The organism is Rhodococcus sp. DMF-1, assembly GCF_021441945.1.
Taxonomy (GTDB): domain Bacteria; phylum Actinomycetota; class Actinomycetes; order Mycobacteriales; family Mycobacteriaceae; genus Rhodococcus; species Rhodococcus ruber.
Genome location: NZ_CP090442.1, coordinates 4,339,864 through 4,455,206, shown reverse-complemented (window position 1 = coordinate 4,455,206; position 115,343 = coordinate 4,339,864). Strand labels below are relative to the sequence as shown.

At 70.4% G+C, this 115,343-nt stretch carries 100 protein-coding genes (2 of these 100 only partly in view); 52 read left to right on the top strand and 48 right to left on the bottom strand.

Annotated elements, in window-relative coordinates; translation table 11 throughout:
* The 3 genes in view from murJ to LZP97_RS20380 are tightly spaced (each overlapping or abutting the next) and all read right to left on the bottom strand, a layout consistent with a single transcriptional unit that may run on beyond the window.
* On the bottom strand, nt 1–653 hold the 5' portion of the coding sequence (gene murJ, locus LZP97_RS20390; RefSeq protein WP_010595425.1) for a murein biosynthesis integral membrane protein MurJ. 3,172 nt of this gene lie to the left of the window's left edge; 653 of the gene's 3,825 nt are visible here — the first part of the coding sequence; it begins with the start codon at nt 651–653; the stop codon falls past the left edge of the window.
* Nucleotides 650–2,983: a DUF6049 family protein gene (locus LZP97_RS20385; RefSeq protein ID WP_017681026.1), complete on the bottom strand. Its 2,334-nt coding sequence runs from the start codon at nt 2,981–2,983 to the stop codon at nt 650–652. The genes murJ and LZP97_RS20385 overlap by 4 nt, the downstream gene beginning before the upstream one ends.
* Complete coding sequence (locus LZP97_RS20380; RefSeq protein ID WP_010595422.1) at nt 2,980–3,573, bottom strand: NUDIX hydrolase; 594 nt, start codon at nt 3,571–3,573, stop codon at nt 2,980–2,982. Before LZP97_RS20380 ends, LZP97_RS20385 begins: the two co-directional genes overlap by 4 nt.
* Nucleotides 3,574–3,671: 98 nt before the next feature.
* On the opposite strand from LZP97_RS20380, the gene LZP97_RS20375 reads away from it, so the two are divergent.
* From LZP97_RS20375 to LZP97_RS20340, 8 genes are all read left to right on the top strand, one after another.
* Nucleotides 3,672–5,126 carry a CCA tRNA nucleotidyltransferase gene (locus tag LZP97_RS20375; protein WP_010595421.1) on the top strand — a complete coding sequence of 485 codons (1,455 nt, stop codon included), beginning with the start codon at nt 3,672–3,674 and terminating at the stop codon, nt 5,124–5,126.
* 105 nt (nt 5,127–5,231) lie between these two features.
* Nucleotides 5,232–5,675, top strand: coding sequence for a Fur family transcriptional regulator (locus tag LZP97_RS20370; protein WP_010595420.1), 444 nt, complete (start codon nt 5,232–5,234; stop codon nt 5,673–5,675).
* A 39-nt stretch (nt 5,676–5,714) separates the two neighbouring features.
* Nucleotides 5,715–7,901, top strand: coding sequence for a catalase/peroxidase HPI (gene katG, locus LZP97_RS20365; protein WP_010595419.1), 2,187 nt, complete (start codon nt 5,715–5,717; stop codon nt 7,899–7,901).
* A 240-nt stretch (nt 7,902–8,141) separates the two neighbouring features.
* Nucleotides 8,142–12,188: a bifunctional nitrate reductase/sulfite reductase flavoprotein subunit alpha gene (locus LZP97_RS20360; RefSeq protein ID WP_040273093.1), complete on the top strand. Its 4,047-nt coding sequence runs from the start codon at nt 8,142–8,144 to the stop codon at nt 12,186–12,188.
* Nucleotides 12,189–12,248: 60 nt separating this feature from the next.
* Complete coding sequence (locus LZP97_RS20355) at nt 12,249–12,653, top strand: TOBE domain-containing protein (RefSeq protein ID WP_017681031.1); 405 nt, start codon at nt 12,249–12,251, stop codon at nt 12,651–12,653.
* Nucleotides 12,650–13,411, top strand: coding sequence for a molybdate ABC transporter substrate-binding protein (gene modA / locus LZP97_RS20350; protein WP_040273090.1), 762 nt, complete (start codon nt 12,650–12,652; stop codon nt 13,409–13,411). The genes LZP97_RS20355 and modA overlap by 4 nt, the downstream gene beginning before the upstream one ends.
* Nucleotides 13,408–14,202, top strand: coding sequence for an ABC transporter permease (locus tag LZP97_RS20345; protein ID WP_017681033.1), 795 nt, complete (start codon nt 13,408–13,410; stop codon nt 14,200–14,202). Before modA ends, LZP97_RS20345 begins: the two co-directional genes overlap by 4 nt.
* Nucleotides 14,199–15,257 carry a sulfate/molybdate ABC transporter ATP-binding protein gene (locus tag LZP97_RS20340; protein ID WP_017681034.1) on the top strand — a complete coding sequence of 353 codons (1,059 nt, stop codon included), beginning with the start codon at nt 14,199–14,201 and terminating at the stop codon, nt 15,255–15,257. Before LZP97_RS20345 ends, LZP97_RS20340 begins: the two co-directional genes overlap by 4 nt.
* 77 nt (nt 15,258–15,334) lie before the next feature.
* On the opposite strand, the gene LZP97_RS20335 is transcribed toward LZP97_RS20340, so the two are convergent.
* Both LZP97_RS20335 and LZP97_RS20330 read right to left on the bottom strand, forming a co-directional pair.
* Entirely contained in the window at nt 15,335–16,879 is a 1,545-nt protein-coding gene (locus tag LZP97_RS20335) for a DUF4185 domain-containing protein (protein WP_040273088.1), read from the bottom strand.
* A 73-nt stretch (nt 16,880–16,952) separates the two neighbouring features.
* Nucleotides 16,953–18,230 carry an MFS transporter gene (locus LZP97_RS20330; RefSeq protein WP_064066700.1) on the bottom strand — a complete coding sequence of 426 codons (1,278 nt, stop codon included), beginning with the start codon at nt 18,228–18,230 and terminating at the stop codon, nt 16,953–16,955.
* A 135-nt stretch (nt 18,231–18,365) separates the two neighbouring features.
* Between LZP97_RS20330 and LZP97_RS20325 the strand changes: the two genes are divergently transcribed.
* On the top strand, nt 18,366–19,235 hold the full coding sequence (locus tag LZP97_RS20325; RefSeq protein WP_040273069.1) for a class II glutamine amidotransferase: 870 nt from the start codon (nt 18,366–18,368) through the stop codon (nt 19,233–19,235).
* A 3-nt stretch (nt 19,236–19,238) separates the two neighbouring features.
* On the opposite strand, the gene LZP97_RS20320 is transcribed toward LZP97_RS20325, so the two are convergent.
* Nucleotides 19,239–20,165 carry an NAD-dependent epimerase/dehydratase family protein gene (locus LZP97_RS20320; protein WP_040273067.1) on the bottom strand — a complete coding sequence of 309 codons (927 nt, stop codon included), beginning with the start codon at nt 20,163–20,165 and terminating at the stop codon, nt 19,239–19,241.
* Between the two features lie 129 nt (nt 20,166–20,294).
* On the opposite strand from LZP97_RS20320, the gene LZP97_RS20315 reads away from it, so the two are divergent.
* Nucleotides 20,295–20,990 carry a TetR/AcrR family transcriptional regulator gene (locus LZP97_RS20315; RefSeq protein ID WP_040273064.1) on the top strand — a complete coding sequence of 232 codons (696 nt, stop codon included), beginning with the start codon at nt 20,295–20,297 and terminating at the stop codon, nt 20,988–20,990.
* Between the two features lie 54 nt (nt 20,991–21,044).
* Nucleotides 21,045–21,653 (top strand): YqgE/AlgH family protein, encoded by a 609-nt coding sequence (locus LZP97_RS20310; RefSeq protein WP_017681040.1) that lies wholly within the window; start codon nt 21,045–21,047, stop codon nt 21,651–21,653.
* A 72-nt stretch (nt 21,654–21,725) separates the two neighbouring features.
* On the opposite strand, the gene LZP97_RS20305 is transcribed toward LZP97_RS20310, so the two are convergent.
* Nucleotides 21,726–23,114, bottom strand: coding sequence for a glutamate decarboxylase (locus LZP97_RS20305; protein ID WP_017681041.1), 1,389 nt, complete (start codon nt 23,112–23,114; stop codon nt 21,726–21,728).
* Between the two features lie 113 nt (nt 23,115–23,227).
* On the bottom strand, nt 23,228–24,181 hold the full coding sequence (locus LZP97_RS20300) for a hypothetical protein (RefSeq protein ID WP_026137837.1): 954 nt from the start codon (nt 24,179–24,181) through the stop codon (nt 23,228–23,230).
* Nucleotides 24,182–24,298: 117 nt separating this feature from the next.
* Between LZP97_RS20300 and LZP97_RS20295 the strand changes: the two genes are divergently transcribed.
* Nucleotides 24,299–24,952 (top strand): hemerythrin domain-containing protein, encoded by a 654-nt coding sequence (locus LZP97_RS20295; protein ID WP_010595404.1) that lies wholly within the window; start codon nt 24,299–24,301, stop codon nt 24,950–24,952.
* A 21-nt stretch (nt 24,953–24,973) separates the two neighbouring features.
* On the opposite strand, the gene LZP97_RS20290 is transcribed toward LZP97_RS20295, so the two are convergent.
* Both LZP97_RS20290 and LZP97_RS20285 read right to left on the bottom strand, forming a co-directional pair.
* The gene (locus LZP97_RS20290; protein ID WP_010595403.1) at nt 24,974–26,107 is read right to left on the bottom strand and encodes a response regulator transcription factor; all 1,134 of its coding nucleotides are present in this window, start codon (nt 26,105–26,107) and stop codon (nt 24,974–24,976) included.
* 168 nt (nt 26,108–26,275) lie between these two features.
* Nucleotides 26,276–26,680, bottom strand: a complete 405-nt coding sequence (locus LZP97_RS20285) for an SdpI family protein (RefSeq protein WP_010595402.1) — start codon at nt 26,678–26,680, stop codon at nt 26,276–26,278.
* 104 nt (nt 26,681–26,784) lie between these two features.
* Between LZP97_RS20285 and leuS the strand changes: the two genes are divergently transcribed.
* Entirely contained in the window at nt 26,785–29,646 is a 2,862-nt protein-coding gene (gene leuS / locus LZP97_RS20280; RefSeq protein WP_040273061.1) for a leucine--tRNA ligase, read from the top strand.
* 51 nt (nt 29,647–29,697) lie between these two features.
* Nucleotides 29,698–30,003: a chorismate mutase gene (locus LZP97_RS20275; RefSeq protein WP_010595400.1), complete on the top strand. Its 306-nt coding sequence runs from the start codon at nt 29,698–29,700 to the stop codon at nt 30,001–30,003.
* Between the two features lie 161 nt (nt 30,004–30,164).
* Here LZP97_RS20275 and LZP97_RS20270 read toward each other — a convergent pair whose 3' ends face one another.
* Nucleotides 30,165–30,983, bottom strand: a complete 819-nt coding sequence (locus LZP97_RS20270; RefSeq protein WP_010595399.1) for an alpha/beta hydrolase — start codon at nt 30,981–30,983, stop codon at nt 30,165–30,167.
* Nucleotides 30,984–31,258: 275 nt separating this feature from the next.
* On the opposite strand from LZP97_RS20270, the gene LZP97_RS20265 reads away from it, so the two are divergent.
* The 5 genes from LZP97_RS20265 to LZP97_RS27305 all read left to right on the top strand — a co-directional run bounded on the left by LZP97_RS20265 (nt 31,259) and on the right by LZP97_RS27305 (nt 36,630).
* Nucleotides 31,259–32,629, top strand: coding sequence for a hemolysin family protein (locus LZP97_RS20265; RefSeq protein ID WP_048771192.1), 1,371 nt, complete (start codon nt 31,259–31,261; stop codon nt 32,627–32,629).
* Nucleotides 32,622–33,635: a hemolysin family protein gene (locus LZP97_RS20260; RefSeq protein ID WP_048771194.1), complete on the top strand. Its 1,014-nt coding sequence runs from the start codon at nt 32,622–32,624 to the stop codon at nt 33,633–33,635. The genes LZP97_RS20265 and LZP97_RS20260 overlap by 8 nt, the downstream gene beginning before the upstream one ends.
* Before the next feature lie 113 nt (nt 33,636–33,748).
* Nucleotides 33,749–34,132, top strand: coding sequence for a nuclear transport factor 2 family protein (locus LZP97_RS20255; protein ID WP_010595396.1), 384 nt, complete (start codon nt 33,749–33,751; stop codon nt 34,130–34,132).
* A gap of 134 nt (nt 34,133–34,266) precedes the next feature.
* Nucleotides 34,267–35,547, top strand: coding sequence for a hemolysin family protein (locus LZP97_RS20250; RefSeq protein WP_010595395.1), 1,281 nt, complete (start codon nt 34,267–34,269; stop codon nt 35,545–35,547).
* Nucleotides 35,548–35,826: 279 nt separating this feature from the next.
* Nucleotides 35,827–36,630, top strand: a complete 804-nt coding sequence (locus tag LZP97_RS27305; RefSeq protein ID WP_237713763.1) for a DUF6777 domain-containing protein — start codon at nt 35,827–35,829, stop codon at nt 36,628–36,630.
* Nucleotides 36,631–36,697: 67 nt separating this feature from the next.
* Here LZP97_RS27305 and LZP97_RS20240 read toward each other — a convergent pair whose 3' ends face one another.
* Nucleotides 36,698–37,369 carry an SDR family oxidoreductase gene (locus LZP97_RS20240; RefSeq protein ID WP_010595393.1) on the bottom strand — a complete coding sequence of 224 codons (672 nt, stop codon included), beginning with the start codon at nt 37,367–37,369 and terminating at the stop codon, nt 36,698–36,700.
* 9 nt (nt 37,370–37,378) lie between these two features.
* On the bottom strand, nt 37,379–38,041 hold the full coding sequence (locus LZP97_RS20235; protein WP_225223001.1) for a SanA/YdcF family protein: 663 nt from the start codon (nt 38,039–38,041) through the stop codon (nt 37,379–37,381).
* 39 nt (nt 38,042–38,080) lie between these two features.
* Here LZP97_RS20235 and LZP97_RS20230 point away from each other — a divergent pair, with 39 nt between their 5' ends.
* On the top strand, nt 38,081–39,109 hold the full coding sequence (locus LZP97_RS20230) for a PHP domain-containing protein (RefSeq protein ID WP_010595391.1): 1,029 nt from the start codon (nt 38,081–38,083) through the stop codon (nt 39,107–39,109).
* 5 nt (nt 39,110–39,114) lie between these two features.
* Here LZP97_RS20230 and LZP97_RS20225 read toward each other — a convergent pair whose 3' ends face one another.
* From LZP97_RS20225 to LZP97_RS20190, 8 genes are all read right to left on the bottom strand, one after another.
* Entirely contained in the window at nt 39,115–39,987 is an 873-nt protein-coding gene (locus LZP97_RS20225; protein ID WP_010595390.1) for a spermidine synthase, read from the bottom strand.
* Nucleotides 39,988–40,059: 72 nt separating this feature from the next.
* Nucleotides 40,060–40,287 carry a hypothetical protein gene (locus LZP97_RS20220; RefSeq protein WP_010595389.1) on the bottom strand — a complete coding sequence of 76 codons (228 nt, stop codon included), beginning with the start codon at nt 40,285–40,287 and terminating at the stop codon, nt 40,060–40,062.
* 1 nt (nt 40,288) lies between these two features.
* Entirely contained in the window at nt 40,289–42,019 is a 1,731-nt protein-coding gene (gene ctaD / locus LZP97_RS20215; RefSeq protein ID WP_203011277.1) for an aa3-type cytochrome oxidase subunit I, read from the bottom strand.
* 601 nt (nt 42,020–42,620) lie between these two features.
* Nucleotides 42,621–43,730, bottom strand: a complete 1,110-nt coding sequence (locus LZP97_RS20210) for an alcohol dehydrogenase catalytic domain-containing protein (RefSeq protein ID WP_017681903.1) — start codon at nt 43,728–43,730, stop codon at nt 42,621–42,623.
* 89 nt (nt 43,731–43,819) lie between these two features.
* Entirely contained in the window at nt 43,820–44,581 is a 762-nt protein-coding gene (locus tag LZP97_RS20205) for a glycerophosphodiester phosphodiesterase (protein WP_017681902.1), read from the bottom strand.
* Complete coding sequence (locus tag LZP97_RS20200) at nt 44,581–45,957, bottom strand: ABC transporter substrate-binding protein (RefSeq protein WP_040273056.1); 1,377 nt, start codon at nt 45,955–45,957, stop codon at nt 44,581–44,583. The genes LZP97_RS20205 and LZP97_RS20200 overlap by 1 nt, the downstream gene beginning before the upstream one ends.
* 44 nt (nt 45,958–46,001) lie before the next feature.
* Nucleotides 46,002–46,838: a carbohydrate ABC transporter permease gene (locus LZP97_RS20195; protein ID WP_017681900.1), complete on the bottom strand. Its 837-nt coding sequence runs from the start codon at nt 46,836–46,838 to the stop codon at nt 46,002–46,004.
* A complete protein-coding gene (locus LZP97_RS20190; protein ID WP_026138035.1) occupies nt 46,838–47,797 on the bottom strand; it encodes a carbohydrate ABC transporter permease in 960 nt (319 codons plus the stop codon). The genes LZP97_RS20195 and LZP97_RS20190 overlap by 1 nt, the downstream gene beginning before the upstream one ends.
* A gap of 313 nt (nt 47,798–48,110) precedes the next feature.
* On the opposite strand from LZP97_RS20190, the gene LZP97_RS20185 reads away from it, so the two are divergent.
* The gene (locus tag LZP97_RS20185) at nt 48,111–48,920 is read left to right on the top strand and encodes a DeoR/GlpR family DNA-binding transcription regulator (protein WP_017681898.1); all 810 of its coding nucleotides are present in this window, start codon (nt 48,111–48,113) and stop codon (nt 48,918–48,920) included.
* Between the two features lie 6 nt (nt 48,921–48,926).
* Complete coding sequence (locus LZP97_RS20180) at nt 48,927–49,607, top strand: HAD family hydrolase (protein ID WP_017681897.1); 681 nt, start codon at nt 48,927–48,929, stop codon at nt 49,605–49,607.
* 53 nt (nt 49,608–49,660) lie between these two features.
* Here the strand turns inward: LZP97_RS20180 and LZP97_RS20175 are convergent, their stop codons facing one another.
* Nucleotides 49,661–50,743 carry an ABC transporter ATP-binding protein gene (locus LZP97_RS20175; protein WP_040273054.1) on the bottom strand — a complete coding sequence of 361 codons (1,083 nt, stop codon included), beginning with the start codon at nt 50,741–50,743 and terminating at the stop codon, nt 49,661–49,663.
* Between the two features lie 188 nt (nt 50,744–50,931).
* On the opposite strand from LZP97_RS20175, the gene ggh reads away from it, so the two are divergent.
* Nucleotides 50,932–52,269, top strand: a complete 1,338-nt coding sequence (ggh, locus tag LZP97_RS20170; RefSeq protein WP_040273051.1) for a glucosylglycerate hydrolase — start codon at nt 50,932–50,934, stop codon at nt 52,267–52,269.
* Between the two features lie 102 nt (nt 52,270–52,371).
* Here the strand turns inward: ggh and LZP97_RS20165 are convergent, their stop codons facing one another.
* Nucleotides 52,372–53,829, bottom strand: coding sequence for a catalase (locus LZP97_RS20165; RefSeq protein ID WP_017681894.1), 1,458 nt, complete (start codon nt 53,827–53,829; stop codon nt 52,372–52,374).
* A gap of 106 nt (nt 53,830–53,935) precedes the next feature.
* Nucleotides 53,936–55,747, bottom strand: coding sequence for a sigma-54-dependent Fis family transcriptional regulator (locus tag LZP97_RS20160; RefSeq protein WP_040273049.1), 1,812 nt, complete (start codon nt 55,745–55,747; stop codon nt 53,936–53,938).
* 163 nt (nt 55,748–55,910) lie between these two features.
* Here LZP97_RS20160 and LZP97_RS20155 point away from each other — a divergent pair, with 163 nt between their 5' ends.
* From LZP97_RS20155 to LZP97_RS20115, 9 genes are all read left to right on the top strand, one after another.
* Nucleotides 55,911–57,539, top strand: coding sequence for a methane monooxygenase (locus LZP97_RS20155; protein WP_230831588.1), 1,629 nt, complete (start codon nt 55,911–55,913; stop codon nt 57,537–57,539).
* Nucleotides 57,540–57,629: 90 nt separating this feature from the next.
* On the top strand, nt 57,630–58,673 hold the full coding sequence (locus LZP97_RS20150; protein WP_040273023.1) for an FAD-binding oxidoreductase: 1,044 nt from the start codon (nt 57,630–57,632) through the stop codon (nt 58,671–58,673).
* A gap of 50 nt (nt 58,674–58,723) precedes the next feature.
* Nucleotides 58,724–59,830, top strand: a complete 1,107-nt coding sequence (locus LZP97_RS20145; protein WP_040273022.1) for an aromatic/alkene monooxygenase hydroxylase subunit beta — start codon at nt 58,724–58,726, stop codon at nt 59,828–59,830.
* Nucleotides 59,831–59,832: 2 nt separating this feature from the next.
* A complete protein-coding gene (gene mimD, locus LZP97_RS20140; RefSeq protein ID WP_085997962.1) occupies nt 59,833–60,168 on the top strand; it encodes a propane 2-monooxygenase effector subunit MimD in 336 nt (111 codons plus the stop codon).
* Between the two features lie 78 nt (nt 60,169–60,246).
* Complete coding sequence (locus tag LZP97_RS20135; protein WP_010596322.1) at nt 60,247–61,290, top strand: amidohydrolase family protein; 1,044 nt, start codon at nt 60,247–60,249, stop codon at nt 61,288–61,290.
* Nucleotides 61,287–62,036: an iron-sulfur cluster assembly protein gene (locus LZP97_RS20130; RefSeq protein ID WP_010596321.1), complete on the top strand. Its 750-nt coding sequence runs from the start codon at nt 61,287–61,289 to the stop codon at nt 62,034–62,036. Before LZP97_RS20135 ends, LZP97_RS20130 begins: the two co-directional genes overlap by 4 nt.
* Nucleotides 62,033–63,058, top strand: coding sequence for an NAD(P)-dependent alcohol dehydrogenase (locus LZP97_RS20125; RefSeq protein WP_010596320.1), 1,026 nt, complete (start codon nt 62,033–62,035; stop codon nt 63,056–63,058). Before LZP97_RS20130 ends, LZP97_RS20125 begins: the two co-directional genes overlap by 4 nt.
* A gap of 37 nt (nt 63,059–63,095) precedes the next feature.
* A complete protein-coding gene (gene groL, locus LZP97_RS20120) occupies nt 63,096–64,745 on the top strand; it encodes a chaperonin GroEL (RefSeq protein WP_040273020.1) in 1,650 nt (549 codons plus the stop codon).
* 99 nt (nt 64,746–64,844) lie between these two features.
* The gene (locus LZP97_RS20115; RefSeq protein ID WP_010596318.1) at nt 64,845–65,171 is read left to right on the top strand and encodes a putative quinol monooxygenase; all 327 of its coding nucleotides are present in this window, start codon (nt 64,845–64,847) and stop codon (nt 65,169–65,171) included.
* 5 nt (nt 65,172–65,176) lie between these two features.
* Here LZP97_RS20115 and LZP97_RS20110 read toward each other — a convergent pair whose 3' ends face one another.
* Nucleotides 65,177–68,299 carry an NAD-glutamate dehydrogenase domain-containing protein gene (locus tag LZP97_RS20110; RefSeq protein WP_040273018.1) on the bottom strand — a complete coding sequence of 1,041 codons (3,123 nt, stop codon included), beginning with the start codon at nt 68,297–68,299 and terminating at the stop codon, nt 65,177–65,179.
* 177 nt (nt 68,300–68,476) lie between these two features.
* Between LZP97_RS20110 and gabT the strand changes: the two genes are divergently transcribed.
* Genes gabT through LZP97_RS20090 form a run of 4 tightly spaced genes read left to right on the top strand, consistent with a single transcriptional unit; the run spans nt 68,477 to nt 73,668 of the window.
* Entirely contained in the window at nt 68,477–69,835 is a 1,359-nt protein-coding gene (gene gabT, locus LZP97_RS20105) for a 4-aminobutyrate--2-oxoglutarate transaminase (protein ID WP_010596316.1), read from the top strand.
* A gap of 28 nt (nt 69,836–69,863) precedes the next feature.
* Nucleotides 69,864–71,057, top strand: coding sequence for an acyl-CoA dehydrogenase family protein (locus tag LZP97_RS20100; protein WP_010596315.1), 1,194 nt, complete (start codon nt 69,864–69,866; stop codon nt 71,055–71,057).
* A 32-nt stretch (nt 71,058–71,089) separates the two neighbouring features.
* Nucleotides 71,090–72,556 carry an aldehyde dehydrogenase family protein gene (locus tag LZP97_RS20095; protein ID WP_010596314.1) on the top strand — a complete coding sequence of 489 codons (1,467 nt, stop codon included), beginning with the start codon at nt 71,090–71,092 and terminating at the stop codon, nt 72,554–72,556.
* Entirely contained in the window at nt 72,553–73,668 is a 1,116-nt protein-coding gene (locus LZP97_RS20090; RefSeq protein WP_010596313.1) for a CaiB/BaiF CoA transferase family protein, read from the top strand. Before LZP97_RS20095 ends, LZP97_RS20090 begins: the two co-directional genes overlap by 4 nt.
* Nucleotides 73,669–73,752: 84 nt before the next feature.
* Here the strand turns inward: LZP97_RS20090 and LZP97_RS20085 are convergent, their stop codons facing one another.
* The gene (locus LZP97_RS20085; protein ID WP_040273015.1) at nt 73,753–74,901 is read right to left on the bottom strand and encodes a hypothetical protein; all 1,149 of its coding nucleotides are present in this window, start codon (nt 74,899–74,901) and stop codon (nt 73,753–73,755) included.
* 477 nt (nt 74,902–75,378) lie between these two features.
* On the opposite strand from LZP97_RS20085, the gene LZP97_RS20080 reads away from it, so the two are divergent.
* Nucleotides 75,379–75,978, top strand: coding sequence for a hypothetical protein (locus LZP97_RS20080; RefSeq protein WP_010596311.1), 600 nt, complete (start codon nt 75,379–75,381; stop codon nt 75,976–75,978).
* Between the two features lie 7 nt (nt 75,979–75,985).
* On the top strand, nt 75,986–76,630 hold the full coding sequence (locus LZP97_RS20075) for an RES family NAD+ phosphorylase (RefSeq protein WP_029540201.1): 645 nt from the start codon (nt 75,986–75,988) through the stop codon (nt 76,628–76,630).
* 138 nt (nt 76,631–76,768) lie between these two features.
* Here the strand turns inward: LZP97_RS20075 and LZP97_RS20070 are convergent, their stop codons facing one another.
* Both LZP97_RS20070 and LZP97_RS20065 read right to left on the bottom strand, forming a co-directional pair.
* Entirely contained in the window at nt 76,769–78,319 is a 1,551-nt protein-coding gene (locus LZP97_RS20070; RefSeq protein WP_010596309.1) for a PucR family transcriptional regulator, read from the bottom strand.
* A 28-nt stretch (nt 78,320–78,347) separates the two neighbouring features.
* Entirely contained in the window at nt 78,348–79,907 is a 1,560-nt protein-coding gene (locus LZP97_RS20065) for a PucR family transcriptional regulator (RefSeq protein ID WP_010596308.1), read from the bottom strand.
* 110 nt (nt 79,908–80,017) lie between these two features.
* On the opposite strand from LZP97_RS20065, the gene LZP97_RS20060 reads away from it, so the two are divergent.
* The 9 genes from LZP97_RS20060 to LZP97_RS20020 all read left to right on the top strand — a co-directional run bounded on the left by LZP97_RS20060 (nt 80,018) and on the right by LZP97_RS20020 (nt 94,302).
* The gene (locus tag LZP97_RS20060) at nt 80,018–82,081 is read left to right on the top strand and encodes a hydantoinase/oxoprolinase family protein (RefSeq protein WP_040273013.1); all 2,064 of its coding nucleotides are present in this window, start codon (nt 80,018–80,020) and stop codon (nt 82,079–82,081) included.
* Nucleotides 82,078–84,039 (top strand): hydantoinase B/oxoprolinase family protein, encoded by a 1,962-nt coding sequence (locus LZP97_RS20055; protein WP_040273011.1) that lies wholly within the window; start codon nt 82,078–82,080, stop codon nt 84,037–84,039. The genes LZP97_RS20060 and LZP97_RS20055 overlap by 4 nt, the downstream gene beginning before the upstream one ends.
* 185 nt (nt 84,040–84,224) lie before the next feature.
* Nucleotides 84,225–85,646 carry a permease gene (locus LZP97_RS20050; protein WP_040273009.1) on the top strand — a complete coding sequence of 474 codons (1,422 nt, stop codon included), beginning with the start codon at nt 84,225–84,227 and terminating at the stop codon, nt 85,644–85,646.
* Between the two features lie 248 nt (nt 85,647–85,894).
* Nucleotides 85,895–87,286: an amino acid permease gene (locus LZP97_RS20045; RefSeq protein WP_234574901.1), complete on the top strand. Its 1,392-nt coding sequence runs from the start codon at nt 85,895–85,897 to the stop codon at nt 87,284–87,286.
* 160 nt (nt 87,287–87,446) lie between these two features.
* Nucleotides 87,447–88,907, top strand: a complete 1,461-nt coding sequence (locus LZP97_RS20040; protein WP_040273005.1) for a class I adenylate-forming enzyme family protein — start codon at nt 87,447–87,449, stop codon at nt 88,905–88,907.
* A gap of 82 nt (nt 88,908–88,989) precedes the next feature.
* Complete coding sequence (locus LZP97_RS20035; RefSeq protein WP_010596301.1) at nt 88,990–90,777, top strand: DUF3556 domain-containing protein; 1,788 nt, start codon at nt 88,990–88,992, stop codon at nt 90,775–90,777.
* Nucleotides 90,774–92,201: a phytoene desaturase family protein gene (locus LZP97_RS20030; protein ID WP_234574899.1), complete on the top strand. Its 1,428-nt coding sequence runs from the start codon at nt 90,774–90,776 to the stop codon at nt 92,199–92,201. The genes LZP97_RS20035 and LZP97_RS20030 overlap by 4 nt, the downstream gene beginning before the upstream one ends.
* Nucleotides 92,194–93,489, top strand: coding sequence for a PucR family transcriptional regulator (locus LZP97_RS20025; protein WP_048771234.1), 1,296 nt, complete (start codon nt 92,194–92,196; stop codon nt 93,487–93,489). Before LZP97_RS20030 ends, LZP97_RS20025 begins: the two co-directional genes overlap by 8 nt.
* A 93-nt stretch (nt 93,490–93,582) precedes the next feature.
* Nucleotides 93,583–94,302, top strand: coding sequence for a haloacid dehalogenase type II (locus LZP97_RS20020; RefSeq protein ID WP_040273001.1), 720 nt, complete (start codon nt 93,583–93,585; stop codon nt 94,300–94,302).
* A gap of 53 nt (nt 94,303–94,355) precedes the next feature.
* Here the strand turns inward: LZP97_RS20020 and LZP97_RS20015 are convergent, their stop codons facing one another.
* The 7 genes from LZP97_RS20015 to LZP97_RS19985 form a co-directional block, all read right to left on the bottom strand.
* On the bottom strand, nt 94,356–96,431 hold the full coding sequence (locus LZP97_RS20015) for a PhoX family protein (RefSeq protein WP_040272999.1): 2,076 nt from the start codon (nt 96,429–96,431) through the stop codon (nt 94,356–94,358).
* Between the two features lie 138 nt (nt 96,432–96,569).
* Nucleotides 96,570–97,313, bottom strand: a complete 744-nt coding sequence (locus tag LZP97_RS20010; protein ID WP_010596296.1) for an amino acid ABC transporter ATP-binding protein — start codon at nt 97,311–97,313, stop codon at nt 96,570–96,572.
* A 3-nt stretch (nt 97,314–97,316) separates the two neighbouring features.
* Nucleotides 97,317–99,113: an ABC transporter substrate-binding protein/permease gene (locus tag LZP97_RS20005; RefSeq protein WP_040272997.1), complete on the bottom strand. Its 1,797-nt coding sequence runs from the start codon at nt 99,111–99,113 to the stop codon at nt 97,317–97,319.
* Between the two features lie 40 nt (nt 99,114–99,153).
* Nucleotides 99,154–100,095, bottom strand: coding sequence for a winged helix-turn-helix transcriptional regulator (locus LZP97_RS20000; protein ID WP_172603522.1), 942 nt, complete (start codon nt 100,093–100,095; stop codon nt 99,154–99,156).
* Nucleotides 100,096–100,105: 10 nt separating this feature from the next.
* A complete protein-coding gene (locus tag LZP97_RS19995; protein ID WP_040272994.1) occupies nt 100,106–101,623 on the bottom strand; it encodes a carotenoid oxygenase family protein in 1,518 nt (505 codons plus the stop codon).
* Nucleotides 101,624–101,633: 10 nt separating this feature from the next.
* Nucleotides 101,634–102,860 carry an acetyl-CoA acetyltransferase gene (locus tag LZP97_RS19990; protein WP_082061298.1) on the bottom strand — a complete coding sequence of 409 codons (1,227 nt, stop codon included), beginning with the start codon at nt 102,858–102,860 and terminating at the stop codon, nt 101,634–101,636.
* 130 nt (nt 102,861–102,990) lie between these two features.
* On the bottom strand, nt 102,991–103,785 hold the full coding sequence (locus LZP97_RS19985) for an LLM class F420-dependent oxidoreductase (protein ID WP_017681625.1): 795 nt from the start codon (nt 103,783–103,785) through the stop codon (nt 102,991–102,993).
* A gap of 92 nt (nt 103,786–103,877) precedes the next feature.
* Between LZP97_RS19985 and LZP97_RS19980 the strand changes: the two genes are divergently transcribed.
* Complete coding sequence (locus tag LZP97_RS19980) at nt 103,878–104,354, top strand: nitroreductase family deazaflavin-dependent oxidoreductase (RefSeq protein ID WP_010596288.1); 477 nt, start codon at nt 103,878–103,880, stop codon at nt 104,352–104,354.
* Between the two features lie 6 nt (nt 104,355–104,360).
* Here LZP97_RS19980 and LZP97_RS19975 read toward each other — a convergent pair whose 3' ends face one another.
* A complete protein-coding gene (locus LZP97_RS19975) occupies nt 104,361–104,999 on the bottom strand; it encodes a TetR/AcrR family transcriptional regulator (RefSeq protein ID WP_040272988.1) in 639 nt (212 codons plus the stop codon).
* 181 nt (nt 105,000–105,180) lie between these two features.
* Here LZP97_RS19975 and LZP97_RS19970 point away from each other — a divergent pair, with 181 nt between their 5' ends.
* Both LZP97_RS19970 and LZP97_RS19965 read left to right on the top strand, forming a co-directional pair.
* Nucleotides 105,181–106,353 carry an acyl-CoA dehydrogenase family protein gene (locus LZP97_RS19970; RefSeq protein WP_017681627.1) on the top strand — a complete coding sequence of 391 codons (1,173 nt, stop codon included), beginning with the start codon at nt 105,181–105,183 and terminating at the stop codon, nt 106,351–106,353.
* A 9-nt stretch (nt 106,354–106,362) separates the two neighbouring features.
* Nucleotides 106,363–107,499 (top strand): acyl-CoA dehydrogenase family protein, encoded by a 1,137-nt coding sequence (locus LZP97_RS19965; protein ID WP_040272986.1) that lies wholly within the window; start codon nt 106,363–106,365, stop codon nt 107,497–107,499.
* A 10-nt stretch (nt 107,500–107,509) separates the two neighbouring features.
* Here the strand turns inward: LZP97_RS19965 and LZP97_RS19960 are convergent, their stop codons facing one another.
* Genes LZP97_RS19960 through LZP97_RS19915 form a run of 10 tightly spaced genes read right to left on the bottom strand, consistent with a single transcriptional unit; the run spans nt 107,510 to nt 112,972 of the window.
* A complete protein-coding gene (locus LZP97_RS19960; RefSeq protein WP_003934962.1) occupies nt 107,510–107,803 on the bottom strand; it encodes a gas vesicle protein K in 294 nt (97 codons plus the stop codon).
* Nucleotides 107,796–108,032 carry a gas vesicle protein gene (locus LZP97_RS19955; protein ID WP_010596284.1) on the bottom strand — a complete coding sequence of 79 codons (237 nt, stop codon included), beginning with the start codon at nt 108,030–108,032 and terminating at the stop codon, nt 107,796–107,798. The genes LZP97_RS19960 and LZP97_RS19955 overlap by 8 nt, the downstream gene beginning before the upstream one ends.
* Nucleotides 108,029–108,817, bottom strand: a complete 789-nt coding sequence (locus tag LZP97_RS19950; protein ID WP_040272979.1) for a GvpL/GvpF family gas vesicle protein — start codon at nt 108,815–108,817, stop codon at nt 108,029–108,031. Before LZP97_RS19950 ends, LZP97_RS19955 begins: the two co-directional genes overlap by 4 nt.
* Nucleotides 108,810–109,199 carry a gas vesicle protein gene (locus LZP97_RS19945; RefSeq protein ID WP_040272977.1) on the bottom strand — a complete coding sequence of 130 codons (390 nt, stop codon included), beginning with the start codon at nt 109,197–109,199 and terminating at the stop codon, nt 108,810–108,812. The genes LZP97_RS19950 and LZP97_RS19945 overlap by 8 nt, the downstream gene beginning before the upstream one ends.
* The gene (locus LZP97_RS19940) at nt 109,196–109,534 is read right to left on the bottom strand and encodes a gas vesicle protein GvpO (RefSeq protein WP_040272975.1); all 339 of its coding nucleotides are present in this window, start codon (nt 109,532–109,534) and stop codon (nt 109,196–109,198) included. Before LZP97_RS19940 ends, LZP97_RS19945 begins: the two co-directional genes overlap by 4 nt.
* A gap of 6 nt (nt 109,535–109,540) precedes the next feature.
* Nucleotides 109,541–109,798 (bottom strand): gas vesicle protein GvpG, encoded by a 258-nt coding sequence (locus LZP97_RS19935; RefSeq protein WP_010596279.1) that lies wholly within the window; start codon nt 109,796–109,798, stop codon nt 109,541–109,543.
* Between the two features lie 3 nt (nt 109,799–109,801).
* Complete coding sequence (locus LZP97_RS19930) at nt 109,802–110,599, bottom strand: GvpL/GvpF family gas vesicle protein (protein WP_040272973.1); 798 nt, start codon at nt 110,597–110,599, stop codon at nt 109,802–109,804.
* Nucleotides 110,599–111,012 carry a gas vesicle protein GvpJ gene (gvpJ, locus tag LZP97_RS19925; protein ID WP_017681635.1) on the bottom strand — a complete coding sequence of 138 codons (414 nt, stop codon included), beginning with the start codon at nt 111,010–111,012 and terminating at the stop codon, nt 110,599–110,601. Before gvpJ ends, LZP97_RS19930 begins: the two co-directional genes overlap by 1 nt.
* Complete coding sequence (locus LZP97_RS19920; RefSeq protein WP_040272971.1) at nt 111,009–112,262, bottom strand: SRPBCC family protein; 1,254 nt, start codon at nt 112,260–112,262, stop codon at nt 111,009–111,011. The genes gvpJ and LZP97_RS19920 overlap by 4 nt, the downstream gene beginning before the upstream one ends.
* A gap of 5 nt (nt 112,263–112,267) precedes the next feature.
* The gene (locus LZP97_RS19915; protein WP_026137977.1) at nt 112,268–112,972 is read right to left on the bottom strand and encodes a hypothetical protein; all 705 of its coding nucleotides are present in this window, start codon (nt 112,970–112,972) and stop codon (nt 112,268–112,270) included.
* 293 nt (nt 112,973–113,265) lie between these two features.
* Between LZP97_RS19915 and LZP97_RS19910 the strand changes: the two genes are divergently transcribed.
* Nucleotides 113,266–113,487: a CsbD family protein gene (locus LZP97_RS19910; protein ID WP_040272969.1), complete on the top strand. Its 222-nt coding sequence runs from the start codon at nt 113,266–113,268 to the stop codon at nt 113,485–113,487.
* 4 nt (nt 113,488–113,491) lie between these two features.
* On the opposite strand, the gene LZP97_RS19905 is transcribed toward LZP97_RS19910, so the two are convergent.
* Nucleotides 113,492–114,007, bottom strand: coding sequence for a TIGR04338 family metallohydrolase (locus tag LZP97_RS19905; RefSeq protein WP_017681637.1), 516 nt, complete (start codon nt 114,005–114,007; stop codon nt 113,492–113,494).
* Nucleotides 114,004–114,813: a DUF2786 domain-containing protein gene (locus tag LZP97_RS19900; RefSeq protein WP_040272967.1), complete on the bottom strand. Its 810-nt coding sequence runs from the start codon at nt 114,811–114,813 to the stop codon at nt 114,004–114,006. The genes LZP97_RS19905 and LZP97_RS19900 overlap by 4 nt, the downstream gene beginning before the upstream one ends.
* 89 nt (nt 114,814–114,902) lie before the next feature.
* Here LZP97_RS19900 and LZP97_RS19895 point away from each other — a divergent pair, with 89 nt between their 5' ends.
* Nucleotides 114,903–115,343, top strand: the 5' end (the start) of a protein-coding gene (locus LZP97_RS19895; protein WP_010596271.1) for an ABC transporter ATP-binding protein. It continues 633 nt past the right edge of the window; the window shows 441 of its 1,074 coding nt (coding positions 1–441); its start codon is at nt 114,903–114,905; its stop codon lies off the right edge, out of view.

Genomic DNA, 115,343 nt, shown 5'->3' with positions numbered 1-115,343 from the left:
TGCGGGTCGCTCATCCGCACCGGGTCGAGGGTGATCTCCCCGGGCAGCAGGAAGTACAGGACGAGAACCGTGATGACGACGACGTTGTTGAGCACCGGCGCCCACGCGCCCGGCTTGAACACCTGCCGGGTGTTCAGGATGGCGGTGAGCAGCGCCGACAGGCCGTAGAACAGGATCGCCGGCAGCAGCAGATACGTCAGCGCCGTGGTCAGCGTCGTCGACACCTTGCCCGTGTCGTCGAGGAAGAACCGGGTGACGAGGACCGGCGCGGCGGCGGTGGCCAGCAGGGCGGCGAGCCCGAGCACGGTGACGGAGACGGTGAACAGGCGCCGGACGAAGGCCGCACCGCCGTCCGGGTCCTCGCGTTCCGCGCGGACCAGCACCGGCACGACGATCGAGGTGAGGACGGCGCCGAGCACCAGCTCGGAGATCATGTTCGGGATCTGGGCGGCGACCGTGTAGGAGCTGGCGACGGCGGCACCGAGCAGGGTCAGCAGCAGCACCTGCTTGACGAAGCCGGTGATCCGGCTGATCAGGGTGGCGAAGGCGATCGAGCCGGTCGCGGCGAGGAGGCCGGGGTTCTTACGCGGGGCCGGCTCCGCCGCCGCGGGGGCGGGCGGGGCGACGTCCTCACGGGTCGGATTCCCGGTCATTGCTTCTCGTACCCTTCGTCGGCTGGATCGGGCTCGCCGCGGAAGCGGTGCAGGAGACGACGGCCCGCCAGGAACAGCAGCAGCGCCCCCGCACAGCCGGTGACGATCGCGAGAACCTGGCCGTACGCGTTGGACCGTACCGTCACGTTCGTCGGGGTGCCGAGCGGCAGCCCGGACTCCGTGGTCAGGGCGAACTCGACACCGATCTTCCGCGAATCGCTGATCTGCGCGGGCACCGTGAGGGTGCGGCTGCCCCGCGGCGGCAGCTGTGTGGGCCCGATGTCGGTGATCTTCATCGCCGACGGGGCGTCCACGTGCAGCCGCACGGTGATGCCCACCGGCAGATCGTTGCGCGCGACCAACAGTAGGGGACTCTGCTCCGAGGTCAGCGTGTAGACGCCACCGGGTGAGAGCACGGTCACCCCCGCGAACATCCCGTCGACGGCGTCGCGGACCTCGTCGCCGCGCCGCACCGCGTCGCGTGCTGCGGCGCCGGGGTCGGGTCCGCGCCGGCCCGCCAGACTCATCGCGCGCAGCAGATCCTCGCGCAACGGCGCGGTGAACTGCTGCGGCGTGAGCTGTGCCTGGGGATCCTCGACGAGCGCCTCCTCGAACGCATCCAGGCGGGGCGCCTGCTCGCGGGCCGTGTCCATCACCTCGGCCGAGGCGCCGTCGACGATGGCCTGCTCCGGGTAGGACAGCGCGACAGTGGGCGTGTCCCCGGGGACCGGTGTGAACAGGGTGTCGAACGGACGCGCGGTGGCCAGGCCCGAGCGGATCAGCGTGCCGACCATCGACAGGACCGCGGCGGCGTCGTCGCCGGATGCGCTCCACGACTGCGGCGGCGCGAACAGCACGGAGTCCGGGGCCGCGGGTGCGCCGGTGGACACGGTCCGGGTGACGTCGTCCCGGGTGCGCAGCGCGGACCAGCTCAGGGCGCCCAGCGCGTCCTGCAGACGGGCGTCCGGGGAATCCTCGGTGAGGTCGTAGCGGGCGTCCTCGTCGGTGAACGACGGCGTCTGCGGTGCGTCACCGAGCGCCGCGAGCGCGGTCGCGGCGGCGCTGTCGAACAGGACCGTGGACAGGCCGTCCACGCCCCGCACGGGCGCGGGACCCGTGCCCGCGGCCGCGTCCGCGGCGTCGACCGCGGTGTCGGCGAGCAGAGCCGTCACCGGACTGTCGGCGGCGAGCAACGCCCCCGCCTTCTCGGTCAGGACCCCGGCATCGGGCCAGACCACGTCGTCGCGGGTCGTGGTGATCCCGAGGATCGTGTTCACGATCCCGGTGGGGGCGGCGAGGGCGGGCCCGGCGAGCGAGGCGTCGTCGAGTTCGGCGAGGGCGGCGGTGTCGACCTGGGCGAAGGGCACCGCGACCGTGCACATCGAGCCGGCGACGGCTCGCAACCGTTCCAGCCACGCGGCGGCCGCCGCCGTCCCCTCCCCGTCGCGGGCGTCGCCCATCGGCTCGGCGGGGTCCTCGACCACCAGATAGCCGCGGGTCATGTTGGCGACGGTGACGAGCAGGTCGGGGTCGACAGCCAGGCACAGCGCGTCGGCGACGCGGCGGTCCTCGGCGGTGGCCGCCCGTTCGGCGGCGTCGAGCAGTCCGTCGAGACGACCGCCGTCGGCGAGCGACGTCGCAAGGTCGTCGTCGACGAGGCGGACCGGCTCCGTCGCCGAGCCGGGCACCCCCGCCGCGAGACGCGGCCGGTCCGCGAGCGGCCACATCATCGTGATCCCCACGGGTGCGGACGTGTCCGGCGGCACGGGGCGGTCCGTCCGGTTCTCGCTCGGGGGCACCCCGAGCACGGGCAGCAGGAACCGGGCGTCGTCGAGCCGGGCCTGACCGCCGTACTCGGGAGCGCCGTTGACGTTGACGAGCAGCGGGTACACCCCGGGTGCGTCGATTCCCAGCGACGGGTCCTGCGCCGAGCGCAGCGCCAGTTCGAGACGGAACTGCCGCTGCTCACCCCGCTCGAGGACGTCGGCGACCGATTCGAACGGACCCGTGCGGTCGTAGGCGGTCTGATCCCAGGTCAACGCGGTGCGCAGCTCCTCGGCGGAGCCGACCGCCGGGGCACGCTGCAGCCGCACGGCGATGTCCTCGACGTCGCGGTCCCCGACGTTCTCGAGCGTGCCGGTCACCGTCACCACCGGCTCGCTGCTGGTGGACACCGTCGTCGGCGTCACCGAGTCGATGCGCAGTTCGAGGAAGCGCGGCGCGTCGGACCCGTCGCTGCGCGGCTGGGCGACGGACACGCCCGCCGTCGTCAGGACGAGCGCGAGCACGGCGAGAACGGCCGCCGCGGCCCGGCGAGCTGCCGACGTCATCCGAGACGGGCCTCCGGTCCGCCGGGTCCGAGCAGCATCGACGGATCCATCTCGGCGATCAACTGGTCGGCGACGTCGGCGAGCCTGCGCTCGTCCGCGTACGCCAGGCGCGAGCGCAGCTCCGGCAGCGGGACCCAGGCCACCTCGGTGACCTCGACGTCGGCGTCGGAGAGCTCGCCGTCCAGGTAGCGCAGCAGGTAGTGGTGCACGGTCTTGTGGACGCGCCGGCCCTCGGTGACGAACCAGTAGTCGATGCTGCCGAGGGTGGCGAGGACGGTGCCGTGGATGCCGGTCTCCTCGTGGACCTCGCGCATCGCCGTCTGCTCGGCGGTCTCACCCTTCTCGATGTGTCCCTTCGGCAGCGACCACAGCAGCCGGCCCCGACGGTCGGTGCGTCCGATCAACGCCGCGCACAGTTTCTCGGGGGGTCCGCCGAGGCCGTCGACCACCAGTCCCCCGGCCGAGGTCTCGCGGACCGTGCGCAGGTGAGGCTTCGACGTGTCGGAGGTGGACCGGCCACCGGACTTGGCGCCCGCGCCACGCCGCCGCGAGGTGCGGCGGTTGCGGTTGGCACGTTCTGCGGGCGACACCCCATCGATACTAGTTGGCGGGACGCGCCCGGCGGTTCAACCAGGCACGTCCGGAGCGCGCACCGGTGCGTTCGGCCACCTCGGTAAGGTTCGAAGACGTGAACTCTCCCTCCACCGACACCGAGCGGCGCGCCCGACTGCTCGCCGGGGCCGACGCGACGCTGCGTGCGCTGTCGGACATCCTGGCGCCGCTCGGTGCGCGCTTCACCGCCGCCGGTCACGAGCTCTACCTGGTGGGAGGGAGCGTCCGGGACGCGGTCCTCGGTCGCCTCGGGACCGATCTCGACTTCACCACCGATGCGCGGCCCGAGCAGGTGCAGGCGCTGCTGCGCGGCTGGGCCGACCACCAGTGGGACACCGGCATCGACTTCGGCACGATCAGCGCGGTCAAGGGACCGGAGCAGATCGAGATCACCACGTTCCGCAGCGACGCGTACGACCGCGTCACCCGCCATCCGATCGTCGAGTACGGCACCCGCCTCGAGGACGACCTCGTCCGGCGCGACTTCACCGTCAACGCGATGGCCGTGCGGATCGGCCCGACCGGCGCGGAGGACTTCGTCGATCCGCTCGGCGGAATGGATGCCCTGCTCGCCGGGGTCATCGACACGCCCGCGCTGCCGAGCGAGTCGTTCCACGACGACCCGCTGCGGATGCTGCGCGCGGCGCGGTTCGTCTCCCAGCTGGGGTTCGGGCTGGCCGAACGCGTGCACGACGCGATCGTGGCCATGGCCGACGAGATCCTGCGGATCAGCGCCGAGCGGGTGCAGGCCGAACTCGACAAGCTGATCCTCGGTGACTACCCCATCGAGGGCATCGACATCATGGTCGAGACGGGCCTCGCCGAGCGAGTGATCCCGGAGATCCCCGCGATGAAGCTCGAGATCGACGAGCACCATCAGCACAAGGACGTGTACTGGCATTCGCTGACCGTGCTCCGGCAGGCCATCGACCTCGAGGACGGCGACCCCGACCTCGTGCTGCGCTGGGCGGCCCTGCTGCACGACATCGGCAAGCCCGCGACGAAGCGCAACGAGCCGGGCGGCGGCGTCAGCTTCCACCACCACGAGGTCGTCGGCGCCAAGCTCGTCCGCAAACGGATGCGGGCCCTGAAGTACTCCAAGCAGATGATCGACGACGTCGGTCAGCTCGTGTTCCTGCACCTGCGGTTCCACGGCTACGGCAAGGGCCAGTGGACGGATTCGGCGGTCCGTCGCTACGTGCACGACGCCGGTGACCTGCTGCCCCGGCTGCACAAGCTGGTCCGGGCGGACTGCACCACCCGCAACAAGCGCCGGGCCGCGGCGCTGCAGGCCACCTACGACGATCTCGAGACGCGCATCGAGCGCATCGCCGAGCAGGAGGACCTGGCGAAGGTCCGGCCCGACCTCGACGGCAACGCCATCATGGAACTGCTCGGCCTGAAGCCCGGCCCGCAGGTGGGGCAGGCGTGGAAGTTCCTCAAGGAGCTGCGGCTCGACCGTGGACCCCTCGATCGCGACGAGGCCGAGGCCGAGCTGTTGAAGTGGTGGTCGCAGCAACCGAAGTCCTAGCGGCCGGGGAGCCGCGGCCGCCCCGGGCATACGCGCGAATTCTGATCATGCTGCGATTGCGTCAAAGTCATGACTCATTCCAGAAAAGTGCGTCATAGTATCCCCGTGCCCTCGACGCAGGAATTCGTGGAGCAATTGCGTACGGCGGAGCTGCGGGTGACCCGGCCCCGGATCGCAGTGCTGGAGGCGGTGCACGAGCACCCGCACGCCGACACGGAGACGATCTTCGGGGCCGTGCGCACCGGTCTGCCGGACGTGTCCCGGCAGACCGTGTACGACGTGCTGCACGCCCTGACCGGTGCAGGTCTGGTGCGGCGGATCCAGCCGTCCGGTTCCGTCGCCCGCTACGAGTCGCGGGTCGGGGACAACCACCACCACCTCGTCTGCCGGTCCTGTGGGGCCATCGTCGACGTCGACTGTGCCGTCGGCGAGGCGCCCTGTCTGACGGCGTCCGACCACAGCGGCTTCCACGTCGACGAGGCGGAGGTCATCTACTGGGGCACGTGCCCCGACTGCTCGGCAGCTCACGCTTCGCGGTCACATCCGTGATCACCGTCAGATTCACCGCATCCGGAAGGAAGGGCCGACGTGTCCAACAGTGAAAGCGAAAATCCGGTAATCCCGTCTCCCGAGCCGAAACCGCATCGGCCCAGGACCAACCGGGACTGGTGGCCCAACCAGCTGGATCTGCAGGTCCTCCACCAGCATTCGCCCCTGTCCAATCCGATGGGACCGGACTACAACTACGCCGACGAGTTCGCAAGCCTCGACGTCGAGGCCCTCAAACAGGACATCTTCGCCCTGATGACGACGTCGCAGCCGTGGTGGCCGGCCGACTACGGCCACTACGGCCCGCTGTTCATCCGGATGAGCTGGCATGCCGCGGGCACGTACCGCATCGCCGACGGCCGGGGCGGTGGCGGCAAGGGCGCCCAGCGCTTCGCTCCCCTCAACAGCTGGCCCGACAACGCGAGCCTCGACAAGGCGCGCCGGCTGCTGTGGCCGATCAAGCAGAAGTACGGCCGCAAGCTCTCCTGGGCGGATCTGCTGATCTTCGCCGGCAACTGCGCGTACGAATCCATGGGATTCGAGACGTTCGGTTTCGCCTTCGGCCGCGAGGACATCTGGGAGCCCGACGAGGTGTTCTGGGGCCCCGAGGACACCTGGCTCGGGGACGAGCGGTACAGCGGCGAGCGGGAACTGTCCGGCCCGCTCGGCGCCGTGCAGATGGGGTTGATCTACGTCAATCCCGAAGGGCCCAACGGTAATCCGGATCCGCTCGCCGCGGCCATCGACATCCGGGAGACGTTCGGCCGGATGGCGATGAACGACATCGAGACGGCGGCACTCATCGCGGGCGGGCACACCATCGGCAAGACCCACGGTGCCGCGACCGCCGACCACGTCGGTCCCGAGCCCGAGGCCGCCCCCATCGAGCAGATGGGCCTGGGCTGGAAGAACTCCTACGGCACCGGCGTCGGCGGGGACGCGATCACCAGCGGGCTCGAGGGTGCCTGGACCCCCACCCCGCGGCAGTGGGACAACACCTACCTCGAAACCCTGTACGGCTACGAGTGGGAGAAGACCAAGAGCCCCGCCGGCGCGTGGCAGTGGATCCCGAAGGACGGGGCCGCCGCCGACGCCGTCCCCGACGCCCACGATGCGTCCAAGCGTCACACACCGGTGATGCTGACCACGGATCTGTCGCTGCGGTTCGACCCGATCTACGGGCCGATCACTCGTCGCTGGCTGGACAACCCGAAGGAGTTCGAGGAGGAGTTCGCCAAGGCCTGGTACAAGCTGCTGCATCGCGACATGGGGCCGGTCACGCGCTACCTCGGCCCGTGGGTCCCCGAGGCGCAGCTGTGGCAGGACCCGGTTCCCGCGGTCGATCACGAACTGATCGGCGCGGACGACATCGCCGCCCTGAAGACCAAGATCCTCGAGTCGGGACTGTCCATCCCGCAGCTGGTCGCCACCGCGTGGGCGTCGGCGGCGAGCTTCCGTGGCACCGACAAGCGCGGCGGGGCCAACGGTGCCCGCATCCGCCTCGAGCCGCAGAAGAACTGGGAGATCAACGAACCCGGCCGGGTGGCCGAGGTACTGCAGGCCCTCGAGCAGATCCGGCAGGACTTCGACAGCGGTCAGTCCGCGAAGAAGGTCTCGCTCGCCGATCTGATCGTCCTGGCCGGCTGCGCCGCAGTCGAACAGGCGGCGAAGAACGCCGGTGTAGAGATCACGGTCCCGTTCTCGCCGGGCCGCACCGATGCCTCGCAGGAACAGACCGATACGGAGTCGTTCGCCGTACTCGAGCCCCGGGCCGACGGGTTCCGCAACTACCTGCGCGACGGTGAGAAGCAGCCGCCGGAACGGTTGCTGCTGGACCGGGCGAACCTGTTGACGCTGACCGCTCCGGAGATGACGGTGCTCGTCGGCGGACTCCGGGCCCTGAACGCCAACTTCGGGCAATCCGCCCACGGCGTGTTCACCGATCGGCCCGAGGCACTGACCACCGACTTCTTCGTGAACCTGCTCGACATGCGCACGGAGTGGAAGGTCTCCGAGTCGACCGAGAACGTCTACGAGGGCCGCGACCGGGCCTCGGGTGAGGTCAGGTGGACAGCCACGGCCGTCGACCTGGTCTTCGGTTCGAACTCGCAGTTGCGTGGAATCGCCGAGGTCTACGGCAGCGCCGACGCGCAGCAGAAGTTCGTCCAGGACTTCGTCGCGGCATGGAACAAGGTGATGAACCTCGACCGGTTCGACCTCACCTGATCCTCGAGGATCGGCCTTCCCCGGCCGATCCTCCACACCTGGGGCGGCATCCCGCCGGCTCTGTCAGCCGGCGGGATGCCGCGCGTTCGGAGTGCGCGCGCACCCTCTCACCGGTCCGGACGGCGAATCGTGAGCCAGATGTCACCGGGGACTCACCACGGTTAATGCCCACGAAACACGGGGTCGGGAGCATGAGACCCGGCCGGAGGAACGTGGCCGACCCAGGTGAGGAGCGGTTCGATGCAGGGCGAGATCACGAAGGTCAAGACCGCCTGCTCATACTGCGGCGTGGGCTGCGGCATGGTGCTCGAGGTCGGCCTCGATCCCGCGAGCGGTGCCCGCCGCGTGCTCGACGCGTACGGCGACAAGGACCACCCCACCAACTTCGGGCGCCTCTGCACGAAGGGGGCGACCAGCGCGGAGATGATGGCCGCCGGCGGACGCATGGAGACCGCGTACCGTCGCACCGAACGCGGGGCCACCCCGGTGCCCGTGGACGTCGACGCCGCGATCGCCGACACCGCCCGCCGGTTGCGGGGGGTGCTCGACGAGCACGGCCCCGACGCCCTGTCCTTCTACGTCTCCGGACAGATGTCGCTCGAGGCGCAGTACCTGGTGACCAAGCTCGCGAAGGGATTCGTCGGTACCAACAACATCGAGTCCAACTCCCGGTTGTGCATGGCCGGCGCCGGCACCGGCTACAAGCAGTCGCTCGGCGCGGACGGCCCGCCCGGCTCCTACCAGGACTTCGACCACGCCGACCTGTTCTTCGTCAGCGGCGCGAACATGGCCGACTGCCATCCCATCCTCTTCCTCAGGATGATGAACCGGGTCAAGGCCGGTGCCAGACTCGTCGTCGTCGACCCCCGGCGCACCCCCACCGCGGAGAAGGCGGACCTGTTCCTGCAGATCGCGCCCGGGACCGATCTGGCGCTGCTCAACGGCCTGTTGCACCTGATCGTCGAGAACGGGCACGTCGACCGGGCCTTCGTGGCGGAGTTCACCGAAGGCTGGGAGGCCATGACGGCCTTCCTCGGGGACTACACACCCGAGCGGGTCGCGGAGATCACCGGACTGGCCGAGGACGACATCCGCACGGCCGCGCGGTGGATCGGCGAGGCGGGCAACTGGATGTCGTGCTGGACGATGGGCCTGAACCAGAGCACGCACGGCACCTGGAACACCAATGCGATCTGCAACCTGCACCTGGCCACCGGCGCGATCTGCCGCACCGGCAGCGGCCCCTTCTCGCTCACCGGTCAGCCCAACGCCATGGGCGGGCGCGAGATGGGGTACATGGGACCCGGTCTGCCGGGGCAGCGGTCCGTTCTCGACGACGCCGAGCGAGCCTTCGTCGAACAGCAGTGGGGGCTGCCGGCCGGTGCCATCCCCACCACCGTCGGCAAGGGCACGATCGACATGTTCGAGCAGATGGCCGCCGGTGACATCCGGGCCTGCTGGATCATCTGCACCAATCCGGTTGCGTCCGTAGCCAATCGACGCACCGTCGTCGAAGCGCTCGAGCGGGCGGAGGTCGTCGTCGCACAGGACGTCTTCCTCGAGACCGAGACCACCGCGTACGCCGACATCCTGCTACCGGGAGCGCTGTGGGCGGAGTCGGAGGGGGTGATGGTCAACTCCGAGCGCAACCTGACGCTGTTGCGACAGGCAATCGACCCGGTCGGGCAGGCCCTGCCAGACTGGCAGATCATCGCGCGCGTCGCCTGCGCGATGGGCTACGCCGAGGCGTTCACCTACTCGTGCTCCGAGGAGATCTTCGAGGAGATCAGGCGCTTCCGGAACCCGAAGACCGGATACGACCTGCGCGGAATCAGCTACGACCGGCTGCGCGAGACCCCCGTGCAGTGGCCGTGCCCGCCCGAGGGCGCGACCGACCGGAACCCGATCCGCTATCTGAACGACGGCGTGAGCCAGACCCTGCTGAGGTCCGGGGACGGCTCCCTCCCCCGGCTGCGGTTCGCCACCGCCAGCGGCCGGGCCGTGTTCCATCCCCGCCCCCACATGCTGCCGGCCGAGATGCCCGACGACGACTTCCCCGTCGTGCTCAACACCGGCCGCGTCCAGCACCAGTGGCACACCCTCACCAAGACGGGGAAGGTCGCCAAGCTCACCAAGCTGAACCCCGGACCCTTCGTCGAGATCAATCCTGCCGACGCGCAGAGGCTCTCGATATCGGACGGCGACCAGGTGGAGGTCGCGTCCCGCCGCGGCCGGGCGGTGCTGCCGGCCGTGGTCACCGACCGGGTCCGGCCGGGATGCTGCTTCGCCCCGTTCCACTGGAACGACATGTTCGGGGAGTACCTGGCGGTCAACGCGGTCACCAACGACGCCGTCGATCCCGCGTCGCTGCAGCCGGAGTTCAAGGTGTGCGCGGTGTCGCTGACGAAGGTGGCGACGGCGGCCGGGGACGACGCGCCGGCGGACCGTCTCGCCTCCGCGCTCGGACTGGCCGACACGGCGCGGCCGGTACTCGACGAACTCGAAAAACACTATCTGACCGGATTTCTGGCGGGATTCCGGGAGTCCGGGCAGGCGGGTGTCCCCGTGCTCCCGGCGTCCGCTCCGCTGCCGGACGCCACCCGCGCCTGGGTGGACGGGATGCTGGCGGGACACTTCTCGCACACCGCGCAGGACCGCGACGAGTCCGACGGGGTGGCGCCGGTGGTGGTGGTGTGGGCCTCGCAGACCGGCAATGCCGAGGAGTTCGCCCGGTTGTGCGCCGAGCGGCTGCGCGCCGCGGGCAGGCCCGTCACCCTGACCGGGATGGACGACGTCGACGTGTCCACGCTGACCGGGGTGCGCGATCTGCTCGTCGTCACCAGCACGTTCGGCGACGGCGACGCCCCGGACAACGGCACCGCGTTCTGGAACGCGCTCGACCGGGACGACACACCCCGCCTCCCCGACACCCGCTACGCCGTGCTGGCGTTCGGCGACTCGAGCTACGACGACTTCTGCGGCCACGGCCGCCGCATCGACGAGCGCCTCGCCGAACTCGGAGCCACCCGGCTCACGCAGCGGGTGGACTGCGAACCCGACTACGAGGGACCGGCCGGCGAATGGCTCGCCACGGTCGAGCAACTCGTGCGTCTCGACGGGGCCGTGCCGGCTCCGTCCGCGCCGGGACCGCCGGCGAAGTCCGAACCCGCCTACAGCCGGAAGGCGCCGCTCGTCACGCGCCTGACCCGGAACGTGCCGCTCAGCGGGTCCGGCTCGTCGAAGGATGTGCGCCAGTTCGGATTCGAGTTGTACGACCCGGATTTCGTGTACGAGGCGGGCGACGCGCTCGGCGTGATGCCCACCAACGGACCCGAGGCGGTCGACGAATGGCTCCAGGTCACCGCGCTCGATCCCGAAAAACCCGTGGAATTCCCGGATCTGCCGACCATTCCGCTGCGCGAGGCCGTGACCCGGCACCTCGAGATCGCTCGGGTGACCCCCGAGCTGCTGCGGTTCGTCCACGAGCAGACCCAGAGCGCGGAACTGGCGAAGCTGCTGCGCCCGGGCAACAAGATCGAGTTGCAGCGGTGGTTGTGGGGCAAGCAGGCGATGGACGTGATCGCGGCGTATCCGTTCAAGGCGCCGATCGCGGAATGGCTGCCCGTGCTCAAGCGGTTGCAGCCCCGCCTGTACTCGATCTCGTCGAGCCCGCGGACCAACCCCCGCGAGGTGCAGCTGACCGTGTCGGTGGTGCGGTACAACTACGAGGGCATCGCCCGGGCGGGGGTGTGCTCGAGCTTCCTCGCCGACCACAGTCACGGCGTCGACATTCCCATCTTCGTCCAGCGCAGCACCCACTTCCGGCCGCCCCGGACTCCGGACACCCCGATGATCATGGTCGGGCCCGGCACCGGTGTCGCACCGTTCCGCGCCTTCCTGCACGATCGCCGCGAGATGGGCCACACCGGCCGGAACTGGCTGTTCTTCGGTGATCAGCGGTCGTCGACCGACTACCTGTACCGGGACGAGATCGAGGCGATGCACGCCGACGGCTTCCTGACCCGGCTCGATCTCGCCTTCTCCCGCGACCAGCGACAGAAGATCTACGTGCAGGACCGGATGCGCGAGCACGGAGCGCAGCTGTGGAAGTGGTTGCAGGACGGTGCCCACTTCTACGTGTGCGGCGACGCGAGCCGGATGGCGAAGGACGTCGACGAGACGCTGCGCGAGGTGGTTCAGGTGCACGGCCGGCTCGACGCGGTGGACGCCGAGGCGTACGTCGAGCAACTCGCCGCGGAGAAGCGCTACGTGCGCGACGTGTACTGAACCGCAGATTCGTCGATTTTCGGTTGATAGGCCCGCAGACGCGGAAGTAGTGTCTGCATTGTGACGCAGATTCGCATCAAGGATGCCGCCCGGCTGCTCGGCGTCAGCGACGACACCGTGCGACGGTGGATCGACCAGGGCGCTCTGCCGGCCGGCAAGGACGGCGCCGGGCGCAAGATCGTCGAGGGAGCCGACCTCGCCGAGTTCGCCCGACGGCAGGCGGACGAGGCACCCGATCTGCTCGGCGTGGGCAGCTCCGCCCGCAACCGGTTCGCGGGAATCGTGACCCGGGTGGTCGCGGACACCGTCATGGCGCAGGTGGAGATGCAGTGCGGCCCGCACCGCGTCGTCTCGCTGATGAGCCGCGAGGCCGTCCGGGAACTCGGCCTCGAACCGGGCAGTCTCGCGGTCGCCGTCGTCAAGGCCACGACGGTCATCGTCGAGACCCCCGGAGGGGCATCGTGAAACCCGCTCTCGCAGTCGCCGTCGCCGCGCTCGTCCTCGCCGGATGCGCCGGGGAGGCCGGCGGCGGCCCGGGGTCGCCGTCCGGGGCCGCGGGTGAGCTCACGGTGTACGCGGCCGCGTCGCTGCAGGCGCCCTTCCGCGAGATCGGCGCGGATTTCGAGGCCCGCAATCCGGGCACCCGCGTCGTGTTCGACTTCGCGGGCTCGTCGGATCTCGTCGCCCGCCTGTCGCAGGGTGCCGAGGCGGACGTCCTCGCCACCGCCGACGCCGCCAACATGACCAGGGCCGTCGACGCCGGTGTCGTCGCGGGCGATCCCGTGGCCTTCGCGACCAACACCCTCACCATCGTCACCGAGCCGGGCAACCCGCTCGGCATCACCGGTTTCGCGGACCTGGGCCGGCCCGGAGCCGACGTCGTCGTGTGTGCGCCGCAGGTGCCGTGCGGCGCGGCGACGGCCCGCATCGAGCAGGCCACGGGGGTCGACCTCGCTCCGGTCAGCGAGGAGTCGTCGGTGACGGACGTCCTCGGCAAGGTGACCAGCGGCCAGGCCGACGCCGGGCTGGTGTACGTCACCGACGCCCGACAGGCCGGGGACGCCGTGACCACCGTGCCGTTCCCCGAGTCCGCCGCGGCCGTCAACACCTACCCCGTCGCCGTCCTCGCAGAGGCGGCGGATCCCGCGGCGGCGTTCGTCGCGCACGTCACCGGGCCCGACGGGCGACGGGTCCTGACCGAGCACGGGTTCGCGGGCCCGTGACGCGCGTCCGTCCGGCGGGGCTGCCGGCGTGGATCTACGTCCCCGCGCTCGTCGGGGGACTGTTCGTCGCCGTGCCGCTGCTGTCGCTGATCCTCGCCGTCGACTGGCGGCACTTCCCGGATCTGGTGACCTCCGAGGCGTCCCTGCAGGCCCTGGCCCTGAGCATGCGGACCGCGGGTGCCGCCACGGTGCTGTGCGTCCTGCTGGGCGTGCCGATGGCGACCGTGCTCGCGCGCAGCACCTTTCGCGGGCTTCCGGTGCTGCGCTCGCTCGTGCTGCTGCCACTCGTGCTGCCGCCCGTCGTCGGCGGCATCGCGCTGCTGTACACCTTCGGTCGCCGGGGACTGCTCGGCGAGTACCTCGAACTGCTCGGAATCCGTATCGCGTTCTCCACCACGGCAGTGGTCCTCGCGCAGACGTTCGTCGCGTTACCGTTCCTGGTGATCAGTCTCGAGGGCGCCCTGCGCACCGCCGGCACCCGGTACGAGGCGGTCGCCGCAACGCTGGGGGCACGCCCGACCACCGTCTTCCGCCGCGTCACCCTCCCCCTCGTGCTGCCGGGACTCGCGTCCGGCACCGTCCTCGCCTTCGCACGGGCGCTCGGAGAGTTCGGCGCCACCCTCACCTTCGCCGGCAGCCTCCAGGGTGTCACCCGCACGTTGCCGCTCGAGATCTACCTCCAGCGGGAGACCGACGCCGACGCCGCGGTGGCGTTGTCGCTGCTGCTCGTCGTGGTCGCGCTCGTGATCGTCGTCGCCGTGCGGGGGCGACGGACAGCGGGTGGGCCGTGACCGGACTGCAACTGCGGGCCCGGGTCGAGTCCCGCGACGTCGACCTCGCGGTCGCCGCGGAGTCCGGCAGCGTGCTCGCCGTCCTGGGGCCCAACGGTGCCGGGAAGTCGACCGCGTTGAACGTGATCGCGGGGTTGCTGCAGCCCGACGACGGCCGCGTCGAGGTCGACGGGCGGGTTCTCACCGACACGGCGACGGGGGTGGCGGTGCCGCCGCACCGCCGCGCGGTGGCGCTGCTCGCCCAGCAGCCGCTGTTGTTCCCGCACCTGAGCGTCCTCGACAACGTCGCATTCGCTCCCCGCAGTGCGGGACGCGGCCGATCGGCCGCCCGCGCGGCGGCGTGGCGGCACCTCGCCGCCGTCGGCGCGACGGACCTCGCCGACCGGAAACCGCGGCAGCTCTCGGGCGGTCAGGCCCAGCGCGTCGCGATCGCCCGCGCGCTGGCCGCCGACCCCCGGCTGCTGCTGCTCGACGAACCGATGGCGGCCCTCGACGTGACGGCCGCCCCGGCCGTGCGGTCGCTGCTGCGCACGGTCCTGAAGGACGCCGGACGCACGGCACTCGTGGTCACCCACGACCCGCTCGACGCCCTCGCCCTCGCGGATCGTACCGTCGTCGTCGACGGGGGCCGGATCGTCGAGGCAGGCACGGTGCGCGACGTGCTGTCCCGGCCGCGCAGCGCGTTCGCGGCCCGCATCGCGGGACTGAACCTGCTCGCCGGCACCCTCACCGCGGACGGCGTCGACACCGTCGTCGGCCGGGTGCGGGGGGTGCCCGACGACGACTGCGCGCCGGGGGATTCGGCGGTCGCGGTGTTCGCCCCCGCGGCCGTCGCGGTCTATCCCGACGAGCCGCACGGCAGTCCCCGCAACTCGTTCGCCGTCGTCGTCGGGGAACTCGAGGTCCGCGGTGCCACCGTCCTCGTCCGCGCCGCCGAGTCCGGGATGACCGCCGAGGTCACCACGTCCGCAGCCGCCGATCTCGCACTCGCACCCGGCGCGGCGGTGTGGTTCGTCGTCAAGGCCACCGAAGTCCGCATCCACGCCGCCCGCTGACCGAGCGAACACATCGTTCCGTCGGGCCGCGGAGGTGAACGGTACACTCGCTCGGCTCCGCTGCGGCGCAGCCGGATTCAATCCAGGCGGGCGCGCATCAGGTAGACGTTGTAGCTGTCCCACTCCGACACGGTGAAGTACAGGTCCCGGCCGTCGGACCAGGGATGCATGAAGCCGCCGTAGGCCTTCGGGTAGTCGGCCGTCCGCACCAGCGGCGTGGCATCCGACCAGTGGCCCTGAGGTGAATCCGACTCGCGCAGCACGATGTTGCCGGCGATCGGATCCAGGTAGCTCATCTGCCAGCGGTCTCGCGCAGCGTCGAACCGCACCGACAGCTCGCTCGCCGCGCCGTCGGCGAGTGGGGTGGCGAGCTGCTCGAAGACCGGCATCCAGCGGTCGTGTACCCAGTACTGGTATGCGGAAGGGTTGAGCACGTCGTCGACCGGCACGCGGGCCAGGCCCACCGACCCGATGCGGCCGTTCGGAGTGCCGAACATGTAGACGTGGTCACCGTGCGGCACCATCGTCGCGACCTGGAACCGGCCCAGCCCGAACACGTTGTCCCAGCGAGCATGTGGATCCTTCACCCACGTCTGTCCGTGGTCGTCGGAGTAGGCGATGCCGCCGTGGTTCGTGTACCACATGCCCGGCACGACGCTCCACCGTCGCACGGACATGTAACTCAGGTACTGCCGGTCGCCGATCGCGAAACCGGACGTGGGGATGACGGTGGTCTCGAAGTTCTTCACATGCCGGGCGTCGAGGATCTCCGCGGCGTGGCACGGGCTGTCCTGCACCATCGCGTCGATGGTGAGGCCGTCCGACAGGTCCGCATCGCGGCTGAACGCCAGCACGTTGCTGCGCCAGTCGCCGCCGGCCCCGCCCGGCGGGGACCACTGCGCACCGAACGTGTCGCCGAAGGCGAGGGCCACCTCCCCGGGGCGCGTCTCCCACGCGATGCCGAGATCGGTGCCGTGCACGGCCCAGCGCGCGTCGGTGCGATTCTCCGAGCCGGGACCGGTGAGCTGGGAAATCAGTTCGACGTCGCCGACGACGGGCGCGGTCGGGCGGGCGGTGACCGTGCCCGGCTCGAACGGCGGATCCTCCCGAGGCGGGGCCGGTGGGACGGGCGCACCCGGCGGGCCCGGCACGGGGATCGGGATCGTCTCCGGCTGCGGATCCAGTTCGACGCGAGGCAGGAAACTCGAGGATCCGCTCGAGCCTGTGGAGCCGCTCGAGCCTGCGGACCCACTCGAGCCGCTCGAGCCGCTCGAGAGGGCATCGGGAGCGTCCGGCGCGAGGCCCGGAACCGGGCACGGGTCGGCACACGGATCGGCGGGTAAGGGTTCCTGCGGCACGCGGGTGACGTCGGGCTCCGGTCCGGGAACCGGGACCGGCACGATCTCGGGATACGGCAGGGGGATCTTCACGACGGGCGGGATGTCGATCCGCGGCAGCTGCGGCGCGCCGGGGTCCGGCGGCTCCACCGCCGGGTCGAAGCCCTCTTCCCCGCACGAGTTGACCGGCGGGGCGGCCGAGGCGTGGCCGGGCAGCGCGAGCAGCGGCAGCGCCAACGAGACCAGGGCGAGCGCCGACAGCGGTGTGCGGTGCCTGCGTGCCATGGCGTTCTCCTCCGGGACGGTCGGGAAAATGCCCCGCGAACCTAACAAATCCGGCGCCCGAAACCGCGCAGGCTCACATGCGCAACCGGCGAACCGCCGTCGCCGCGACGAGCCCGCCGGCATACACCGCCACTCCGGCGAGGGCGAGCCCCGGGCTGCGGCCGTCCGGCGCGACGATCAGGGCCGCCGCGACGATCGCCATGAGGAACGCCATGTTGAACACGGTGTCCTGCAGGGCGAACACCTGTCCGCGCCGGGCGTCGTCGATCTCGATCTGCATCGCGGCATCTCCGGTGAGCTTGACGGTCTGACCGACGAGACCCAGCAGGAACGCGGCGACGAGCAATGCCGTCTCGTCGAAGCCGGTGACCAGGACGATCTGGACGATGCCCGCACACGTCAGTGCCGTGACGACGGTGCGGGGCCGGCCGAGGCGTGGGATGACGAGCGGGGCGGCGACTGCCGCGACGAGCATCCCGGCGGCGGTGGCGCCGACGGCGACACCGAATCCGACGAGCCCGCCCGGCAGCGCGGCACCGTCGGCGTCGCGCAGCACCAGCACCATGATGAGCGTGTCGATGCCGAAGACGACGCGGTGCGCGCCGATGCCGATCATCGCGACGGTGACGCCGGGCGCCTCCCACACCGCCGTGGCGCCGGTGTGCAGGCCGGCGGCGACGGCGCGGATCGGGTGGCGCGGCACGGCCCGGTCGGGACCGAGCGCGTGACGGGCGAAGCCGCCGGCGGCGAGCGCGGCGACCACGGATCCGCTGACGCCGAGCGCCACCGCCACCCCGGAGCCGAAGTCGCCCTCCCCCACGAGACCGATCGTGGCGACAGCGACGCCGGCCCCGACCGCGGAGATCCCCGAACCCACCGTGGCGAGCACGGAATTGACCGGCACCAGCCAGGATTGACGCACCACATGCGGGACGGACGCCGAGATCCCGGCGAGCACGAATCGACTGACACCGACGGCGGCGAGGGCGAGCAGCAACAGCGGGGTCGAACCGCCACCGGTGAGGAGCAGCGCCGACATCGCGACGACGAGCACGCCGCGCAGGACGTTGGCGACGACCAGCACCAGGCGACGGTCCCACCGGTCGAGCAGGGCGCCGGCGAACGGTCCGACCACCGAGTACGGCAGCAGCAGCACCGCGAATCCGGCGGCTATCGCGGCGGGATCGGTCTGGCGCTCGGGGTTGAACAGGATCGCCCCACCGAGCGCGGCCTGGAACAGCCCGTCGCCGAACTGACTGGCGAAGCGGACGGTCGTCAGGCGGACCAGTCCGGGCGATCGGCGCAGTGCCGTCGCCGTGGAGCGCCACGCCTGCCGCCTCGACTCCCGCACAGTGCCCGACACTATCGGTCCGACACTATCCGTCCGGCGCGGGTCGTCTCGCTGCGACGGTTCCGCCTCCCCCGCCACGTCCCCCGGCCTACCCTCTGCGCAACCGGCAACTTCCGGAAGGGGGGACACACCGCCATGTGCCGACTGTTCGGGCTGACCGCCGCGCCGCACCGGGTACACGCCACCTTCTGGCTGCTCGACGCGTCCGATTCGCTGGCGCGCCAGAGCCGGCGTGAACCCGACGGCACCGGCCTCGGGACGTTCGCCGACGACGGCCGCCCGGTGGTGGAGAAGCAGCCGCTGGCGGCGTACGAGGACCGCGCGTTCGCCACCGAGGCGAAGGAGCGGCGTTCCCGGACGTTCGTCGCGCACATCCGGTTCGCCTCGACCGGGGGTCTCGACGTGGGCAACACGCATCCGTTCGAGCAGCGCGGGCGGCTGTTCGCCCACAACGGTGTCCTCGGCGACCTGCCGCGGCTCGAGGCCGAACTCGGCCCGTACCGCGATCTGGTGGCGGGCGAGACGGACTCGGAGCGGTTCTTTGCGCTCGTCACCCGCCGCATCGACGAGCACGGCGGCGACGTCGGTGCGGGCCTGACGGCCGCGGTCCGGTGGGCCGCCGGGAATCTGCCCGTCTACGCATTGAACGTGGTCCTGACGACCGCGACGGAGCTGTGGGCGCTGCGGTATCCGGACACCCACGACCTGTTCGTCCTCGAGCGTCCCGCCGGCGGCCCGCACGGAGGCCGCCATCTCGAGCACGCCAGCGAGGCCGGCACGGTCCGCGTGCGGTCGGGCCACCTGGCGCGGCAGCCGGCGGTCGTGGTCGCCAGCGAGCGCATGGACGAGGATCCGGGCTGGTCGGACCTGCGCTGCGGGGAGTTGCTGCATGTCGACGGCGGGCTCCGGGTCACCCGCACCGTCGTCGTCGACGAGCCCCCGCGGCACCCGATCACGCTCGCCGACCTCGACGAGCGGGCGGCCGCGTCGCAGACCGGGAAGTGAGCGTCACTGCTCGCGCCACCACCGCACCGTCGCGGCCGCGGCTTCGGGCAGCGGGGTCGGGCGCAGGCCGAGCAGGTCCTCGCTGTACGTGGAGTCCATGACGAACGGATCGGTGAACTGGTAGAGCATCTCGGCCAGTTCGCGGGCGTCGCGGTTCACCAGTGCGCCGGCGCGCAGCAGCCAGGTGGGGATCGTGCCCACCTTCGGAGCCGGCATCTGTGCGGCGGCGGCGAACGCGGCGACGAGTTCGCGCTGGGTGCCGGCCGGGCCGGTGGGGGCGTGCAGGACCCGGTTCCACGCCGCAGGATTCGCTGCGGCCGCGATCATGGCGGCCGCCAGGTCGGGCACGTATGTGAACGAGTGCGGGACGTCGGGTGAGCCGAGTACGCGGGGGCTGCGCCCGGCCAGGACGGTCGGCACCATCCGCTCACCGGCGTGGGCGTTGCGGGCGTGGGGTCCGAAGAAGTCGGACGCGACCACGCTGACGGTCCGGGTGTCGCTCTCGGCACGGCGGTCCAGCAACCGCGCCCGCACGCCCCGCTTGCCGGTGGTGCTCGCGCGCGGCGACGCCTCGGTCATGACCCGGTCGGGTTCGCTGTACGAGTACAGGCTCTCGGGGAAGACCACGATCGCGCCCGTGCGGCCGGCCGCTTCGAGAACGGCGTTCTCCGCGGCCGGAAGTTCGCGTTCCCAGGTGTCGGCGCGGTAGGCGGAGCCGTGGATGCAGTGATACACGGCACCGGCACCCTCGAGGGCGGGACCGAGCAGGGCGGGATCGGAGACGTCGACCCGGCGGCGCTCGACGAGCGGATGCTCCGGACCGCTGCCGGACCGGGTGAGGACGCGGACACGGTGGCCCCGGCCGGCGAGTTGTTCGGCGACGGTCCAGCCGACGGGACCGGCGCCGGTGACGACCTGCAGATTCGACATGGTGTCCAGCTCCTTCGAAGTGTGAGCACTGCTCTCCGTTCGAGACAACAATGCGCGCCGGGGTGAGGAAAGTCAAGAGCAGTGCTCACTTTTGTTGACGGTGCTCACGAATCTGGCAGGGTGAAAGCCATGACCGGAACCCCCCGCGCCCGCGCCCGCCAGCAGACGATGGCCGACATCCTGCGGATCGGCCGCGAACATCTCGCCACCCACGGCGCCGCCGCCCTGTCGCTGCGCGCCGTCGCCCGCGACCTCGGCGTCGTCTCCTCGGCGGTGTACCGCTACGTCGCGAGCCGCGACGAACTGCTCACCCTCCTCGTCGTCGACGGCTACACCGAACTCGCCGACACCGTCGACGACGCGCTCGCCGCCGTCGCCGCCGACGCCCACGCCGAACAGTTCCGCGTGCTCGGCCACGCGGTGCGCAGCTGGGCCCTCCGCGAACCCGCGCGCTACGCCCTGCTGTTCGGCAGTCCGGTTCCCGGGTACCACGCTCCCGCGGAGCAGACCACGGGCCCGGGCACCCGCGTCGTCGTCCGGCTCGTCCGCATCCTCGACGACGCCCACGCCGCCGGCGCCCTCCGCGTCCCGGTCACCGTCGCCGTCCCGGACGGCCTCACCACCGATCTCGGCCGGATCCGCGCCGCGCTCGGTTCCGGTGTCCCCGACACGGTCCTGGCCCGCGGTGTGCTGGTCTGGGCCGCCCTGTTCGGGGCCGTGAACTTCGAGGTCTTCGGCCAGTACGGCACCGACTCCTTCACCGAACCCGGGCGGTTGTTCGACCATCACCTCGCGGTGCTCGCCGAGACCGTCGGGCTCTCCTGAACGTCTCCCCGCCTTGCCGCCACGCCGCGTCGGCGACGGTGGGATGATGTCGGGGTGGCGCAGCATCAGGACGAACCCGAGGACCGCACGGCACCGGCGACACCGGCCGTCCGACCCGGAACGCTGCTCGTGTCGGCCACCGATCTCGTCGAGCCGACCTTCCGGCGAACAGTCGTCTACATCATCGAGCACGGGGACGTGGGCAGTCTCGGCGTGGTACTCAACCGCACCAGCGACACCGCGGTCCAAGCCGTGCTGCCGCAGTGGACGGAGCTCAGCGCCGCACCCAAGGCGCTCTACGTCGGCGGCCCCGTCCGGCGGGACTCGGCCCTGTGCCTGGGTACGCTGCGCGTAGGCGTCTCGGTCGACGGAGTGCCGGGGGTGCGCCGGATCGACGGACGGGTGGTCATGATCGACCTCGACTCCGATCCGGCCGTCATCGGCCCGCTCGTCGAAGGCATCCGCATCTTCGCCGGCTACGCCGGATGGAGCGCCGGGCAGCTCGACGGCGAACTCGACAACGACGACTGGATGGTCATCTCCGCCCTCCCCCAGGACATCCTCGGGCCGCCGCGGGTCGACCTGTGGGCGCGGGTGCTGCGCCGGCAGCCGCTGCCGCTCGCGCTGCTGGCCACCCATCCCATCGAGGTCGAGCGGAACTGAACGCTCCCGGCCTCGGTGCGCGAAGTGAGGGCTCGGTGCGTGACGTGGGAGCTCGGTGCGTGACGTGGGAGCTCAGTGCGCGAAGTGCTGCTCGCTGGAGTGCCGGAGCGGACCCTCCTTGCGCAATTCGGTACACACCCGTTCGATGTCGGCGAACAGTTGCCGCGCGAGATCGGCGCTGAACCCCTCCCGCACCACGATCCGCAGGACCGCCACCTCCTCGGCGTCGGCCGGCATGGTGTAGGCGGGCACCTGCCAGCCGCCCGCCCGCAGCTCGTGCGAGACGTCGAACACGGTGAACCCCGGGTCGCCGGTCAGCTCGAATGCGATCACCGGGATGGCGGTACCGTCGGAGATCACGCGCATCCCCTCCAGCCCGGCGAGCTGCTCGGCCAGGCGGCTCGCGGTCGAGCGCAGCGTCTCCATCACCCGGCGATACCCGTCGCGGCCGAGCCGCAGGAAGTTGTAGTACTGGCCGACGATCTGGTTTCCCGGCCGTGAGAAGTTCAGGGTGAAGGTGGGCATGTCGCCGCCGAGGTAGTTGACCCGGAAGACCAGTTCCTCGGGCAGGTGTTCCTTGTCGCGCCACACCACGAATCCGATGCCCGGGTAGGTCAGTCCGTACTTGTGGCCGCTGACGTTGATCGACACCACGCGCGGCACCCGGAAGTCCCACTTCAGTTTCGGCTGCAGGAACGGCACGACGAATCCCCCGCTGGCCGCATCCACGTGCAGCGGCACGTCGGGACCGCCCGAAGTGGCCACGTCGTCGAGCGTGGCGGCGATCTCGGCGACCGGCTCGAGCTCGCCGGTGTACGTTGTGCCGAGAATCGCGACCACCCCGATCGTGTTCTCGTCCACCGCCTCTCGCACCTGTTCCGGGGTGACGACGTACCGCCCGGGTTCCATGGGCAGATACTTCGCCTCCACGTCGAAGTAGCGGCAGAACTTCTCCCACACCACCTGAACGTTGCTGCCCAGCACCAGGTTCGGGCGTGCAGTGTCCTGTCCCGCCGCCTGCCGCCGGGCCCGCCAGCGCCACTTGAGTGCCAGCCCGGCGAGCATCACCGCCTCGCTCGAGCCGATCGTGGACACACCCGTCGCCGTACCCGGGTCGACGTCGGACAGCCCCGGCGCGTGGAACAGGTCGGCGACCATCGCCACGCAGCGCTCCTCCATCGCCGACGTCGCCGGATACTCGTCCTTGTCGATGAGGTTCTTGTCGAACGTCTCGGCCATGAGCACGTCGGCCTGCGGCTCCATCCAGGTGGTGACGAACGTCGCGAGATTCAGCCGCGAACTGCCGTCGAGCATCAGTTCGTCGTGGATGTACCGGTACGCCTCCGCCGGGTCCATCGAGTGCGCCGGCAGCCGCAGCGCCGGAACCGGCTCGCTGTCGATGCGCCCGGTGTACGCCGGTGCGAGGACTCCGTCCGGGTGCAACCGCTTCCGATGGCTCACGTCGGCCTCCGTACTCGTCGGCAATCGCTGTACTCGTCGGCAATCGCTCCCATTAGACCGGATCGGCCACGCACTCGCGGCGTGTTCGGGAAGCGGTATCCGCCGGCCGGTGGTCAGCGACGGTCGGCGAGCGCATTCAGCGCGCCGGCCATGCGTTCCGCCTGCGCCGCAGTGACGGTGAACTCCTGCCCACCGGCGACGGTGAGCACCAGCGCGGGACCCGTGATCGTGACGAGGCCGTACCGGCCCCGCCCCTTGGCGCGCAGTCCCCACCCGCCCCAGTCCTGGAAGGGGCGGACGTGCGCGACCCGCGCGCCGACGATTTCGTCGAGGTCGTAGTCCACCGCCGTCATTCCCAGGTTCTGCACCCGCACGCCCGTGTCGTCGACGACGACGCGGAACCGCAGCAGGCTCAGCACGAGAACGGCGACCGGCAGGAAGATCGCCAGCGGCCACCAGCTGCGCGCCGCGCCGCACACGACGACGGCCGGTGCCACCACCAGCGCCGCCAGCACCACAGTGGTGCGCGTCCCGGTGCCGACCTGTTCGACGATCGGCAGCTCGACCGGCCCGCGCGGCAGCGCCGGATCCGGGCGGGCGGCTGCCGGCCGCCGGACCCGGTGATCCCGCAACCGGGACGCGCCGAACACCCCGACGGCGACGCCGAGCGCGACGCCCGCGCCGATGCTCCACATCGGCAGCTGTGCCTGTTCGGCCGGGGTGTCCAGTTGGCTCGCGAGCACCGTCACACCCAGGGTGGACAGCAGACCGGTCACGCCGAGACCGAGCACCAGCATGTAGCGGCGCATCAGCAGCATCGCGGGGGCTAGCGCCGCGATCGCGCTGCAGCCGCCGCCGACCAGCAGGATCACCAGCGCCACCGTCCACGAGAACGAGACCGGGTCCGAGAATCCGTCCGGCCCGGACCCGGACCAGTGCGTGGCGATCCGTGGGGGCAGCCGCGATTCCCACATTCGAGTCAGCAGCAGTGTCGCCGCGGCGGCGACGAGAGGCAGGCCCAGGCCGAACAGGGCCCCGGCGGGGTCGATCACGCGGCGGGTGGTCACGGCCCCAGCGTAGGGAAACGGCATCACCGGCGACCCCCTCGAACGGGGGATTGAGGGCCGGAGCCCGGGGTTGCAGGCTCGTAGAGAGAACTCGAGCACGACAGGATCGAGGCCGACATGACCACCACCGGATCCACTGCCCTGACCGACGACGACATGGTCGTGATGACGCTGCTGCACGCGGCCTTCCGGCGCGACGTCGGACGCCTGGCGAACGTGGCACAGACCTACGGCACCGAGACCGACGAGGTCCACGACGCGCTGCTCGTCGGCTGGCACGGCTTCAGCCGGGAACTGCACCACCATCACCGGATCGAGGACACGCACATCTGGCCGCTGATGCGCCGCAGGCTCGCCGACCGGCCGGACGATCTCGCGGTGCTCGACGACATGGAGGCCGAGCACTCTCTCATCGATCCGACGCTCGCCGCGCTCGAGGAAGCGTTCGACGATCGGGAGCACGGGCCGGAGCAGGTGCCTCATCGCATCGACGACCTCGTCGGACTGCTGCGGTCGCACCTCGCGCACGAGGAGCGCGACGCTTTCCCCCTCATCCGGGAGGTGATCACCACGCAGGAATGGCACGCCCTGTCCACAGCGGCGGTGAAGGAACTCTCCTACAGCGAGATCGCGCAGGTCGGCCCGTACGTCGTCGACGGCGCCACGCCCGAGCAGGCTCGTCTGGTCCTGAGTGAACTGCCAATGCCCCTGCGGCTCGTCCACCGCTTCTGGTGGAACCCGCGCTACCAGCGTGTACGCCGCTGGGGGTGAGGCGGTCCCCGCGCGCCGGCGTCAGTTCACCGGGGCCGGCCGCGGCGGCCGCTCGAAGAAGCCGTCGGCGCCGACGGGCGTGCCCAGACGGGGCACGTACTCGGTGTGTGCGAGCTTGGCGACCAGGGTCGCGCGGCTGTTGACGCCGGTCTTGGCGAACACGGCCTTCAGATGGTCCTGCACGGTGTACGGGCTGATGCCCAGCACGCGGGCGATCTCGTGACGGGTCCTGCCGGCGAGAAGCAAAGCGAGAACCTCGGATTCGCGGCGGGTCAGTCCGTGTGCTGCCGCCACCAGGGTGACGATCTCGGGGAGCTGCGCCCGTTCCACGGTCATCAGCACCCGCCGGGGCGGATGCTCGCTGTCGAATCGTCCGACGCGGATCACGAGCCATTCCCCGTCGAGGGTGCGGGCCCGCAGGACCGTGGCATCCGCCCCCGAACGCCGCAGCCACAGTGCCGCCGATACCGCGGGCGCAGCGGCTTCGGGATTGCCGGGCGGGCCCCAGCCGAGTCGTTCGAAGTACTCGAGGGCGGCGGCGGTGATCGACTCGAACTCGTCGTCGGGTCCGACGACCGCCACCGCCGGTCCGTCCGGGCCCGGGGCCGGGGCATGTGCGCTGCTGCGGAACAACGTGGTGCGCAACCCTTCCCCGATGTCGATGAGGACGGCGCCCAGAGTGTCGAGTTCCTCGTCGGCGAACTCCGAGCCCGGTCGCCTGGCCATCGTGCACGCGCCCCAGCACGCCCCGTCGCGACCGCGGAAGAGCATGCGCACCTCGTCGTGCATGCCGCTCGGCGCGAGCACGTCGGCGTAGTGGCGGCTGCTCGTCACGTGGTCGCCCGTCACCTCCCGGAGCGTGCGGATGGGGACCGCCCGGCCCAGCAACGAGCCGAAGCCGCTCGGCACCGGATCGGGACCGTACTCGAGTTCCAGGGCCGTCGCGTACACCCGCGGGGTCTCGTAACCGCGAGTCGTCAGCGCGGTGGGGATCAGCACCGCGGGATCGGTGGTGGCCAGGCAGACACCGTCGTAGGGCACCCGGGCGCGGATCGCGTCCAGGACGACCTCCCGGAACTCGGTCGAGTCCGTCGCCGCGGCGGCCGCATCGCGGATCGTGGACCTCAATCGGGCGCCGGCCAGTGCCGGGGTCACCCTGTCAGTATCGCGTCCGAACGCGCGCTCGGGAACCCTCCCGCAGATTCCTGCGCTCGGGCGGTGACGTCGCGCCCGCCGCTGCGCTCGGGCGGTGACAATGCGCCCGCCGCTGCGCTCGGACGGTGACGTCGCACCCGCCGCTGCGCTCGGGCGGTGGGGGTTCGCTCAGGCGGTCGGCTCGCAGGCGCCGCGCAGGCTGCACGCCCCGCACGACGTGCCGCAGCCGGCGGTCTCGGCCGGAGCGCTGGCTGCCGCGACGCGGGCACCGATGGAACCGCCGACACCGGCGGTGAAGAAGGCGGCGATACCGGCACCCACGACGGCGATCAGGCCTGGGACCGTGTCGAGCGTGAGCGCGCCCACGCCGCCGAGGACGAGCAGGCCCGCCGCACCGAGCTGACTGGGAGCCGCGACCTTGTTGGCCAGGGCGAACGTCTCCTCGTCGCGCAGGGCCTCCGCGGTGCGCACACCCGCCCACCGGTTGCGCGGCAGCCGTCCGGTCAGACCCGCGACGGCGACCCCGGCGACGACGAGAGCGAGCACGAACAGTACGAGGGCGACGATCAACACCCCTCGAGGATACGTGGGAGACGCAGCCGCTGGTCGGGCCGGGGCAGGCCACGCTCTACCCTGGTCGGAGGTAACCGACGTCAGCCAAGTAGATAGCGACCACCGTGACTCGTCCTGTGCAGCCCTCCACCTCGTCGTCCGACGCCACCCCGCAGCACCGATACACCGCCGATCTCGCCGGCCGGATCGAGCAGCGGTGGCAGGATCAGTGGCGCGAGCGTGGCACGTTCAACGCGCCGAATCCGGTCGGCCCGCTCGCCGGCGACGTCCCCGAGGACAAGCTGTTCGTGCAGGACATGTTCCCCTACCCGTCGGGGTCCGGCCTGCACGTCGGGCATCCGCTCGGCTACATCGCCACCGACGTCTACGCCCGGTACCACCGCATGCTGGGGCACAACGTCCTGCACACGCTCGGCTACGACGCGTTCGGACTGCCGGCCGAGCAGTACGCGGTGCAGACCGGCACGCACCCGCGCACCACGACCGAGGCCAACATCGAGAACATGCAGCGGCAGCTGCGCCGGCTGGGGCTGGGCCACGACGAGCGGCGCTCGGTCGCCACGACGGACGTCGACTTCTACCACTGGACCCAGTGGATCTTCCTGACGATCTACAACGCCTGGTACGACCCGGAGCAGAACCGGGCGCGCCGCATCGACGAGCTCGCCGCCGAACTCGACGCCGGCGCCCGCACGCTCGCGGACGGACGCGACTGGGCGTCGCTGTCGAAGGCCGAGCGGCTCGCCGCCCTCGACGAGTACCGGCTGGTGTACCGCTCGGATTCCCTCGTCAACTGGTGCCCGGGTCTGGGCACGGTGCTGGCCAACGAGGAGGTCACCGCCGACGGCCGCTCCGAGCGCGGCAACTTCCCGGTGTTCCGCAAGCACCTGCAGCAGTGGATGATGCGGATCACCGCCTACTCCGACCGTCTCATCGACGACCTCGAGTACCTGGACTGGCCCGAGAAGGTCAAGACCATGCAGCGCAACTGGATCGGGCGCTCGCACGGAGCGCAGGTGAAGTTCGCGGTGCGGGGCGCCGGCGATGCGGAGACCGGCCGCGACATCGAGGTGTTCACCACCCGCCCCGACACCCTGTTCGGTGCCACCTACGTCACGCTGGCGCCCGAGCACGCGCTCGTCGACGAGATCGTCGCCGGTGCGTGGCCGGAGGGGGTCGACGAGCGCTGGACCGGTGGCGCCGCCACCCCGGCCGAGGCCGTCGCCGCTTACCGGGCGTCGATCGCCGCGAAGTCGGATCTCGAGCGGCAGGAGAGCAAGGAGAAGACCGGCGTCTTCGTCGGCGCCTACGCCGTCAACCCGGTGAACGGGCAGTCGCTGCCGGTGTTCATCGCGGACTACGTGCTCACCGGGTACGGCACGGGCGCGATCATGGCCGTGCCCGGTCACGATCAGCGCGACTGGGAGTTCGCCACCGCGTTCGGCCTGCCGATCGTGGAAGTGATTGCGGGCGGTGATATCTCGCAGGAGGCGTACACCGGCGACGGAACGCTCGTGAATTCCGGCGAGCTGAACGGGCTGAGCGTCGCCGACGCGAAGAAGGCGATCATCGCGAGGCTCGAGGAGTCCGGCGCGGGCACCGGCACCATCCAGTACAAGCTGCGGGACTGGCTGTTCGCGCGGCAGCGGTACTGGGGCGAGCCGTTCCCCATCGTCTACGACGCCGACGGCAACCCGCACGCCCTGCCGGAGTCGGCTCTGCCGGTGGAACTTCCGGACGTCGAGGACTACGCGCCGGTGTCGTTCGATCCCGAGGACGCGAGTTCGGAGCCGTCGCCGCCGCTGGCCAAGGCCGAGGAGTGGGTGAACGTCGAGCTCGACCTCGGTGACGGGCTGCAGCACTACACCCGCGACACCAACGTGATGCCGCAGTGGGCCGGCAGCTCGTGGTACCAGCTCCGCTACATCGACCCGACGAACAGCGACGAGTTCTGCGCCAAGGAGAACGAGGCGTACTGGACCGGTCCGCGTCCGCAGATCCACGGCCCGCACGACCCCGGCGGGGTCGACCTGTACGTCGGCGGTGTCGAGCACGCCGTGCTGCACCTGCTGTACGCGCGGTTCTGGCACAAGGTGCTGTTCGACCTCGGCTACGTCACCTCGTCCGAGCCGTACCGGCGCCTGTTCAACCAGGGCTACATCCAGGCGTACGCCTACACCGATTCGCGTGGCGTGTACGTGCCGGCCGAGGAGGTCGAGGAGCGCGCCGGGAAGTTCCTCTACCGGGGCGAGGAGGTGCACCGCGAGTACGGCAAGATGGGCAAGTCCCTGAAGAACTCCGTCGGGCCGGACCAGATCTGCGACGACTACGGCGCCGACACGCTGCGGGTGTACGAGATGTCGATGGGCCCGCTGGACCAGTCCCGGCCGTGGGCGACCAAGGACGTCGTCGGTGCGCAGCGGTTCCTGCAGCGGGTGTGGCGGGCCGCGATCGACGAGGAGGCCGGCACGCTGCGGGTCACCGACGCCGAGCCGACCGACGAGACGCGGCGTGCCCTCAACAAGGCGATCGCGGGCGTGTCCGACGACTACGCGGGCCTGCGCGACAACACTGCCATCGCCAAGCTGATCGAGTACACCAACCACCTCACCAAGGCGTACCCGGACGGGGCGCCGCGGACGGCGGTGGAACCGCTCGTGCTCATGCTGGCGCCCGTCGCCCCGCACCTCGCCGAGGAACTGTGGTCGCGGCTCGGGCACACCGAGTCGCTCGCGCACGGCCCGTTCCCCGTCGCGGACGAGAAGTGGCTCGTCGAGGACACGGTCGAGTACCCGATCCAGGTCAACGGCAAGGTGCGCAGCCGCATCACCGTGCCGGCCGACGCGGCGCGGGAAGCGATCGAGGCGGCCGCCCTCGCGGACGAGAAGATCGCCGCCCTCCTCGAGGGCGCGGCACCCCGGAAGGTGATCGTCGTACCGGGCAAGATGGTGAACGTGGTCAGGTAGTCGACCGGTCCGTTCTCGGGAGCGCACCGCGTGGCATGCCACAATGCGCGCATGAACGCACCCGATACCGAGCGGTCTCTTCCCGACCTCGCGGCCGTCCGTGCCGCTATCGACGGACTCGACGCGAAACTGGTCGAATTGCTCTGTGAGCGTGAGGCTCTGGTGCGCCGCGCAGCCGAACTGAAGTCCACCGCGGCGGAGGTCGCGGCGCCCGACCGGGCCCTGCTCGTGATCCGGCGCGCGGCCGAGGCGGCGGCCGCGCGGGGAGCAGACCCCGCTGTCGCGGAAGCGGTGTTCACGGCGATGGTGCAGTCCTTCGTCGCGCTCGAGCTGCGCGCGCACGCCGGCGAATCCTGACGGCGACCCGGTCGCGCCGGAGCGGGCCGCCGACCGCCCTCACCCGTCCGGCGAGCGGCGGCCGTCCCCGGCGGCCCGGCCGCCTTCCGCGACGTCCCGGCCGCCGTCCCGGCAACCGGCGCCGGACGAGCGCTGACGTGCCGGCGCCCGCGACCGGGTGCTCATCGGCCGCCCGCCGCGATCCGTGAGTGGACGAAATCGACGACGTCGTCGAGAACCTCGTCGCGGTTGGTCTCGTTGAAGATCTCGTGCCGCGCCCCGGGGTAGACCTTCGACGTCGACTGCGGGCCGGCGAACGTCGCCCAGCCCTCGCGGCTGCCCCCGAGGGGGACGAGCCCGTCGTCCTCGCCGTGGAGCCACAGCACGGGCACGTCGCCGACGGTGCCCGCGGCGGTGATCGTGTCGAGGCAGTGTTGCAGCGCCTCGACGGTGGGGCGCTTGAAGGGACCGTGCCACACGAGTGGGTCGTCCACGTACGCACGGCCCACCTCCGGGTCCCGCGACAGCGTCGCGGGGTCGATGGGGGCGTCCGGGATCTGCTCTGCCGCGAGCATCGCTTCGAGCGCGGGCCAGCGGCCCAGCACCGGGCCGGACAGGACCACCGCGGCGAGTTCGGAGCCGTAGCGCTGCGCGTACCGGGCGGCGATCATCCCGCCCATCGAGTGCCCGACGAGCACCACCGGCAGGCCGGGATGATCGCTGCGGGCCGTGGCGTCGAGCAGGCGGAAGTCGTCGACGACCCGCTCGAAGTCCTCGATCAGGACGCGTTCGCCCTCGCTGAGCCCGTGCCCTGTGTGGTCGACGGCGTAGACCACCGCACCGTCGGCGACCAGCCGGGTGGCCACGTATTCGTAGCGTCCGGCGTGCTCGCCGTAGCCGTGGCACAGCAGCACGACGTACCGGGGGTGGTCGTGGACCCAGCACCGGGCGGCCAGGGTGCCGGCATGCCCCGGCAGGGGGAAGGTGGTGGTCTCGTTCATCGAGGCTCCTCGGGGTGTGGCCGTGTGCCAGGACAGCCAAGCACTGCCGACCGCTCCGGCGTGGTATCCGCGCCGGGTGTCGGGTTCCGGCCCGGCCGCTGTGACCGGGTCGGCGCGGCAGGCGGGAACTCGTCCGCGGCCCGGTTCGTCGTATTCTGTGACAGGAAGTCGTCGTCTATCGCAGAGAGAGCCATGAGACGCGCCAAGCGCAAACCTCGAAGACCCTCCCCGCCCCAGAGTGACGGCCCGTCCGTCACCGCCCCCCGGAGCCGACCGTGCTGACAGTCCTCGGTATCGCACTCGGCATCCTCGTGGTCCTGGCCATCACGGCCCTGACCGGCTATTTCGTGGCCCAGGAGTTCGCCTACATGGCGGTGGACCGGTCCCGGCTGAAGGCGCGTGCCGAAGCCGGTGACACCGCAGCCGCCCGCGCCCTGTCGGTCACCCGCCGCACCTCGTTCATGCTCTCCGGCGCTCAGCTGGGCATCACGGTCACCGGCCTGCTCGTCGGCTACGTCGCCGAACCGCTCATCGGCAGCGGCCTCGGCGAACTCCTCGGCGGCGTCGGGATCCCCACCGCGGTCGGGGTGGCGGTCGGCACGGTGCTGGCGGTGCTGTTCTCGACCGTGGTGCAGATGGTGTTCGGTGAGCTGTTCCCGAAGAACCTGGCGATCGCCCGGCCCGAGCCGGTCGCGCGGTGGCTGGCGCTGTCGACCACGCTGTATCTGAGGCTGTTCGGCTGGCTGATCAAGTTGTTCGACGCCTCGTCGAACCTGCTGCTGCGCGCGTTGCGGATCGAACCGGTGCACGACGTGGAGCACTCGGCCACCGTCCGCGACCTCGAGCACATCGTGGCCGAATCCCGGGAGGCCGGCGAGCTGCCCAAGGAGTTGTCGACGCTGCTCGACCGGATCCTGGACTTCCCGACCCGCACCGCCGAGCACGCCATGATTCCGCGGGCCCGGGTGGACTACGTCCGGGCCGGGGAACCGATCACGCAGGTGCTCGCGAAGATGAGCGCGGGGCACACCCGGTACCCGGTGGTCGGTGCGTCCGCCGACGATCTGCGCGGGGTCGTGCACCTGCACGATCTGCTCGCGCGTGACACCGCGGCGGGCACGGCCGGGACGGTGTGCCGGCCCGCGGTGATCGTGCCCACCACCCTGCCGCTGCCGGACGTGCTGGCCCGGCTCACCGAGGGGCACGAGGAGATGGCGCTGGTGGTCGACGAGTACGGCGGCTTCGCCGGCGTCGTCACCGTCGAGGACATGGCCGAGGAACTCGTCGGGGAGATCGCCGACGAACACGACACCGCCGTCGAGACGCAGGTGATCACCCGCCAGGGTGAGGGCTGGGTGATCCGCGGCGACGTGCACCTCGACGAGGTCGCCCGCACCCTGGGCCACGAACTGCCCGAGGGGGACTACGAGACCCTCGCCGGGCTGGTCATCGCCGAATTCGGCGGCCTGCCCACTGTCGGCGACACCGTCGCGATCCCACTCGAGCCCGATCCGGCGGAGCTGGCGCACGTGAACTCGCCCCCGACGCGGACGCTGCTCGCGGAGGTCCGCGGGATCGACCGGCACGTGCCGGCGTCGGTGCTGGTGACCGTACGGACTGATCACGAGGTGAGCGACGATGAGTAACCCCTGGATCGTGCTCGCCGTGACGGTGGGCCTGATCGCGGCGAGTGCCTTCTTCGTCGCGGTCGAGTTCGCGCTCATCGCCGCGCGCCGGCACCGCCTCGAGGACGCCGCCCCGCACAGCCGCTCGGCCCGCGCCGCGTTGCGCAGCGCCTCGGAACTGTCGGTCCTGCTCGCCGGGTCCCAGCTCGGCATCACCGTGTGCACCTTGGCCCTCGGCGCGGTGACCAAGCCCGCCGTGCACCATTGGCTCACCCCGGCCTTCGAGAACTGGGGTGCGCCGCTGTGGCTGGCGGACGTCGCCGGGTTCGTCCTGGCGCTGATCATCGTGACGTTCCTGCACCTGGTGGTCGGTGAGATGGCCCCGAAGTCCTGGGCGATCGCGCACCCGGAGAAGTCGGCGACCCTGCTCGCGCTCCCGATGCGGGCGTTCATGTGGGTCACCCGCCCGGTCATCGTGCAGCTCAACCACCTGGCCAACTGGTGCCTGCGGCGGGTCGGGGTCGTCCCGGTCGACCAGGTCGGCACCGGCCAGGACCCGGACGCGTTGCGGCACCTGGTCGAGCACTCGGCCACCGTGGGCACCCTCGACGAGCGCTACCACGGCCACCTGACCAGCGCCCTCGAACTCGAGGCGCTGACCGTCGGCGACATCGTCCGCCCCAACGCCCGGCCGAGCAGTGTCCGGCCCGACGCGGACGCCGCGCAGATCCAGGACACCGCCCGGCGCACCGGGCACCTGCGTCTGCTCGTGCGCGGCAACGGGCACGTCGACGGGGTGGTGCACGTGCGCGACAGCCTGCACGCCGCGGCGGGGATCACCGCCGCCGAGCTGATGCGCCCGGCGCTGACCCTCGAGGCGACGGTGCCGGTGTACGAGGCGCTGCGCACCATGCGCGAGACCCGCAACCACCTGGCCACCGTCACCGACAACGGACAGGTGGTCGGGTTGATCACCCTCGCCGACGTCCTCGAACGGCTGCTGCCGACCGCCGAGGCGGGCGTCTGAGCCGGGTGCGGACGGGTGCCCGCGAGGCGGCGGTACCGCCGGGCATTCCCAGTCCCGGCGTGCGCTGCTAACCTCCGTTGCTAGAACGCGTTCTAGCAACGGAGGTTTTCCGCATGGCTCCCACTCCCGCCGCGATCCGCGCCACCGTCGAGTCCTACATCAGGTCGGTCGCCAAAGGGACCACGGACGAGGTGCTCGCCCTCTACGCTCCCGGAGCCACGGTCGAGGACCCGGTGGGTACCGACGTGCGCACCACCGAGGCGTCCCTGCGCGAGTTCTACTCGATGATCGAGCCGCTCATCCAGACCGGGGAACTGCTCAGCCTGAAGATCGCCGACGGCAACGCCGCCTTCCTCTTCCGGCTGACCACCCACCTCGGCGAACAGGACCTCGTCATGGAGGTCATCGACGTCATGACGTTCGACGACGACGCCCGGATCACCGGCATGAAGGCCTACTGGAGCCAGGAGGACATGCAGACCGTCCCCGCCTCCTGAACTGTTTCACGTGGAACATCCGTCCTGAGGTGCGGCCGGTGCCCGAACAGCCGGGGCTCTCCTAGACTGGAAGTCGTATCCCGCGTCCTCCCGATGAGGTGACACGACATGGCCCACGGTCCAGGGTGGCCGCCATGACCGCGCTCGCCGACATCCTCCTGGTTCTGGTGTTCGTCCTGATCGGCGGCGTCTTCGCCGGCACCGAGCTGGCGCTGGTGTCGCTGCGTGAGAGCCAGATCCGTGCGCTCGAGGAGCGGGGCCGGCGGGGGCGGCGGACGGCCGAGCTGGCGCAGAATCCCAACCGCTTCCTGTCCGCGGTGCAGATCGGCGTCACCGTGGCCGGGTTCTTCTCCGCCGCCTACGGTGCCTCCGCGATCGCCCCCGACCTCGTCCCGGCGCTCGAGTCGTGGGGGCTGCCCGCCGCAGCGGCGAGCGCCGTCGCCTTGACCGGCACCACCCTGGTGATCGCCTACCTCTCGCTGGTCCTCGGGGAACTCGTTCCCAAGCGCATCGCCCTGCAACGGTCCACCGGGGTGTCGTTGCTGACCGCACCGACCCTGGACCGTTTCGCCACCCTGATGCGACCGGTGATCTGGTTGTTGTCGGTCTCCACGGACGGGCTCGTCCGGCTGCTGGGAGCCGACCCGGCGCGCCGGAGCGAGGAGATCACCCACGAGGAGTTGCGCGATCTGCTGCTCAGCCATTCGGCGGTGCCGGAGGACGAGCGCACGGTGCTCGCCGAGGTGTTCGACGCCGGGCAGCGATCGTTGCTCGAGGTGATGCGTCCGCGCACCGAGGTCGACTTCCTGCCCGCCGACACCCCGCTCCCGGCGGCGCGCGAACAGGCCCTGGCAGGCGCGCACAGCCGGTATCCCGTCGTCGGCACGTCGCTCGACGACGTCGTGGGCTTCGTGCACCTTCGCGACCTGCTGCTCGCCGATCCGGCGACCGCCCCGACCGTCGCGGACGTGTGCCGTCCCATCCTCGCGCTGCCCGCCTCCAAGCCGGCGCTCGCGACACTGTCGCTGATGCGACGCACCAACGACCAGATCGCCCTCGTCGTCGACGAGTACGGCGGCACCGCCGGGATCGCGACGCTCGAGGACATCGTCGAGGAGATCGTCGGCGAGATCGGCGACGAGTTCGAACCGACCGGGCAGGCCGCGCCCCCGTCCGCGCCGGCGCAGGCCGGCACGCAGCAGGTGGACGGTCTGCTGATCGTCGAGGACTTCGAACGCGACACCGGGATCGGGCTGCCGAAGGGCCCCTACGAGACCGTCGCGGGGTGCATGGTGCACCACCTCCAGCGCCTGCCACGACTCGGCGACAGCATCACCCTCGACGGTCACCGCCTCACCGTGAGCGAACTGGACGGCCACCGGATCGCTCGCGTCCGCCTGACGTCCGACGGCTGAAGCCGACCGAAACCACCCGAGGCGCGGAGGGGTTCCGCCTACCATGGGCGGGTGGCCGCCGGCACCGCTGCGCGCGGATTCGGGATGGTACTCGCGCTGACTGCGCTCGCCGTGGGGGGATGCTCCACGGACGGTCCGTCGCGAACCGAGCTGGTTCGCCTGGACCTGGCGACATCGCGGGGCGAGCATCCATGGAGCGGCCTGCTCCTGCCGGATCAGGTGCCGGTCGCCGTTCCACCGGCGCCGCAGGCCGAGCTCCCCGTGCCCGACGGAGGTCCGGTGACGGTGTCCGGAGACCGGACCGGCCTCTACGGCGGCAGCCTCGAACGTGAGCTGTGCGACCGGGAGCGGCTCGCCGGCACGCTCGAGCAGGACCCGGTCAAGCAGGCAGCCTGGCTCGACGTGTTCGACATCGCCGACGCCCGCGCATACCTGCGCACCCTGACACCGGTGCTGCTGCGGGCGGACACCCGGGTCACCGATCACGAGTACCGCGGGGGACGCGCGGTGCCCGTGCAGTCGGTCCTCGAGACCGGAACCGTCGTTCTGGTCGACGACCGCGGTGTGCCTCGCGTGCGGTGTGCGCCGGGAAGTCCCCTGATCTCCCCCGTTCTGTCCTCGGGTCAGGAGATCGAAGGAGAACGCTGGTCCGGCCTCGACGAGGAACGGTTGTTCGTCGTGCAGCCGGGAGCGGCGCCGGTCGGCGAACTGACCGTCGTCGACGTCACCACCGGGAATCTGCTGGCGGTGCCCATCGGCGCCGGTCCCAAGCAGCCGGCGCCCGGGGCCGCCGACCCGGTACCGCCGCCCGCACCGGAACCGTCACCCGCGCCGCCGGCGCCGGAGGCGGAGATCGCGGCGCCCGCGCCGCGGGCTCCGGTGCCACCGCCACCGCCACCTCCCCCGCCGCCACCGCCTCCCCCGCCGCCGCCACCGCCGCCTCCCCCGCCGCCGCCACCGCCGCCGCCTGCGCCGGAGCCGCTTCCCCCGGCACCGGCGCCGGCGCCGGCCCCGCCGCCGCCACCCCAGATCCGCATCCAGCTGCCGAACGGGGCGCCGGTCGTGATCCCACTGCCGTTCTGACGCCGGCGGCGCTGCCGTTCCGACGGTGCTGCCGTTCCGACGGTGCTGTCGTGTCCGGCGCCGACGGCTACCGGGGCCGCAGCACGATCTCGGTCGGGTGCGCGTCGACGGGGGTCCGAACGGCCTGCCCCACCGCCAGTGCCACGGTCGAGGCCTTCAGGAAGCGCTCCGGTTCGTAGGTCCGGCCCTCGCTCGCCACGATCGCACGCTGCATGTCGGTGTCGATCCGGCCCGGATGCACCGACGTCACCCGCAGCGCCGGCTCCTCCTGCCGCAGGACGTCGGCGAAGGCCCGCAACGCGAACTTGCTGGCGGCGTATGCGCCCCAGCCGGCCCTCGCGTTCAGGCCGGCCCCCGAATTGAGCAGCACGACATGGCCGTTCGCGGCCCGCAGCGCCGGCAGGAGCAGCCGCGTCAGTTCCACCACCGCCACCACATTCGCCTCGAACATCTCCCGCCACTGCGCGATTCCGCCGTCGGCGATCGTCCCGAGTTCGGCGAGCCCCGCGCTGTGCACCAGCACGTCCAACCGGTCGATGCCGGAGCAGGCCGCGGCCACCGCCGCGTGGTCGAGCAGGTCGACCGGCCACGGTGCCGCCTGCGGAAGCTCCGCGCAGATCGCCCGGAGCGACTCCGCGCGGCGGCCGCCGAGCAGCAGGTCGTGACTGGGGGCGAGTTCCCGGGCGATGGCGGCGCCGACGCCGCGGCTGCCACCGGTGATCAGGGCTGAAGGTCGCATGCGACGACCCTAGGCGAGGATCCCGGCCGATGCGCCGCCCACGCCCACCGTCACCCGCGGAGGGCGCGGAAAATGCATCTCCACAAGCGCTTTCGGACGAGAGAGCACATACTCACGCAGCACGTTGCGCACCCGGGTGCGCAGCCGGCAGTCGCACTCCGCGATCACCCCGGCCAGGTCGATCCCCGCCCGCCGCCCCAGCGCGACGGCCCGCGGCAGATGGAATCCCTGGGTGGCGATCACCGCCGTCCGCACCCCGTAGACCTGCGCGGCGCGCAGACAGGTGTCGTACGTGTCGAGCCCGTACGGGTCGGTGGCGATCACTTCCCGCCCCACACCGTGTGCCACCAGATAGTCGGTCATCGCCGCGATCTCGTCCCCGGAGCGGCCTCCTGCGTCGCCCGAGACGAGCACGCGGCGGGCGCGGCCGTCCGCGAGCAGCGCGACAGCCACGTCGAGGCGTCCGCGCAGCATCGCCATGGGCCATCCGTTCCGGACGCGGGCACCCGGCACGATCACCACCGGCGCGGCCGGCGCATCGGCGACGGTGTACAACCGCCCGGCCGCGGGCGTCGCGACCCGGGCCGCGACGCCGGCCAGCACCAGCGTCCCCCCGGCCACCCCGATCGCGGTTCCGGTCAGCGTCCGTCGCCACCTCGCATTTGTGCGCATGCGCCCCACGCTACGGACCGCCGCGGCGAGAATGGACGCATGGACCCGGTGGACGCCCTGCGGGAGGTCGCGTTCTGGCTCGAACGCGACCGCGCCGAGAGCTACCGCGTGAAGGCGTACCGTCACGCCGCCGACGTCGTCGCCCGGCTCGACCCGGACCAGCGCGCCGCGCGGCGCCGGGCGGACAGTTGGACGGCTCTGTCCGGAATCGGGCCGAAGACCGCCACCGTGATCCGCGAATCCTTCGACGGCGTCCCCGCCTACCTGCGGCAACTGCGCGAGGAGGCCGAGCCGATCGGCCGCGGCGGCGCGGGCCTGCTCGAGGCCCTGCAGGGCGATCTCCACGTGCACTCGGACTGGTCGGACGGCGGCAGCCCGATCGCCGAGACGATGCGGACCGCCGCGGCGCTCGGACGCCGGTACTGCGCGCTGACCGACCACTCACCCCGGCTGAAGGTGGCCAACGGCCTCACCGCGGAGCGGCTGCGCAACCAGTTGGGAGTCGTCGCCGAGCTCGACCGGGTCTTCGCCGACAGCGGCACCCCCTTCCGCATTCTCACCGGGATCGAGGTGGACATCCTCGACGACGGCACGCTCGACCAGGACGAGGGACTGTTGGCCGAACTCGACATCGTGGTGGCCAGCGTGCACTCGAATCTGCGGGCCGACCGGTCGATCATGACGAAGCGGATGCTGAAGGCGGTGCAGAATCCGCACGTCGACGTGCTCGGGCACTGCACGGGCCGGCTGGTGCAGGGCGGTCGCGGCACCCGCCCGGCGTCGCGTTTCGACGCCGAGGCGGTGTTCTCGGCGTGCCGCGATCACGGCACGGCGGTGGAGATCAACGCCCGCCCCGAGCGGCAGGACCCGCCGGAGCGGCTGATCGACCTCGCGCTGCATCTCGGCTGCCGCTTCGCGATCGACACCGACGCGCACGCGCCCGGACAGCTGGACTGGATCGGGTACGGCTGTGAACGTGCCGCCGAACGCGGGGTGGAACCCGAGGACGTGGTCAACACCTGGCCCGTGGAGGACCTGCTCGCCTGGACCGCGGGCCGGTCCGGGTGACGACGTCAGCCGGCCGCGACCTCGCCACCCGGGCGGCACTCGGCGTCGAGCAGGACGCGGGCGTCGGCGGCGAACCGGCGGACCTGCGCGTCGGTCCACACCTGGGCGGGCACGCCGCCGCCGAGCAGTTCGCGGGCGAGTGCCGGTGACTCGCCGAGCGGGGCGTCGCTGCCGGCGATGACGATGTTGCCGTAGCGCCGGCCCTTGAGCATCGCGGGATCGGCGATGATCGCGGTGTGCTCGAAGACGCTGCCGATGGTGGCTGCCTCCCGCCGGGCGGTGGTCAGATCCCGGGTGTCACCGCAGTTGACGACGTAGACGCCGCCCGCGTCGAGGACCCGGCGGGCGTGCCGGGTGAACTCGACGGTGGTCAGCGCGACGGGCGTGCGGTTCACCGCGAAGACGTCGCGGACGATCACGTCACGGGTCGCGTCGGTCAGGGAGGCCAGGACCGCCCGGCCCTCCCCCACCCGAATCCGCAACAGCGGGGCGCGGGGCAGGTCGAACCAGTCCCGGACGAGTTCGGCCAGGCGCCCGTCGATCTCGACCACCACCTGCCGTGCATTCGGGTAGGTGGCGGCGAGATAACGGGCCATCGTGCAGGCCCCACCACCGAGGTGCAGCACCCGCAGCCGTTCGTCGTGCGGCCGTTGCGATTCGAGCAGGTGAGCGATCCACCGCATGTACTCGAACTCGAGCAGCGTGGGATCGGTGAGATCGATGTGGGAGCTGGGCACCCCGTTGACCTCGAGCACCCAGCCGTCGGGCCGGTACCGATCCTTGACCAGTTCACAGGTGCCGGTGTCGATGTCGTGGATGCCCTCGGCCGGGCCGCGGCCGGACCCCGCCGCGGCCCGACGCTCCCGCTGCCTGCCCATGGCATCGAGGGTAGCCGGACCGCCGGGAACCGTCGGGGCCCGGCCGGCAGGTCCGGGTGACCGACCGTGCCGCTACGACCAGCGGGTCGGCACGATGGTTCTGCGGCTCGTGGCGCCGACCGCGACCGTGCCGGCGGCGGCCGCGACGATGAGCAGCACGGCCGGGACCGGTGACAGCCACCACGGGGACGCGAGCAGCACCGCCAGCACCAGCATCGCGATCAGCAGGGCCGTCGGGTCGGGCCGGGTACGGGTCTCCCCGAGCGTCGCGTACCGGCGGAACCGTCGTCCGTCCGTCATGTCAGTGCGTCCCCTCGAGCGTGCGAGCGGTCTGGGCGTGCGAACCCCAGCCCACGTGCGCCTCGGCGCGCATCTTCTCGCTCATGTGCGGGTAGTGCAGCTCGAACGCGGGCCGCTCGGAGCGGATGCGCGGCAGCTCGTAGAAGTTGTGCCGCGGCGGCGGGCAGCTCGTCGCCCACTCGAGGGAGTTGCCGTAGCCCCACGGGTCGTCGACCGTGACGACCTGCCCGTACCGGTAGCTCTTGAACACGTTCCACAGGAACGGCAGCGTCGAGGCGCCGAGGACGAAGGCACCGACGGTCGAGACGATGTTCAAGGTGGTGAACCCGTCCGACGGCAGGTAGTCGGCGTAGCGGCGCGGCATGCCCTCGTTGCCCACCCAGTGCTGCACCAGGAACGTGGTGTGGAAGCCGACGAAGGTCAGCCAGAAGTGCCACTTGGCGAGGCGCTCGTCGAGCATGCGCCCGGTCATCTTCGGGAACCAGAAGTAGACGCCGGCGTAGGTGGCGAAGGCGATCGTCCCGAAGAGCACGTAATGGAAATGCGCCACGACGAAATACGACTCGTGCAGCTGGAAGTCGAGCGGCGGGCTGGCGAGGATGACGCCGGACAGGCCGCCGAACAGGAAGGTGACGATGAACCCGACCGAGAACAGCATCGGCGACTCGAACGTCAGCTGCCCCTTCCACATGGTGCCGATCCAGTTGAAGAACTTCACGCCGGTGGGCACCGCGATCAGGAACGTCATGAAGGAGAAGTACGGCAGCAGCACGGCGCCGGTGGCGTACATGTGGTGCGCCCACACCGCGATGGAGAGCGCCGCGATCGCCAGGGTCGCGTAGACCAGGCCGGTGTAGCCGAAGATCGGCTTGCGGGAGAAGACCGGGAAGATCTCCGAGACGATGCCGAAGAACGGCAGCGCCAGCACGTATACCTCGGGATGACCGAAGAACCAGAACAGGTGCTGCCACAGCATGACACCGCCCGTGCCGGGATCGAAGATGTGAGCGCCGAACTGCCGGTCGACGAACAGGGCGATCAGCGCCGCCGCCAGCAGCGGGAAGATCAGCAGGATCAGCAGCGAGGCGATGAAGGTGTTCCAGGTGAAGATCGGCATCCGGAACATGGTCATGCCGGGGGCGCGCAGGCACACGATGGTGGTGATGAGATTGACCGCGCCGAGGATCGTGCCCAGGCCGCCGACGGTGAGGCCGAGGATCCACAGGTCCGCGCCGACGCCGGGCGAGTGCAGCGAATTCGTCAGCGGCACATACGCCGTCCAGCCGAAGTCCGCGGCGCCCCCGGGGGTGAGGAAGCCGGCCGCGGCCATGAGGCCGCCGAAGACGTAGAGCCAGAAGCCCACCGCGTTCAGCCGGGGGAAGGCCACGTCCGGTGCCCCGATCTGCAGGGGCAGAAGATAATTGGCGAAACCGAAGAACACCGGCGTCGCATAGAGCAGCAGCATGATCGTGCCGTGCATGGTGAAGAGCTGGTTGTACTGCTCGTTCGACAGGAACTGCAGGCCGGGCACGGCGAGCTCACCCCGGATGAGCAGCGCCATGAGCCCGCCGACGAGGAACCACGCGAAGGCCGCCACGATGTACATCACACCGATCACCTTGTGGTCGGTGGAGGTGACGACCGTGAGGATCCTCGAGCCTTTCGGGCGGTGGGTCGGAGGATACGGCCGGTGCGCGTCCGGCGTCCTCAGTATCGGCGCGACATCGACCATGACCACGACTCCTGCCTTCGGGCCCGCCTCCCGGCGGGGCATCGAGTTCCGACCTGCTGCCGCGAGCGGGCGGATTCGCGGCCGCCCGCTCGACCGGCGGCGCAGACGTCCGAGCGGAGCCGCCGACCGTCGGCGCGCTGACTCTTGCACCGCCGCATCGACATCGGCAATGAGACGTGGAGCACGTCCACGGCGCGGCGTGGACTCGCCCAGGTGCGCCGGACACCGCCCGCTGCTCCGGACGGGCCGGGCCGTCGCGGACGCCGGGGTCGTCGTCGGCCGGGTCGAAAATCACTGATCAACAGGTTTTTCCACAGCTGTGGATACTCGCGTTCGCGAGCGGTCCGGGCACCCGCCGCGCACCGGCGGGACGGGAAACGCACCTCGACTCCGGCACGGCCGGAGGGACCGAGGACCGGGAGAAAAGGGTCCGAAGACTCCCGTCGCATGCGCCCATCGGTCGGAGCAGTCCGGCGCCGAGCGGGGGACCGAGCGGCCGGGACGCGCGGGCACCTCGTCCCCGTCCGCCCCGGACGTCCGGAAAATCATTTTCCCACAAGATATCCGGTCCGGGACCTTGGTCCCGGCCGACGTCCGGCGCTCAGTCGTCGAACACGACGACCTGACGTACGGCCAGGCCGTCGGCGAGCTGGTCCATGGCCTCGTTGATGCGCGAGAGGGGGATCCGGGAGGAGATCAGTTCCTCCACCGGCAGCCGGCCCTCGCGCCACAGGCGCGCGTACTCGGGGATGTCGCGGCGCGGCACGGCCGAGCCCAGGTAGCTGCCGACGATCGTGCGGGCCTCCGCGGTCACCGTCAACGGGGAGATCACGGCCGTCGCCGTCGGGGCGGGCAGGCCGACCGTCACGGTCGTGCCGCCGGGTGCCGTGAGGGCGAACGCGGTTTCGAACGCGCGTGCGCTGCCGGCACATTCGACGACGTACCGGGCTGCGACGCCCCGCTCGAGCGCCTCGCCCGGGGTGTAGGTCTCGTGCGCCCCCAGTTCACGGGCGCGGGCGAGCTTGTCGTCGAGAGTGTCGATCGCGACGATGCGCGAGATCCCCTGCGCGACGGCCGTCAGGAGAGCGGCCATGCCGACCCCACCGAGGCCGACGATCGCGATGCTGTCCTGCGGCCGCGGCCGGGCCGCATTGAGGACGGCACCCCCGCCGGTGAGCACGGCACAGCCGAGCACCGCGGCGACGTCGGGCGGCACGTCGTCGTCGACCGCGACGGCCGACGCGCGGTCGATCACCGCGTGCGTCGCGAAACCCGAGACCCCGAGATGGTGGTGCACCGGGTGACCGTCGCGGTGCAGGCGCCGGCCGCCGTGCAGGAGTTCGCCGGCGTTGTTGGCGGCGGACCCGGCGGTGCAGGGCAACCGGCCGTCCTCGGCGCAGTTGTCGCACGCCTCGCACCGCGGCAGGAACGACATGACCACCCGCTGCCCCACCCGGAAGTCGTCGACGGCCGAACCGACCTCGACGATCCGTCCGGCCGCCTCGTGTCCGAGCAGCATCGGCACCGGACGAACCCGGTTGCCGTCCACGACGCTCAGATCGGAGTGACACACCCCGGCCGCCTCGATCCGTACCAGGAGCTCGGTCGGTCCCGGCGGATCGAGCTCGAGTTCGGACACGCTGATCGGCTTCGACTCGGCGAACGGCCGCGGCCGGCCGATCTCCTCCAGGACTGCGCCGGTGATCCTCATCTGCCGCTGCTCCTCGGGTCCGTCGGACGGTTTCCCCGACCACGGTATGGCCTGCGCGGGCCGGCGGAAAACACCACCGTCGGCCCGCGTCACCCGACCGGTCGGGAAACGAGTGCCGCCGCGAGCCAGTACCGGGCCGCGCCCGGGTCGTCGGCGGTGCCGCCGTCCAGGCCGAAGGCGAGTGCGCGCCCCACGTCCTCCGGTCCTCGCAGCGGCCAGCCGTGCATCTCGTAGCCCAGGCCCCGGACGCGGTCGACCAGGGCGGCGGTCAGGCCGTCCCAGCCGCAGAAGAAGGCGCTGCACCCGGTCTCGGCCAGCACGGCCTCGATCCCGCCCGGATGCCGCTGCGCGTCCGGGTAGCCGAGCGTGATCAGCCCGCGCGGCACGGTCGGGGCATGCTCGGCCAGCAGCCGCAGGTCCTCCGGTCGAAAGCTGGTGAAGCGGACACGGGCGGTGTCGGCGGGCCGGGCGGCGACGATGCGTGCCACCTCGGGCACCACGGCGGGTGTCTTGATCTCGACCTGCAGGGTCACCGTGGTGGCGTCGAGCGCCTCGTCGAACGTGAGGACCGGATGCCCGGAGTCGAGCTGCACGGCGCGCAGCCGGTCGAGGTCCAGGTCCGCGACCGGGCCGAGACCACGCCCCGACTCGTCGGCGGCGACCCGGTCCAGCGTCGCGTCGTGCAGCACGATCGCGGCGCCGTCGGCGGTGAGGCGGACGTCGAGCTCGATCTCGTCGGCGCCGAGTTCCTCGGCGAGCAGGAACGACTCGACACTGTTCTCGGGGGCGTGCGCCATCGCGCCGCGATGCCCGACGATCGTGAAGGGGCGGGCGGGTTCGGGCGCGGGCATCAGGCGACCATCTCCTCGTACCGGGGGCGAAGGATGTCGGCCTCGACGCGCAGCTTCTCGGCGGTCTGCCGCAGGGTCGTCGCCGCGTCGGCGTTCTCGGTGTAGAGCTTCTGGATGGCGGTGCGCATCTCGACTATGGCGCTCGAGACGTAGCGGCGAACGGCGTCGGGCTGCCGGGCGATGTCGAGTTGTTCGACGGCGAGCCGGTAGTACGGATTCTCGGCCATGCGCTGCTGCACGGTGGCGGATTCGGCCGCGCCGATCGTCGCCGGGAGGTAGCCGGTGCCGACGGTCCAGTCGGCCGACGGTTGCGGCCGGGACAGGTATGCGAGGACCTTCGCGGCAGCCTCCTTCCGTTCGGGGGCGGAATGTTTCATGATCGACAGTCCGCCGCCGCCGGTGGGTACCCCGGTGGTGGTGGCCGTGGGCAGGAAGCCGGCGCCCACCTCGAAGTCCGCCCCGGAGATCAGGCCGGTGAGCGAGCCGGTGGAGTTGGTGATCGTGGCGACGAGACCGTTGGTGAAGTCGTTGTTCATGCTCTGCGCGAGGTAGCCGATCCGGTCGTCGTTGACGATCGCACGGTCGAACTCGGCGGCCGTGATGCTCTCCGGCGTGTCGAGCACCACGTCGAGACCCTCGGAGATGCCGCCGCCGAAGTTCCACAGCAGGCCCTGGAAGTACCAGTCGTCGGTGCCGGTATAGGCGCGCATCTGCAGTCGGTTGCCCCGGTAGTCGCGACCGGTGATCTCCTTGCCCCAACCGCGGAACTCCTCCCAGGTGGCCGGTGCCCGGTCGGGCAGACCGGCCGCGGCGAAGACCTCCTTGTTGTAGTAGAACAGCGGTGTCGAGCGGCCGTAGGGCACCCAGAACGACTGTCCGCGCACGACGCCCTCGTCGAACAACCGCGTGTGGAAGGTGGCGGGTCCGAAGTCGTCGGTGAAGTATCCGTCGAGGGGTTCGAGGCTGCCGTTGAGGAAGAAGATGTTCCAGTGCACATCGGAGAACACGGCGATGTCGGGAATCTGCCTGGCCTGCAGGCCCGCGGCGAGCTTCTCGGACACCCCGTCGTAGCCGTTGAACGTCTGGATCTCGGCGTAGATCTCGGACTGGGAGTCGTTGAAGTCCTTGATGATCGTGGCGAGCCGGTCGCCGTTGTTGCCGGTCCACGGACTCCACATCACCACGTTGGTGCGGCCGGCGTATTCGGCCGGCGGTGCGACCTCGGGTTGGCCGAACGAGGCCGAGGATCCGGCAGTGGGGCTTCCGCAGGCCGACAGGATCGGCACGGCGGCGGAGGCCATCGCGGCGACGGTGAGGAACCGGCGCCGGCTCAGGCGTGCCGAGGTGAGCGGCGAGGGGCAGGAAATCGGGGACATGATCTCTCCTGGAGGGGTTTTCGTGATGCGGAAGAAGGGTGAGGTCAGCGGCGGACGGCGGCGCCGGCCATTCCGCTGATGATGTAGCGCTGGGCGAGCAGGAACAGCAGCAGCATCGGCACGACGACGAACGTGGTGCCGGCCATGATCGAGCCCCACTGGTCGACGCCTTCGGTCTCCTTCAGATACATCAGGCCGATCGGCAGCGTGCGCATCTGCACGGAATTGGTCACCAGTAGCGGCCAGATGAAGTCGTTCCACTCGTCGATGACGGCGATCAGTGCGACGGTGATCACCGCCGGCAGCGACATGGGCAGCACGAAGTGCACCAGCCGGCGCAGGTGCCCGGCGCCGTCGAGCTCAGCGGCCTCGAGGACCTCCGGGGCGATCCCGCGGAAATGCTGACGCAGCAGGAAGGTTCCGAACGCACTTGCCAGCCCAGGTAATACGATGCCGGCATAGGTGTTGATCAAACCGAGGTTGCCGACGGTGATGTAGTTGATCAGCAGGGTCACGTGGCCGGGTACCATCAACGCACCGAGCACCGCCACGAAGAGCAGGTTCCGTCCGGGGAAGGACAGGAACGCGAACGCGTAGGCGCTGAAGACGGCCAGGACCACCTTGAGCGTGGCGCCGACGGCGGTGACGACGAGCGAGTTGATCAGGAACCGGTCGAACGGGGCGGCCTCCCAGGCGCGGGCGAAGTTGTCGAGGACGAACTCGCTCGGGAGCCACTGCAGCGGCCACCGGTAGATCTCGGCCTCCGGCTTGAAGGCCGAGCTGAGCATCCACAGGAAGGGAGCGGCGAACACCAGGCCCGTCACGACGAGCGCGGGCAGCGACCGCAGTCGCGCGATGCGGCGGGGAACGAGGGTGGCCATCAGTAGTGCACCTTCTTCTCGACGTAGCGCATCTGGAACACCGTCGTCGCCATCAGCACCACGAACATGATCATCGAGCCGGCCGCGGCCGACCCGGCGTCGAACTCGCGGAATCCCTGCTGGTAGATGAACCAGCTGAGGGTCGTCGTGGCGCCGGCCGGCCCGCCTCCGGTCATCATCGCGATCAGGTCGAACGACTGGAATGCGGCGATGACCTGGGTGACGAGCAGGAAGAACGTCGTGGGTGAGAGCAGCGGAAGGACGATGTGCCGCAGCGACTGCCACCGGCCGGCGCCGTCGAGCCGGGCCGCCTCGAGTACTTCGGACGGAATGGACTGCAGGGCAGCGAGGTAGACGATGGCGACGAAGCCGACACCCTTCCACACCGCGACGATGATCAGGGCCGGCAGGGCCCACCGCCCGGACGTCGTCCAGTGCGGAGAGTCCGCGCCGACGACGGAGAACAGGACGCGGGACAGACCGTAGTTGGGGTCGAACATGAACAGCCAGATCGCGGCGACGGCGGCCCCGGAGAGGATGTGCGGGGAGAACGCCAGTGCGGTGACGGCGCCGCGGCCGGGCAGGCGCACGTTGAACAGCAGGCCGAGCGCCAGTCCTCCGCACAGGCTGGTGCCGACCACGCAGACCACCCAGATGCCGGTCAACCGGAGCACCCGCAGGAACGCGGGGTCGGTGAACAGAGCGAGGTAGTTGTCGAGACCGACGAACAACGGTTGCGGGGCGATCATGTCCCACCGGGTCAGGCTCAGATAGGCGTTGCCGACGATCGGCCAGTAGGCGAATACGACGATCAGCGCGAGGTTGGGCAGCGCGAACAGCGCGAACAACAGTCGCTCGCGGCGCCTGCGCCGGGTGCGGCCCGGCCGAGGTGCCGAGGCCGGGATGTCCGGGGAGCGGACCGCCGGGTCCGTCTCGCGCCGGGTCAGTGTCACGGACACGTCCACCGTCCTTGTCGAAATAACATCGAGTAGTTAAGAACCGAAGCGGCCGGGACGATGGTGGCACCGGTTCCGGCGCCCGGTCAAAACGGGCCGGAAGGTCTCCGGTACGCGGTCGCGGAATCCAAAAGTGCGCGAAAAAATCTGCAAAGCAATGTTTTTGGATCTCCAAGTCGGGGAGGGTTCCCGTCCGGGTTGCTTGCGGTTGGTGGCCCGTCGGCCATCATTTCCCGGTCCGTTCACGCGGAGTTAATAACACGACTGGTGATATAAAGTCCGTGTCGATCATCAGAACGAGAGGAGGTGATGCGCGATGTCCAGAGCGAGCCGCAACCCCCGCCAGGAAAGGCTCGACGCGATCCTCGAATCGCTGCTGGCGGACGAACGTGCCACGGCCCAGGCCCTTGCCGAGCGGTTCGGTGTGTCGCTGATGACGGTGCACCGCGACCTCGACGAACTGCAGCGCCGCGGCGTCGTCCGCAAGTTCCGCGGCGGTGTCAGCATCGAGCGCACCGGCACCTACGAGATCGCCGCGGCGGTCCGGCGCCGCCTCGCGCTGCCGCAGAAACTGGCGCTCGGCGCCGCCGCGGCGCAGACCGTCGCCCCCGGCACGTCGATCATGCTCGACGACTCGACCACCGTCGCGACGATGATCGACCACCTGGCCGGTGCCGAAGACCTGCGGGTGGTCACCAACTATCTGCCGGGCCTCGCCGCCCTCGCCCGTCACGCCGCTGTCGAGACCGTGGCTCTCGGCGGCACATACGACGTCGGGCACGAGTCGTTCCTGGGCGCCGGAGCGCTCGCCGCCGTCCGCGGCGTGCGGGTGGACACCCTGTTCCTGTCCACCACCACCGCGGACGCGGACGGGCTGTACCACCAGGAGGATTCGATCGTCTCGCTCAAGGCCGAGATGCTGCGCGTCGCCGACCGGCGCGTCCTGCTGCTCGATTCCGGAAAGATCGGCCGCCGATCCTTCCATCTCGTCGCCGGCTGGGACGCGATCGACGACGCGATCGTCGACGACGCCGCACCGGCCCACTTCGTCGACGCTCTGCGCACCCGCGGAATCCGGGTCCAGGTCGTCCGCGTACCGCCCACCCCGAACCCGGATCAGGAGTAGCCCCGAATGCACACATCCCCCGCCGTCCACGCGGTGCTCTGGGACATGGATGGCACCCTCGTCGACACCGAGCCCTACTGGTTCCGCGCCGAGCGGGAACTACTGGCCGCGTTCTCGATCCCGTGGAGCGACGGGCAGGCAGCCGAACTCGTCGGCTGCGCGCTGCCCGAGACCGCCCGGGTGCTGCAACGTGCCGGGGCGGACCTGCCCGTCCGCGCCATCGTCGACGGGCTCGTCGACTCGGTCGTGACCCAGGTGCGGCAGGCGGTCCCGTGGCGGCCGGGTGCGCGGGAACTGCTCGGCGAGCTCGCCGCGGCGGATGTGCCGTGCGCGCTCGTCACGATGAGCGAACGGCCCCTCGCCGACGAGATCGACCGCCTGCTGCCCACCGGCACGTTCCGGTTCCTGGTCACCGGCGACATGGTGAGCAACGGCAAGCCTCACCCCGAGCCGTACCTGCGGGCCGTCGAGGCGCTCGGTGACGACCTGGGCGCACCGCTCGACCCCGCACGCATCGTCGCGATCGAGGACTCGTTGCCAGGACTGGCGTCGGCCCGCGCCGCCGGCGTCGTGACGCTGGGGGTACCGAACGTGGTTCCGCTGCCCGAGAACCCGGGGCACACCCTGTGGCCCACCCTGGCGGGACGCTCGATCGCGGACCTGAACGACCTCGTCTGCCCGAACTGAGCGGACCGAACCGGTGGCGGAGCGAGCCCGTTCCTGCTCCGCCACCGCACGAGTCAGGCGCTCAACCGCATACCGGTTTCGGCGTCGAACACGTGCACCCGCGCCGGGTCCGGTTGCAGTCGCACCACCGTGCCCGCCGGCGGCGGGTTGTGTCCGTCGGTGCGGAACACCACATCGCGGCGGTCGCCCTCGACCGCGGCGCCACCGTAGACGTAGGCGTCCGCCCCGAGTTCCTCGACCATGTCGACGGTCACGTCGAATCCGGAGTCGCCCGCGGACAACGCCAGGTGCTCCGGGCGAAGGCCGATCGTCACCGTGGCACCCCGCGCGGCGGCGAGCACGTGCCGCGGCACGGGCACGAGGTGCCCGCCGATCCGCACCCCGCCGTCGGCGATCGGCGCCTCGAACAGGCTCATCGCCGGAGAGCCGATGAAGCCGGCGACGAAGGCGTTCGCCGGCCGGTCGTACAGCGCCCGCGGCGTGTCCACCTGCTGGAGCCGGCCTCCGTCGAGCACGGCGACCCGGTCCCCCATGGTCATGGCCTCGACCTGGTCGTGCGTGACGTACACCGTGGTCACGCCGAGCCGCCGGGTCAGGCGCGCAATCTGGTTACGGGTCTGCACGCGCAGCTTCGCGTCGAGGTTGGACAGCGGTTCGTCCATCAGGAAAACCTGCGGGCTGCGCACGATGGCCCGGCCCATCGCCACCCGCTGCCGCTGCCCGCCCGACAGGGCCTTCGGCTTGCGGTCCAGGTAGGCCGTGAGATCGAGCATCGCCGCGGCCTCCCGCACGCGGGCGACGCGCTCGTCCTTCGGGACCCCGGCGATCTTCAGCGCGAAGCCCATGTTCTCCGCGACGCTCATGTGCGGGTACAGGGCGTAGTTCTGGAACACCATCGCGATGTCGCGGTGGCGCGGTTCGACGTCGGTGACGTCGCCGGCGCCGATGAGCAGCCGCCCGGAGTCGACGTCCTCGAGCCCAGCGAGCATCCGCAGCGAGGTCGACTTGCCACACCCGGAGGGGCCGACGAGGACGAGGAACTCGCCGTCGGCGATGCGCAGGTCCAGCGCATCCACTGCCGGGGACTCGGCCCCCGCGTAGTGCCGGGTGGCGTGGTCGAAGGTCACTGAAGCCATTGTCTCGAAATCCCTTCACGGGCAGGAACGTGCCCGACGATCCGTGGTGAACGGACGAATGTCCACCGGCCAGTCCACCCGGTACAGGTGACGGTCCGGTACCGCCCGGGCCAACGGGTGGTGTCCGCTCGGCGTCCGGGACCGCGCCCCGACGCGCGCCGAGGGCCGGGCGGTCGCACAATGATGCGATGCCGGACCGCGGATTCACCCACACCCAGCTCGCCGCGCGGGCTGCCTATCTGCTGCGCGGCAACGACCTCGGCACGATGACCAGCGCCGCCCCGAAGCTGTACCCGCACATGTGGAGCTGGGACGCGGCGTTCGTCGCGGTGGGGCTGGCCCCGTTGAGCGTCGAGCGGGCCGTCGTCGAACTCGACACCCTGCTCTCCGCGCAGTGGCGAAACGGCATGATCCCGCACATCGTGTTCGCGAGCGGGGTGGACGGCTACTTTCCGGGACCGGCGCGGTGGGCCTGCACCGACCTGGCCGCCGCTGCCCCGCAGGGGCCGCAGACCTCCGGCATCACCCAGCCACCCGTGCACGCCATCGCGGTGCAGCGGATCCTCGACCACAGCCGACGGCACGGGCGCACCACCCGTGCCGTCGCCGAGGAGTTCCTGGACCGTCGCTGGCCCGACCTGGTGCGCTGGCACCGGTGGCTGGCCCGGGCCCGCGACCTCGACGGCAACGGCCGCATCGCGCTCTACCACGGCTGGGAATCCGGCATGGACAACTCGCCCCGGTGGGACGCGGCGTACGCCAACGTCGTCGCGGGGGCGGTGCCGACGTTCCGGCGCGAGGACCTCGCCCATGTCGGCGACGCGAGTCAGCGGCCCACCGACGCCGAGTACGCCCGCTACCTGTGGCTGCTCGAGGAGATGAAGGAGGTGCGCTACGACGACGACGCCCTGGCCACGGCCATGAGCTTCGCCGTCGAGGACGTGTTCGTCAGTGCCGTGTTCGCGCTGGCGTGCGAGGTGCTCGCCGTCATCGGGGAGGAGCATTCGCGCCCGAATGCGGACGTGCGTGAGCTGCACGAGTACGCGGACCGGTTCCGTCGCGGCGTGCTCGACACCACCGATCCGCGTACCGGCGCCGCCAAGGACTTCGACCTGCGCAGCGGCCGCTGGATGGCCACCGACACGATCGCGATGTTCGCGCCGTTGCTGTGCGGGGGTCTGCCCCGCGGCACCGAACGGGCCCTGTTGCGCACCTTCGAGGGCCCGAAGTTCTGCGGGCACCCCGACCTGCGCTACGCCGTGCCACCCTCGACGTCCCCCGTCTCCCGGGACTTCCGTTCGCGCGAGTACTGGCGGGGACCGGTGTGGCCGGTGATGACGTGGCTGTTCTCGTGGACGTTCGCCCGCCGCGGCTGGGCGGAGCGCGCCCATCTGCTGCGAGCGGAGGGCTTGCGGCAGGCGAGCGACGGCTCGTTCGCGGAGTACTACGAGCCGTTCACCGGCGAGCCGCTCGGCAGCATGCAGCAGTCGTGGACCGCGGCCGCGGTGCTGGACTGGCTGGGCTGAGCCGCCCGGGCCGGCAGCCGCGCGCCCGCCTGTCGGCCGCGTCGGCACTCGACGCGGCGAACGACCGAGGGTTGCGCGGCTGCCGGACGGATCACCGGTCGCTCACAACGCCCCCAGTGCCTCGCAGGCCTTGCGAACTCCCTCACCGTAGGCCGGATCGGCCTGCGTGCAGTTGGCGATGTGCCGTTCGATCGTCGTCACCGATGCCCCGGTGATCGCGCGCGCGGTGTTCTCGAACAGCACGGTCTGCTGCTCGGCGGTCATGGCGCGGAACAGGATCCCGGGCTGCTCGAAATAGTTGTCGTCGTCTGCGCGGTAGTCGAATCGGTCCGCGACGGCACCGACGGTCAGCGGCGGGTCGGCGTACCCGCGTTGCTCCTGGAATCGGCCGTACGAGTTCGGCTCGATGCTCGGGACGCTGCCCTGGTTGCCGTCCACCCGCATCGCGCCGTCGCGGTGGAAGGAGTTCACGTGGGCGGCGGCCCGGGGGCAGTTCACCGGGATCTGGTGGTGGTTGACGCCGAGCCGGTAGCGTGCGGCGTCCCCGTACGAGAAGAGCCGGCCCTGCAGCATCCGGTCGGGCGAGAACCCGATGCCCGGGACGACGTTCGCAGGGGAGAACGCGGCCTGCTCGACGTCGGCGTGGTAGTTGTCCGGGTTGCGGTTCAGCTCCAGCTCCCCCACCTCGAGGAGCGGATAGTCCTTCTTGGACCACACCTTGGTCAGGTCGAACGGGTGGTAGCGGTAGGTCGCCGCGTCGGCCTCGGGCATGATCTGCACGTACAGCGTCCATTTCGGGTGGTTCCCGGCCTCGATCGCCTCGTACAGGTCCCGCTGGGCGGATTCGCGGTCGCCGGCGATCACGGCCGCGGCCTCCTCGTCGGTGAGGTTCCGGATGCCCTGCTGGGTGCGGAAGTGGAACTTCACCCACGACCGGGCGCCCGCGGCATCGACGAACGAGAAGGTGTGCGAACCGAATCCGTGCATGTGCCGGTAGCCGTCGGGGATGCCGCGGTCGGACATCACGATCGTGATCTGGTGCAGGGCTTCCGGCAGATTGGTCCAGAAGTCCCAGTTGTTCTCGGGGTCGCGAAGGTTGGTCCGCGGATCGCGCTTCACGGCATGGTTGAGGTCGGGGAACTTGAGCGGATCGCGGAAGAAGAACACCGGGGTGTTGTTGCCGACGATGTCCCAGTTGCCCTCCTCGGTGTAGAAGCGGACGGCGAAGCCGCGGATGTCGCGTTCCGCGTCGGCGGCGCCGCGCTCGCCGGCGACGGTGGAGAACCGGACGAACACCTCGGTCTGCTTGCCGATCTCGGAGAACAGCGCGGCCCGGGTGTGCCGCGTGATGTCGTGGGTGACGCGGAAGGTGCCGAACGCGCCGGAACCCTTTGCATGCATGCGCCGTTCGGGGATCACCTCACGGTCGAAGTGCGCGAGCTTCTCGAGGAACCACACGTCCTGGAGGAGCATGGGTCCGCGGGCCCCGGCCGTGAGACTGTTCTGGTTGTCCGGCACAGGTGCGCCGGCAGCGGTGGTGAGTCCGTTGTGGTCGGTCATCGATCACTCCTGTCTGGTCACCCCGGTGGGGTGAACGTCTCTGCGCTCAGCAGTGTTTCGTGCGGAGCAGTGTCCCGTCGTCTCAATTTGACACGCACACTCGGAATCAGAGGGTGATGCCGAATTCTCGGATCTTGCGGTAGATCGTCGCCCGCGACATGCCGAGGGCCTTCGCGGCGGCCACCTTGTCGCCGCCGTGCAGCGCCAGCGCCTCCACGATCGCGTCCCGCTCGAGGGACTCGAGCCGGGTCAGACTCCGGCGGGTCGTCGCCCGGCACTCGGCGGGCAGGTCGGCCGGCTCGACGGTCCCGGATCGCCGCCGCCGGCAGAGCTCGTCGAGGACGCCGCGCAGATGGGTCACGTTGCCGCTCCACGACAGCCGCATGAGCTGGTTCGCCGCGGCCGGGGAGAGCGTGAGGCCGGAGGCGCCGGCGGCGTCGAGCAGGAACCGGACCAGGTCGGGCACGTCCTCGAGTCGATGCCGCAGCGGGGGAACGGAGATCGTCTTCGGGAAGAGGCGGAGCAGCGCGTGGGTGTCGCTCTGCCCCTGCGGCGGCTGCATGGTCAGGGCGACCCACGGCGCGGGCGCGCGCGTGTCCTGGGCGACGGCCTGCAGGAACGACTCGAGCGCCGCGAACTGGTCGTCGCCGAGGACGTGGGCGTGCAGCACGGCGAGGTCGCCACCGTCGTCGAGGGTCGCAGCCGCGCGTTCGGGCAGCTCGTCGCCGTCGAGCTGGACCGCGTCGAGGACCGTCAGGGCGTGCCCGGACCGGACGTGGTCGTGCGCCGCCCGGATCAGGGCGGCCTTCCCGACGCCCGGCTCACCGTCGAGGACGAGCCATTCGCCGCGCCGGCACGCCTCGACGACGCCTTCGACGGTGCGCTGCCACTGGGTGCTGCGGCCGGCCAGGGCGCGCGGCGCGGGTGGGGCGACGGCCCGGGTGGACCGGCTCCGGGCGACCTGTTCCTTGATCCGCACGACCCCGCCGGCGAGCCGGTCGTCGACGAAGGTGGGCTGGTAGGACAGCCGGGCCGTGGTCCCGCTCGGCAGGTCGGCGAGCAGGGTGAACGGCTCGTGCCGTCCCCGCGCGTCGCGGGTCCGGTCGATGATCGCGGCCTGGTCGCGCGAGTCGAACCGCTGCTGGGTGAGGGCGTTCATCATCAGGACCTCGTCGCCGATCGCGATGACCGGACGGCCCGAGTGCTGGCATGCCGCGTGGTAGTCGTGCAGCAGCGCCCGGTCCAGCTCGTTGGCGTCCTCGAGGATCCGCTCCCGGATGCGGGTGGCGGCGAGCTTGGCGAACGAGAGCAGCAGCGAGTTCGTGTTCTCGGCCTCGGTGGTCAGGTCCACCACGCCGAGCAGGGCCCCGGTGACGGGATGGGTCACGAGTGCGCCCGCGCAGGAGAACTTGCGCAGATGCCCGCTGTAGTGCTCGTCGCCCCGGATGAGCAGCGGCGCGCCGACCTCGAGCGCGGTGCCGATGCCGTTGGTGCCGACCTGGGACTCGGAGTACCGGAACCCCGGTGCGAGGTGGACCCGGTCCAGCGCGCCGAGCAGGCGACGGTCGCCGCCGTAACGGCTGAGCACGGTGCCCTTGCCGTCGGTGAGGATCAGGCTCACCGGTTCGTTCTCGATCTCCGCCGCCAACGCGCGCAGCACCGGCCGGGCCGCCCGGGTGAGGACGGTGTCGGTGGGAAGGGCTTCGACGTAGTCCGCGGCCGGGCGATCGGCGTCGACCTTGGCCTCCCGGGAACGCACCCAGGACACCCGCAGCCAGTTGCGGACCCGCCGATCGCCGAGATCGGGGAAGTCGCCCGCACGGACCGATTCGCCCGATTCCTGAAGCGAATGCCCGTCCCGGGAACCGCTCCGGTTGTGTTCACCCACCTCGATCTCCCGGTCGTCCGGAGTTGTCACGCCACCTTCTCCTCGGATCTCGCAAGAGCAAAGGTAATCACATCGATTGTGACCTGAGTCTCACATTGAGACAGATCGGGGTTGCACACCGGGGTTGTATCGGCACCCACACCCCACCGTCCACGGCTGGCACAGAGCCGGCTCCCGATCCAGGAGGCGCACATTGAGTAGGCAGAGCCTGACCAAGGCCCATGCAAAGATCACCGAGCTGACGTGGGAACCGACGTTCGCGACGCCGGCCACCCGCTTCGGCACCGACTACACGTTCGAGAAGGCCCCCAAGAAGGACCCTCTCAAGCAGATCATGCGGTCCTACTTCCCCATGGAGGAGGAGAAGGACAACCGGGTCTACGGCGCGATGGACGGCGCGATCCGCGGCAACATGTTCCGCCAGGTCCAGCAGCGCTGGCTGGAGTGGCAGAAGCTGTTCCTCTCGATCATCCCGTTCCCGGAGATCTCCGCGGCCCGCGCGATGCCGATGGCCATCGACGCGGTGCCCAACCCCGAGATCCACAACGGTCTCGCGGTGCAGATGATCGACGAGGTCCGGCACTCGACGATCCAGATGAACCTCAAGAAGCTCTACATGAACAACTACATCGATCCCGCCGGGTTCGACATGACCGAGAAGGCGTTCGCGAACAACTACGCGGGCACCATCGGCCGGCAGTTCGGGGAGGGCTTCATCACCGGTGACGCGATCACCGCGGCCAACATCTACCTGACCGTGGTCGCGGAGACCGCCTTCACGAACACCCTGTTCGTGGCGATGCCCGACGAGGCCGCCGCCAACGGTGACTACCTGCTGCCCACCGTGTTCCACTCGGTGCAGTCCGACGAGTCGCGCCACATCTCCAACGGCTACTCGATCCTGCTCATGGCCCTGGCCGACGAGCGGAACCGGCCGCTGCTCGAACGCGACCTGCGCTACGCCTGGTGGAACAACCACTGCGTGGTCGACGCCGCGATCGGCACGTTCATCGAATACGGCACCAAGGACCGCCGCAAGGACCGCGAGAGCTACGCCGAGATGTGGCGGCGGTGGATCTACGACGACTACTACCGCAGCTACCTGCTCCCCCTCGAGAAGTACGGGCTCACCATTCCGCACGATCTCGTCGAGGAGGCGTGGAAGCGCATCACCGAGAAGGGTTACGTCCACGAGGTGGCCCGGTTCTTCGCCACGGGCTGGCCGGTGAACTACTGGCGGATCGACGCCATGACCGACGCGGACTTCGAGTGGTTCGAGGAGAAGTACCCCGGCTGGTACTCCAAGTTCGGCAAGTGGTGGGAGAACTACAACCGCCTCGCCTACCCCGGCCGCAACAAGCCGATCGCGTTCGAGGAAGTCGGATACCAGTACCCGCACCGCTGCTGGACCTGCATGGTGCCGGCCCTGGTCCGCGAGGACATGGTCGTGGAGAAGGTCGACGACCAGTGGCGGACCTACTGCTCGGAGACGTGCTACTGGACCGACGCGGTCGCCTTCCGCGGTGAGTACGAGGGCCGGCCCACGCCGAACATGGGCCGTCTCACCGGTTTCCGGGAATGGGAGACCCTGCACCACGACAAGGATCTCGCCGACATCGTGCAGGACCTCGGGTATGTGCGCGACGACGGCAAGACCCTCGTCGGCCAGCCGCACCTCGATCTCGAACCGAAGAAGATGTGGACCCTCGACGACGTGCGGGGCAACACCTTCCAGAGCCCGAACGTCCTGCTGAACCAGATGACGGACGAGGAGCGCGCAGCGCACATCGCGGAGTACCGCGCCGGCGCCACGCCGCTCTGACACCGGGCCCGGCGGGCGGCGCCGCACCACATCCGGCGCCGCCCGCCGACACCACCAGCACAGAAATTCACGAGCCCAGGAGACACCCCCGTGGCCGACACGCACCGTATCAACTTCGAGCCCGTCGACATCGAGATGGAGGTCGGCGAGGACGAGTACATCCTCGACGCCGCCTTCCGGCAGGGCATCCACCTGATGCACGGCTGCCGCGAGGGTCGCTGCTCGGCCTGCAAGTCCTTCGTCCTCGACGGCGACATCCAGATGGAGGACTACTCGACGTTCGCCTGCAACGACGCCGAGACCGACGAGGGGCACGTGCTGCTCTGCCGTTCGACGGCCTACAGCGACTGCACCATCGAACTGCTCAACTTCGACGAGGACGAACTCCTGGGTGGTATCCCCATCCAGGAGGTGCGCACCCGGATCACCGCGATCGAGCCGATGACCAAGGACATCGTGTCGCTGCAACTGCAGCCCGTCGAACCCACGGAGTACGACTTCAAACCGGGTCAGTACTCGGACCTGCAGATACCGGGAACCGAGGAACATCGGTCGTTCTCCATGGCGACGACCCGATCGACGCCGGGACACGTCGAGTTCCTCGTCAAGAAGTACCCCGGCGGAAAGTTCGCCGGCCTGCTCGAGGACGGTATCGCGGTGGGCGACGAGATCGCGCTCACCGGGCCCTACGGATCCTTCACCATCAAGGACGGTCACGTCCTGCCGATCGTCTTCGTCGGCGGCGGCGCCGGCATGGCCCCGATCCTCTCGCTCCTGCGGCACCTGAGCGAGACCGGCAGCACGCGACCCGTCCGGTTCTACTACGGTGCCCGCACGCCGGCCGATCTGTTCTACGTCGACGAGATCCTCGAACTGGGAAAGACGTTGACGGACTTCGTGTTCACGCCCTGTCTCTCGGAGTCGTCGGAGCCGGCACCGTCCGGCCTGCCGGACGTCGAGGAGGGCAACGTCACCGACGTCGTGGGCCGCCGCGAACCGGAGATCCACCGGTGCGAGGTCTACCTGTGCGGGCCACCGCCCATGGTCGACGCGGCTCTGGAACTGCTCGAGGTGCACAACACCCCGAAGGACCAGATCTTCTACGACAAGTTCACCAGCCCGGCCTTCGAGTAGGCGCCGTAGGAAACCACACCGCTCCTTCACCGACAGAAGTGAGATACGAGATGACCGCAACCACCGAGTCCAAGCAACGCAGTTTCCCGAAGATCGAGTTCACCGACTCCGAGGCCGGCGCGCTGGAGTTCCCCAGCTCCCGCAGCCGCACCTTCACCTACTACACGCCCGCCAAGAAGCGCTCGACGATGTACGAGGACGTCACCGTCGACGTGCAGCCCGATCCCGAACGGCACCTGTCGCAGGGCTGGATCTACGGCTTCGGCGACGGGCCGGGCGGATACCCCAAGGAATGGACGACCGCGAAGTCGTCGAACTGGCACGCCTTCCTCGACCCCAACGAGGAATGGGACCAGACGATCTACCGCAACAACGCGGCGGTCGTGCGCCAGGTGGACCTGTGCCTGCAGAACGCCAAGCGTGCCCGCGCCTACGACGGCTGGAACACTCCGTGGCTGAAGTTCATCGAGCGCAATCTCGGCGCCTGGATGCACGCGGAGAACGGTCTGGCGCTGCACGTGTTCACCTCCATCCAGCGCTCCGGCCCCACGAACATGATCAACACCGCGGTGGCGGTCAACGCGGCGCACAAGATGCGGTTCGCGCAGGACCTGGCGCTGTTCAACCTCGACCTGTCCGAGGCCGGGATACCGTTCGAGGGGGCCGCCCACCGGGAGGTCTGGCAGTCCGCGCCGGAATGGCAGCCCACCCGCGAGGTCGTCGAGCGGCTGACCGCGGTGCCGGACTGGTGCGAGCTGCTCTTCGCCACCAACATCGTCTTCGAGCAGCTCGTCGGCTCGCTGTTCCGCACCGAACTGATCATGCAGATCGCCGCCCGCAACGGCGACTACATCACGCCGACGATCGTCGGCACCGGAGAGCACGACTACGACCGGGATCTCGCCTACACGCGCAACCTCTTCCGGATGCTCGTCCGCGACGAGCAGCACGGGGAGTCGAACAAGGAGTTGTTCGGGACATGGCTGGCGACGTGGGTGCCGCGCTGCCTCGACGCGGCCCGCGCCCTGCAGCCGATCTGGTCCCAGCCGGCGGACAAGGCGGTCACGTTCGCCTCCAGCCTCGACGCCGCCGAGGCGAAGTTCCGTTCCCTGCTCGAGGATCTCGGGCTCGACATCCCGAAGGAGTTGGACCAGTGAGCATGCAATTCGGATCGGCCACCGAGTTCTCCAACATGTGTGGCGTCACCCTGATGAACACCCCGATCGGACGTGTCGTCGCCGACGTCATGGGCGCCAAGGAGGGAGTGGAGCTGACGGAGTACCCGTCGATGATCCGCGTCGACGGCGTGAACCGCCTCGAATTCGACTACGCCGAGCTCACCGACGCCCTCGGTGAGGACTTCGACGGATCGATCTTCGAGGAGATCAGCTCCACCCACTACGGGCGCATGGTGCATCTCGACGACAAGACCATGCTCTTCGCCAGTCCCGAGGACGCCGCCGAGTACATCGGATTCGATCTCACGGCGCACTGACCGCAGCCGTCCGGGCCCGCCCGCCGGGCCCGGACGGCTCCCGATCCACCACCGGCACACGACAGAACGAGGGAAGCGATGTACGAGAAGGACGGCCAGCAGTACTTCATCGTGGACGGCCACGTGCACATCTGGGACGGCCGCGAGTCGAACCAGAAGAACGTGCACGGACGGCAGTTCATCGACTGCTTCTACGACTACCACAAGAACCTCAGCCCCGAGGAGGAGGTGTGGGACTACGACACCTACACCTACTACGGTGGCGAACGCCTCATGAAGGACCTCTTCGTGGACGGGCACGTGGATCATGCGATCTTCCAGGCCACCCTGCTGAGCGAGTTCTACCACAACGGGTTCGGGCAGACCGAGGAGGCGTTCGAGCTCACCCGCAAGCACCCGGACAAGCTCACCTACAACCATGCCTACGACCCCCGCCACGGCGAGGCCGGACTCGAGCAGCTGCGCCGGGACGCCGAGCGGATGAACCTTCAGGGCGTCAAGCTGTACACCGCCGAATGGCACGGTGACTCCCGCGGATACAAGCTCGACGACCCGTGGTCGAGGCGTTACCTCGAGGAGTGCATCGAGCTGGGCATCAAGAACATCCACGTGCACAAGGGCCCGACCATCCGCCCGCTCGACCGGGACGCCTTCGACGTCGCCGACGTGGACAAGGTCGCCACCGACTACCTCGAGCTGCGGTTCGTCGTCGAGCACGTGGGCCTGCCCCGGCTCGAGGACTTCTGCTGGATCGCGACCCAGGAATCGAACGTGTACGGCGGTCTGGCCGTGGCGATTCCGTTCATCCACACCCGCCCCCGGTACTTCGCCCAGATCATCGGCGAACTGCTCTACTGGCTCGGCGAGGACAAGATCCTGTTCTCCAGCGACTACGCGCTGTGGACACCGAAGTGGCTGATCGAGAAGTTCGTGGACTTCCAGATCCCCGAGGACATGACCGAATACGCGCCGATCACGATCGAGCAGAAGAAGAAGATCCTCGGTCTCAACGCCGCGGCGCTCTACGACATCGACGTTCCGGAACACCTGCGGCTGCCCGAGCCCGCCGGACAGGAGGGCGTGGAGGTGGCGGCGGGAGCTCGAGAGGCGGTGTCGTCGTGACCGCCGCACCGGTGTCGGGCAGCGATGTGCTCGCCGCGCTCGGCACCGTGGTCGACCCCGAACTGGACGAGCCGATCACCGATCTCGGTTTCGTGCGGTCGGTGGTGCTCGACGACGACGGGGTCACCGTGCACCTGCGGCTGCCCACCGCGTTCTGTTCACCGAACTTCGCGTACCTCATGGCCTCCGACGCCCAGGACGCGCTGCGCGCGATCGAGGGCATCGGCGAGGTGCGGATCCTGCTGGACGACCACCACGACAGCGCCAAGATCAACGCGGGGCTCGCCGCCGACGCCGGCTACCGGGGCACCTTCGGGTCCGAGGCGGAGGAGAACCTCGACGAGCTGCGCCGCACGTTCCGGCGCAAGGCGCACCTCGCCGCGCTGGAGCGCTGCCTCGAATCCCTGTTGCAGCACTCGTCCCTCACCGTCGACGACATCCCGTCGCTCACCCTGAGCGACCTGCCGCCGGGCCGGCACAAGTCGGCGCTGATGCGGCGACGGTTCGACATCGGCCTGAGCCTGTGCCCGGCCGGCCGGGTGTTCGTCGACGACGACGGGCGGCCGATCCCCCACGAGGCGGTGCCGATGCGGCTGCGTTTCGCGAAGTCCGTGCGGATCTCCATGGAGGGGAACGCGCATTTCTGCCGGGGCCTGCTGGCCACCCGGTACGCCGACGACGGCGAATCGGCAGCGCCCCGGGTCGCCGACGTCCGTTGTTCCGAAATCGTCAGGAGAGTGTCATGAAGGCCGTGCAGGTCGTGGGTTACCACACCAAGCTTCAACTCGACGACATCCCCGAGCCGAAGGTCGAAGGCCCGCTCGACGTCATCGTCCGCATCGGCGGGGCGGGGGTGTGCCGCACCGACATCCACATCCTCGAGGGGCAGTGGGCCGAGAAGAGCGGCGTCGTCCTGCCGTACACCATCGGCCACGAGAACGCCGGCTGGGTGCATGCCGTCGGCGACGCGGTCACCAACGTCGCCGTCGGTGACAAGGTCATCCTCCACCCCCTCATCACGTGCGGGCTCTGCCGCGCGTGCCGGTTCGGCGACGACGTGCACTGCGAGAACAGCCAGTTCCCCGGCATCGACACCCACGGCGGCTACGCCGAGTACCTGCGCACCACCGCGCGCAGCGTGGTCCGGATCGACGACTCGCTCGAGCCGTCCGACGTCGCGGCGCTCGCCGACGCCGGGCTCACGGCCTACCACGCCGTCGCGAAGGCGGCGCGTGCGACGCGGCCCGGCGACGTGTGCGTCATGATCGGCGCCGGCGGTCTCGGCCACATCGGCATCCAGGTGCTCAAGGCGATCTCCGCGGCCACCCTGATCGTGGTGGACCGCAATCCGGCCGCGGTCGCCCTGGCCGTCGAGATCGGCGCCGACCACGGCATCGTCGCCGACGGCACCCACGTGCAGCAGATCCTGGAACTGACCGGCGGGCGCGGCGCCGAAGCCGTCGTGGACTTCGTCGGGGAGGGCGGCGCCACGAAGGACGGTGTCGCGATGCTGCGCCGCGCCGGCAACTACTACGTCGTCGGCTACGGCGAGAACATCGACGTGCCCACGATCGACGTGATCTCCACCGAGATCAACTTCGTCGGCAACCTCGTCGGCTCCTACAACGACCTGCAGGAGCTCATGGTCCTCGCCGCGCAGGGCAAGGTCGCGCTGCACACGACCAAGTACCCGCTCGAGCAGTTCCAGCAGGCGATCGAAGACCTCGACGCGGGACGGGTCCGCGGCCGCGCGATCCTGGTCCCCTGAACCGCATCCACCGGTCGGCACGAAAGGAAACCCAGTCATGGCAAAGGATCTGCGGTTCGCTCAGGAAGCACGCACCCTGCTCGAGTACGGCGTCAACGCCCTCGCCGACGCGGTCAAGGTGACGCTCGGTCCGAAGGGCCGCAACGCGGTGCTCGAAAAGCTCACCGGCCCACCCACCATCACCAACGACGGCGTCACGATCGCCCGGGAGATCCAGCTGCGGGACCCGTTCGCCAACATGGGTGCGCAGCTGGTCAAGGAAGTGGCGATGAAGACCAACGGCGTGGTCGGTGACGGCACCACCACCGCGACGGTGCTCGCGCAGGCCATGGTCCGCGAGGGCCTGCGCGCCGTCGACGCCGGCGCGAACCCGATGCGGGTGCGCCGCGGCATCGAACGCACCGTTCCCGTCGTCGTCGAGGCGCTGCGCGACCGGTCCGTGCCGGTGGAGGACCGCGCGGACCTGCGGCGCGTCGCGACGCTGGCCGCCAGCGACGACGAGTCCATCGGCGAGGCCATCGCCGAGGCCGTCTCGTACGTCGGCAGGTCCGGCATCGTCACCACCGAGGAGAGCGACACCCTCGGGATGTCGGTGAGCGTCGTCGACGGCATCGAATTCGACCACGGCTACATCTCCGGCTACATGGTCACCGACCCGGAACGCATGGAGGCGGTCCACGACAATCCGCTGATCCTGCTCACCAACAAGAAGATCAGCCAGGTGCAGGACATCATGCCGAGCATCGAGGCCGCCAAACGCGCCGACCGGCCCCTCGTCGTGCTCGCCGAGGACGTCGACGGCCCCGCCCTGCAGCTCCTCGTCGGCGGCAACATGCACAAGACGATGCAGTCCGTCGTCGTACGCGCGCCCGGATTCGGTCACCGGCGGGTCGCCGAGTTGCAGGACCTCGCGGTGGCGCTGGGCGGGCACGTGATCGCCAAGGACACCGGCGTCGAGCTGTCCGAGGTGACACGCGAGCATCTCGGGTCCTGCGACCGCATCACCGTCACCGAGAACGAGACCACCATCGTCGGCGGCCACGGCGACGCGAAGCTGCTCGAGGCCCGGATCGCGCAGCTCGAGACGCAGCTGGACCGCGCCCGGATCGACGCCGACCAGGACAGCCTCCAGCTGCGCATCGCCCGGCTCACCGGGCGGGTCGCGGTCATCCGGGTGGGCGGCGCCACGAGCGTCGAACTCAAGGAGCGCATGCTGCGCGTCGAGGACGCCCTCGCCGCCACCCGGGCCGCCCTCGAGGACGGCATCGTCGCCGGCGGCGGCACCGCGCTCGGTCAGGCGCACCGCGCGCTGGCCGATCTCGAGTTGTCCGGCGACGAGGCCATCGGCCGGGACGTCGTGCGGCGGGCCCTGCCCGAGCCGCTGCGGTGGATCGCGGTCAATGCCGGCTTCGACGGTGACGAGGTCGTCGAGGTCGTCGCGGGCCTGCCGTCGGGGCACGGCTTCGACGCCCTGACCGGTGAGTACGGCGACATGTTCGACGAGGGCATCGTCGACCCCCTCAAGGTCACGCGCGCCGCGCTCGAGAGCGCCGCGTCCATCGCGGCGCTGCTCATCACCACCGAGACCGCGATCGTGGAGGAGGTCGTCGGCAATCCCGGCGCGATCCACGCGCCCGGCTTCGGGGACCTGGCCGAGGGCATGGTCCGCCCGTCCAACATCTACTGAGCGCGGGGGACGGTCTCGGCGGCGGCCGGGCCCCGTCGGTCGCTTCCCTCCGGGGCGACCGGCCGCCGCCGTGTCCACCCGGCAGAATCGGAGTACGCAATGATCTTCATCGTGGTCAAGTTCCGGGTCCGTCCCGAGTACCGGGACGACTGGCTCTCGCTCACAAGGGAATTCACCGAGGCGACCCGCGCCGAACCTGGCAACCTGTGGTTCGAGTGGTCCCGCAGCGTGGACGATCCGTCCGAGTACGTGCTCGTCGAGGCGTTCCGCGACGGCGAGGCCGGCGCCGCGCACGTCGGTGCCGACCACTTCCGCAAGGGACTCGACGCCATGCGCCCCGCGCTGAGCGAGACGCCGAGGATCCTCAACACCGAGCTCCCTGGCGTCGAGTGGGCCCGCATGGGTGAACTCGAGATGGCCGGCTGAGGCGGTCACCGCTCCGTCGCGCGCACGAGCAGGCGCAGTTCCGCGCCGAGGGTGCACGCCCGCGGCAGATCGACGGGCCCGTTCTCACGCAGCTCGGTGGTCAGGCGCGTGACCCGGGCGATCGCGTCCGGGACTCGCGCCTGCCACCGCGCCAGGACCTCGTCGACGTCCGCCGGGCCGGTCGGCGCGCCGTCCCGGCGCAGGATCGCGGCGACGAGACCGTGGTGGCGATCGGCGAGTTCGTCCCGCGCGGTGGCGATCGCCGTGCTGTCCCACCAGGTGTGGGATCCGGTGGACAGGTCCGGTGACATCCCCTCGATCCCGAGCAGCGATCCCGTGGCGGCGTGCACCCGGGCGACGAGGCGGGCCGGGCAGTCCAGCGTGTGCGCGGTGTCGACCAGGGCCGGGCACTCGGCGAGAAACCCGAAGTCGGGGCCGTCGCCCGGCGCGGCGTCTGCGAGCAGATCCTCGACCCCGGCACGCAGCCGCGCGATCTCGGCGGTCACGTCGAGCGGCGACGGCCGCAACCGCAGGATCCACGAGGCCGCATGCTCGACGAATCCCTGCACGGCGCCGAGCCGCTCCCAGCGGTCGGCGCCGTCGCGTGCCTCGGCCCACCACCGGTCGGTGTCGAACACCGCCCGGATCACCGCGTACGCCCGGGCGACCGCCGGGGTGCGCACCCCGAGCCGTTCCTCGAGCTGATAGATCATCCCCGGACCGACGTGGTCGACGAGATCGGAGGCGATCCGGGTCGCGACGATCTCGCGGCGCAGGGGATGGTCCCGGATCTCGTCCCGCAGCACGGCGCGCATGCCGGCGGGGAAGTACTCGAGGGCGACGTCGGCGAAGACGGGGTCGTCGGGCACGTCCGACTCGAGCAGATCCCGGCACACGACGTTCTTCGACCGGGCGAGCAGCACCGCGATCTCCGGCCTGGTCAACCCGCGGCCGGCGCCGGCGCGGGCGGCCAGTTCCTGCACGGTGGGCAGCACCTCGGTGCTGCGCCGGAGTCCGCCGCCGGTCTCGAGGTGGATGATGAGCCGCTCGTGCCTGCCGAGCAGCCGGGCCGCGCGCGAGACGGCGAGTCCGAGCGCCACCGCCTGGTCCCGGTTCGTGCGCAGCACCGTCCGGGCCACCTCGTCGCGGGCGTCGTCGAGCAGCCGGTTGCGTTCCTCGAGGGTCAGACCTCCCCTGCGCCGGGCGGATTCGAGGGCGATCTTCAGGTTCACCTCGGCGTCGGAGGTGGCCACGCCGGCCGCGTTGTCGATGAAGTCCGCATTGACGCGCCCGCCCGCGGCCGCGAATTCGATGCGGGCCCGCTGCGTGAAACCGAGGTTCCCGCCCTCGCCGACGACGCGGCACCGCAGCTGCGAGGCGTCGACACGGACGGGGTCGTTTGCCGGATCCGCTGCTTCGGTGTGGCTTTCGGAGGATGCCTTGACGTAGGTGCCGACGCCGCCGTTCCAGAGCAGATCCACCGGGGCCGTCAGCAGCGCCTTGATCAACTCGTCCGGGGTGGTGGTCGGGTGGGACAGTCCGAGCAGGCGCCGTGCCGGTTCCGGGACGGTGACGGACTTCGCGGAGCGCGGCCACACGCCGCCCCCGGCGGAGAGGACGTCGCGGTCGAAGTCGTCCCAGCTCGATCCGGGAAGCTCGAACAGCCGCCGGCGCTCCGCGTAGGCACGGGCGGTGTCCGGGTCGGGGTCGAGGAAGATGTGCCGGTGGTCGAAGGCGCCGACGAGGCGCAGGTGCGGCGAGAGCAGCATCCCGTTGCCGAACACGTCGCCGGACATGTCCCCGATCCCCACCGCCGTCACCTCGGTGGTCTCGACGTCGATGCCGAGGTCGGTGAAGTGCTCGCGGACCGCGACCCACGCGCCGCGCGCGGTGATGCCCATCGCCTTGTGGTCGTATCCGCTCGATCCGCCCGAGGCGAAGGCGTCGCCGAGCCAGTAGTCGTACTCCGCGGCGATGGAGTTCGCCAGGTCGGAGAACCGGGCCGTGCCCTTGTCCGCGGCCACCACCAGATAGGCGTCGTCCCCGCCGTGGACGACGGTGCGGTCCGGATGCACGATCCGACCGTCGACGATGTTGTCGGCGAGGTCGAGCATTCCCCGGACGAACGTCGAATATGCCTGGGCGGGAGAAATATCCGGGTTTCTGCGGACGAACGCGCCCTTGGCGCCGACGGGGACGATGGGGGCGTTCTTCACGACCTGGGTCTTCATCAGGCCGAGGACCTCGGTGCGGTAGTCCTCCGGACGGTCCGAGAACCGCAGCCCCCCGCGGGCGACGGTGCCGCTCCGCACGTGGATGCCCTCCACGTCGTCCGAGTGGACGAAGATCTCGCGGTGCGGAACGACCGGTCCGGGGTCGGCCAGACGAGCGGAATCGAGCATGAATGCCCCGTACGGTTTCGCCGCACCGCGATCGTCGCGCTGGTACCAGTTGGTGCGCACGGTGGCGGTGACGAACGACTCGAGGCTGCGCAGGATGCGGTCCTCGTCGAGGCTTTCCGCCGCGCCGCGCCGTTCGGCGAGCGCCTGTCCGGCGGCGACGTCCCGATCGTGCCGGTCCGGGTCGAAGCGCGCCGCGAAGCAGGCGACGAGTGCCTCGACGAATCCGGCATGCCGGCAGAGCGTGTCGACGACGTACCGTTCCGACATGATCAGTCCCGCCTGGCGGGCGAAGCGGGCGGCGGCGCGGACCAGGGCGATGTCCCGCACGCCCACCTCGGCGACGACGGCGAGGCGGGAGTACCCGTCGACGACGGTGCGGCCCTGTGCGTGGGCGTCGAAGACCGCCGCCACCCGGCGCGGCGAACCCGGTTCCCACTCCGGGGGCGTGACGAACGCGAATCGATGCACCCGGCGGTCCGCGTCGCCGGTGGTCAGGAGTTCGTGATCGTCGATCCGCAGGCCGAAGTGCTCGAACGTGTGGACGGAGTCGGCGAGCAGCGGGTCCCGGCCCGGCCATCGCATGACGGCACAGGCGGTGCCGTCGGAGGACGAGTCCTCCACGAACAGCAGTGCCGGTCCGGCATCCTGTGCGCGCGCGAGGCGCCGCGCGGCCCCGGCGACGTCGGTGGGCGCCGGTTCGTACGGGTGCGTGAGGGCGGTGGTCATCGGTATGTCCTTTCGGTCACCCGGTGTGGGCCGTGGTGTGCCGCCAGTCTGCGGCGGACCGCCGAGAACGGACATGTACGCGATGTCCATGCAGAAGGCTGAACTTGTACTCGAGGTCCATCAGAAACCCGGGTCTGCGCTCCTACAGTTCGAGGAAACCGACGAAGGGAGAAGGACATGACCGCAGTCGAACTCGTACGGGGTGGCCCCGGGCTCGAGCAGGCACGTCGCATCGTGACGGAGATCCCGGGACCCCGGTCCCGCGAGCTGGCGCAGCGCCGCGCCGCCGCGCTGCCGGCGGGCCTGGCCAGCGGCGCCGAGATCTACGCGGCCGCCGGGGGCGGGGGTGTGCTCGTCGACGTGGACGGGAACTCCTTTATCGACCTCGGCTCCGGCATCGCCGTCACCACCGTCGGCAACTCCGCGCCGCGGGTCGTCGAACGCGCCACCGCACAACTGCAGCAGTTCACCCACACCTGCTTCCTCGCCACCCCCTACGAGCCGTACATCGAGGTCGCCGAGGCCCTCAACCGGCTGACCCCGGGCACGCACGCCAAGCGCACGGCCCTGTTCAACACCGGCAGCGAGGCCGTCGAGAACGCCGTGAAGTACGCCCGCGCGGCGACCGGCCGGTCCGCCGTGGTCACGTTCGACCACGCCTTCCACGGCCGCACGCTGATGACGATGACCATGACGGCGAAGAACCAGCCCTACAAGCACTCCTTCGGCCCGTTCGCCCCGGAGGTCTACCGCGCGCCGATGGCCTACCCCTACCGGTGGCCGAGCGGGCCCGACCGCGCCGCGGACGAGGCGTTCGAGCAGTTCCGGCTGCTCGTCGACGCCCAGATCGGCGCGGACCAGGTGGCGTGCGTCGTCGTCGAACCCATCCAGGGCGAGGGTGGGTTCATCGTCCCCGCCGACGGCTTCCTGCGGCGCGTCGCCGACTTCTGCCGGGACCGCGGCATCCTCGTCGTCGCCGACGAGGTCCAGACCGGAATCGCCCGCACCGGAGCGTGGTTCGCGTGCGAGCACGAGGGCCTCGTGCCGGACCTGATCGTCACGGCGAAGGGACTCGCCGGCGGGCTCCCGCTCGCGGCCGTCACCGGCCGGGCCGAGATCATGGACCGCGCCCACCCGGGCGGCATCGGCGGCACCTACAGCGGCAACCCCGCCGCGTGTGCCGCGGCGCTCGGCGTCTTCGAGACGATCGAGACCGAGCATCTGCTCGACCGCGCCCAGGAGATCGGCGCGCTGATGCTGCGGGAACTGCGCGAGATCGGCACCCGTCACCCCGTCGTCGGCGACGTCCGTGGCCGCGGCGCCATGGTCGCCGTCGAACTCGTCGAGCCCGGCACGACCACCCCCAACCGCGAAGCCGTCGCGGAGATCGCCCGGTACTGCCAGGCCCACGGAGTCCTCACCCTGACGGCCGGCACCTTCGGGAACGTGCTCCGGTTCCTGCCGCCGCTGTCGATCTCCGACGCGCTGCTCACCGAGGCGTTCTCGGTGCTGCGCGACGCGTTCGCCGCCCTCTGACCACCCCTACTTCCCCGAGGACCAGCACATGACCACCACCGCACCCGCACGCACGACCGGCCCCCTGCGGCCGCTCGAACTCCTCGGCGCCGACACCCTGCTCGACGCCGACGAACGCGACATCGCCGCCACCGTCCGGCGCTTCGTCGAGACCCGGCTCGCCCCCGAGGTCGGCAACTGGTTCGAATCCGCCACGCTGCCCAAGGAACTGGCGAAGGAGTTCGGCGCCCTCGGCGTCCTCGGCATGCACCTGGACGGATACGGGTGCGCCGGCACCAACGCCGTCAGCTACGGCCTGGCCTGCCTGGAACTCGAGGCCGGCGACAGCGGATTCCGCAGCTTCGTCTCGGTGCAGGGCTCGCTGTCGATGTTCTCGATCCACCGCTACGGCTCCGACGAACAGAAGGAGCACTGGCTGCCCCGGCTCGCCTCCGGCGACGCCATCGGATGCTTCGGCCTGACGGAACCCGACTTCGGTTCCAACCCCGCGGGAATGCGCACCCGCGCCCGCCGGGACGGGTCGGACTGGATCCTCACCGGCACCAAGATGTGGATCACCAACGGCAATCTCGCGGACGTCGCCACCGTATGGGCGCAGACCGACGAGGGCGTGCGCGGGTTCGTCGTGCCCACCGACACCCCCGGCTTCACCGCCAACCCGATCCACCGGAAGCTGTCGCTGCGGGCCTCGGTGACCTCCGAACTGGTGCTCGACAACGTGCGTCTGCCGGCATCGGCCGAGCTGCCGCTCGCCCGCGGACTCGGCGCTCCCCTGTCCTGCCTCAACGAGGCCCGGTTCGGCATCGTGTTCGGCGCGCTCGGCGCCGCCCGCAACAGCCTCGAGACCGCGTTGGACTACGCCGCCTCCCGGGAGGTCTTCGATCGGCCGCTCGCCGCCTACCAGCTCACCCAGGAGAAGCTGGCCGACATGACACTCGAGCTCGGCAAGGGCTTCCTGCTCGCGCTGCACCTCGGCCGCCTCAAGGACGAGTCCGGGGTCACTCCCGAGCAGATCAGCCTCGGCAAGCTCAACAACGTGCGCGAGGCCCTGGCCATCGCCCGCGAATGCCGGACCATTCTCGGCGCCAGCGGAATCACGCTCGAGTACTCGCCGCTGCGGCATGCCAACAACCTCGAGTCGGTGCTGACCTACGAGGGCACCAGCGAGATGCACCTGCTCTCGATCGGCCGCGCCCTGACCGGTCACGCCGCATTCCGCTGACCCGCACCGTCGACGCGTCGAAGGGACACACGATGACGACACCCGTTCTGCTGCAGCACTACATCGACGGCGAGTGGTTCGACGGCGAGGCCGATGCCCTGGTGAGCATCAGCCCCGCCGAGCCGGACGTCACCGTCGCGCACGGCCGCGCGGCCACCGGCGACGACGTCGACCGGGCCGTCGCCGCCGCGCGGGCCGCGGCCCGGCACTGGGCGCGGACCCCGGCGCACGAGCGCGGTGCCGTCCTGGCCCGGGCGGCCGCCGTCGTCGAATCGTCCGCGTCACGGTGGGGTGCGGAGCTCGCCCGGGAGGAGGGCAAGACGCGGGGCGAGGGCGTCGCCGAGGTGCTCCGCGCGGCCCAGATCCTGCGCTTCTACGGCGGCGAGGGCGACCGGGAGGCCGGCGAGGTGTTCGCCTCCCCGCGCCGGGGGGAGCAGATCCTGGTCGCGCGCAAGCCCGTCGGCGTGGTGGGGGTCGTCACCCCCTTCAACTTCCCCATCGCCATCCCCGCCTGGAAGATCGCCCCGGCACTGACCTACGGCAACACCGTGGTGTGGAAGCCGGCAGGCACCGTGCCGCTGCTGGCGATGCGGCTCGTGCAGGCCCTCGCCGATGCGGGCCTGCCGCCGGGGGTGCTCAACCTCGTCATCGGCGGCCGGGAGGTCGGCGCCGGCATCGCCGACCATCCGGGGATCGACGCGCTGACCTTCACCGGTTCGACCGCGGTCGGCCGGAGCCTCGCGGCGGCCGGGGCCGCGCGGGGCGTGCCCGTGCAGGCGGAGATGGGCGGCAAGAACGCGGCCGTCGTGCTCGGCGACGCGGACCTCGATCTCGCCGCCGAACAGGTGCTCCTCGGCGCGTTCCGGTCGTCGGGGCAGAAGTGCACGGCGACCTCCCGGCTGATCGTCACCGACGACGTCGCCGACGAGTTCGTCGGTGAACTCGTCGCCCGGATCGGCAAGTGGACCGTCGGCAATCCCCTCGACGAGCACGTCCACATGGGTCCGGTGGTCGATGCCGCGGCGCGGACCTCGATCCAGGCAGGTGTCGACGAGGCGGTCCGGCAGGGTGCCCGCGTGCTGTGCGGCGGCCGGCCGTACGAGGACGGTGCACTCGCGGCCGGGTTCTACGTGCCGCCCACCGTGCTCGAACTGCCCGGCACCGGGCTCGACGTGTGGCGGGAGGAGTTGTTCGGACCCGTCCTGGCCGTGTGCCGCGCGGCGGACGCCGAGGCGGCGTTCGCGCTCGCCGACGACAGCGACTACGGCTTGTCGGCGGCCGTGTTCACCCAGGACCTCACCCGCGCACTCGGGGCGCTCGAGGACCTGGACGTGGGCATCCTGCACATCAACTCCGAATCCGCCGGCGCCGATCCGCACGTCCCGTTCGGCGGCGCGAAGAAGAGCGGCTACGGACCGAAGGAACAGGGCCGCGCCGCGCGGGAGTTCTTCACCCACACCACGACCGTCTACCTTCGCGGCGGGAGGCCGATCGCATGAGCCAGGGCGCACTCGACGGCATCGTCGTCGCCGATTTCACCCGGGTCCTCGCCGGCCCCTACGCCACGATGATGCTCGCGGACATGGGCGCCGAGGTCGTCAAGATCGAACGTCCCGGCACCGGCGACGACACCCGCGCGTGGGGACCGCCCTACGACGACGCCGGCACGGCCACGTACTTCAACTCGGTGAACCGCAACAAGACCTCCGTGGTCCTCGACCTCGCGTCGGAGCAGGGCCGGGCCGAGGCCCGCCGGCTCGTCGCGCGCGCGGACATCGTGGTCGAGAACTTCCGCGCGGGCACCATGGAGCGGCTCGGCCTGGGCTACGACGACCTGCTCGACGTCAACCCGGGGCTGATCTACTGCTCCGTCACCGGGTTCGGGAGCGGCGACGGAGCGGCCCTGCCGGGTTACGACCTGCTCGTGCAGGCCGTCGGCGGGCTCATGAGCATCACCGGACCCGAGGCCGGCACGCCGACGAAGGTGGGCGTCGCGGTCGTCGACGTGCTCACGGGCCTGCACGCCCTCGCCGGGATCCTCGCTGCGCTGCACCACCGGCAGCGCACCGGCGAGGGGCAGCGCGTCGAGACCAATCTCCTTGCCGCGCTGCTGTCGTCGCTCGTCAACCAGGGCTCGGCGTACCTCGGTGCCGGGGTGGTGCCGGGGATTCTCGGCAACCGGCACCCCAGCATCGCGCCGTACGAGGTGTTCCCGACCAAGGACCGGCCGCTGGCGCTGGCGGTGGGCAACGACAAGCAGTTCACCCGGCTCGCCGAGACGATCGGCGCACCGGAACTGGCCACCGACCCGCGGTTCTGCAGCAACCCGCTGCGCGTCGCGCACCGCGAGGAACTGTGCGAGGAGATCACCTCGATCCTCGCGACGGCCGGGGCCGACCACTGGTACGACGAACTCGCCCGCGTGGGTGTTCCGGCCGGACCCATCAACGACGTCGCCGAGGCCTTCGAGTTCGCGCGGCGACTCGGTCTCGACGCCGTCGTGTCGGTGCCCGGAAGTGCCACACCGCAGGTCGGAAACCCGTTGACCTTCTCCAGGACTCCGGTTCGGTACCGGTCGGCTCCGCCACCCCTGGGTGGAGCCGCGGACTGACCGGAGCGGCCCGGAGGAGTGCCCGTCCCGTCGCGTCCGGACGCGGCGGGACGGGCGTCGCGCGCCGACGGGAGCGCCGCCGGATCAGGGATGCGCGACGGCGCGATCCTCGGGCGCGGGAACGGCGGGCCGGCGGATCCCGAAGGACTCGAAACCGACGACGTACAGAAGGGTCACCAACGCGAACAGGTCCATGAACCCGAGGGCATTGCCGTGCAGGCCGTCGGCGACAGCCGGTTCGTGCAGCACGATCTCGGCGACCACGTAGTAGTACAGGACGAACGTGGTCACGGCGAGGGCGAACGTGATCGCCGCGCGGGACACCAGATTCGCTACGGCCCCGGCTGCCGTCGGCTTGTTACCGAAGGCGTTGGCCCACAGAATCATCCAGGCGACCCAGCACACGCCCAGCTGGGCCGGGAACTGATCGAGCGGGAAGCCCGGGTCGGCGGCTGTGCCGGAGCCGACGAGCACCGCACACACGGCGCGCAGTGCCACGAACAACACGGTGCCGAGCGCGATGTTGCCGATCGTCGAGACCAGCGCGACCCGCAGGCGGCTCCCGGCCAGTCGCCACGGCCAGTTCTCCAGGGTCTGCCCGGTGAGCACGATCGCGACGATGATCGAGTAGTACCAGCCGAGCAGTGTGTCGATGCCGAACAGAGCTGCGCCCTCTCGGACGGTGTCCGAGACCGCGGGTACTCCCAGGACGACGTAGAGCAGTGCGGTGGGGACGAGGAGGGTGACGATCTCGCAAGCACCGACCCACGGCTGTTTCAGGCCCAGATCGGTCCACGGCCAGTGCCCCCAGTTGAGCACCACCAGAACCCACGTGGAGAAGCCGAACAGGACGAACAGCGCGCCCGTGAAGTAGCCCAGGCCGTCGGGACGGTCGGCCGCGTAGGCGGGATACAGGTGACCGATCCCGCTCGCCAGGACGTAGGTGACGACGACGGCGAAAACCGAGGTGGCGCCGAGGAACACCAGTCCGCGCCACGGCTGCCGTAGCCGGTCGAATCCCCAGAACTCGAGGTTGAATCCGGCCCACACGACGAACAGGAGCGCCCAGAACAGGAGGGCATTGAACGGTAGCGGATACAGGTCGAACGGACTGAACTGCGGGTCGGCGAGCAGATACCACGCCGAGACGGAGACGGTGAGGACCACGGCGGTGTTGACGACACCGAATCCGAGCCACCCCGGGGACGTGTCGGCGTGCGAGCGTTCGGGCATGGGATACCGGAACCTTCTGTGATGCCCTCGAATCGAGGGGTGAGGGGAACGTCGGCCGAGGAGATCGGTGAGTGGCGTGGTGGCCGGAGCCGGCTGCCGGATCGCGGACCGTGTCCTCGACGGTTCTTCGTCAGCTCCGGCGGCGCAGTTCGGGACCGGCCGTGGGAGCGTGGAGCATCGGAGTGTCCTTCCCGTGAGGATGCGACTCGTGAGAATGTGACTCGGAGCACACTCGAAACGATCACGCGTCACAACCGTTGCGCCGCGTTGCATTCCCCGCCCGGGTCCGGATCGTCCGCCACCGCCGGCATCTGCCGGACCTCGACGGCCGCTCACCACTCCGTCGGGGTGTGGATCGCGTCGAGTTCCCGGCCACATCGTTCGCGGTGTGCGCGCTGTCGGTCACCCCGGACAACTCCCACTCTCACCTCACTAACAGCGCGATACACTGTTAGTGACTGTTAGGAGGTGGTGGGGATGGCCGACACGGAAGACCGCTACCTGGCCGGTGACGTCGACTTCGAAAGCGCCGCCGCCGACGCGCTCGGCACCCCGAGCATCGATCGCCGCGATCTGTTGCCCCTGTTGCGTGCGCTGCGGGCCGCGAAGCGTCCCGCAGCGTCCCTGCCCGCCCATGAAGCCGACCTCCTCGACGCCGGCGACGCACCCGAATCGCTCCTCGCCCTCGCCACCGCCGTCGCCGACCGGACCGCACGGATGCGCCGTCTGCTCGAGAACACCCTGACCGTCGAGCAGGCCGCCGAACGACTCGGCGGTGTCGGCCCCTCGCGCGTCCGACAGCGCGTCGGCGACCGCAGCCTGTGGGCGCTCAAGCGAGCGAACCGACTGCTGCTCCCCGCCGTGCAGTTCACCGACGACGGCCAGGTGCCCGGCCTCGACGCCGTCCTGCAGGCCCTGCCTGAGAACATGCAGCCCCTGTCGATCCACGGTCTGCTGACGACGCCGCAACCGTCCCTTGTCGTCGACGGTGCACCGACCTCGGTCGTCGACTGGCTGCTCACCGGCGGCGCCGTCGAGGACGCCCTGTCGGTCGTCGACCAGTACCTGACAGCCTGAGCCGCCGATGCCCCCAGCTCTGCCCCATCCGCCGGGCGTGGAGGCGCTCCGCGCGGCCGAAATCACCCCTGACGAATACCTGATCCTCGACACCGACACGATCGTCTGGCGGGTGCACTCCACGAGCGGCGACCACGTCCTGCCGTGGAACACCCCGCGCACCTTCGGGCCGGTCCTGCGGTTCGACCCGCACCCGATGCCGCGCCGGGACCACGCCCGCCACGGGGTCTGGTACGGCGCCGCCGATGTGCCCGGTGCGTTGGCCGAGGCGTTCCAGACCACTCGAGTGATCGATACCCGCACCCGCGTCCCCTACCTGACCGCGGTGCGGTTCACCCGTCCCCTGCACCTGCTCGACGTCGCCGCCCACGGTCCCGGCCGACGGCCGACTCGCGTCGGAGCGAATTTCGCGCTCTCGACCGCAGCACACGGCATCGCCCAGCACTGGGCGCGCACCATTCGCGCCGCCCACCCGGATCTCGACGGGCTCGCCTACCGCGGCCGGTTCGCCGGTGGACTGTGCGTTGCGCTCTTCACGCCCGCCGCCCGGGCGTTCCCGGATCAGCCTGAGATGACCATCCCCCTCGACCACCCGGGATTCGCATCCCGGTTGGCCGGAGCTGCCGACCGAATCGGCTACGCGATCGAATAACCGGCCGGTCCACTCCAGTGCCTCGCTCGCCCCGCGCCTGCTCTGTCCCGCCCTGGACGGCTGTATCCCCGGGAGGCGCAGACGAGATGCCTCTGCTCTGGTGCCGGACTCTTCGTGTGGTAACTCGGACGCCGGCGCCTATCCGTCACGGCCGTCCAGCATCTCCCGGGCCTTGACGGCCAGCCACCACTCCACGCGGGTGTGGATCGAGTCGAGGTCGCGGCCGGTGAGTTCGGTGATGCGGGCGAGCCGGTTGCGCAGGGTGTGCCGGTGGATGCCGAGGGCAACGGCGGTGCTCTCGGCCTGACCGTTGTGCTCGAGGTACGCCGCAAGGGTCTCGACCAGTCGTCCACTCGCTCCGTGCTTCTCGTCGTAGTCATCGAGTGCTTCGAGACCCGAGTGGGCGATGGCGTGCAGCGCATCCGGATCCTGCATGCCCAGCAACACGGAGAAGGTGCCCAGCTCGGTGAACACCACCGGTTCCCGGCTGCCGTCCCGCGCCGCGTGGGCCGCCGAGAGCGCCTGATGCACACTGGTGTTCGCGTCTGTCACGGCGCCCGGACTACCCAGCCCGCACCGGACCGGGCGGCCGAGCTGCGCGCGGACGCGGTCCTGGACCCGGGTCGCGATCTCGCGGGCGCGGTCGGCCGGCAGGACCACCGCGACATCCGCGCCGACCGAGGCCGTGAGGTGGGGGATCCCCTCGACGGCGAGGGCGGCGCCGACCTGCCGTTCCGCCGGCAGCAGCGGACCGACGTCGGTCAGCACGGCGACCGCGACGGTGTCGGTCGGTTCGAACCCGAAGTACCTGAGCAGGCCGGCGTCCATGCGTTCGGGTGCGTCGAAGAGGGTCCGGGTGACGACGGCCCGCAACCGCTGCTCCGCGCTCTGCACCTTCGCGGGCTTGCCGAGTTCGATGGAGATCAGCGACACGGCGTGGGCGAGGAGCAGACGGTCGGCCGGCGGGAGCGGTTCCGCGGTGCCGACGGCGAGGTATCCGTAGAGGTCCTGGGCGGCCGCGATGCTCTGCACGGTGTAGTGCCCGCCGTCGTCGGCCAGCACCTTGCTCAGCTGCCGCCGCCGCGGGGATCGGGACGCCGACTCCGACACCGCGCGGGCGTGCCGGATCGCCCGGCTCGTGTCCGATCCGTACTCCGCGAGCACGCGATCGTCGGGGTCGACGACGGCGACGACGCCGGCGAGCGCCTGGCCGAGCGCGGTCACCACCGCGGGCACGCCCCCGCGCAGCGTGGCCCGGGCCAGCCGCTCCTGCTGGTCGACGACCCGCTGCACCGCCCGCACCTGATCGGCGGTCAGTTCGTCGATGACCGCCCGGGTGATGGCGATGAACGGCGTCGAGGCGGGCACGGCGAGCACCGGGAACCCGAGCGCGTCACCCGCGGCGCGCAGACCGTCGGGCACGCGGTCGAACCGGGTGCCGGTGTCGAACGCCAATGCCACGCAGCCGGCTCCGACCAGGCCCTGGAGGTACGCGAACTGCGCGTCCGCGTCGGCGCCGATCTCCAGGCCGGTGGTCATCACGAGCTCTCCGCCCGAGAGCCACGGGGTGGGGTCGGGAAGCTCGATCGGATGCGCCCACTCGATGACACGGTCGGCGCCGTCGCGACCGGCCACGAGAGTGAGCCCGAGATCCGGCAGCGTCGTGAGCCGACGCACGGTGACAGCCATGACGACGATCCTTCCGCACACCGGGCGACTATGAGGTGGGGCGTTCGGCGAGGACTTCGAGGGCCAGGTGGAGGTCGGTGACGTCCCGCGGGGAGCGCAGGGACCGGCCCAGCAGGTCCTCGACGCGTTTCACCCGGTGCCGCACGGTGTTCGGGTGCAGATTCAGCTCCCGTGCCGTGCGTCCCACGTCCAGGTCCCGGGCCAGGTGCAGCACGAGGAAATCGACCAGGTCGTCGTGGCCGTCGAGCAGGGGACCCAGCACCGCGGTGGCGCGCCCGAGGGCCTGCTCCGGGTCGCGGCCCGCCAGCAGCCAGTCGGCGAGGCTCACGTCCTCGAAGCGCTGGGCGGTCCTGCCGAGCCGCTCGGCGGACCGTCGTGCCCAGCGCGCCTCCCGCAGTTTGCCGGGCCCGCGCGCGGGATCGGTGAACGGCTCGCTCGAGCCGCACGTCAATCCCTGCGGGAGGTTGTGGGACCACGACTCGAAGGCCTCGGCCCGGGCCGGGACCACTCCGATCAGGCCGCCGTCGCCGCGGGCGAGCAGCAGGGTCAGCCCGATGTCGCGGGCCAGACCGGACACGTCCGACTCGACGGCGTCGAGCAGGGAGTTCGCCCGGAACACCCATCGGCGGTTGTCGTAGTCGGGGGCGGCGGACAGGACCAGCATCCGCATGTCGGGTTCGGGGCCGAATCGGAGCATCTCGAGCTGATCCAGGACGGTGTCGGTGTCGGATGGATCGCCCGACGCCAGTGCCCGCACCAGTGCGGCGTGCCGCGCACGGTTCTCGACGGTGGCGCGCTGGCGGGTGCGTTCGATCGTGTTGAGCAGCCGCAGCGACACCTCGACCGCGGGTGCGGTGAGCGGGTCGGCGAGTTCGTTGCTCTTGGACGCGAGGGCCAGCCAGTAGTGCTGGTCGCCCGGCGAGATCGAGTGCGCGCTCACCGACCAGCGGCCCACCCGGAACAGCAGCCGCCCGTCCCGGCCGCGCAACTGATTGCGGATCAGGTGCACGGGCGCGCCGCCGGCCGAGGCCACGACGTCGCCGACCTCGTTGTAGAGAACCACGCTGCTGCGGAGCAGTCCGGTGAGACGGGCCACGAGGTCGGCCTCGGGGGACTCGGCGGTCATCGCCTCGAGCAGGTGGTTCTGCATCTGCAGCGTACGTCGCAGCAGCATCGAGTCCTGCGCCTGCACTGCCGCATTGACGCGTCCGACCACCTCCATGAACGGCAGCTCCGGCGGGATCGCCACCACGGCGAACCGGTGGCGTTCGGCCTCGTCGAGCAGGGACCGGGGAATGTCGCCGGTGATCACTCCCACGCCGTACCCGAGTGCGGTGATGCCCGAACCGACGAGTTCGCGGATCAGCTCGCGGCAGGCCTGCTGCGGGTGCTCGAGGCTGGGAAAGCGCGAGCCGGTGGTGAGCATCATCGACCCCGGCCGCAGCCACCGGGTCGGGTTCTCGATCTCGATCGGGTGCGCTCCGGTGATTCCCACGTTCGGGTCGGCGTCGGTCACCAGCCGGAGCCCGAGATCGGGTTCGAGCAGCAGGTCGACGAGCCGGAAACGGTCCGGAAGCATGCCCGACATCTTTCCCCCTCCGATGTGAGAATCTCCAACGATTCGCCGAACTCGATTCACTTTCTCCAATTGATGAGGCGTCGACCAGGCCGAATACTGAGTCCACCCGATTCAGGAGTATGACGATGATCACATCTCGCAACCCCCACCTGCGCGTCGCCGTGGACGTCGGCGGCACTTTCACGGACGTGTGCATCTTCGACGAGAGCGCATCGACCACCCGCATCGCGAAGGTCCCCTCGACCCCCGACGACCCCATGCGCGCCGTGGTCGACGGTGTGCGCACCGCGGGCATCGACCTGACCGAGGTGACCCTGTTCTCCCACGGCACCACCGTCGCGACCAACGCGCTCATCACCCGCAACTTCCCGCCCGCCGCCCTGGTCACCACCCGCGGGTTCCGCGACGTGCTCGAGATCCGCGACGGCACCAAGGACGAGCTGTGGGACACGTACGTCGACGTCGGCACCCCCTACATCCGCCGCCGTGACCGGTACGAGGTCACCGAACGCATCGACTACGCCGGCGAGGTCGTCACCCCGCTCGACGAAACCGAGGTCCGCGAGATCGCCCGGATCCTGCGCCGCAAGGACATCAAGACCGTCGCGGTGTGCCTGATCAACAGCTACGTCAACAGCGCTCACGAGCAGCGTGTACGGGCCCTGCTCGAGGCCGAGCTGCCCGACGTCACCGTCTCGACGTCGAGCGAGATCCTCCCCGAGATCTTCGAGTACGACCGCGCCTCCACCACCGTCGCCAACGCCGTGCTCGCCCCGCTGGTCAGCGGATACGTCAACCGGCTCGAAGCGCAGTTGCGCACCGACGGGTACGACGGCGACCTGCTCCTGCTCCATTCCGGCGGCGGTTCCATGACCCCCGCGATGGTGGAGAAGTACCCCGTCCGGCTGGCCGCCTCGGGCATCGCCGCCGGCGCGATCGCCGTCGCGGACATCGCGACCCGCTGCGGATACCCCAACGCGATCGGCCTGGACATGGGCGGCACCAGCACCGACATCTCGCTCGTCTACGACGGTGAGGTCCGCACCACCAAGCAGTGGCAGGTCGAGTACGGCTTCCCCATCTCCTTCCCCAGCATCGAGGTGCTCACCATCGGGGCGGGCGGCGGCTCCCTGGCCTGGCTCGACGAGGCTGGCTCGCTGCGCAACGGGCCGCAGTCCGCCGGCGCCTCCCCCGGCCCGGCCTGCTACCTGCGCGGCGGCACCGAGCCGACCAACACCGACGCGAACGTGCTGCTCGGCCGCCTGGGCACCGCCCTCATCGGCGGCGGACTCACCCTGGACGTGGCGGCCGCGGAGAACGCGATCAAGCAGAGCGTGGCCGGACCGCTGGGTCTCGACGCCGACACGGCGGCGAGCAACATCATCCAGGTGGCCAACGCGAACATGGCGGATGCGGTGCGGCTGTTGTCGATTCGCCGGGGCTACGATCCACGTGACTTCGTCCTCGTCGTCTGCGGCGGCGCGGGCGCCCTGCACGGCGCGGCCCTCGCGAAGGAACTGTCCATTCCCACCGTCGTGGTGCCGCCCCATCCGGGCATCACCTCGGCGCAGGGCTGCCTGCTCGTCGACATCCGCCACGACCTGTCGGCGATGTTCCAGGGCCGCGTCGACGAGATCGACACGACCGCACTCGAACGCGAGTTCCTGCGCCTCGAGCAGGAGGGCACGCAGCGTCTGCGCCACGAGGGGGTCGCACCCGAACGGATGGTCCTCGACCGTCACATCAGCATGCGCTACGCGGGGCAGTGGCGCTCGCTCACCGTCACCGCCGGCAGCGGCCCCGGCTTCCTCGCGGAGGCCGTCGAACGATTCCACGAGGAGCACGAGCGGGACTACTCGTTCCGGCGCGACGACACGCCCGTGGAGATCTACCAGATCGGCCTGCGCGCGGTGGGCACCACGCCGAAGCCGAACTTCCCCCGCACCACCGAACCCACCACCGCGGAGCCGGTGCCCGTGGAACGGCGCAGCGTCTACTTCGACGAGGCACGCGGGCGGCTCGACACCCCCGTCTTCGACCGCGACACACTGGAGTTCGGTACGCGCATTCCCGGTCCGGCCGTGATCACCCAGCTCGACTCCACCACCGTCGTCCCCCCGGGGACCACCGCCACCATCGACGAGTGGGCGAACATCCGCATCGACATCCAGGAGTCCCGATGACCACCACGTCCCCCACCCTCGATCCGGTCACGTTCGAGGTCCTCAAGAACGCGTTCGCCACCTCGGTCGACCTGATGTCCGAGCAGATCCTGCGCACCTGCTACTCGTTCGTCATCTACTCGCGGGACTTCTCCTCCGCGCTGTGCGACGCCGAGGGCAACACCGTGATGCAGGGCAGCCAGGACATCGCCGTCCACGTCGGCACCCTCCACTTCCAGTGCAAGGCCGTGCTGGAGGAATTCGGCTCCGACATCAACCCCGGCGACATCTTCATGGTCAACGACCCCTACCGGGGCGGCACCCACCTCAACGACGTCAGCTTCGTCCGGCCCATCTTCGCGGACGGGGTCCTCATCGCCTTCGCGCAGAACAAGGGACACTGGGCCGACATCGGCGGCAGCGTCCCCGGATCGTTCGATGTGACCGCCACCGAGCACTTCGGTGAGGGCCTGCGGATCACCCCGGTGCGGGTGTGGCACGAGGGCCGCTTCCTCGCGGACGTCGCGAAACTGCTCGTCGCGAACACCCGGTCGCCGGAGATCAGCATGGGCGACCTGCACGCCCAGGCCGAGGCGACGGGCGTGTGTGAACGCGAGATTCACCGGCTGGTGGACAAGTACGGTCGCGGCACCGTCACCGACGCGATGCGCGAGGTCCAGGACTACGTCGAGCGCATCGTCCGCAGCCGGGTCGCCGACCTGCCGGACGGCACCTGGACCACCGAGGACTACCTCGACTCCGATCCGGCGCGTCCCGAAGGGCTCGTCCCGATCCGCGTCACCATGACGATCGAGGGCGACCAGCTCAGCTACGACCTGACCGGCAGTGCGCCCGCCGTCGCCAGCTTCCTCAACAGCGGCTACGGCACCGCGTTCTCCGGGATCGTGGCGGGTACCAAGTCGTTCTTCCCCGACGTGCCGCTGAACTCGGGTCTGTACAACGCGATTCACACCGACCTCGGGCCGGAGGGCACCGTCGTCAACGCGGGCTGGCCGCACGCGGTGACCGGGTTCTGCTCCGGTCCCTACGAGAAGATCATGAACGCGATCTTCGAACTGTGGTCGAAGGTCGTGCCCTCCCGGGCCATCGCCTGCTCGTTCAACCTCGAGTACCTGCTCGTCGGCGGGCGCGACGCCCGCACCGAGGAGCGGCCGTTCTTCATGTGGTACGACTGGATGGCCGGCGGCTGGGGAGGCCGCAGCTCGAAGGACGGATCGAGCGCCACGGCACCGGTGTTCGGCATCGGCCTGGCCGTGCAGCCGTGCGAGGGACAGGAACGCCTCACCCCCGTGCTCACCACCGAGCACGCCATCATCACCGATTCCGGTGGGCCCGGCGAATACCGCGGTGGGTGCGGCCTGTCCAAGGGCGGCGTCCTCACCGACAGCGACAACAGCGTGATGTCGTACTGCTGTGACCGTTCCCGCTCGGTCACGTGGGGCATCGAGGGTGGTCTGCCGTCCATCCCGCACGGCGTCTGGCTCAACCGCGGCACTCCCGAGGAGCGCTTCCTGGGGTCCGTGTTCTCGAATGTGCCGGTCCAGTCCGGGGATTCGTTCGAGCGGCCGTCGGCGGGCGGTGGGGGGTACGGGGATCCGCTGCAGCGGGACCCGGAGGCCGTGCTCGAGGACGTGATCGACGGCTACGTCTCCGTCGAGCGCGCTGCCCTGGACTACGGCGTCGTCGTCGTGCCGGTGGACCCCGAGATCGACCGCTACGAGCTCGACGACGACGCCACCGATCGGCTCCGCACGGAGATCCGTGCATCGCGCGAGGGCTGGCTCGGCGAGGACCCCGAAGCCGTCGCCGCCCGCTACCGCAGCGGGGAGCTGTCCATGCTCGACCTCGTGCGCCGTTACGGCGTGATCGTCGACTGGGGCACCGGCGCGCTGCTGCCCACCACCACCGCCCAGTTCCGCGACCTGCTGCGGACCCGCTCCGTCGCGCACTGGTCCTGACGCGTGAGGCGGGGCAGCGATCCCGCTGCCCCGCCTGAGGTTTCCCGCTCTCCCCTCCCCGAAGACTCTCCCCTCCCCGAAGACTCTCCCCTCCCCGAAGACTCCCCTTGCCGAACCTCCCGTGCCGCGGGCGGTCGAGCGCCCCTGCGCCGGTTCGGATTCCCTCCCCTCGAGAGGCGACCCCCATGTCCGATCACCTCACCGACTCCGCCCCCGAATCCCCCGTGGACCGCGATCGCGTGCCCGAATCCGGCCGGCTGTCCCGCTGGTCGCTGACGATGGCCTGGTGGGCCATGTTCAGCGCCATGTTCTGGCTCTACATCGCGGTCGCCTCGGCCGGCGCGGTCGGGGTACCGGCCACCCTCGCCGGGATGGCCGCCTCCATCGCCACCTTCGGCGTCGTCAATCTGCTGCTCTCCCGCTATGCGATCCACACCGGCCTGTCCGTCGAGCTGCTGTCCCGGCGCATGTTCGGCGCCGTCGGCTCGCTGCTCGCCCCGGCGCTGTTCGCGGCCACCGCGCTCTACTACGGGGTCTTCGAAGGCTCCATCGTCGCGGTGGCGCTGCAGGAGTACTTCGGCGGCGACATCCGGCTGTGGTACCTGCTGTGCACGGTGTACATGATCCCGGTGGTGATCGGGGGCGTGGCCGCATGGCTCGACAAGCTCAACGGGATCCTGCTGCCGTTCTACCTCGTCGGCATGGTCGCCGTCGTGGTGGCTGCGACCGTGCAGCAGGGTTACCCCACCGGGTGGCTCACCGCCACGGTGGCCTCGGGTCCGCTTCCGGGCTGGCTCACCGCCTACCTCGTCTACATGGGCGTCTGGGTGCTGATGATGTACACCTTCGACTACGCGCGGCTCGGTCGCCGCGCCGACGCCGGCTTCCACGGCACCGTCACCTTCGGCTGGGTGTTCTACGCGCTGACCTTCGGCGTCAACGGACTCGTCGGGCTCTACCTCCTCGGCGCCTGGGACATCGCCGGCACCGAGACCGGCGTGGTCGAGGCGGTCGTCGGCTCCCTCGGCTTCGCCGGGGTGCTGCTGATCATCGTGTCCCAGACCCGCATCAACTCGGCCAACTTCTACCTCGCCTCCACCAACCTGCAGGTGTTCGTCCACCGGGCCCTGCGCCTCGACGTGCCCCGGGCGGTGTGGGTGGTGGTCACCGCCGTGCTCGCCTACCTGCTCATGCTCACCGACGTGCTGGGATACCTGCTGCAGGCCCTCGCCTGGCAGGGCGTGCTCATCACCGCGTGGGTGGCGATCGCGGTGGTCTACGTGCTGCGCGATCGGGGGCGCATCATGCCCCGCACCGCGTCCGGCGGCGCGCTGGCGTGGCTGCTCTCCTCCGTCGCGGGCATCGTGCTCACCGTGCAGGAGGTCAGCGCGACGTGGGCGCAGCTCGCCCCGGTGGTGACGGTGCTGCTGGCCGCGGGCAGCTACGTGCTGCTCACCCCGACGGATCGTGCGCCCTCGGAACCCGAGGCGGCGCAGGGACCCGAAACGCCGCAGGGACCCGAAACGCCGCAGGGACCCGAAACGTCGCAGAAGCCCGAAACGTCGCAGGCACCCGAGGCGGCGCCGGACGAGGCGCAACCGGTCTGAATCCGACGGACAATCGCCCCGACGGCGGGTGTGACTCACGATTGTGTACATCACGGACATGTCGTGGGTCACATCGCGGTCGTAGGGTTCTCCCATCCGAGCGACAGCGCCGCCGGGACGCCGGAACCGGCACCCCACGGCGCCGCACACCAGGTCTCGAAGGGAGTGCCGTGCACACCGATTCACCGGCCGAAAGGTCCGACACCCTGGGTCACGCGCTGAAGAGGCGTCATCTCACCATGCTGTCCATGGGCGGGGTGATCGGCGCGGGATTCTTCGTGGGCATCAGCGCGATCATCGGCCAGGCCGGCCCCGGCGCGATCCTCACCTGCCTGATCTGCGGACTCATCGTCTTCCTGGTCATGCGCATGCTCGGGGAGATGGCCGTCGCCAAGCCCTGCACCGGCTCGTTCACCGAGTACGCCCGCGACGCCATGGGCAACTGGGCGGGCTTCGCCACCGGCTGGCTGTTCTGGTACTTCTGGGTGGTCGTCGTCGGAATCGAGGCCGTGGTCGGGGCCACCCTGCTCGGCCGCTGGCTCCCCGGTGTTCCGTTGTGGCTCATGGCGGCCGGCCTGCTGTTGATCATGACCGTGGTGAACCTGTTGTCGGTCGGCAACTTCGGTGAGGCCGAGTACTGGTTCGCCGGAATCAAGGTCGCGGTGATCATCGCGTTCCTCGTCCTGGCCGGCCTCTACGTGCTGGGCGCCTGGCCGGGGGCCGACCTGTCGTTCGGCAACCTGACCGCCCACGGCGGTTTCCTGCCGAACGGCTTCACCCCCGTCCTGGTCGGAGTGGTCGCCGTCATCTTCTCGATGACGGGAGCCGAGCTGGTCACGATCGCCGCGGCGGAGTCGAAGGAGCCGGCCGCGGCGATCCGCCGCGCCACCAGCACCGTCGTGTTCCGGATCCTCGCGTTCTTCGTCGGCGCGACGTTCCTGCTCGTCACCATGCTGCCGTGGGACAGCTACGTCGTCGGCGAATCCCCGTTCGTGTCCGCCCTCGAGGTCCTGGGTATCCCCGGCGCGGCCGAGATCCTCAACTTCGTGGTGCTGGTCGCCGTGCTCTCGTGCCTGAACTCGGGGCTCTACACCGCGTCGCGCATGCTGTTCGTGCTCGGTGCCCACCGCGACGCCCCCGCCTGGATGACGGCCGTCAACTCCCGCGGTGTCCCGCTGAAGGGCGTGCTGTCGTGCACGTTCGTCGGATACGTGTGCATCGTCGCCGCCTACGTCTGGCCCGACACGATCTTCCTGTACCTGGTCACGTCGTCCGGTGCGATCTGCCTGTTCGTGTACATCATGATCTGCCTGTCCGAACTGGTGCTGCGCCGCCGCTGGGAACGCACGTCGCCCGAGATCCTGCAGTTCCGGGTGTGGCTCTACCCCGTCCTGCCCGTCGTCGTCACGGCCGTCATCGTCGCGATCCTCGTCGGCATGTGGTTCACCGGCGCCCGCGCCGAACTGGTGCAGTCGCTGATCGCGCTCGCCGTCATCGTCGCCGCGTACCACCTCAAGACCCGGTACCTGCGCCGGCGTGGTGCCGCACGGACCGCTGCGCCCGAGGAGGCGGCACTGGCCCGGGCGATGCACGTCGCGGCGGCGCCGCAGCCCGCCGCCTCGGGCGATCCGGCACCCTGACGATCCGCTCCGCGCCGCCGGCTGCCTTCCGCAGCCGGCGGCGCGGTGTTTGTGCTCGGAGGACAACACCCGGCCGGAACTCGAGCCCGCGAGGCCGTAGCCGGGACGTGATCCCCGTCACTACCGTCGTGGTCAGCCGAAAACGAGAGGACCGACGGTAGTGACGATCGAATACCTGGTGTGGCACCGCGAATCGGACCGGCCCTGCGTGCGGGACGACAACCGGCAGCTCACTTACGCCGAATTCGCCCGCAGAGTCGACGGTTTCGCGGCGCAGCTCCAGCAGCACGGCATCGCAGCGGGTGACGTCGTCGCGGTGATGCTGCCCAACCGGGCCGAACTGCTCGTCGCCCTCATGGCGGCGTGGCGGCTGCGCGCGACGGCCACCCCCGTCAATCCGGCGTTCACCGCGAGCGAGGCCGGGTACCAGATCGACGACGCCGGAGCCGCACTCGTCGTGAACGCCGGTCCCGGCGCCCCGTCGGGCGGCCGACCGGTGATCCACGTGGACGACATGGCCGTCGCCGCTCCCGCCGGATGGGCGGCCGGCGCCGACCCGGAACCCGACGACACCGCCCTGCTGATCTACACCTCCGGCTCCACGGGCCGCCCGAAGGGCGTGCAGCTCACCCACGCGAACCTGCAGTTCATGGCGGACTCCTTCCGCACGCACCTGCGGCTGACCGAGACCGACCACTGCCTGCTGATCCTGCCGCTGTTCCACGTCAACGCGATCGCGGTCAGCTTCCTCGCGCCCCTGCTGGCCGGTGCTCAGCTCAGCATCACCGGCCGGTTCTCCCCGGACCGCTTCTTCGGCGACGTGGCCCGGCTGCGACCGACGTACTTCTCGGCCGTGCCCACCATCTACGCCCTGCTGGTCTCCCAGCCGCAGGACACCCCGGTGGACACCTCGTCGCTGCGCTTCGCGATCTGCGGCGCGGCCCCGATCTCGAAGGAACTCCTCGACCGCGTCGAGCAGCGCTTCGGGCTCGTCGTCGTCGAGGGCTACGGGCTCACCGAGGGCACCTGCGCGTCGGCGTGCAACCCGGTCGACGGCCCCCGCAAGCTCGGCACGGTCGGCCCCGCGCTGCCCGGTCAGCAGATCGCCGTCGCGGGACCCGACGGCCGGCACCTGCCGCCCGGTGCCACCGGCGAGGTGCTCATCAAGGGCCCCAACGTGATGCGCGGCTATCTCGGCCGGCCCGAGGAGACCGCCCGCACCGTCGTCGACGGCTGGTTGCACACCGGCGACGTCGGCCGGCTCGACGAGGACGGCTACCTCACCCTCGTCGACCGCATCAAGGACATGATCATCCGCGGCGGGGAGAACCTGTACCCCAAGGAGATCGAGAACGCACTCGCCACCCACCCCGCGGTCCTCGAGTCCGCCGTGATCGGCGCGCCGCACGAGGTGTACGGCGAGGTCCCCGTCGCGTACGTCGTGACCTGCCCCGGCCGGACCGTCACCGGGGCCGAACTGCTCACCCACGTCGCCGAGCGGCTGACGAGGGTCAAGGTGCCCGCCGAGGTACACGTCGTCGACTACCTGCCGCGCAACCCCGTCGGCAAGATCGACAAGCCCGGTCTGCGGCGCAGCCACGGGGCTCCCGTGCACGCCTGACCGCTCCCCGAGACACCACACGCTCCGACTCGCCGGCCCCGGGCCGGTGGGGCGGCCGCCCCTACCCGAAAGGCGAATTCCCATGGGTTTCAAGACCGGCCACTTCCCGGAAGTGGATCCCGCCACCTTCCGTCAGCTCCCGTTCCGGGATCGGCTGCGGGCCATGTCGACCCACTGGGTCGACCACGGATTCGGCACCCCGAAGATGGTGCACACCGTCTACATCCTCAAGCTGCTGGTCCTCTACGTCGGCGCCGGCACCGCCCTCGCGACGCTGACCTCGGGCCTGCCCTGGCTCGACGTGGCGTCGTGGTGGAACCAGCCGATCGTCTACCAGAAGCTGATCCTGTGGACGGTGCTGGTGGAGGCGCTCGGCGTCGGCGGCTCGTGGGGCCCGCTCGCCGGGCACTTCAAGCCGATGACCGGCGGATTCCATTCCTGGCTGAAGCCGGACACGATCCGGCTCCCACCGTGGCCGGGCAAGGTGCCGGGCACGGCCGGTGACCGCCGCACCGCCGGCGACGTCGCGCTCTACGCCGTCCTGCTCGTCAATCTTCTTGCCGCCATCGTCCTTCCGGGTGTCCACACCGCCTCGGTCGACGCGGTGATCGCCGACAACGCCGGACTGGTCCGGCCCGCGGTGGTGGCACCGATCGTCGTGCTGCTCGTCCTGATCGGCCTGCGCGACAAGGTGATCTTCATTGCGGCGCGCAGCGAGCAGTACCTGCCCGCGCTGGTGTTCTTCACCTTCCTGCCGTTCGTCGACATGATCGTCGCCCTCAAGCTGCTCATCGTCACCGTCTGGGTCGGCGCCGGCGTCTCGAAGTTCGGTCACCACTTCTCGATGGTGATCCCGCCGATGATCAGCAACACGCCGTGGATGCTGTCCAGGACGATCAAGCGCGCGCACTACCGCAGCTTCCCGAACGATCTGCGCCCGTCCGTGCTGGCCGGCGGTGTCGGGCACGTCCTGGGCACCCTCGTCGAGATCGCCACGCCGCTCGTGCTGCTGTTCTCCACGAACCGCACCCTCACGCTGCTCGCCGTGCTGCTGATGGTGGCGTTCCACTTCTTCATCGCGTCGACCTTCCCGCTCGCGGTGCCGCTGGAATGGAATCTGCTGTTCGCCTACGCCACGGTCTTCCTGTTCTGGGGCTTCCCCGCGTGGGACGGTTACGCCGTGACCGACATGTCGTCGCTGTGGCTGGCCGGGGGGATCACCGCCGGTTTGTGTTTCTTCCCGGTGCTGGGCAATCTGCGTCCCGACCTGGTGTCGTTCCTGCCGTCGATGCGGCAGTACGCCGGCAACTGGGCGTCCGCCACCTGGGCGTTCGCGCCGGGCGCGGAGGAGAAGCTGAATCGGCACATCGTCCGCGGTGCGCAGAACACCCGCACCCAGCTGCTCGCCACCTACCCCGAGGACGTCGCGGACGTGGTGATGCACCAGCTGCTCGGCTGGCGGTCCCTGCACAGCCAGGGCCGGGCACTGTTCTCCCTCATGATGCGGCACCTCGGGGACGACATCGACACCTACGACCTGCGCGAGGCCGAGTTCTCCTGCAACTCGATCGTCGCCTTCAACTTCGGGGACGGTCACCTGCACAACGAGCACCTCATCGCCGCCATCCAGCGCCGCTGCAACTTCGCCCCCGGCGAGTTCGTCGTCGCGTGGATCGAATCGCAGCCCATCCACCGGGGCACCCAGGAGTACAAGGTGATCGACGCGGCCCTCGGCGTGATCGAACGCGGCACCTACAGGGTGGCCGACGCCGTCGCCGAGCAGCCCTGGTTGCCCAACGGACCCATCCCGTTCGACGTGCAGTGGACAATGGACCGCACAGACGCCGAACAGCTGGAGGTGCAGGCGTGAGTACGGCGGTCGTGGTCGGCAGCGGGCCCAACGGGCTCGCCGCCGCCGTCCACCTCGCCCGTCGCGGCGTGGACGTCCAGGTCCTCGAGGCAGCCGAGGAGATCGGCGGCGGAACCCGCTCCGGCGAGCTCACCGTCCCCGGCCTGGTCCACGACCACTGCTCGGCCTTCCATCCGATGGGTGCCGGCTCCCCCTACCTGCAGACCCTCGGCCTCGAACAGTACGGCCTGCGGTGGCGGTGGCCGGAGATCGACTGCGCCCACCCCCTCGACGGGGGTGAGGCCGCCCTGCTGCACCGCTCCCTCGACGTCACCGCGGCCGGTCTCGGCGCGGACGGGCCGCGGTGGCGGCGGATGTTCGCCGACCTCGCATCCGGGTTCGACGCGCTCGCCGCGGACCTGATGCGGCCGGTGCTGAACGTCCCCCGCCACCCGCTGCGGCTGGCGGGGTTCGGGCCGCGGGCCCTGCTGCCCGCGACGGCCGCGGCCCGCTGGTTCCGCACGCCGAAGGGACGGGCCCTGTTCGGCGGCGTCGCCGCCCACGCCTACCACCGGCTGGACCGCCCGGCGACGTCCGCCGTGGGGCTGATGATCACCGCCGCGGGCCACCGCTACGGGTGGCCGGTGGCCGAGGGCGGCTCCGCGGCGATCGCGCGCGCACTGACCGCCCAGCTCGCCGAGCACGGTGGCAAGGTGCACACCGGCGTCCGGGTCCGTCGCGCGGCGGACCTGCCGCCGGCGGACGTCGTGCTCCTCGACGTCGCCCCCGGCGCCGCTCTCGACATCCTCGGTGACGGGGTGCCGTCGCGGATCGCCAAGTCCTACCGCAGGTTCCGTCACGCTCCCGGCGCCTTCAAGGTCGACTTCGCGATCGACGGCCCGATCCCCTGGACCGATCCGGACTGCGGGCGGGCCGGGACCGTCCACCTCGGCGGCGAGTTCGCCGAGATCGCCCGGGCCGAACGCGACGTCGCGACGGGCCGCATGCCGGCGAAGCCGTTCGTGCTGCTCGGCCAGCAGTACGTCGCCGACCCGACCCGCTCGGCGGGCGGCCTGAACCCGGTGTACGCCTACGCCCACGTCCCGGCCGGCTACGCCGGTGACGCGACGGACGCGATCGTCGCGCAGATCGAGCGGTTCGCCCCGGGGTTCCGGGACCGCGTCGTCGCGACCTCGACGACGGCACCGGCCGACCTCGCGCGGCAGAACCCCAACCAGATCGGCGGGGACATCGTCGGCGGTGCCAACGCCGACCTGCAGGTGGTCTTCCGGCCACGAATTGCACTGGACCCCTACAGCACCGGGGTTCCGGGTGTCTACCTGTGCTCGGCTTCCACCCCGCCCGGGGCGGGCGCGCACGGAATGTGCGGTTACAACGCCGCCGAGTCGGCGCTGCGGCACCTGCGGAGCACGGGCCGTGGCTGAGCCGGTGGTCTCGGGGCGGTCGACGGGTGCACCGTCGGCCGTCGACGACGTCCGGCGCGTCGTCGCCGAGGTCGCGCGCCGCTTCGACGCCCGCCAACGGGAGATCAGCCGTTCCATGACCGCGATGATGGCGCGCGAGATCGCCCACCTCGACGAGGATCCGCAACTCGTCGAACTCCTCGAGGCGAGCGTGCACGGCAACATCGCGACGATCATCCACGTGCTCACCAACGAGATCCCTGCCGACCACCTCCAACCCACGACGGCGGCAGTGGAATACGCGCTCCGTCTCGCGCAGCGCGACGTGCCGTCGCACTCCCTCGTCCGGGCGTACCACATGGGGCAGAACGACCTCATGCGGCTGTGCTTCGACGAGGTGCGGTCGATGAACCTGCCGCCGCAGGTGACCCTCGACGTCGTCGAGTACATCTCCGCGGTGGTCTACCGGTACATCGACTGGATCACCCTGTACGTGTTCGACGCGTACGAGAAGGAACGTCGCCGGTGGTCGGCCGTGCGCGGCAACGTGCACTCCGCCCTGATCCACGGCCTCGTCGACGGATCCGAGACCGACGCCGCGGCGTTCGAGGCGGAGACCCGGTACCGGCTCGACCGCTGTCACGTCGGGGTGATCGCCTGGACCACAGTCGAATCCGCGGACGGTGCCATCAATCCGCTGGACCGGCTGGTGCGTGCGGTGGCGGTGCATCTCGGGTCGGACGCCCCGCCGATCCTCACCGCCATCGACCGGCGCACGGTGTGGGCGTGGCTTCCGTTCGATCGGCGCCGGCCGGTGATCGACACGGCGGCGCTCGACGCCGTCGTGCGCTCCCATCCGGCCGGCCGTCTCGCGGTGGGCCTGCCCGGTTCCGGCCTGGCCGGCTTCCGGCGCTCGCACGAGCAGGCCGAGGCCGCGTATTCGATTGCGGTGGCGCAGACCACGTGCACCCGGCGGGTCGTCGGCTTCGGGGATCGGGGCGTCGCGGTGGTGTCGCTGCTCGCCCGCAACCTCGACGCCGCGCGGGCATGGGTGGGCGAGATCCTCGGTCCGCTCGCCGACGACACCGAACAGGCCGCGATGCTGCGGGTCACCCTCGGCACCTACTTCGCCACCGGTGAGAGCCACCTGCACACCGCCGAACGGCTGAACCTGCACCGCAACACCGTCAAGTACCGGATCAACAAGGCGCTCGGCGACCCGACCGGGGCACCCGCGGTGCACGACAAGCTGGACATCGCGCTGGCGCTGCAGGCGTGCGAGTTCCTCGGGGCGGCGGTGCTGCGCTGACGCGCACCGGCCCGGCGGTGCTGGATGACGTGCACCGGCCCGGCGGTGCTGGTTGACGTGCACCGGCCCGGCGGTGCTGGGAGGATGCGGCGTATGAGCATCTCCGGGGTGAAGGCACTGGTCTTCGACGTGTTCGGCACGGTGGTGGACTGGCGCACCAGCATCGCGCGGGAGGCGGCGCCCCTGCTGGCCCGCTACGACGAGTCGATCGACCCGGTCGTCTTCGCCGACGCCTGGCGGGCTCGCTACCAGCCGGCGATGCAGGCGGTGCGAGCGGGCACCCGGCCGTTCGTGCGGCTGGACGTGCTGCACCGAGAGAACCTGGACGCGGCGCTGCGTACGGTCGGCATCGATCCGGCCGCCGTGCCGGGGACCGATCTCGATCGGCTCAATCTCGCCTGGCACCGGCTCGATCCCTGGCCCGACGCCGTCGAGGGACTGACCCGGCTGAAGCAGCGTTTCGTCGTCGCCCCGTTGTCGAACGGCAACATCGGCATGATGGTGGACATCGCCAAACGGGCAGGCCTGCCGTGGGACGCCGTCCTCGGTGCCGAGGTCGCGCGAGCCTACAAGCCCATGCCCGAGGCGTATCTGCGCACGGCCGAGGTCCTGGGCCTGGAGCCGGGCGAGGTGTGCATGTGCGCCGCCCACAACGAGGACCTGGCGGCCGCGCGGTCCTGCGGCCTGAGGACCGCGTTCTTCGCGCGACCCACCGAGCACGGCCCGGCCCAGACCACGGATCTGCATGCGGAACAGGACTGGGACGTGATCGCCGACGACCTGATCGACCTCGCCCGCCGCCTGGGCGCCTGACGGCACCCGTGCGCGCTTCTGGTAGCGGCTGCTACCAGAAGCGCGCACGGGGGTCAGGCGCCGATCAGGCCGTCGGACTTCCAGGCCGCGACGACGGCCGGGCGCGGCTGCGAGGTGCCGCCGTCGGGCCAGTGCGACGACGGGGCGTCCCACGTGGCGTCGTCGGTCTCGCCCGGGTGCTGCACACACACGACGACGCGGTTCTCCTGCACGATCGGTCCGCACGTCTCCGCTCCGACGGGCACGGTGAGGAACTGTTTGGTCTCCCCGCGGCGCGGGCCGTCGAGCGCGACGCTGAACAGTCCGTCGTTGGACTTCAGGGCGTTGCCGTCGGTGGAGATCCACAGGTTGCCGTGCGGATCGAAGGCGAGATTGTCCGGGCACGAGATCGGGCTGACCTGCGCCTTGTCGAAACCACCGAAGTACGTGTCGGCGGCCTCCGGATCGCCGCAGACCAGCAGCAGGCTCCACGTGAACGACGTGCCGGCGTGGTCGTCGTCGATCTCGAGCACCTGCCCGTTCTTGTTGTTGTTGCGGGGGTTCGCGACGTCGGCGGCGGCCTTGCCGTCCTCGCCGCGCTTGGTGTTGTTGGTCAACGCGACGTAGACCTTGCCGGTGACGGGGTTCGGCTCGAAGTCCTCCGGCCGGTCCATCTTGGTGGCCCCGACCTTGTCCCCGGCCAGACGGGTGAACACCGCGACCTCCTCGGCGGTCATGCCGTCGACCAGGGACTCGCCGCGGCCGTCCTCGGCGGTGCGCAGCAGGGGAATCCACTCTCCCGTGCCGGTGAACGTGCCGGAAGCGGGAAGCGCGCCGCTGCCGTCGATCTCGTCCGGTGATTCACCGGTCAGCTTGGCCACGTACAGGGTGCCGGCGTCGAGCAGCGTCATGTTGTGCCGCATCGCCGCCTGCGACGTGCCGGGCTGCATCTTGCGGGAGGAGACGAACTTGTACATGTAGTCGAAGCGTTCGTCGTCGCCGCTGTAGGAGACGACGGTGCCGTCGCCCGTGACGTGGATCGTCGCGGCCTCGTGCTTGAACCGTCCGAGGGCGGTGTGCTTGACCGGCACGGACGTCGCGTCCCACGGGTTCACCTCGACGACCCACCCGAACCGGTTGACCTCGTTGGGGGTGGCGACGATGTCGAAACGCGGGTCGAAGCGCTCCCACAGGCGTTCCGACGCGCCGCCCTCGAGGCCGTAGCGTGCCAGTCGCTCGGCGGCGACGGGGTCGGTGACGTTCTCGGCGTTGGCGAAGTACTGGTTGAAGTTCTCCTCGCCGGAGAGCACCGTGCCCCACGGGGTGAGACCGCCGGCGCAGTTGTTCAGGGTGCCGAGCACGCGGGTGCCGGTCGGGTCGGCGGCGGTCTTGACCAGGTCGCTGCCCGCGGCGGGACCGGTGAGAACGAACTCGGTCAGACCGGTGATACGCCGGTTGTGCGGGCCGAATTCGGGTGTGAGACGACCGGATCCGGCCTCACCCTTGACCTGCACGACGGACAGCCCGTGATTGGCCCATCCGATGCGCACCTGCTCCTCGGTGGGGTTGTCGGGATCGTAGCCGGCGAACATGAAGGGCTCGGACGTGTACTCGTGGTTGACCACCAGCAGGTAGGTGTTCGGCACGCCGTCGACGGGCAGCAGCCCCGCGAAGTCGTTGTTGTAGCCGAACTGCTTCTCCTGCGCGGCCGCGGTCTGGTTGCCGATGTCGAAGGCGGGCGCATCCGGCAGCACCGGGTCACCCCACCGGATGACGACGGACTGGTCGTAGCCCTCGGGAACGGTCACGACGTCGTCGGTGTTCGGGACGACGGCGGTGAAGTCGGTGCCGGTGGGCGCGGGGCCGAGGTCCGCCGGGCCCGACGTCGTGGCGCCGCCGGTGCTGCCCGCGTCGTCGGCACACGCGGCGAGCACACCGCCCGCACCGACCGCGAGCACCGCCATCGCGCCGCCGCGCAGCACGCCGCGCCGGCTCATGGCGGTGCGCACGACGTCACCGAAGTACTCGCCCCCGGAGGTGTTGGGCACGGCGTGGGAACACGCGTTGCCGCACTTGTAGCGGCAGGTGACGGCGGCGCGTGACGATTTGCCGTGGTGCGTGACGATCAGCGGCAGGGGCTTCGGACTCACAGGTACTCCCTCGTCGAATCGGTTCAACGCGGGCACCGTAGGAGACCGAAACCAGGCGAAGGGAAAGACGAGGTGAACGTCCGGTGTGCCCTTTGGGCTGCCCCAGCCGCCCAAAGGACACACCGGCCGCGGAGCGGCCTACAGGACCTGCGACAGGAACTGTTGCAGGCGCTCGGTTTTCGGGGCGTCGAACAGTTCCTCGGGTGGGCCGGTCTCGACTACCGCGCCGTGGTCCATGAACACCACGGTGTCCGACACCGAGCGGGCGAAACCCATCTCGTGGGTGACGACCACCATCGTCATGCCGCCCGAGGCGAGGTCGGCCATGAGGGCGAGCACCCCCTTGACGAGTTCCGGATCGAGCGCCGAGGTGGCCTCGTCGAAGAACATCACCTGCGGGGCCATCGCGAGGGCGCGGGCGATCGCGACGCGCTGCTGCTGCCCGCCGGACAGGTTGCCGGGACGGGAGTCGGCCTTGTGTTTCAGCCCGACCAGGTCGAGCTGTTCGAGGGCGAGCGCGCGGGCCCGTTCCTTCGACAGCCCCTTGAGCTTGTGGGGGCCGAGCGCGATGTTCTCGGCCACCGTCTTGTGCGGGAAGAGGTTGAAGTGCTGGAACACCATCCCGATCCGCTGCCGCAGCTCGTCGGGGTTGTCCTTCAGCACCGAGCGGTCGTCGAGGAGGATGTCGCCGGCGTCGGGTTCGTGCAGCCGGTTGAGCACGCGCAGCAGGGTCGACTTGCCCGAACCGGACGGGCCGACCACGGTGACGGTCTTCCCGGCGTCGACGTGGATGTCGACCCCGCGCAGCACCCGGTTGGTTCCGAAGGCCAGGTGCAGCCCGGTCCCGGTGAGGGACACACTCTCGGGGACTGTGGTCGGCATCGGTCAGCCCCTCTCCACGACGAGTTCCTGTTCGAGCGGGTCGAGGGTGGCCTCGGGCCGGCCGGTGCGCAGGCGGTGGTCGATGTGGTTCACGAGGTGCGTCAACGGCACCGTGAGGATCAGGTAGAACAGGCCCGCCGCGACGAGCGGGGAGAGATTGCCGGTCTGGGCGTTCAGGTCGCGGCCGACGGCGAACAGTTCCCGCTGGGTGGCCAGCAGGCCGAGGAAGTAGATGAGCGACGAGTCCTTGATGAGCGAAATGAACTGGTTCATCAGCGCGGGCAGCACGCGTCGCACCCCCTGGGGGATCACCACCAGCGTCAGCGCCCGGCGGTAACTGAAGCCCAGGGCGCGGGCAGCCTCCATCTGCCCCGGTTCGACCGACTGGATGCCCGACCGGAAGATCTCCCCGATGTAGGCGGCCGCGAGCAGCGCCAGGGCGGCGGCGCCGAGCCAGTACGGGTTGTTGCCCGTCAGGCCCTGCACCACCGGTCCGGCACCGAGGCCGACGAGGAGGATGATCACGACGGCGGGCAGCCCCCGGAAGATGTCGGTGTAGACGCGGGCGGGCCAGCGCAGCCAGCGGGTGCGGGAGATCCCGGCCATGGCGAGCAACATCCCGAGGATCGTCCCGGCGACGCCCGACGTGACGGCGAGGATCAGGGTGTTGGGCAACCCGGTCTTCAACAGATCGGGGAAGGCGTGCCGGTACAGCTCCCAGGAGAAGAACGTCTCGCGCAGCTGCTCGAGCGTGGACTTCGGTGCCGTCGCTCCCGGTTCCTCGCCGGCGTTCTCGGCGGCCAGCGCCGCGAAGTCCGGTAGGTCCGGTTCCGGCGCGGCCCTGCTGCCGGGCTTCCAGCCCTCGGGCAGTTCCCGGGGCACCCATCGGGTGTACAGCTCGGCCCAGGTGCCGTCGGCGATCACCGCGTCGAGCCCGGAGTTCAGGGCGTCGATCAGCGGCTGGTTCTCCCTCGCGACGGCCCAGCCGACGAAGTTGTTGAGGCTGAAGGTGTTCTGCACGATCGACGTGGGATCGCCGGGGGCGATGGCGCCCTCGGCCTGCTGCGACGGCGCCACCCACGCGTCGATCTGGCCGGTCTTCAGGTTCGCGTAGGCGGTGTTGTAGTCCGGGAACTTCACCGGATCGAGGCCGAGGGTGTTGACGACGTAGTCGTCCTGCACGGTGCCCTGCACGACCCCGATGCGCGTGGCGGCGTTCAGGTCGCCGAACCCGCGGATCGGGCTGCCGTTCTGCACGACCAGCGAGAAGTACCCGAAGTCGTAGCCGTTGGTGAAGCCGACCAACTGGCGCCGTTCGTCGGTGGTGGTGATCGACGACGAGCCGACGTCGAAGCGCCGGCCGGCCACCTGGGCGAGCAGGCCTGCGAACTCGGTGCCCACGAACTGCACACGCAGCCCGAGCTTCTCCGCGACAGCCTTCAGCAGTTCGTTGTCGTAGCCCGTGAACTCACCGCTCGAGTTCACGCAGATGCTCGGTGGCGCGTCGGAGAGCGTGCCGACGGTGAGCACGCCGGGGGTGACGAGGTTCAGCCCCGCGACGTCGACCGAGTCCAGGGACACCACGTCCGGCGTCGTGTACCGGTCCTCCGCGGCGGCGGCCGACGTGTCCAGGTTCGCCGGTGCCGCGGACGCCGAGCCGACTCCGGGCGGGGAACACAGGTCCTGGGGAGCAGACGGTCGATCACCCCCCGACGAGCAGGCCGTCGCAGTCAGCGCCAGGAGCACCGCCAGGAGCAGCGCCGCGACGGTGCTCCGTTTCGCGATCACGGATTCGGGCATGGTGGGAGCCTAATCCGAATCGAGCCGCCGGACGGGCGGGTCAACCGCCGGACGGCTCGATCGAGACCGTGGAGGCCCGCAGCCGCTCCCCGCAGTGACTGCACGTCAGGACAGGGGTGAAGGTGTGGTCGCACTCGCGGTGACACAGGACGATCGCGGGTCCCTCCGGTGCGCGGAACCAGCGCAGCCCCCAGTCGATCATGCAGGCGACGACGGGGAAGAACGCGCGCCCCTTGTCGGTCAGGTGATAGGTCACCCATGCCGGGCGGGCGGGATTGGGCAGTTCCTCGAGCACGCCGAGTTCGGTGAAGCGCCGGAGCCGGCCGGCCACCACCGCCGGCGGCGCACCCATGCGCTCGGCGAACTGCCCGTAGCGGGTGGCGCCGAGGAACGCCGCCCCGAGCAGTGCCGCCGACCACCGGTCGCCGAGCAGTTCCATCGTGTGCGGCAGGATCTCGGGCGAGCGAGCGCGGCCGGACCGGCGGCGCCCGGTCGCCGCGGGCACGCTCCGCGACCACTGCCCGCTGGGGCCGAGCTGCGCCTCGACGTCGGGTGCGCCGACGGGACGGTCGCAGTGGCCGCACACGAGGACCGGGGTGAACCGGGCGGCGCAGCCCGTGTGCCGGCGGGCCGGGAGCCGGCCCCTGTGGTCGGGCGCCCACTGCTGCTCCCACGCCCACATGGTGAGCAGGACCGGCCACACGCCGTGGCCGCGTGCCGTCAATCGGTACTCGTGCCGGGCCGGCCGCGCCTGGTATTGCACCCGCTCGAAGAGTTCCGCGTCGGTGAGGCGGGTCAGCCGCGCGGTCAGCACCGCGTTGGAGATCTCCCCCCGCTCGATCCAGTCCCGGTAGCGGCGGTCGCCCTGCAACGCGTACCGCAGGATCCACAGGTTCCATTCGTCGCCGAGGATGCCGAGGGTGACCGCGATCGCGTTGTCACCGCCCGGCTCGAGTTCGGTGACCGTGCCGGAACCTGCCATCGACACATGATCATAGGTTCAGGACGTCGCCGGCCCGGTCCGCGTCCCGCCACCCCGGCAGGTCCGAACCCGCCGCCCACGTCGAGTGGGTGCCGCTCGAGACCCGTTCGGGCAGCCCGATCCGCGCGAGCGGGCCGTCCGCCGGTCGCCGTGCGTCGAAGACCAGGCATTCGGACCGGTCCCGGTTCATGTCGGTGGTGATCGTGATCAGGTAGCCGTCGTCCTCGCCCGCGGACCCGGTGCGGGGCGCCATCACCGTCTCGCTGCCGAAGACGCCCTCGCCGAACGAGTAGTGCTCCTCTGCTCCGGTCTGCACGTCGTGTTTGACGAGCCCGTCGAAGAGGAACCAGCCCGGCACCCCCGTCGCGGCGTAGGTGTAGCGGTGACGGATGCCGCCGTGATGCGGATTGATCATCCCGAACTCGGTGACGGACTCGGACAGCCGCTCCTCGGTGAGCGAACCGGTGCGCAGGTTCAACCGCCAGCGATGCAGGTGGGTGCCCATGCGGTCGAGCGCCAGCGAACGGAACAGCCGCCGGTAGAGCGTTCCGGTGCCGTCGTCCGGCGGTTCCGGCGTCTCCTGATGGAATCCCTCGAGCACGATCTCGTCGCCGTCCTCGTAGGCGTTGGTCCAGTGCAGCACGTAGGTCGGGTCGGCGTCGAACCAGACGATCTGGTCCGGGCGGCCGCGCCGGGGTAGGACGCCGAGCCGCATCGGCAGGTCGGGGTGGTAGCGCGGCACGTACTTGCCGTGCGCGAGGGCCTCCGGGATCCAGAACAGGGGACAGTCGTTGAGGATCGCGTAGTTCTCGGTGAATGCCATGTCGTGAGGCAGGCGCGGGCCGGGCAGGGGGATGTCGACGTAGTGCGCCAGCCGGTCCTCGGCGTCGACCACGCCGTAGTGCAGGTACGGGGCGTCGGTGCCGTAGTTGAAGAACAGCAACTCGCCGGTGCGGGCGTCGGCCTTCGGATGGGCGGAAACGCCCCAGTCGGAGGGGAATCGGCCGTCCCACGTCGCCTTGCCCAGGGTCTCGAGGGTGGTCGGGTCGAGGCGGTAGAGGTCCCCGCACTGCCAGAAACTGGTCAGGGCGACGCCGCGATGCACGGTGACGTCCGTGCTGGAGGCGTCCTTCATGTGGCCGCGGGCGCCCCAGCCGTCCCGGCGGATCGAGTTCTGGGGCCGTTCGGCGATGCCCGCCCACAGCGGGCCGCCGGCCTCCTGCTCGGCCAGGAAACCGTCGGTCCTCACGAATCTGTTTCGGTAGAAGGCCTTTCCGTCCCGGAAGCCGACGACGTGCACCATGCCGTCACCGTCGAACGGATGGTAGAGACCTTCGAGTGCGGGGTGCGCCGGGTTCTCGGTGTTACGCAGGTACACGCCGTCCAGGTCGGCCGGCAGGTCGCCGACCACCTCGAGGTCGTCGGCGCGACGCTCGGTGTGCTGCGGACGCCACGGACCGGTGCGGTACGGGTGGTCGTCGTCCGCGGGCAGGGTGGACAGCGCCCGTCCCAGGATCTCGAGTTCCATGGAAGTCCTTTCAGCCGACGACGAAAGCGACCGTGGTGGTGGTACTTCCGCCGATATTCAGGGTCGCGGCTCGGGCGGCGTCGGGCACCTGGTAGTCGCCGGCGCGCCCGGTGATCTGGCGGTGGCAGTCGAGCAGCATCCGGACTCCGGTGGCGCCGACCGGATGCCCGCCGCCGAGAAGCCCGCCGCTGGGGTTCACGGGGATGCGGCCACCGATCTCGAGGTCGCCGTTCTCGATCGCCTGCCAGCTCCGGCCGGGGGCGGTGATCCCGAAGTGGTCGACGGCCAGGTATTCGCCGACCGTGAAGCAGTCGTGGGTTTCGATCAGGTCGAGGTCGCGGACGCCGCCGATGCCGCTCCGCTCGAACGCGTCGACGATCGTGGCGCGCACGTGCGGCATGACGAGGGGATCGTCGTCGTCGCGGGTGAGTTTGCCGGACAAGGACAGTCCGACCGTGCGGTGGCCCCAGCCGAGGATGCGGGTCATGTCGTCGACGGTGCGGGGGTGCCGGCTCAGATAGCGGTTGCTCAGCAGCACCACGCCTGCGGCCCCGTCCGTCAACGGACTGCAGTCGGTCCTGCGGAGGCGTCCTTCGACCACCGGATTGGCGGTGTCGTCCGGGCCGAAGCTCCCAGGTCCGTAGGTCCGGTTGCGGGTCTGCGCATTCGGATTGGCGCGCGCGTTGCGGATGTTCAGTTCCGCGATCGCCCGCAGGTGCTCGTCGTCGAGGCCGTAGCGGCGGTCGTACTCGTCGGCGATCCTGTCGAACATATACGGCCACATGTACTTCGCCTCGGCACCTTCCTGTCCGACCCAGGCCGCGGCGTCCATGACCCGGGTGCCGGCGTCGCCGGGGACGCACCGTTCGAGTTCGACGCCGAGCACGAGGGCACAGTCGTAGCGCCCGGCCTCGAGATCGGCCGTCGCGGCGAGCACGGCGAGTGAGCCGGATGCGCAGGCCCCCTCGTGCCGGGTGGCCGGGATCCCCCACAGTTCGGGCAGCACGGAGGCCGGCATGCCGCCGAGGTGTCCCTGACCGGTGTAGAGCTGTCCGAAGGCGTTGCCGACGTGGATCACCCCGACGTCGGCGGCGTCGATGCGGGCGTCGTGCAGCGTTTCCGTCACCGTCTCGGCGACGAGGTCCGCAAGGTTCCGATTTTCCCTGGTCAGGTTCCGCGCGAAGTCGGATTGGTATCCACCGGCGATCCACACGCCCGCAGGGTTCACGCCGCTCACCGCCTGGGTTCGACCGTCCGTGGTTTCAACTACAGTAAACAGAGTGACTGGTTCGGCGCAACGGTGGGCTCGCGGGTAGCCGGGAACCCTGCACTCCGGTTGCCGCGTCCCCGGCGGCCCGAGCCCGCTGTCAGGCCAGGCCGGAGAGCGGCGGCGCGGAGTTCTCGTCCCGCCACCCGATCGCCTCGACGAGGTCCGTCAGGTCGTAGTCGGGTCCGCTCACTCCCACGGTGAACAGGGTGACGCCTGCCTCGACCAGCGGGGCCGCGTTCCCGGTACCGCGCCACGGCACGGACCGTTCGATCTGGTTCGGCGAACGGCCGACGTCGGCGCAGCGCGCGGCGAGGATCCCGGCCTTCTCCCTGTGGGTGTCGAGGTCGCCGAAGCTGTGCCAGATGTCGGCGTACTGCGCCACCAGGGGGATGGTCTTGCGGGGTCCGCCGCCGCCGATGAGCAGCGGGATGTGCCGGGTCGGCTGGGGGTTGAGCTTCGCGAGCCGCGCGGTGATCCGGGGCAGGTATTCGCCGAGCAGTTTCAGCCGGGAACCCTTGGTGCCGAAGTCGTAGCCGTACTCGTCGTAGTCCTTCTCGAACCAGCCGGCGCCGATGCCGAGGATGAGCCGGCCGCCGCTGATGTGGTCGACGGTGCGGGCCATGTCGGCGAGCAGATCGGGATTGCGGTAGCCGCCGCCGGTGACGAGCGCCCCGATCTCGACGCGCTCGGTCTGTTCCGCCCAGGCCCCGAGCATCGTCCAGCATTCGAAGTGGGCGCCGTCCGGGTCCCCGGAGAGGGGATAGAAGTGGTCCCAGTTGAAGACGATGTCGGCGCCCGCGTCCTCGGCGCGGAGCACGGTGTCGCGGATCTTCCCGTAGTCGGGCTGGTGCTGGGGCTGGAGTTGGAGACCGATGCGTATGGGACGGTGCATGGGTCAACGGTAGGGCCGTCGCGCGGGTCTCGCAGCCGATCCGCGGCCGCGTTCCGGTGGTGCGGCCGACGGCTCGGGCGCACAGTGAAGGAATGCGCCTCACCGAACCTGCCGCACCACCGACCGGGCTGCGCCGCCGATTCCTGCGTGCTCCGATCCACCTCTACCGGATCGGGCTGGGGCGAGTGCTGGGTCGCAGATTCCTGCTGCTGCACCATGTCGGCCGGCGCAGCGGCGTGCCCCGGCAGACGGTGCTCGAGGTGGTGAACCACGAGGACACGTCCGGCGGATTCGTCGTGGCCGTCGGCTTCGGGAAGCAGACCGACTGGTACCGCAACCTGCGGGCGCACCCCGCGGCGCGGATCGAGTCGGGGCGCGAGAAGCTGGCGGTCACCGCCGAGTTCCTGCCGCCCGACGACGCCGCGGAGTTCATGGCGCGGTACGGGCGCCGGCACCCGAAGGTCGCGCCGCGGTTGTGCGCGGCGATGGGGTTCGAGGTCGACGGCAGCGAGGCCGACTATCGGGCGGCGGGCCGGCAGCTGCGGTTCGTGCGGTTGCGCCGTACCTGAGACCGCTCAGCGGTCCGCGCCGGTGAGGCTCGCGAACCGCTGTGCCAGGCCCTGCAGGAACGACTCGAGCGCCAGCTCGAATCCGTCGCGGTCGATCTCGTCCGCATGTTCGCGCAGCCGGTGTGCCTGGGACAGATGCGGATAGCGTTCCCGGTAGATGGTGAGATCGTCCAGGAAGCCCCCGGAGAACGAGGCGATGGCCGAGCCGACGACGAGGTACTTGATCGACGCGCCGATCAGGGTTGCGGTGCGCGGGGGCCAGCCGCAGCGGGTGAGGCCGCCGTGCACGGCATTGGCGTGGTCGAGGGCGAGCTCTCGCCGGCCGGGGCTGCGTGCGAGGAAGGGGACGAGGTTCGGGTGCTCGGCGAGGGCGGCGCGGTAGGACCTCGCCCAGCGGCGCAGCGCGTCCTGCCAGTCGTCGGCGTCGAACCCGCCGACGTCGACGGACTCCCCGATCCGGTCGGCGATGTCGTCGAGCAGTTCGTCCTTGTTCGCGTAGTGGCTGTAGAGCGACGGGGCGCGGACGCCGAGCTCCGCGGCGATCTTGCGCATGGACAGTTCGTCGAGGCCGTGCTCGTCGACGAGGCGCAGCGCGGTCTCGCGGATGAGCGGGCGGCTGAGAAGCGGGGTGCGGGGCCGGGCCATCGATGCTCCCTCCTCGTCGGATCCGGGACCTGGACAACCTAACACTGTCAGGTTACAGTCGGGGAGTAGGCAGCACCAGAGCGAACCACCCCCTCGTCCCGGCGAATCAGGTAGCGCGGCGCGGGGATCGGTCGTCGCCGGTGTTGCGCTCGCACAGGCACAACCGTGATGGAAGGCCCCCATGAACCTGAAGCTCACCGACGAAGAGCTCGCGTTCCGCGACGAACTGCGCACGTTCTTCACCACCGAGTTCCCCGCCGAGATCCGCGAGAAAGTCGCGGCCGGCCGGCACCTGGAACGCGACGAGGTCGTCCGGAGCCAGCAGATCCTCAACGCCAAGGGATTGGCGGTGCCGAACTGGCCGGTCGAGTGGGGTGGCAAGGACTGGACCCCCGTCCAGCGCCACATCTGGCTCGACGAGATGCAGCTCGCCTCCGTGCCCGATCCGCTGCCGTTCAACGCATCCATGATCGGACCCGTGATAGCGCACTTCGGGTCGCAGGAGCTCAAGGAGCGCTTCCTGCCCGCCACCGCGAACCTCGACATCTGGTGGTGTCAGGGATTCTCGGAGCCCGAGGCCGGCTCCGACCTCGCTTCCCTCAAGACCCGCGCCGTGCGCGACGGCGACGACTACATCGTCAACGGCCAGAAGACGTGGACCACCCTCGCCCAGCACGCCGACTGGATCTTCTGCCTGGTGCGCACCGACCCGGATGCGCCGAAGAAGCAGGCCGGCATCTCGATGCTGCTCATCGACATGAACACCCCCGGCCTGACCGTCCGTCCGATCAAGCTCGTCGACGGCAGCTACGAGGTCAACGAGGTCTTCTTCGAGAACGTGCGCGTCCCCGCCGAGAACCTGGTCGGCGAGGAGAACGCGGGCTGGAGCTACGCGAAGTTCCTGCTCGGCAACGAACGCACCGGTATCGCCCGCGTCGGGGCCACCAAGGTCCGGCTCGCCCGCGCCAAGCAGCTCGCCGCACGGACCCGTGCCGGATCCGGCACCCTGCTCGACGATCCGCTGTTCGCCGCGCGCCTCGCCGAGATCGAGAACGAGCTCCTCACACTCGAACTCACCCAGCTGCGGGTGGTCGCCGGTTCCGCCGACGGCAAGCCCAATCCGGCGTCGTCGCTGCTCAAGCTGCGCGGCTCGGAGCTGCAGCAGGCGGTCACCGAACTGCTCACCGACATCGCCGGACCCGACTCGCTGCCGGTCGGCGCGGAGGGTATCGACTCGCCGGAGTGGGCGCAGCGCACCGCCCCGACCTACCTGAACTACCGCAAGGTGTCCATCTACGGCGGATCGAGCGAGGTGCAGCGCTCGATCATTGCCTCCTCGATCCTCGGATTGTGAGCCACTGTCATGAACTTCGAACTCGATACCGAACAGGACCTGCTCCGCAAGACGGTCCGGGACGTGCTCTCGAGCACCTACGACACCGAGACCCGTAACAAGGTCGCCGATACCGACCGCGGCTGGAGCACCGACGTGTGGCGCCAGCTCGCCGAGCTCGGCGTGCTCGGCCTGCCGTTCGCCGAGGAGCACGGCGGAATGGGTGCCGGACCGGTGGAGATCATGGCCGTGATGGGCGAGATCGGCCGGGCGCTGGCCCCCGAACCGCTCCTGAACGCGGTGTTCCTGCCGGGCGGCCTCGTCGCCGAGGTCGGCACCGACGCGCAGCGCACGGACCTCCTGCCGCGCCTCTCGGAGGGCGCGCTGTTGCTCGCGTTCGCCCACGACGAGCCGGGCAGCCGCTGGCCGGCAGTCGAGGTCGCCACGAGCGCCGCCCACAGCGGCGGCGGCTGGACCCTGACCGGCCGTAAGAACCCTGTGCTGCACGGGGACTGCGCCGAGACGTTCGTGGTCTCGGCGCGGCTGCCGGAGGGTGGGGTCGGGCTGTTCCTCGTCGACGCCGACGCGGCCGGCGTCACCCGCACCCCGTACCGCACCCACGACGAGCGCCGCGCCGCGCAGCTCGTCCTCGACTCGGCCGCCGCCGTGCCGCTCGGTGAGGCCGCGGACGTCACCTCGGCGATCACCGCCGCCCAGGTGCGGGCGCAGGCCGCGCTGTGCGCGGAGGCCGTCGGTGCGCTGTCCGAGACGCTCCGCCTGACCACCGATTACCTGAAGCAGCGCAAGCAGTTCGGCGCCCCCCTCGCCCGTTTCCAGGCGCTGACCCATCGCGCGGCCGACATGTACGTCCTGCTCGAACTGGCGTCGAGCATGAGCCTGTACGCCACCATGGCCCTCGCCGACGGCATCGTCGACCCGACGATCGCGTCGCGGGCGAAGCTGCAGGTGGGCCGGTCGGCCCGGAAGCTCGGGCAGGAGGCGATCCAGATGCACGGCGGTATCGGGATCACCGCCGAATACCCGGTGGGCCACTACGTGAGCCGGCTGACCGCGATCGAGCACACGCTCGGCACCATGGAGGACCACGTGCGGGTGCTTGCCGGGTCCGTCGCGGACTACGACCGCATCGAGGTCGCCGGCATGTGACGACACGGGCTCACTCCCGGGGCAGCAGCGTCCCCAGCGGTCCGAGGTCGATGTTGAGATCCTCGGGGGTGAGCCCGAAGTGGTCGCGCAACTCCCCCATGCGCTCCTCGAGCAGCATGAGGGTGGTGCCGATGCGCTCGATCTGCTCGTCGCTCAGGTCGCCCTCGTCCACGCGCCGCAACGCCTGCCGTTCCATCAGTTGCCGCAGCAACTCCACGAGGGTGAGCACGAGCGTGACCAGTCCGCGCTCGACCGACTCGGGATCGGCGTCGATACGCGGTGGGATGCCCTCGAATTCAGTCATCGACCGGAGGCTCCAGGGCGTCCCGCGGGACGGGTGGCTCGATCGCCGTGACCGACAGCGTGCTGACGGAGGAGATGAGCGCCCGCAGCGAGATCTGCACCATGTCGACGTCCGCGATCGAAAGCTTGATGTCGCCCGTGATGACGACGCCGCCGGCGAGCACCCGGTCCAGCAGATCGATCAGGGCGATGCGACGCTCGCCGTCCACGGAGGGGTCGACGTGCTTCATGCCGTGTCCCGTTCGACGCCGGCGAACGAATACGGCGGCCACGGCCCGGTCAGCTCGAGCCGGATCCCGCGATACTCCTTGCGGAGTTCCTCGACGGCCCTCGCGAACTCGTCCGCGCGGTCGTCGTCCACCAGATAGGTGCCGTTGAGCACCATCCAGTCCCGGCGGCCGCTCAGCGCCGGATCCGTCGCGGGCTGCCGCCGACCGGCGGCGGCCTGCCGCAGCAACCGGGAGTGGATCTCGTCGGCGCGGGCCGCGGCGTCGCGTTCGACGGACTCCTGCGCGGCCAGCTGCGCGCGGCGTCGGAGCAGATACGCCGTTCCCGAACCCTTGGCGCTGCCCGCGATCTGCGCTTCCGCGACCGCGTCGGCGAGGGCCTGCCGGTCGCCGTACGCCTTGACACCCCATTCGGTGCGACCCGTCACGAGGGTCAGCGCCGACTCGAAGTCGGCCTGCCGCTCGTCGAGGAGGTCGCGCACACGGGCGTCGTCGAGGTAGACGGTCGCCAGGCGCAACGGGACCGCCGGACCGCGCTGGGCGACGGTCGAGACGACCGCGTCGTGCGCCCGGGCCGTCGCCTCGAGCCACGACAGGTCCTCGAGATTGCGTTTCAGCGGCTCCTCCCCGAACACCGCGAGCGGCACCGAACCCACGACGGCCGTGAGCCCCCCGGATCCCACGGCGCGCACCGCCTCGCCGGCGACGCCGGCCAGCCCGCCGAGATCCCCCTCGGCGAGCCGGTCGTCCGTCACGGCGTACAGCCACACTCCGGTTCCGTCAGTCACGATCCTCCTCTTCCACACGAGCGCTCTCGACGGCCTCGCGGCGGCCCTGCCCGGACTCGAGTTCGGCGATCCGCTCGCGCAGCCGCCGGTTCTCGAGTTCCAGCTTGTCGTCCTCCCGATCGAGTTCGCGATTGCGGGCCTTGCTGCTGAGCCACGGATCCGACTCCCACCAGTCGATGCCCACCGCCTTCGCCGTCTCGAGCGACGCGATCACCAGCCGCAGCTTGATCGTGAGCAACTCGATGTCGAGCAGGTTCACCTGGATGTCCCCGGCGATCACCAGCCCCTTGTCGAGCACCCGCTCGAGGATGTCGCCGAGGTTCGTCGACTGATGGCCACCCCCGTACGGTTGCGGCGACGAACTGCCCCCCACCACCGTCATCGCCGGTCCCTTTCGCCGATGTCACTGCTGCCGCGGCCGTACCGCTTGGTCCGGCGGTAGGCCAGCAGGTTGCCGTCCAGGTCGATCTCCACCTCGTAGAGGGCCAGCATGTCCGCCGACGACGGGATGCGCCGGTCCTCGAGCACCTCGACCTCCACCGTCCAGCCGTGATCGGCCGGTTCCACCGACGTGGCGCCCTGCGGCTCCTTCGAGGTCAGCTGCACGAGGTGCTCGATCGCGGTCGCGGCGGCCTCACCTGCCGTCAGGGCCGGCGGCTCGCCCGCTTCCTCGTCGTGGCCGTCGCCGGGATCCTCAGGCGTCGCCTTGGCGCTCACGGGTTCTCACTCCCCCCTCGCGGCGGGTGTCGTGCCGCCGCCCGGCCGGATCATGCGGTCCAGGACCGCCTGCTGTGCCTCCTCCTTCTCGTCCTCCGACAAGTGACCGGCCGCCGCCGCCTCGTCGATCTCCTCGAGTTCCTTCCGGATGGTCGCGGGGTCGTGCATCTTCTGCTCGACCTGGTCCTGGATGACTTCGCCGAGCCAGAGCACGCCTTTGACCGGTGCCAGCGGCAGCGTGAGGATGGCCGAGATCAGTCCCATGCGTCAGCCCTCCGGTTCCCGCTTCATCACGAAGTCGTACGCCGCCATCGGGCCCAGCAGCGTCATCTCGACGCGGCCGTCCCATTCCTGCGCGAGGGAGCCGACCGCCTCCTCGAGTTCGCCCTGCCGGTCGAGCTCGACGAGGACGGCGATGTGCGCCGCGTCCTCCTCGTGGGTGGGCTGCCGCTCGTTGACCATCGGTTCGAGGGCCTCGAGGGTGTCGATCACCCGACGGGTGTCCTCGGCGCGTTTGGCCTCGATCGCCTGGGTGATGATCTCCCCGAGCGCCATGCGGGCGTCGCGGGTGGCGTCCTCCGACTTGTCGCGGATCTCCTCGCGCAGCCGGGCAGCCTCCGAGTTCTCGTCGAGCACCTCGCGCAGCACGGCGTTCTCGACGTAGCGGCCCTTGATCACGAACTGTGCCCGGCCCTCGAGCTCGTCGAGGGCCGCCTTCAGCTCGTCGTGGTTCTCCTCGAGCAGTTCCTTCTCGACCGACTCGGCGTCCGTCATCACCGCCCCGAACCGCAACGGCAGCACGGGCGCGACGGCCGCGGAACCGTCCAGCAGTTCGGCGTGCGCCTTCAGGTCGTCGGGCGTGCCGAGCGGCCGGTCGACGGAGATCTCGCTGACGAGGGCGGCGACGTCGCCGTGACGCACCACCGCGACGTCGCTCGGGGGTTTTCCCACGCCCTTCGCGTGCTCCTCGGGCTCCACGTCGCCCGGCACGATGCCGTAGACGTACATCGCGGTGCTCTGCCCGCCCTCGCTCTCGGGTGCCTCTGCGGCCTGATCGGTGGACATCAATCCCCCCTTCGCTTCGGTCGGCTCGCCGTCTGCCGCTTGTCCTCGACGTCGCCGAGGAAGTCCATGACCTTCTCGCCCGCGGCCTCGAGCGCGCCCTTGGTCTTGTGCTTCGCCCCGCCCTGGGTGATGTCACCGACGAGGTCCGGCAGGCCCTTCGGCTCGTTGTCGGAGATCTCCAGGCGGTTCACCGCCTCGGCGAACCGCAGATAGGTGTCGACGCTGGCCACCACGATGCGTGCGTCGATGGTCAGCAGCTCGATGCCCACCAGCGACACTCGCACGAACGCATCGATGACGAGGCCCTTGTCCAGGATCGTGTCGATGACGTCGGCGAGACCGGAGGAGTTCGGCCGGGCCATCGTGCCGCCGCCGCCTCCGCCGCCCCCGCCGCCGGCGGGTTGGATGGTCATGTGCGTGCTCCTCGCCGGGCGCCCCTACGTGTGCCTGCGCCCCCGCGACGTCGCCGTGCCGGTGCCTCCTCGTCCTCCTCCTCGGGCTCCTCAGGCTCCTCTTCGGTCTCGTCCTGCAGACCTTCGTCCTCGTCGTCCTGCAGACCCTCGTCCTCCTCGTCCTGCTCCTCGGGGAGTTCGTCCTCGGTCTCGTCCTCGGTCTCGTCCTCGGGGAGTTCGTCCTCCGAACCTTCGTCCCCGACGTCCTCCTCCTGTTCCTGCTCCTCCTCCTCCTCGCGCCGGGCGGTCTCGTCGTCCTTGACGACCTCGCTGTCACGGATCTCCCCGTGCCAGCCGACGACGTCGTCCGGGTGCAGGACGGCCTCCGTCATCACGTGCCGCTCGAAGTGCTTGAGTTCCAAGCGCGCTCGTCGGCCGACGGCGCGCCACAGGTTGGCGGTCTTCTCGAACAACCCCCGCGGGTGGTACTCGAGCACCATGATGATCCGGGTCAGATTGTCGGCGAGCTCGTGGAAGGTCACCGCCCCGTCGATGTAGCCCTTGGCGCCCTTCGAGCGCCACACGATCCGATCGAACGGAACCTGTTCGAGGATCGTCGACTCCCAGTTGCGCCGGGACCAGAAGACCTTCCCGGTCCATTGCAGCTTCTCGTCGGAGGCCTGCTCGACCTGCTCGACCTTCTTCATGAACTTCGGCCAGTCGGCGAACTGCGTCCACAGGTCGTAGGCGAGGTCGATCGGAACACCGACGTCGATCTGCTCGACGATGTTGGTGAGCTTGAGCTTCTTGTTGCCGCCGCCCTTACCCTTGCCTTCGCCGCCGCCGAGGGATTCCTTGACGTCGTCGAACTTGTCCTTGGCGGTCTGCTTGACGTTCTCGAAGCCGCCGCTCAGCGCCGCGGTGATCGGAGACTTCCCCTCGGCGGACTTCTGCACACCGGTGATCGCGCCGAGCAGATTCCCTCCCCCGCCCTCGGCATAGTCGTTGAGGCGCCCGGCCGTTCCGGTCACCTTGTCGGAGACCGTCGACAGGGCACGCTCGGCGAACGTGCCGGCCAGGCCCTGCAGTGACTTCTGCAGGTGCTTGGTGGGCGAGAGGTCCTGTGCCGCTTTGCCGGCGCTGCCGGCAGCCCCGCTCGCCGTCTTTCCGGCCTGTCCCGCCGTGCCGGCGGCGGTCTTTCCGGCCTTGCCGGCCGTCTCCTTGGCGGTCTTGCCCAGCCGGCGGGTGGCGTCTTCGAGTGATCGCGTCATCGAACTCACTTCCTCGTGCGCCGGACCGGAGCGCGCCCGGAGGCGGATGCCTCGGCGCGGGTGCTGCGTCGCCGGGGCTTCGCCGGCTCCTCGTCCTCGTCGCCGGACTCCTCCGGTTCCTTCGCCTTCGACTTGGCTCGGGATGTCTTGGGACGGCTCGTGGATTCGCCGGTGCGTCGCCTGGCGGCCGGTCGCCGCCGGGCGGGCTTCGGGGCCTCTTCTTCCGCTTCCTCGGCCTCTTCCGGAGCGCCTTCTCCCTCCTCGGGGGCTTCCTCCTCGTCGGTTTCCTCCTCGGGATACTCCTCCTCGGCGGACTCCTCGGCCGGTTCGTATTCGCCCTCCGCGTACTCGTCTTCGGGACCCTCGTCGGCGTACTCCTCTTCCTCCGGCTCCTCCTCGGAAGCCTTGGGACGCCCGGTGGCCCGCTGTTGGAGCCGCTCGTTGAGCGAGTCGATCCGATTGCTCGCGGCGGTGACCGCGGCCGCGCGGGCGGCGCTCATCAGCTCGCCACGGACCGAATCGGTGATCTTGACGAGTTCCGGTGAGGACCCGACCATCGAGGCCCCACGCTTGAGGATGTCCTGCGGGTTGTTCGGCAGCCGTCCCGTCAGGCCTGCCCCCGCGAGCATCAACGCCAGCCGCATCTTGTGCGTGCGTCCGAGGAAGTATCCGATACTCACCCCGGCGGCGACTCGTGCCCCACCTTTCATGACCATTCTCCTTCGCCTGCATGTGGCCGCTGTTGCGGGCAGGTTCCCGGCTGCGCACGGTGTCTCGTCCGATGCGGTGGGCCCGCGGTGCGGTTCGAATGTGATGTAGCCCACACTACGCATTCCAAACATCGATTCGCTGACGATCGACCGGAATGCCCATCCGGCGCGACGGCGGTGTGCTACCAGACCGATCGGTACGTCTCGGAGGCGTTTCCCGCCGGCGCGACGGGGGTATCGCAACACTCGACGGGCGCAGTTGCGTCCCCACCGGAATCCACAAGGAGGGCATCATGGCTCACCTCGCCAACAAGGTGATGCACAAGGCCGAGGAGATGGTCGGCAAGACCCGGTACAACTTGGGTAAGCGGACCGGAAACAGGAACCTGCAGAGCGTGGGTCGGCGCGGTCAGGTCTCCGGGCGCGTCAAGGGGTTCGGGGACAATCTCACGCATGCGGTAAGGAACGCCCAAGGAAGGTTCAAGAACAGGTCACATCGTTCCGATCTCCGCTGAGTCGTCATTCGCCGGCGGCGATGCCGCAGGCGCGCAGCGCGAACGCCGCCTCGGGCCCGACGATCTCGTCGACCAGGGTCAGGAACCGGTCGACGAACGCGGGCCCGTGCGGAGCTTCCGCCGGATCGTCCGGATCGGACGGGTCCAGATGGTGCGCCAGCTCGTGCAGCACCACCAGCTCGCGGAACGCCCACGCGGTGTTGGCGTGGTGCTCCGGGAGTGCGATTGTGGCGCAATCGCTTTCGTAGTGAGCGGCGGAATTTCCGGCGCGTGCCCGGACGCGCGCTCGCACCGACGCCCGCGGCCAGTGGGCCCGCACCCAGTTCAGCGCCAGCACCGAGTCCACGTACGCCTGGACGGACTCGAGGGAGGCGAAGCGTCGCTCCACCGGCAGGGTGAGCTGCGATCCGGCCAGCTCCACCACCCGCAGGCCGCGCTCGTCGGCCCGGTCGAACATCGTGCGTACCAAGGATTCCGCCTCGTAGACGGCGGTCCTCCGGGTGTCGCGCAGGCGGGTCACCGCGGCAACCTCCGGGCCGCGGCCGGCAGTTCCGGACCGGTACCCAGGCGCGCCTGTCGCCCCGCCCGGTCCCCGGCACGACGGGCGTCGGACGAGTGCCCCACCCCCACCGCGGACCCGCGCCAGCGGCCGCGCGCCTCGGACGTGCTGCGGTAGAAGTCCCGCAGCTCGATCTGCTTGTCGCGCAGCGCCAGGGCCGCCCCGGGCGTGTCGACGCTCGCCTCCCGCTCGATGTCCTGCTTGGCGTCCGACAGTCGCTGCCCGATCCGCGTCGCGAACGCCGACTGGAAGTTCAGCCGCGCGGTGACGGCCGCGACGGGCCGGCGCACCCGCGTCCGCACGCGCCGCCCCCCGCGGGTCTCGACCACCGTGCGCACCGTCGTCTCGTCCTTGTAGGTGCCCGAACGCAGGTAGGCGTCGGAGGCGCGGACCATCTGCACCAGCAGCGACGAGTACAGGGCCTCGCACACGCCGATGTCGGAGGCGAAACCGTAGGCGTAGATCACCGTCGACGTCGTGGTGATGTCGCACTGCACGTCGTTGGCGGCGGCGATCGCCAGGAACAGCTGCGCGTACGTGCGCAACCCCTTCCTCCCGCTCTCCCCGATCGTGATCAAGCGCTGCACCGGCGTCGCCCGGCGCTCCCGGCTCGCCGTGTGGGCACGCGCGACCGCCAGATCCACCGATGCCGCCGTGGCCAGCCGCTGCGCGGCGGCGAGGAACGCGTCGGCCTCGTGGGGGTTGTCGGTGGATTCCGCCTGCCGGAGCAGGCCACCGATGCGGGTCAGCATCTTCTCCGAACTCACTCCGGCAGGTTACGCCTGCCGTGGTGCCTTTTCGGGCCTGCGGCGATCCGGAAGGACACCGGGGCGCCGGGGTCGCCTATTCTCCTGCCATGGCCCCAGTGACCTTCGACCATGCGACCTGTCTGTTCCCCGGGTCGACCACGCCTGCCGTCGACGCGCTGAACCTCGAGATCGAGGACGGGGAGTTCCTCGTCCTGGTCGGCCCGTCCGGCTGCGGCAAGTCCACCTCCCTGCGCATGCTCGCGGGACTCGAACAGGTGCACAGTGGGCGCATCCTCATCGGGGGCCGCGACGTCACGGCGCAGGAGCCCAAGGACCGGGACATCGCGATGGTGTTCCAGAACTATGCCCTCTACCCGCACATGTCCGTCGCCGAGAACATGGGCTTCGCGCTCAAGCTCGCCAAGACACCGAAGGCGGAGATCCGGGCGCGGGTCGAGGAGGTGGCGAAGATGCTCGACCTCGAGCAGTACCTCGACCGCAAACCCAAGGCACTGTCCGGCGGTCAGCGCCAGCGCGTCGCCATGGGC

What these genes read in the sequence shown, in the direction of transcription:
- LZP97_RS20385 (WP_017681026.1), bottom strand. Translation starts at nt 2,983, where the DNA reads ATGACGTCGGCAGCTCGCCGGGCCGCGGCGGCCGTTCTCGCCGTGCTC.
- LZP97_RS20360 (WP_040273093.1), top strand. Translation starts at nt 8,142, where the DNA reads ATGCAGGGCGAGATCACGAAGGTCAAGACCGCCTGCTCATACTGCGGC.
- LZP97_RS20335 (WP_040273088.1), bottom strand. Translation starts at nt 16,879, where the DNA reads ATGGCACGCAGGCACCGCACACCGCTGTCGGCGCTCGCCCTGGTCTCG.
- LZP97_RS20325 (WP_040273069.1), top strand. Translation starts at nt 18,366, where the DNA reads ATGTGCCGACTGTTCGGGCTGACCGCCGCGCCGCACCGGGTACACGCC.
- LZP97_RS20320 (WP_040273067.1), bottom strand. Translation starts at nt 20,165, where the DNA reads ATGTCGAATCTGCAGGTCGTCACCGGCGCCGGTCCCGTCGGCTGGACC.
- LZP97_RS20315 (WP_040273064.1), top strand. Translation starts at nt 20,295, where the DNA reads ATGACCGGAACCCCCCGCGCCCGCGCCCGCCAGCAGACGATGGCCGAC.
- LZP97_RS20295 (WP_010595404.1), top strand. Translation starts at nt 24,299, where the DNA reads ATGACCACCACCGGATCCACTGCCCTGACCGACGACGACATGGTCGTG.
- LZP97_RS20275 (WP_010595400.1), top strand. Translation starts at nt 29,698, where the DNA reads ATGAACGCACCCGATACCGAGCGGTCTCTTCCCGACCTCGCGGCCGTC.
- LZP97_RS20270 (WP_010595399.1), bottom strand. Translation starts at nt 30,983, where the DNA reads ATGAACGAGACCACCACCTTCCCCCTGCCGGGGCATGCCGGCACCCTG.
- LZP97_RS20260 (WP_048771194.1), top strand. Translation starts at nt 32,622, where the DNA reads ATGAGTAACCCCTGGATCGTGCTCGCCGTGACGGTGGGCCTGATCGCG.
- LZP97_RS20255 (WP_010595396.1), top strand. Translation starts at nt 33,749, where the DNA reads ATGGCTCCCACTCCCGCCGCGATCCGCGCCACCGTCGAGTCCTACATC.
- LZP97_RS20250 (WP_010595395.1), top strand. Translation starts at nt 34,267, where the DNA reads ATGACCGCGCTCGCCGACATCCTCCTGGTTCTGGTGTTCGTCCTGATC.
- LZP97_RS20240 (WP_010595393.1), bottom strand. Translation starts at nt 37,369, where the DNA reads ATGCGACCTTCAGCCCTGATCACCGGTGGCAGCCGCGGCGTCGGCGCC.
- LZP97_RS20235 (WP_225223001.1), bottom strand. Translation starts at nt 38,041, where the DNA reads ATGCGCACAAATGCGAGGTGGCGACGGACGCTGACCGGAACCGCGATC.
- LZP97_RS20230 (WP_010595391.1), top strand. Translation starts at nt 38,081, where the DNA reads ATGGACCCGGTGGACGCCCTGCGGGAGGTCGCGTTCTGGCTCGAACGC.
- LZP97_RS20225 (WP_010595390.1), bottom strand. Translation starts at nt 39,987, where the DNA reads ATGGGCAGGCAGCGGGAGCGTCGGGCCGCGGCGGGGTCCGGCCGCGGC.
- LZP97_RS20220 (WP_010595389.1), bottom strand. Translation starts at nt 40,287, where the DNA reads ATGACGGACGGACGACGGTTCCGCCGGTACGCGACGCTCGGGGAGACC.
- ctaD (WP_203011277.1), bottom strand. Translation starts at nt 42,019, where the DNA reads ATGGTCGATGTCGCGCCGATACTGAGGACGCCGGACGCGCACCGGCCG.
- LZP97_RS20210 (WP_017681903.1), bottom strand. Translation starts at nt 43,730, where the DNA reads ATGAGGATCACCGGCGCAGTCCTGGAGGAGATCGGCCGGCCGCGGCCG.
- LZP97_RS20205 (WP_017681902.1), bottom strand. Translation starts at nt 44,581, where the DNA reads ATGCCCGCGCCCGAACCCGCCCGCCCCTTCACGATCGTCGGGCATCGC.
- LZP97_RS20200 (WP_040273056.1), bottom strand. Translation starts at nt 45,957, where the DNA reads ATGTCCCCGATTTCCTGCCCCTCGCCGCTCACCTCGGCACGCCTGAGC.
- LZP97_RS20195 (WP_017681900.1), bottom strand. Translation starts at nt 46,838, where the DNA reads ATGGCCACCCTCGTTCCCCGCCGCATCGCGCGACTGCGGTCGCTGCCC.
- LZP97_RS20185 (WP_017681898.1), top strand. Translation starts at nt 48,111, where the DNA reads ATGTCCAGAGCGAGCCGCAACCCCCGCCAGGAAAGGCTCGACGCGATC.
- LZP97_RS20180 (WP_017681897.1), top strand. Translation starts at nt 48,927, where the DNA reads ATGCACACATCCCCCGCCGTCCACGCGGTGCTCTGGGACATGGATGGC.
- LZP97_RS20175 (WP_040273054.1), bottom strand. Translation starts at nt 50,743, where the DNA reads ATGGCTTCAGTGACCTTCGACCACGCCACCCGGCACTACGCGGGGGCC.
- ggh (WP_040273051.1), top strand. Translation starts at nt 50,932, where the DNA reads ATGCCGGACCGCGGATTCACCCACACCCAGCTCGCCGCGCGGGCTGCC.
- LZP97_RS20165 (WP_017681894.1), bottom strand. Translation starts at nt 53,829, where the DNA reads ATGACCGACCACAACGGACTCACCACCGCTGCCGGCGCACCTGTGCCG.
- LZP97_RS20145 (WP_040273022.1), top strand. Translation starts at nt 58,724, where the DNA reads ATGACCGCAACCACCGAGTCCAAGCAACGCAGTTTCCCGAAGATCGAG.
- mimD (WP_085997962.1), top strand. Translation starts at nt 59,833, where the DNA reads ATGCAATTCGGATCGGCCACCGAGTTCTCCAACATGTGTGGCGTCACC.
- LZP97_RS20135 (WP_010596322.1), top strand. Translation starts at nt 60,247, where the DNA reads ATGTACGAGAAGGACGGCCAGCAGTACTTCATCGTGGACGGCCACGTG.
- LZP97_RS20125 (WP_010596320.1), top strand. Translation starts at nt 62,033, where the DNA reads ATGAAGGCCGTGCAGGTCGTGGGTTACCACACCAAGCTTCAACTCGAC.
- groL (WP_040273020.1), top strand. Translation starts at nt 63,096, where the DNA reads ATGGCAAAGGATCTGCGGTTCGCTCAGGAAGCACGCACCCTGCTCGAG.
- LZP97_RS20115 (WP_010596318.1), top strand. Translation starts at nt 64,845, where the DNA reads ATGATCTTCATCGTGGTCAAGTTCCGGGTCCGTCCCGAGTACCGGGAC.
- LZP97_RS20110 (WP_040273018.1), bottom strand. Translation starts at nt 68,299, where the DNA reads ATGACCACCGCCCTCACGCACCCGTACGAACCGGCGCCCACCGACGTC.
- gabT (WP_010596316.1), top strand. Translation starts at nt 68,477, where the DNA reads ATGACCGCAGTCGAACTCGTACGGGGTGGCCCCGGGCTCGAGCAGGCA.
- LZP97_RS20100 (WP_010596315.1), top strand. Translation starts at nt 69,864, where the DNA reads ATGACCACCACCGCACCCGCACGCACGACCGGCCCCCTGCGGCCGCTC.
- LZP97_RS20095 (WP_010596314.1), top strand. Translation starts at nt 71,090, where the DNA reads ATGACGACACCCGTTCTGCTGCAGCACTACATCGACGGCGAGTGGTTC.
- LZP97_RS20090 (WP_010596313.1), top strand. Translation starts at nt 72,553, where the DNA reads ATGAGCCAGGGCGCACTCGACGGCATCGTCGTCGCCGATTTCACCCGG.
- LZP97_RS20085 (WP_040273015.1), bottom strand. Translation starts at nt 74,901, where the DNA reads ATGCCCGAACGCTCGCACGCCGACACGTCCCCGGGGTGGCTCGGATTC.
- LZP97_RS20080 (WP_010596311.1), top strand. Translation starts at nt 75,379, where the DNA reads ATGGCCGACACGGAAGACCGCTACCTGGCCGGTGACGTCGACTTCGAA.
- LZP97_RS20075 (WP_029540201.1), top strand. Translation starts at nt 75,986, where the DNA reads ATGCCCCCAGCTCTGCCCCATCCGCCGGGCGTGGAGGCGCTCCGCGCG.
- LZP97_RS20070 (WP_010596309.1), bottom strand. Translation starts at nt 78,319, where the DNA reads ATGGCTGTCACCGTGCGTCGGCTCACGACGCTGCCGGATCTCGGGCTC.
- LZP97_RS20065 (WP_010596308.1), bottom strand. Translation starts at nt 79,907, where the DNA reads ATGTCGGGCATGCTTCCGGACCGTTTCCGGCTCGTCGACCTGCTGCTC.
- LZP97_RS20060 (WP_040273013.1), top strand. Translation starts at nt 80,018, where the DNA reads ATGACGATGATCACATCTCGCAACCCCCACCTGCGCGTCGCCGTGGAC.
- LZP97_RS20055 (WP_040273011.1), top strand. Translation starts at nt 82,078, where the DNA reads ATGACCACCACGTCCCCCACCCTCGATCCGGTCACGTTCGAGGTCCTC.
- LZP97_RS20050 (WP_040273009.1), top strand. Translation starts at nt 84,225, where the DNA reads ATGTCCGATCACCTCACCGACTCCGCCCCCGAATCCCCCGTGGACCGC.
- LZP97_RS20045 (WP_234574901.1), top strand. Translation starts at nt 85,895, where the DNA reads ATGGGCGGGGTGATCGGCGCGGGATTCTTCGTGGGCATCAGCGCGATC.
- LZP97_RS20035 (WP_010596301.1), top strand. Translation starts at nt 88,990, where the DNA reads ATGGGTTTCAAGACCGGCCACTTCCCGGAAGTGGATCCCGCCACCTTC.
- LZP97_RS20020 (WP_040273001.1), top strand. Translation starts at nt 93,583, where the DNA reads ATGAGCATCTCCGGGGTGAAGGCACTGGTCTTCGACGTGTTCGGCACG.
- LZP97_RS20010 (WP_010596296.1), bottom strand. Translation starts at nt 97,313, where the DNA reads ATGCCGACCACAGTCCCCGAGAGTGTGTCCCTCACCGGGACCGGGCTG.
- LZP97_RS20005 (WP_040272997.1), bottom strand. Translation starts at nt 99,113, where the DNA reads ATGCCCGAATCCGTGATCGCGAAACGGAGCACCGTCGCGGCGCTGCTC.
- LZP97_RS20000 (WP_172603522.1), bottom strand. Translation starts at nt 100,095, where the DNA reads ATGGCAGGTTCCGGCACGGTCACCGAACTCGAGCCGGGCGGTGACAAC.
- LZP97_RS19995 (WP_040272994.1), bottom strand. Translation starts at nt 101,623, where the DNA reads ATGGAACTCGAGATCCTGGGACGGGCGCTGTCCACCCTGCCCGCGGAC.
- LZP97_RS19985 (WP_017681625.1), bottom strand. Translation starts at nt 103,785, where the DNA reads ATGCACCGTCCCATACGCATCGGTCTCCAACTCCAGCCCCAGCACCAG.
- LZP97_RS19980 (WP_010596288.1), top strand. Translation starts at nt 103,878, where the DNA reads ATGCGCCTCACCGAACCTGCCGCACCACCGACCGGGCTGCGCCGCCGA.
- LZP97_RS19975 (WP_040272988.1), bottom strand. Translation starts at nt 104,999, where the DNA reads ATGGCCCGGCCCCGCACCCCGCTTCTCAGCCGCCCGCTCATCCGCGAG.
- LZP97_RS19970 (WP_017681627.1), top strand. Translation starts at nt 105,181, where the DNA reads ATGAACCTGAAGCTCACCGACGAAGAGCTCGCGTTCCGCGACGAACTG.
- LZP97_RS19965 (WP_040272986.1), top strand. Translation starts at nt 106,363, where the DNA reads ATGAACTTCGAACTCGATACCGAACAGGACCTGCTCCGCAAGACGGTC.
- LZP97_RS19960 (WP_003934962.1), bottom strand. Translation starts at nt 107,803, where the DNA reads ATGACTGAATTCGAGGGCATCCCACCGCGTATCGACGCCGATCCCGAG.
- LZP97_RS19955 (WP_010596284.1), bottom strand. Translation starts at nt 108,032, where the DNA reads ATGAAGCACGTCGACCCCTCCGTGGACGGCGAGCGTCGCATCGCCCTG.
- LZP97_RS19945 (WP_040272977.1), bottom strand. Translation starts at nt 109,199, where the DNA reads ATGACGGTGGTGGGGGGCAGTTCGTCGCCGCAACCGTACGGGGGTGGC.
- LZP97_RS19935 (WP_010596279.1), bottom strand. Translation starts at nt 109,798, where the DNA reads ATGGGACTGATCTCGGCCATCCTCACGCTGCCGCTGGCACCGGTCAAA.
- LZP97_RS19930 (WP_040272973.1), bottom strand. Translation starts at nt 110,599, where the DNA reads ATGTCCACCGATCAGGCCGCAGAGGCACCCGAGAGCGAGGGCGGGCAG.
- gvpJ (WP_017681635.1), bottom strand. Translation starts at nt 111,012, where the DNA reads ATGACCATCCAACCCGCCGGCGGCGGGGGCGGCGGAGGCGGCGGCGGC.
- LZP97_RS19920 (WP_040272971.1), bottom strand. Translation starts at nt 112,262, where the DNA reads ATGACGCGATCACTCGAAGACGCCACCCGCCGGCTGGGCAAGACCGCC.
- LZP97_RS19915 (WP_026137977.1), bottom strand. Translation starts at nt 112,972, where the DNA reads ATGAAAGGTGGGGCACGAGTCGCCGCCGGGGTGAGTATCGGATACTTC.
- LZP97_RS19910 (WP_040272969.1), top strand. Translation starts at nt 113,266, where the DNA reads ATGGCTCACCTCGCCAACAAGGTGATGCACAAGGCCGAGGAGATGGTC.